Annotated in this window: 113 protein-coding genes (2 of these 113 cut by a window edge); 64 read left to right on the top strand and 49 right to left on the bottom strand. The window is 40.1% G+C overall.

Annotated elements, in window-relative coordinates; genetic code table 11:
- Both AJGP001_RS16375 and AJGP001_RS16370 read left to right on the top strand, forming a co-directional pair.
- Positions 1–215: the final stretch of an SDR family NAD(P)-dependent oxidoreductase gene (locus tag AJGP001_RS16375; RefSeq protein WP_071152835.1), read on the top strand. Its footprint begins 529 nt before the window's first position; only the last 215 of its 744 coding nucleotides appear in the window; its start codon lies beyond the left edge, outside the window; its stop codon occupies positions 213–215.
- A 151-nt stretch (positions 216–366) separates the two neighbouring features.
- Positions 367–1053 (top strand): FusB/FusC family EF-G-binding protein, encoded by a 687-nt coding sequence (locus AJGP001_RS16370; RefSeq protein ID WP_071152834.1) that lies wholly within the window; start codon positions 367–369, stop codon positions 1051–1053.
- Positions 1054–1122: 69 nt separating this feature from the next.
- On the opposite strand, the gene AJGP001_RS16365 is transcribed toward AJGP001_RS16370, so the two are convergent.
- Positions 1123–1479, bottom strand: coding sequence for a hypothetical protein (locus AJGP001_RS16365; protein ID WP_071152833.1), 357 nt, complete (start codon positions 1477–1479; stop codon positions 1123–1125).
- Between the two features lie 220 nt (positions 1480–1699).
- Here AJGP001_RS16365 and AJGP001_RS16360 point away from each other — a divergent pair, with 220 nt between their 5' ends.
- From AJGP001_RS16360 to AJGP001_RS16350, 3 genes are read left to right on the top strand one after another with little or no spacing between them, the layout of a single operon-like run.
- Positions 1700–2269 (top strand): bifunctional transcriptional activator/DNA repair enzyme AdaA, encoded by a 570-nt coding sequence (locus AJGP001_RS16360; protein ID WP_071152832.1) that lies wholly within the window; start codon positions 1700–1702, stop codon positions 2267–2269.
- The gene (locus tag AJGP001_RS16355; RefSeq protein ID WP_071152831.1) at positions 2266–3162 is read left to right on the top strand and encodes a DNA-3-methyladenine glycosylase family protein; all 897 of its coding nucleotides are present in this window, start codon (positions 2266–2268) and stop codon (positions 3160–3162) included. The genes AJGP001_RS16360 and AJGP001_RS16355 overlap by 4 nt, the downstream gene beginning before the upstream one ends.
- Positions 3159–3650: a methylated-DNA--[protein]-cysteine S-methyltransferase gene (locus AJGP001_RS16350; protein WP_071152830.1), complete on the top strand. Its 492-nt coding sequence runs from the start codon at positions 3159–3161 to the stop codon at positions 3648–3650. The genes AJGP001_RS16355 and AJGP001_RS16350 overlap by 4 nt, the downstream gene beginning before the upstream one ends.
- A 67-nt stretch (positions 3651–3717) precedes the next feature.
- Here the strand turns inward: AJGP001_RS16350 and AJGP001_RS16345 are convergent, their stop codons facing one another.
- The 4 genes from AJGP001_RS16345 to AJGP001_RS16330 all read right to left on the bottom strand — a co-directional run bounded on the left by AJGP001_RS16345 (position 3718) and on the right by AJGP001_RS16330 (position 8119).
- Positions 3718–4689, bottom strand: coding sequence for a class F sortase (locus AJGP001_RS16345; RefSeq protein WP_078080777.1), 972 nt, complete (start codon positions 4687–4689; stop codon positions 3718–3720).
- 57 nt (positions 4690–4746) lie between these two features.
- Positions 4747–6081 (bottom strand): hypothetical protein, encoded by a 1335-nt coding sequence (locus AJGP001_RS16340; protein WP_078080776.1) that lies wholly within the window; start codon positions 6079–6081, stop codon positions 4747–4749.
- A 268-nt stretch (positions 6082–6349) separates the two neighbouring features.
- Positions 6350–7168, bottom strand: coding sequence for an aldo/keto reductase (locus tag AJGP001_RS16335; RefSeq protein WP_071152829.1), 819 nt, complete (start codon positions 7166–7168; stop codon positions 6350–6352).
- A 132-nt stretch (positions 7169–7300) separates the two neighbouring features.
- Positions 7301–8119, bottom strand: coding sequence for an alpha/beta fold hydrolase (locus AJGP001_RS16330; protein WP_071152828.1), 819 nt, complete (start codon positions 8117–8119; stop codon positions 7301–7303).
- A gap of 159 nt (positions 8120–8278) precedes the next feature.
- Between AJGP001_RS16330 and AJGP001_RS16325 the strand changes: the two genes are divergently transcribed.
- The 15 genes from AJGP001_RS16325 to AJGP001_RS16250 all read left to right on the top strand — a co-directional run bounded on the left by AJGP001_RS16325 (position 8279) and on the right by AJGP001_RS16250 (position 22987).
- Complete coding sequence (locus AJGP001_RS16325) at positions 8279–9349, top strand: aldo/keto reductase (protein WP_071152827.1); 1071 nt, start codon at positions 8279–8281, stop codon at positions 9347–9349.
- A gap of 468 nt (positions 9350–9817) precedes the next feature.
- Entirely contained in the window at positions 9818–10093 is a 276-nt protein-coding gene (locus AJGP001_RS16320) for a hypothetical protein (protein ID WP_078080775.1), read from the top strand.
- A 4-nt stretch (positions 10094–10097) separates the two neighbouring features.
- The gene (locus AJGP001_RS16315) at positions 10098–10409 is read left to right on the top strand and encodes a TIGR04104 family putative zinc finger protein (protein WP_071152825.1); all 312 of its coding nucleotides are present in this window, start codon (positions 10098–10100) and stop codon (positions 10407–10409) included.
- A gap of 99 nt (positions 10410–10508) precedes the next feature.
- Positions 10509–11318: a TspO/MBR family protein gene (locus AJGP001_RS16310; RefSeq protein ID WP_071152824.1), complete on the top strand. Its 810-nt coding sequence runs from the start codon at positions 10509–10511 to the stop codon at positions 11316–11318.
- A gap of 1124 nt (positions 11319–12442) precedes the next feature.
- Positions 12443–13096 (top strand): ABC transporter permease, encoded by a 654-nt coding sequence (locus AJGP001_RS16300; protein ID WP_008496180.1) that lies wholly within the window; start codon positions 12443–12445, stop codon positions 13094–13096.
- A gap of 18 nt (positions 13097–13114) precedes the next feature.
- The gene (locus AJGP001_RS16295) at positions 13115–14107 is read left to right on the top strand and encodes an ABC transporter ATP-binding protein (protein ID WP_078080774.1); all 993 of its coding nucleotides are present in this window, start codon (positions 13115–13117) and stop codon (positions 14105–14107) included.
- Between the two features lie 4 nt (positions 14108–14111).
- Positions 14112–14849: an ABC transporter permease gene (locus tag AJGP001_RS16290; protein ID WP_071152822.1), complete on the top strand. Its 738-nt coding sequence runs from the start codon at positions 14112–14114 to the stop codon at positions 14847–14849.
- A gap of 30 nt (positions 14850–14879) precedes the next feature.
- Positions 14880–15800, top strand: coding sequence for an ABC transporter substrate-binding protein (locus tag AJGP001_RS16285; protein WP_071152821.1), 921 nt, complete (start codon positions 14880–14882; stop codon positions 15798–15800).
- A 794-nt stretch (positions 15801–16594) separates the two neighbouring features.
- Positions 16595–17689, top strand: coding sequence for an ABC transporter substrate-binding protein (locus AJGP001_RS16280; protein WP_078080773.1), 1095 nt, complete (start codon positions 16595–16597; stop codon positions 17687–17689).
- Entirely contained in the window at positions 17679–18506 is an 828-nt protein-coding gene (locus AJGP001_RS16275) for an alkaline phosphatase family protein (protein ID WP_078080772.1), read from the top strand. Before AJGP001_RS16280 ends, AJGP001_RS16275 begins: the two co-directional genes overlap by 11 nt.
- A 135-nt stretch (positions 18507–18641) precedes the next feature.
- Positions 18642–19418 carry an ABC transporter permease gene (locus AJGP001_RS16270; RefSeq protein WP_245830301.1) on the top strand — a complete coding sequence of 259 codons (777 nt, stop codon included), beginning with the start codon at positions 18642–18644 and terminating at the stop codon, positions 19416–19418.
- Positions 19418–20203 carry an ABC transporter permease gene (locus AJGP001_RS16265; protein ID WP_071152963.1) on the top strand — a complete coding sequence of 262 codons (786 nt, stop codon included), beginning with the start codon at positions 19418–19420 and terminating at the stop codon, positions 20201–20203. The genes AJGP001_RS16270 and AJGP001_RS16265 overlap by 1 nt, the downstream gene beginning before the upstream one ends.
- On the top strand, positions 20200–21204 hold the full coding sequence (locus AJGP001_RS16260; RefSeq protein WP_071152820.1) for an ABC transporter ATP-binding protein: 1005 nt from the start codon (positions 20200–20202) through the stop codon (positions 21202–21204). The genes AJGP001_RS16265 and AJGP001_RS16260 overlap by 4 nt, the downstream gene beginning before the upstream one ends.
- Positions 21201–21983: a DeoR/GlpR family DNA-binding transcription regulator gene (locus tag AJGP001_RS16255; protein WP_071152819.1), complete on the top strand. Its 783-nt coding sequence runs from the start codon at positions 21201–21203 to the stop codon at positions 21981–21983. The genes AJGP001_RS16260 and AJGP001_RS16255 overlap by 4 nt, the downstream gene beginning before the upstream one ends.
- Positions 21983–22987, top strand: coding sequence for a histidinol phosphate phosphatase domain-containing protein (locus tag AJGP001_RS16250; RefSeq protein ID WP_071152818.1), 1005 nt, complete (start codon positions 21983–21985; stop codon positions 22985–22987). Before AJGP001_RS16255 ends, AJGP001_RS16250 begins: the two co-directional genes overlap by 1 nt.
- A 97-nt stretch (positions 22988–23084) precedes the next feature.
- Here the strand turns inward: AJGP001_RS16250 and AJGP001_RS16245 are convergent, their stop codons facing one another.
- Complete coding sequence (locus tag AJGP001_RS16245) at positions 23085–23333, bottom strand: DUF4362 domain-containing protein (protein ID WP_071152817.1); 249 nt, start codon at positions 23331–23333, stop codon at positions 23085–23087.
- A gap of 213 nt (positions 23334–23546) precedes the next feature.
- Between AJGP001_RS16245 and AJGP001_RS16240 the strand changes: the two genes are divergently transcribed.
- Positions 23547–24446, top strand: coding sequence for an ABC transporter ATP-binding protein (locus AJGP001_RS16240; protein WP_071152816.1), 900 nt, complete (start codon positions 23547–23549; stop codon positions 24444–24446).
- Positions 24433–25638 carry an ABC transporter permease gene (locus AJGP001_RS16235; RefSeq protein ID WP_071152815.1) on the top strand — a complete coding sequence of 402 codons (1206 nt, stop codon included), beginning with the start codon at positions 24433–24435 and terminating at the stop codon, positions 25636–25638. Before AJGP001_RS16240 ends, AJGP001_RS16235 begins: the two co-directional genes overlap by 14 nt.
- 28 nt (positions 25639–25666) lie before the next feature.
- On the opposite strand, the gene AJGP001_RS16230 is transcribed toward AJGP001_RS16235, so the two are convergent.
- From AJGP001_RS16230 to AJGP001_RS16215, 4 genes are read right to left on the bottom strand one after another with little or no spacing between them, the layout of a single operon-like run.
- Positions 25667–26119 carry a GNAT family N-acetyltransferase gene (locus AJGP001_RS16230; RefSeq protein WP_071152814.1) on the bottom strand — a complete coding sequence of 151 codons (453 nt, stop codon included), beginning with the start codon at positions 26117–26119 and terminating at the stop codon, positions 25667–25669.
- Positions 26120–26137: 18 nt separating this feature from the next.
- Positions 26138–26317 (bottom strand): hypothetical protein, encoded by a 180-nt coding sequence (locus AJGP001_RS16225; protein WP_071152813.1) that lies wholly within the window; start codon positions 26315–26317, stop codon positions 26138–26140.
- A gap of 57 nt (positions 26318–26374) precedes the next feature.
- Complete coding sequence (locus AJGP001_RS16220; protein ID WP_071152812.1) at positions 26375–26575, bottom strand: hypothetical protein; 201 nt, start codon at positions 26573–26575, stop codon at positions 26375–26377.
- A 55-nt stretch (positions 26576–26630) separates the two neighbouring features.
- The gene (locus tag AJGP001_RS16215; RefSeq protein WP_071152811.1) at positions 26631–27023 is read right to left on the bottom strand and encodes a disulfide bond formation protein DsbD; all 393 of its coding nucleotides are present in this window, start codon (positions 27021–27023) and stop codon (positions 26631–26633) included.
- Between the two features lie 240 nt (positions 27024–27263).
- Here AJGP001_RS16215 and AJGP001_RS16210 point away from each other — a divergent pair, with 240 nt between their 5' ends.
- Positions 27264–27560 (top strand): AbrB/MazE/SpoVT family DNA-binding domain-containing protein, encoded by a 297-nt coding sequence (locus AJGP001_RS16210; RefSeq protein ID WP_071152810.1) that lies wholly within the window; start codon positions 27264–27266, stop codon positions 27558–27560.
- A gap of 629 nt (positions 27561–28189) precedes the next feature.
- Here the strand turns inward: AJGP001_RS16210 and AJGP001_RS16205 are convergent.
- Complete coding sequence (locus AJGP001_RS16205) at positions 28190–28453, bottom strand: type II toxin-antitoxin system RelE family toxin (protein ID WP_071152809.1); 264 nt, start codon at positions 28451–28453, stop codon at positions 28190–28192.
- Positions 28454–28459: 6 nt separating this feature from the next.
- Positions 28460–28672, bottom strand: a complete 213-nt coding sequence (gene relB, locus AJGP001_RS16200; RefSeq protein WP_071152808.1) for a type II toxin-antitoxin system RelB family antitoxin — start codon at positions 28670–28672, stop codon at positions 28460–28462.
- 457 nt (positions 28673–29129) lie between these two features.
- Here relB and AJGP001_RS16195 point away from each other — a divergent pair, with 457 nt between their 5' ends.
- Entirely contained in the window at positions 29130–29582 is a 453-nt protein-coding gene (locus AJGP001_RS16195) for a hypothetical protein (RefSeq protein ID WP_071152807.1), read from the top strand.
- A 5-nt stretch (positions 29583–29587) separates the two neighbouring features.
- Positions 29588–29878 carry a helix-turn-helix domain-containing protein gene (locus AJGP001_RS16190; protein ID WP_071152806.1) on the top strand — a complete coding sequence of 97 codons (291 nt, stop codon included), beginning with the start codon at positions 29588–29590 and terminating at the stop codon, positions 29876–29878.
- Positions 29879–30097: 219 nt separating this feature from the next.
- Here the strand turns inward: AJGP001_RS16190 and AJGP001_RS16185 are convergent, their stop codons facing one another.
- The 3 genes from AJGP001_RS16185 to AJGP001_RS16175 form a co-directional block, all read right to left on the bottom strand.
- Complete coding sequence (locus AJGP001_RS16185; RefSeq protein ID WP_071152805.1) at positions 30098–31060, bottom strand: DUF3885 domain-containing protein; 963 nt, start codon at positions 31058–31060, stop codon at positions 30098–30100.
- A 46-nt stretch (positions 31061–31106) separates the two neighbouring features.
- Positions 31107–31394: a hypothetical protein gene (locus tag AJGP001_RS16180; RefSeq protein WP_071152804.1), complete on the bottom strand. Its 288-nt coding sequence runs from the start codon at positions 31392–31394 to the stop codon at positions 31107–31109.
- A gap of 212 nt (positions 31395–31606) precedes the next feature.
- Positions 31607–31987, bottom strand: coding sequence for a VOC family protein (locus AJGP001_RS16175; RefSeq protein ID WP_071152803.1), 381 nt, complete (start codon positions 31985–31987; stop codon positions 31607–31609).
- Positions 31988–32285: 298 nt separating this feature from the next.
- Between AJGP001_RS16175 and AJGP001_RS16170 the strand changes: the two genes are divergently transcribed.
- Positions 32286–32975 (top strand): copper homeostasis protein CutC, encoded by a 690-nt coding sequence (locus AJGP001_RS16170; protein WP_071152802.1) that lies wholly within the window; start codon positions 32286–32288, stop codon positions 32973–32975.
- Between the two features lie 273 nt (positions 32976–33248).
- Here AJGP001_RS16170 and AJGP001_RS16165 read toward each other — a convergent pair whose 3' ends face one another.
- The 8 genes from AJGP001_RS16165 to AJGP001_RS16135 form a co-directional block, all read right to left on the bottom strand.
- Entirely contained in the window at positions 33249–33758 is a 510-nt protein-coding gene (locus AJGP001_RS16165; RefSeq protein WP_071152801.1) for a MepB family protein, read from the bottom strand.
- A gap of 73 nt (positions 33759–33831) precedes the next feature.
- The gene (locus tag AJGP001_RS16160; RefSeq protein WP_071152800.1) at positions 33832–34083 is read right to left on the bottom strand and encodes a hypothetical protein; all 252 of its coding nucleotides are present in this window, start codon (positions 34081–34083) and stop codon (positions 33832–33834) included.
- Between the two features lie 97 nt (positions 34084–34180).
- A complete protein-coding gene (locus tag AJGP001_RS17800) occupies positions 34181–34480 on the bottom strand; it encodes a glycosyl-4,4'-diaponeurosporenoate acyltransferase CrtO family protein (RefSeq protein ID WP_369678709.1) in 300 nt (99 codons plus the stop codon).
- Between the two features lie 110 nt (positions 34481–34590).
- Positions 34591–34821 carry a hypothetical protein gene (locus AJGP001_RS16155; RefSeq protein WP_071152799.1) on the bottom strand — a complete coding sequence of 77 codons (231 nt, stop codon included), beginning with the start codon at positions 34819–34821 and terminating at the stop codon, positions 34591–34593.
- Positions 34822–35034: 213 nt separating this feature from the next.
- Positions 35035–35412 carry a hypothetical protein gene (locus AJGP001_RS16150; RefSeq protein WP_071152798.1) on the bottom strand — a complete coding sequence of 126 codons (378 nt, stop codon included), beginning with the start codon at positions 35410–35412 and terminating at the stop codon, positions 35035–35037.
- Positions 35413–35473: 61 nt separating this feature from the next.
- Positions 35474–35767 carry a 3-isopropylmalate dehydrogenase gene (locus AJGP001_RS16145; RefSeq protein ID WP_071152797.1) on the bottom strand — a complete coding sequence of 98 codons (294 nt, stop codon included), beginning with the start codon at positions 35765–35767 and terminating at the stop codon, positions 35474–35476.
- Positions 35768–37068: 1301 nt separating this feature from the next.
- Entirely contained in the window at positions 37069–37470 is a 402-nt protein-coding gene (locus AJGP001_RS16140; protein WP_071152796.1) for a DUF4362 domain-containing protein, read from the bottom strand.
- A 47-nt stretch (positions 37471–37517) separates the two neighbouring features.
- Positions 37518–38453 carry a DNA/RNA non-specific endonuclease gene (locus tag AJGP001_RS16135; RefSeq protein WP_078080771.1) on the bottom strand — a complete coding sequence of 312 codons (936 nt, stop codon included), beginning with the start codon at positions 38451–38453 and terminating at the stop codon, positions 37518–37520.
- Between the two features lie 347 nt (positions 38454–38800).
- On the opposite strand from AJGP001_RS16135, the gene AJGP001_RS16130 reads away from it, so the two are divergent.
- The 4 genes from AJGP001_RS16130 to AJGP001_RS16115 all read left to right on the top strand — a co-directional run bounded on the left by AJGP001_RS16130 (position 38801) and on the right by AJGP001_RS16115 (position 44531).
- On the top strand, positions 38801–39127 hold the full coding sequence (locus AJGP001_RS16130; RefSeq protein WP_071152795.1) for a nucleoside triphosphate pyrophosphohydrolase: 327 nt from the start codon (positions 38801–38803) through the stop codon (positions 39125–39127).
- Complete coding sequence (locus AJGP001_RS16125) at positions 39120–41549, top strand: DEAD/DEAH box helicase family protein (RefSeq protein WP_071152794.1); 2430 nt, start codon at positions 39120–39122, stop codon at positions 41547–41549. Before AJGP001_RS16130 ends, AJGP001_RS16125 begins: the two co-directional genes overlap by 8 nt.
- A 381-nt stretch (positions 41550–41930) precedes the next feature.
- Complete coding sequence (locus AJGP001_RS16120) at positions 41931–42881, top strand: ribose-phosphate diphosphokinase (protein WP_071152793.1); 951 nt, start codon at positions 41931–41933, stop codon at positions 42879–42881.
- A gap of 147 nt (positions 42882–43028) precedes the next feature.
- Positions 43029–44531 (top strand): BCCT family transporter, encoded by a 1503-nt coding sequence (locus AJGP001_RS16115; protein WP_078080770.1) that lies wholly within the window; start codon positions 43029–43031, stop codon positions 44529–44531.
- Positions 44532–44612: 81 nt separating this feature from the next.
- Here AJGP001_RS16115 and AJGP001_RS16110 read toward each other — a convergent pair whose 3' ends face one another.
- Positions 44613–44936, bottom strand: a complete 324-nt coding sequence (locus AJGP001_RS16110; RefSeq protein ID WP_078080769.1) for a hypothetical protein — start codon at positions 44934–44936, stop codon at positions 44613–44615.
- Between the two features lie 25 nt (positions 44937–44961).
- Positions 44962–46146, bottom strand: coding sequence for a MalY/PatB family protein (locus AJGP001_RS16105; protein WP_058384081.1), 1185 nt, complete (start codon positions 46144–46146; stop codon positions 44962–44964).
- 237 nt (positions 46147–46383) lie between these two features.
- On the opposite strand from AJGP001_RS16105, the gene AJGP001_RS16100 reads away from it, so the two are divergent.
- The 3 genes from AJGP001_RS16100 (at position 46384) to AJGP001_RS16090 (ending at position 51218) form a co-directional block, all read left to right on the top strand.
- Positions 46384–46581, top strand: coding sequence for a DUF6366 family protein (locus tag AJGP001_RS16100; RefSeq protein WP_058384082.1), 198 nt, complete (start codon positions 46384–46386; stop codon positions 46579–46581).
- A 13-nt stretch (positions 46582–46594) separates the two neighbouring features.
- The gene (locus tag AJGP001_RS16095; protein ID WP_071152791.1) at positions 46595–47002 is read left to right on the top strand and encodes a DUF4181 domain-containing protein; all 408 of its coding nucleotides are present in this window, start codon (positions 46595–46597) and stop codon (positions 47000–47002) included.
- A gap of 967 nt (positions 47003–47969) precedes the next feature.
- Complete coding sequence (locus AJGP001_RS16090) at positions 47970–51218, top strand: Ig-like domain-containing protein (RefSeq protein WP_078080768.1); 3249 nt, start codon at positions 47970–47972, stop codon at positions 51216–51218.
- 158 nt (positions 51219–51376) lie between these two features.
- Here AJGP001_RS16090 and AJGP001_RS16085 read toward each other — a convergent pair whose 3' ends face one another.
- Complete coding sequence (locus AJGP001_RS16085) at positions 51377–52783, bottom strand: DHA2 family efflux MFS transporter permease subunit (protein WP_071152788.1); 1407 nt, start codon at positions 52781–52783, stop codon at positions 51377–51379.
- Between the two features lie 676 nt (positions 52784–53459).
- On the opposite strand from AJGP001_RS16085, the gene AJGP001_RS16080 reads away from it, so the two are divergent.
- Positions 53460–54674 (top strand): MFS transporter, encoded by a 1215-nt coding sequence (locus tag AJGP001_RS16080; RefSeq protein ID WP_169835281.1) that lies wholly within the window; start codon positions 53460–53462, stop codon positions 54672–54674.
- An 8-nt stretch (positions 54675–54682) separates the two neighbouring features.
- On the opposite strand, the gene AJGP001_RS16075 is transcribed toward AJGP001_RS16080, so the two are convergent.
- From AJGP001_RS16075 to AJGP001_RS16065, 3 genes are all read right to left on the bottom strand, one after another.
- Positions 54683–55234 carry a helix-turn-helix domain-containing protein gene (locus AJGP001_RS16075; protein ID WP_071152786.1) on the bottom strand — a complete coding sequence of 184 codons (552 nt, stop codon included), beginning with the start codon at positions 55232–55234 and terminating at the stop codon, positions 54683–54685.
- A 266-nt stretch (positions 55235–55500) separates the two neighbouring features.
- Positions 55501–55722, bottom strand: a complete 222-nt coding sequence (locus AJGP001_RS16070; RefSeq protein WP_071152785.1) for a helix-turn-helix domain-containing protein — start codon at positions 55720–55722, stop codon at positions 55501–55503.
- 10 nt (positions 55723–55732) lie between these two features.
- Positions 55733–56209: a DUF2975 domain-containing protein gene (locus AJGP001_RS16065; protein WP_071152784.1), complete on the bottom strand. Its 477-nt coding sequence runs from the start codon at positions 56207–56209 to the stop codon at positions 55733–55735.
- Between the two features lie 376 nt (positions 56210–56585).
- Here AJGP001_RS16065 and AJGP001_RS16060 point away from each other — a divergent pair, with 376 nt between their 5' ends.
- The 3 genes from AJGP001_RS16060 (at position 56586) to AJGP001_RS16050 (ending at position 59896) form a co-directional block, all read left to right on the top strand.
- On the top strand, positions 56586–57428 hold the full coding sequence (locus tag AJGP001_RS16060; protein ID WP_071152783.1) for a MurR/RpiR family transcriptional regulator: 843 nt from the start codon (positions 56586–56588) through the stop codon (positions 57426–57428).
- 19 nt (positions 57429–57447) lie between these two features.
- Positions 57448–58137, top strand: coding sequence for an N-acetylmannosamine-6-phosphate 2-epimerase (locus AJGP001_RS16055; protein WP_071152782.1), 690 nt, complete (start codon positions 57448–57450; stop codon positions 58135–58137).
- A gap of 208 nt (positions 58138–58345) precedes the next feature.
- Positions 58346–59896 carry a maltose/glucose-specific PTS transporter subunit IIC gene (locus AJGP001_RS16050; protein ID WP_151897521.1) on the top strand — a complete coding sequence of 517 codons (1551 nt, stop codon included), beginning with the start codon at positions 58346–58348 and terminating at the stop codon, positions 59894–59896.
- Positions 59897–59972: 76 nt separating this feature from the next.
- Here AJGP001_RS16050 and AJGP001_RS16045 read toward each other — a convergent pair whose 3' ends face one another.
- Positions 59973–61502 (bottom strand): FAD-dependent monooxygenase, encoded by a 1530-nt coding sequence (locus AJGP001_RS16045; RefSeq protein ID WP_071152781.1) that lies wholly within the window; start codon positions 61500–61502, stop codon positions 59973–59975.
- Positions 61503–61854: 352 nt separating this feature from the next.
- Here AJGP001_RS16045 and AJGP001_RS16040 point away from each other — a divergent pair, with 352 nt between their 5' ends.
- From AJGP001_RS16040 to AJGP001_RS16020, 5 genes are all read left to right on the top strand, one after another.
- A complete protein-coding gene (locus AJGP001_RS16040; protein WP_058384093.1) occupies positions 61855–62775 on the top strand; it encodes an ABC transporter ATP-binding protein in 921 nt (306 codons plus the stop codon).
- A complete protein-coding gene (locus AJGP001_RS16035; RefSeq protein ID WP_071152780.1) occupies positions 62768–63724 on the top strand; it encodes an ABC transporter permease in 957 nt (318 codons plus the stop codon). The genes AJGP001_RS16040 and AJGP001_RS16035 overlap by 8 nt, the downstream gene beginning before the upstream one ends.
- A 33-nt stretch (positions 63725–63757) precedes the next feature.
- Positions 63758–64183 carry a DUF4064 domain-containing protein gene (locus tag AJGP001_RS16030; protein WP_071152779.1) on the top strand — a complete coding sequence of 142 codons (426 nt, stop codon included), beginning with the start codon at positions 63758–63760 and terminating at the stop codon, positions 64181–64183.
- Between the two features lie 93 nt (positions 64184–64276).
- Positions 64277–64483, top strand: a complete 207-nt coding sequence (locus AJGP001_RS16025; protein ID WP_071152778.1) for a hypothetical protein — start codon at positions 64277–64279, stop codon at positions 64481–64483.
- Positions 64484–64665: 182 nt separating this feature from the next.
- Positions 64666–64899, top strand: a complete 234-nt coding sequence (locus tag AJGP001_RS16020) for a hexameric tyrosine-coordinated heme protein (protein ID WP_071152777.1) — start codon at positions 64666–64668, stop codon at positions 64897–64899.
- 129 nt (positions 64900–65028) lie between these two features.
- Here AJGP001_RS16020 and AJGP001_RS16015 read toward each other — a convergent pair whose 3' ends face one another.
- From AJGP001_RS16015 to AJGP001_RS16005, 3 genes are all read right to left on the bottom strand, one after another.
- Positions 65029–66231, bottom strand: a complete 1203-nt coding sequence (locus tag AJGP001_RS16015; protein ID WP_071152776.1) for an MFS transporter — start codon at positions 66229–66231, stop codon at positions 65029–65031.
- A 104-nt stretch (positions 66232–66335) separates the two neighbouring features.
- Positions 66336–66779, bottom strand: a complete 444-nt coding sequence (cynS, locus tag AJGP001_RS16010) for a cyanase (protein ID WP_071152775.1) — start codon at positions 66777–66779, stop codon at positions 66336–66338.
- 127 nt (positions 66780–66906) lie between these two features.
- A complete protein-coding gene (locus AJGP001_RS16005; protein WP_071152774.1) occupies positions 66907–67503 on the bottom strand; it encodes a beta-class carbonic anhydrase in 597 nt (198 codons plus the stop codon).
- A gap of 158 nt (positions 67504–67661) precedes the next feature.
- Between AJGP001_RS16005 and AJGP001_RS16000 the strand changes: the two genes are divergently transcribed.
- Positions 67662–68093, top strand: a complete 432-nt coding sequence (locus AJGP001_RS16000) for an Lrp/AsnC family transcriptional regulator (RefSeq protein WP_058386820.1) — start codon at positions 67662–67664, stop codon at positions 68091–68093.
- 133 nt (positions 68094–68226) lie between these two features.
- Here AJGP001_RS16000 and AJGP001_RS15995 read toward each other — a convergent pair whose 3' ends face one another.
- Positions 68227–69705, bottom strand: a complete 1479-nt coding sequence (locus AJGP001_RS15995) for a multicopper oxidase family protein (protein ID WP_071152773.1) — start codon at positions 69703–69705, stop codon at positions 68227–68229.
- Positions 69706–70207: 502 nt separating this feature from the next.
- Here AJGP001_RS15995 and AJGP001_RS15990 point away from each other — a divergent pair.
- Together AJGP001_RS15990 and AJGP001_RS15985 are read left to right on the top strand one after the other, a co-directional pair.
- Positions 70208–72271: a heavy metal translocating P-type ATPase gene (locus AJGP001_RS15990; protein ID WP_078080766.1), complete on the top strand. Its 2064-nt coding sequence runs from the start codon at positions 70208–70210 to the stop codon at positions 72269–72271.
- 153 nt (positions 72272–72424) lie between these two features.
- Positions 72425–73444: a stage II sporulation protein P gene (locus tag AJGP001_RS15985; RefSeq protein ID WP_245830220.1), complete on the top strand. Its 1020-nt coding sequence runs from the start codon at positions 72425–72427 to the stop codon at positions 73442–73444.
- Positions 73445–73556: 112 nt separating this feature from the next.
- Here AJGP001_RS15985 and AJGP001_RS15980 read toward each other — a convergent pair whose 3' ends face one another.
- Positions 73557–74033 (bottom strand): nucleoside deaminase, encoded by a 477-nt coding sequence (locus AJGP001_RS15980; RefSeq protein ID WP_177167549.1) that lies wholly within the window; start codon positions 74031–74033, stop codon positions 73557–73559.
- Positions 74034–74366: 333 nt separating this feature from the next.
- On the opposite strand from AJGP001_RS15980, the gene AJGP001_RS15975 reads away from it, so the two are divergent.
- Positions 74367–77225: an ATP-binding protein gene (locus tag AJGP001_RS15975; protein WP_071152770.1), complete on the top strand. Its 2859-nt coding sequence runs from the start codon at positions 74367–74369 to the stop codon at positions 77223–77225.
- Positions 77226–77390: 165 nt separating this feature from the next.
- Here the strand turns inward: AJGP001_RS15975 and AJGP001_RS15970 are convergent, their stop codons facing one another.
- The 4 genes from AJGP001_RS15970 to AJGP001_RS15955 are packed head-to-tail and all read right to left on the bottom strand — an operon-like array spanning position 77391 to position 81823.
- On the bottom strand, positions 77391–77747 hold the full coding sequence (locus AJGP001_RS15970) for a response regulator transcription factor (RefSeq protein ID WP_071152769.1): 357 nt from the start codon (positions 77745–77747) through the stop codon (positions 77391–77393).
- Positions 77748–77766: 19 nt separating this feature from the next.
- A complete protein-coding gene (locus AJGP001_RS15965) occupies positions 77767–79164 on the bottom strand; it encodes a glycosyltransferase family 2 protein (protein ID WP_071152768.1) in 1398 nt (465 codons plus the stop codon).
- Complete coding sequence (locus AJGP001_RS15960) at positions 79164–80216, bottom strand: HEAT repeat domain-containing protein (RefSeq protein WP_071152767.1); 1053 nt, start codon at positions 80214–80216, stop codon at positions 79164–79166. Before AJGP001_RS15960 ends, AJGP001_RS15965 begins: the two co-directional genes overlap by 1 nt.
- Complete coding sequence (locus AJGP001_RS15955) at positions 80213–81823, bottom strand: diguanylate cyclase (RefSeq protein ID WP_071152766.1); 1611 nt, start codon at positions 81821–81823, stop codon at positions 80213–80215. The genes AJGP001_RS15960 and AJGP001_RS15955 overlap by 4 nt, the downstream gene beginning before the upstream one ends.
- A gap of 360 nt (positions 81824–82183) precedes the next feature.
- On the opposite strand from AJGP001_RS15955, the gene AJGP001_RS15950 reads away from it, so the two are divergent.
- The 3 genes from AJGP001_RS15950 (at position 82184) to AJGP001_RS15940 (ending at position 84637) form a co-directional block, all read left to right on the top strand.
- Positions 82184–83542 carry a copper amine oxidase gene (locus tag AJGP001_RS15950; RefSeq protein WP_071152765.1) on the top strand — a complete coding sequence of 453 codons (1359 nt, stop codon included), beginning with the start codon at positions 82184–82186 and terminating at the stop codon, positions 83540–83542.
- Between the two features lie 132 nt (positions 83543–83674).
- A complete protein-coding gene (locus AJGP001_RS15945; protein WP_078080765.1) occupies positions 83675–84001 on the top strand; it encodes a hypothetical protein in 327 nt (108 codons plus the stop codon).
- 72 nt (positions 84002–84073) lie between these two features.
- Complete coding sequence (locus AJGP001_RS15940) at positions 84074–84637, top strand: copper resistance CopC family protein (protein ID WP_071152763.1); 564 nt, start codon at positions 84074–84076, stop codon at positions 84635–84637.
- Between the two features lie 83 nt (positions 84638–84720).
- Here AJGP001_RS15940 and AJGP001_RS15935 read toward each other — a convergent pair whose 3' ends face one another.
- From AJGP001_RS15935 to AJGP001_RS15915, 5 genes are all read right to left on the bottom strand, one after another.
- Entirely contained in the window at positions 84721–85395 is a 675-nt protein-coding gene (locus tag AJGP001_RS15935) for an ABC transporter ATP-binding protein (protein WP_071152762.1), read from the bottom strand.
- 1 nt (position 85396) lies between these two features.
- Positions 85397–86431, bottom strand: coding sequence for an ABC transporter permease (locus tag AJGP001_RS15930; RefSeq protein WP_078080764.1), 1035 nt, complete (start codon positions 86429–86431; stop codon positions 85397–85399).
- A gap of 131 nt (positions 86432–86562) precedes the next feature.
- Entirely contained in the window at positions 86563–87936 is a 1374-nt protein-coding gene (locus AJGP001_RS15925) for a sensor histidine kinase (RefSeq protein WP_078080763.1), read from the bottom strand.
- On the bottom strand, positions 87933–88607 hold the full coding sequence (locus tag AJGP001_RS15920) for a response regulator transcription factor (protein WP_078080762.1): 675 nt from the start codon (positions 88605–88607) through the stop codon (positions 87933–87935). Before AJGP001_RS15920 ends, AJGP001_RS15925 begins: the two co-directional genes overlap by 4 nt.
- A gap of 216 nt (positions 88608–88823) precedes the next feature.
- Positions 88824–91247: a PAS domain S-box protein gene (locus AJGP001_RS15915; RefSeq protein WP_245830218.1), complete on the bottom strand. Its 2424-nt coding sequence runs from the start codon at positions 91245–91247 to the stop codon at positions 88824–88826.
- A 436-nt stretch (positions 91248–91683) separates the two neighbouring features.
- On the opposite strand from AJGP001_RS15915, the gene AJGP001_RS15910 reads away from it, so the two are divergent.
- The 4 genes from AJGP001_RS15910 (at position 91684) to AJGP001_RS15895 (ending at position 95146) form a co-directional block, all read left to right on the top strand.
- Positions 91684–92250: an NADPH-dependent FMN reductase gene (locus AJGP001_RS15910; protein WP_071152760.1), complete on the top strand. Its 567-nt coding sequence runs from the start codon at positions 91684–91686 to the stop codon at positions 92248–92250.
- Positions 92251–92823: 573 nt separating this feature from the next.
- On the top strand, positions 92824–93591 hold the full coding sequence (locus AJGP001_RS15905) for a TerC family protein (RefSeq protein WP_071152759.1): 768 nt from the start codon (positions 92824–92826) through the stop codon (positions 93589–93591).
- Positions 93592–93692: 101 nt separating this feature from the next.
- Positions 93693–94352, top strand: a complete 660-nt coding sequence (locus AJGP001_RS15900; RefSeq protein ID WP_071152758.1) for a potassium channel family protein — start codon at positions 93693–93695, stop codon at positions 94350–94352.
- A gap of 287 nt (positions 94353–94639) precedes the next feature.
- Entirely contained in the window at positions 94640–95146 is a 507-nt protein-coding gene (locus tag AJGP001_RS15895) for a CueP family metal-binding protein (protein ID WP_071152757.1), read from the top strand.
- A gap of 328 nt (positions 95147–95474) precedes the next feature.
- Here the strand turns inward: AJGP001_RS15895 and AJGP001_RS15890 are convergent, their stop codons facing one another.
- A complete protein-coding gene (locus AJGP001_RS15890; protein WP_071152962.1) occupies positions 95475–96167 on the bottom strand; it encodes a response regulator transcription factor in 693 nt (230 codons plus the stop codon).
- Positions 96160–98871, bottom strand: a complete 2712-nt coding sequence (locus AJGP001_RS15885) for a sensor histidine kinase (protein WP_078080761.1) — start codon at positions 98869–98871, stop codon at positions 96160–96162. Before AJGP001_RS15885 ends, AJGP001_RS15890 begins: the two co-directional genes overlap by 8 nt.
- 264 nt (positions 98872–99135) lie before the next feature.
- On the opposite strand from AJGP001_RS15885, the gene kdpF reads away from it, so the two are divergent.
- The 7 genes from kdpF to AJGP001_RS15850 all read left to right on the top strand — a co-directional run bounded on the left by kdpF (position 99136) and on the right by AJGP001_RS15850 (position 106662).
- On the top strand, positions 99136–99210 hold the full coding sequence (kdpF, locus tag AJGP001_RS17795; RefSeq protein WP_078080859.1) for a K(+)-transporting ATPase subunit F: 75 nt from the start codon (positions 99136–99138) through the stop codon (positions 99208–99210).
- 26 nt (positions 99211–99236) lie between these two features.
- Entirely contained in the window at positions 99237–100931 is a 1695-nt protein-coding gene (kdpA, locus tag AJGP001_RS15875) for a potassium-transporting ATPase subunit KdpA (protein ID WP_071152756.1), read from the top strand.
- Between the two features lie 15 nt (positions 100932–100946).
- Positions 100947–103013: a potassium-transporting ATPase subunit KdpB gene (gene kdpB / locus AJGP001_RS15870; RefSeq protein WP_071152755.1), complete on the top strand. Its 2067-nt coding sequence runs from the start codon at positions 100947–100949 to the stop codon at positions 103011–103013.
- A gap of 12 nt (positions 103014–103025) precedes the next feature.
- Positions 103026–103664 (top strand): potassium-transporting ATPase subunit KdpC, encoded by a 639-nt coding sequence (gene kdpC / locus AJGP001_RS15865; protein ID WP_058384120.1) that lies wholly within the window; start codon positions 103026–103028, stop codon positions 103662–103664.
- A gap of 398 nt (positions 103665–104062) precedes the next feature.
- Complete coding sequence (locus AJGP001_RS15860; RefSeq protein WP_071152754.1) at positions 104063–105046, top strand: ring-cleaving dioxygenase; 984 nt, start codon at positions 104063–104065, stop codon at positions 105044–105046.
- 65 nt (positions 105047–105111) lie between these two features.
- A complete protein-coding gene (locus AJGP001_RS15855; RefSeq protein WP_058386823.1) occupies positions 105112–105654 on the top strand; it encodes an NADPH-dependent FMN reductase in 543 nt (180 codons plus the stop codon).
- Between the two features lie 402 nt (positions 105655–106056).
- Positions 106057–106662, top strand: a complete 606-nt coding sequence (locus AJGP001_RS15850; protein WP_071152753.1) for a flavin reductase family protein — start codon at positions 106057–106059, stop codon at positions 106660–106662.
- Positions 106663–106738: 76 nt separating this feature from the next.
- On the opposite strand, the gene AJGP001_RS15845 is transcribed toward AJGP001_RS15850, so the two are convergent.
- Positions 106739–109054: a putative bifunctional diguanylate cyclase/phosphodiesterase gene (locus AJGP001_RS15845; protein WP_245830216.1), complete on the bottom strand. Its 2316-nt coding sequence runs from the start codon at positions 109052–109054 to the stop codon at positions 106739–106741.
- A gap of 434 nt (positions 109055–109488) precedes the next feature.
- Positions 109489–110226: an IclR family transcriptional regulator gene (locus AJGP001_RS15840; RefSeq protein WP_071152752.1), complete on the bottom strand. Its 738-nt coding sequence runs from the start codon at positions 110224–110226 to the stop codon at positions 109489–109491.
- A 161-nt stretch (positions 110227–110387) separates the two neighbouring features.
- Here AJGP001_RS15840 and AJGP001_RS15835 point away from each other — a divergent pair, with 161 nt between their 5' ends.
- The 4 genes from AJGP001_RS15835 (at position 110388) to AJGP001_RS15820 (ending at position 115210) form a co-directional block, all read left to right on the top strand.
- The gene (locus tag AJGP001_RS15835) at positions 110388–111275 is read left to right on the top strand and encodes a dimethylarginine dimethylaminohydrolase family protein (RefSeq protein WP_078080858.1); all 888 of its coding nucleotides are present in this window, start codon (positions 110388–110390) and stop codon (positions 111273–111275) included.
- Positions 111268–112029 (top strand): dimethylarginine dimethylaminohydrolase family protein, encoded by a 762-nt coding sequence (locus AJGP001_RS15830; protein ID WP_071152750.1) that lies wholly within the window; start codon positions 111268–111270, stop codon positions 112027–112029. The genes AJGP001_RS15835 and AJGP001_RS15830 overlap by 8 nt, the downstream gene beginning before the upstream one ends.
- A 129-nt stretch (positions 112030–112158) precedes the next feature.
- A complete protein-coding gene (locus AJGP001_RS15825) occupies positions 112159–113577 on the top strand; it encodes an amino acid permease (RefSeq protein WP_071152749.1) in 1419 nt (472 codons plus the stop codon).
- 13 nt (positions 113578–113590) lie between these two features.
- Positions 113591–115210 carry a M20/M25/M40 family metallo-hydrolase gene (locus tag AJGP001_RS15820; protein ID WP_071152748.1) on the top strand — a complete coding sequence of 540 codons (1620 nt, stop codon included), beginning with the start codon at positions 113591–113593 and terminating at the stop codon, positions 115208–115210.
- A 66-nt stretch (positions 115211–115276) separates the two neighbouring features.
- Here the strand turns inward: AJGP001_RS15820 and AJGP001_RS15815 are convergent, their stop codons facing one another.
- Positions 115277–115343 carry the 3' end of a putative hydro-lyase gene (locus tag AJGP001_RS15815; protein ID WP_071152747.1) on the bottom strand. It continues 725 nt past the right edge of the window, so 67 of the gene's 792 nt are visible here — the last part of the coding sequence; its start codon lies beyond the right edge, outside the window; it ends in the stop codon at positions 115277–115279.

Raw genomic sequence — 115343 nt, 5'->3', positions numbered from 1 at the left:
AAATTCGAGTTAATGCGGTTGCACCAGGTTATGTAGAATCAGGCATGGTTAGTAAAGAAGCTTTGGGTGATTTTTATGATGCTTTAGTGGATAAGCATCCTGTCGGTAGGCTCGGACAGCCAGAAGAAATTGCACACGCGATTGTGTTCTTAGTCGAAAATGAATTTGTGACTGGCAGCACGTTAATGGTCGACGGTGGTTATACGACGCAGTAAATAAGCAAACCAAAAGAGCTGCCACGCGCAGCTTTTTTTTTATGTCTCTAATCGACAATCGGCTAAATGGAAAACCTATACGGGATAAAGTAAAATAAAACCACAAGCAACTTTTTTCCTTATAGACATAAAAAATGTAAGGAGTGATGGCATGATCCATGCAACAGAAACAGATAATCCTATTAATCGCGCAGTAGAGAACCCAAAAGCTTTTATTCGGAATGACCAATACAATTTTATCAAAGACCAAACAAAGATTTTAGTAGTAGGGCAGACGAGTGCAACTGATGCAGAAGTGTTGAGTGTATTGCGGCATCTTGCGCACGAAAAAGTCTTTAAACAATTTCCGATACTTACCGATCAACAAAAGAAAATTCTCAACCCATTGGTACAAGTCAAGGAACTGAGCGATGCGGAATCATTTTTAGAACAGCTCCAGCCGTACATCGTGCCATTTAAAGCAGTTACTGCAGATAACGTGAAGAAATTATTTCCTAAAGCGAAAAAGCTAAAAGGGCCAAAGCTAGAAAATACGAACTTCTATAAAACTTCTTATCTTGCTTGGACAGAAAGTGCTAATCTGATGTATTTAGTAGCCGATTTAACAGATCAGCTGATTGGCGTTCAAGGAAGCTTTACGCGTAGTACAAAGCAAGGCATTTGCACCATCTGCAATAGTCATAGCCAAGTGGGGCTGTTCATCGCCAAAACGAAAACTTCAGGATCAGAACAGTTTATCAAACGTGGCAATTATATTTGCCAAGACGCTGAAGTCTGTAACGGTCAGGTCAAAACACTAGACCGACTAAATGACTTTGTTGGACAGTTTCAGAAATAGCGAAAGACAAAAAACCGCCCCTACAGTCGCAAAACGATGTGGGGCGGTTTCTTCATAGAGAACAAGCTATTAAAATGCATATTGGAACAACGCATAATAGAGAGGACCGAGCAATACGAGCATCAGCAGTCCAGAAAAAACGGTCATAGACAGAGTTCCGGCTTCAGCTTCTTCTTCAGTAAATCGGGCTTTGATAAAGAAGAAAAACAGCAAGTCCCACACGACCACTACAGCCAAAACAACTTGCCAGACAATGGGCGTAAAAATTTGAGAGTGCGTGACAAAGCCGAATAAGCCGATCCACGCAATAACTGTGAATGCCAGATCAATTAGAAAAACAGGACTTTTGTAGCCACCGTGAATGAAAAACCCAATCGTTGATGTGGCCAGAAAAGCAGCGTACATGTACCATAAAATTTCTACCATACTATTATTCCTTCTTTCATAGACATGTTACCCATTATAAAAGAAGGTGAAGAAAAATAAAATTCTTTCGCTTGAGATTTTTCAGACTGAAAAGGCAAGATTGAGGATGCATCTTCAGCTGGATGGCTATAGAATAAGAAAAACAGTGAAAAGTTGAAGAAGATTAGCTGAATAAATCAGGAAACGAAAATTTAAGAATGGAGCGGAAGGAAGTGACATCATGGAGACACTGCCATTTTCTTTTGATGAAATGTGGGAGAAGGTTATAGCTTGTGACCGAAAGTATGATGGGCTTTTTTACACTGGGGTGAAAACGACCAAAATCTACTGCAGACCTTCTTGTCGTTCTCGAAAGCCTAAAAAGATCAATGTTGAATTTTATTCGACTATGGATAAAGCACAGGCAAAAGGATTTCGGGCTTGTAAAAGATGTCAACCTGAAACCGAATATTCTCCTGCCGAAGAGCTTACGCGTGAAGTGATGACTTACTTAACCAATCATTATAGAAAAAGCATCAGTCTACAGGAAGTAGCGGATTATGTCGGCATGAGTCCTTCTTATTTAGAGCGTGTATTTAAGCAGGAGACTCTCGAAACACCGCGCGCTTGTTTAGAGAAAATTCGAATCGACAAAGCGGTACAGCTATTGGTGTCTACAGATTTATCCAATCTTGATATATGCTTTAGTGTGGGATTTCAAAGTCCCTCTAATTTTTATAAAATATTCCGTAAGCTCAAAGCCCACTCGCCAAGTGAATTTCGCAAGCTGAGCGAGCCTGTTGCTTTATGATGAAAAAGCAGAGTGAGCTGTATATGGAAATTTCGACACCTGTTGATTTTAATTTTATGGAATGTCTCGTTCATCTTGGCAGATCTTCACAAGAAAACTTGTACCGGGTTCAAAACGCTCGTGTGACAAAGGTGCTAAAGCTTAACAATGAACTCGTCTTGTTCCACATGACCCCAGTAAAGGGTGCTTTGCGCTTGGCGTTTCCGCTCGGAGCGCCGACTGCCAGCAATAGCGAATTGGTTAGAGCTTACGTTGAGGATTGGTTTGATCTGCAGACGGATCTTCAGGATTTTTATGCAATGGCACAAACAGACTCCCTATTAAGTGCATTGGTCCAGCAGTACCGAGGTTTACGAGTCATCGGTGTTCCAGACTTGTTTGAAGCCTTAGTATGGGCAGTTATGGGTCAACAAATCAATCTGACTTTCGCTTATACATTAAAGAAACGATTTGTTGAAAGTTATGGAGAGTCGTTGATTTATGAAGAGGAACGTTATTGGACCTTTCCAAGTCCCGAGAAAATTGCCTTATTGTCTGTTACTGACTTAAGAGCATTGCAATTAACTGGCCGAAAAGCAGAATACATTTTGGGCATTGCTTTAGCGATGACAAATGGTACGCTGAGCAAAGAGCAATTACTACAAGAACAGGACATGGAGCGTTCGTTACTGGAAATCCGAGGCATTGGCGCCTGGTCGGCCAACTATGTCATGATGAAATGCCTGCACAGCCAAACGGCTTTTCCGCTCGCAGATGTCGGCTTACACAACGCGTTAAAAGTTCAGTTGAACATGGAGCGAAAACCAACACAGGTAGAAATTACAAAATTTGCGGAAAAATGGCGAGGCTGGGAAGCCTATGCCACATTCTATTTATGGAGGTCTTTGTTATGAGCCACTTGCATCAGGTTGAATTTGAATCACCGATTGGCATCATCGAAATTGTTGGCACAGACGAGGCAATTCTGTCGATCTCGTTTAGCGAGAAAAGTGAAATTAACTATCCGATTTCTCCAGATAGCCCGCAAGTCATCACCGATTGCCAACAACAGTTGGAAGAATACTTTAAAGGGCAACGCATGAAATTCACGATTCCTTTTCTCTCTACAGGAACCGAATTCCAACGAAAAGTGTGGACTGCGTTAATCGATGTACCTTATGCGGAAACTGTTTCTTACGGCGCTATCGCCAAAGCGGTTGGTAGCGAGAAAGCGGTTCGAGCAGTAGGCAACGCCAACAGCAAAAACAAACTCAGTATTATCGTACCATGCCACCGAATTATTGGAGCAAACGGTAAACTAACGGGTTATGCTGGCACGTTGCCCCGAAAAGAATGGCTACTAGATCACGAGAAAGCCTATAAAGAAAATCAGTCTAAGTAACAATTAAAAAATGCCGAAGAAAAGTATTTCACTTTTCTTCGGCATTTTTATTTGAATGATGTGTTTATTAATTCTTTACTGCTAATGCTTTTTTAGATTCGTTCAAGTCAACATCGACAGAAGAGACGTGGTAACGCTTTGTGTCATCTGTTTTAATAGAAACGTTTTTTCTATCGAACAACGAAACAGTTTCAATTTTTTTCAATTCGCCTGTTTGAATATTTTCTTCGTAGATGCGGTAACCGATAATCGCATCGTCACGCACGGCATGCCATGAAAGATTGAAATCCGTAGCGACAACATTTTCTGGAGACGCCGGCTGCTTGTCTGTCACACTAGAATCAGAAACCAATTCAGCTGTCACGACTAAACGTTCTTCGTGAGAGCCGATGTCGCGGTTGTAATCCCCTGTACAAGTAATCAAACTAAGCAGTCGTTTATCTGAGCTACCAAATATTTTTTCGATTGGTGCATCATCTGTTTCATAGCTCGTTAAATTTTTAACTTCGTAAATCATTTCACGGCCATCTGGACCTATTACTGTTACAGTTTCTCCGACTTTCACTTTATCGAGTTCATAAAAAACAGCTGGACCCGTTAAACTGTCAACATGTCCTGCTAAAACAGCGTGGCCTTTTGCGCCAGCTTTATAACCAGGCTCGAACCAGCCAACTTGATCTACATCTTCAGGAACTCCCATTTGGCCATTGTCTAAAATACCCGTTGACTCGATAGCTGCATCGACGCCGATTGAGGGAATTTTAATTTGAAAAGGTTCCATCCCCTGTATGCTTTGCTGACGTTCGCGTTGTAGCATTTGTAATTTTTCACGTTGTTCCGGAAGAATGGGGAACTCAGCAATCTTATCAACATAATTGCCTGTTACTTCTTCTTTCTTAGGAACTTCTTTTTTCTCTTCAACTTTTTTGACCTGCTCCATCTGCTCTTCAAAAGTCGGGCTAGCGGCCAAAGGTTTCAATAGGATAAACAAAGCAAGACATAAAATTACGGCTGTAGTTATAGTGACAAGCTGCTTCATTTGTCATTCCTCCTTTCCAATCGGGAAAAGAGAGAGCAATTCGCTCTCTCTGAAATTTTACTGCTGATTTTTTGTTTGGCGATAAGTAATTGTACCAGCTGCCAAAAGAATCAGTGTGCTTAATGTAATCCAAAGAATCATCGAGTTCGATTGGTTAGCCGTACCACCTAGTCCAGTGGCTGGCATTTGTTCAGGTGCAGTGTTTTCAAAGTTCTCAGGGAATTGATCAACAACTGCGCCACTCAATCCTTTACCGATATCGAACATAATTGCATAACCTGTACGGTATGTTTCGTAAGACATTTCGTAGTCACCCGATACGTATTGTTGGAACGTGTCGATAACTGAAGTTTCATGTGCTTTTACGCCTGCAATTGTTTCATCTAAAGGCATGCGGTCTTCTGTTGCGCTATTTAAAAATGTTCCAAGGTCCGTTGCAAATGTGTTAGTCAACGTAGCTGTCGCTTCGTCAGCAGCTTCTTTGTCATCAGCTGCTACAGCGATAACAAGATCACCTTGAACCGAAATGTGTTGGTTGTTCCAAAGTTCAACAAATTGGTTGCTGGCTTCTTCACCATAAACAGAAGCAAGTGCTGCACGAAACTCTTCTGTGTTTTGATCCTGTGCCCAATCGGCAAAGTCAAAGTCTTCAGCACCATTATACCCTTTTGTCATGCTCAATTGTGCTAAAGCGAAATGCTCAGCAGCGATACGGTTTACAGTAGAACGGAAATCACCAGCTGGTGTGTTTGGATCTGAAAACTGATCCGGGAACTGAGTCGAAATGGCTCCACTAATCGCGCTACCGGCTCCAAAGATTTGTGTGAAACCATCTAGGTAAGACGTATAAGCCGCAACATAATCTCCTTCTACGTAAAGATCAAATGTATTTTGGACAAAATCTTCGTGCTCGCGAAGAGCTGCAGTTGCGCCGTCTTCTGCAAGATTGCCTTCTGTCGCTGTGCCAAGAAATGCGCCCATGTCATCAACAAAAGATTGAATTTCGTCTAACGCTTCTTCTTTCATTGCGTCATCGCCATCTCTAACTGCCGCAGCGTAATCGTCTGTTCCTGTGTTGTGCTTGTCAAAAATTTCCACAAATGCCGCTCCGCCTTCTTCACCGTATACAGAAGCAATCACCGGCTCCATGTCCGCTGCGTTCTCATCAAGCGCTGCAATTGCCGCTTCTGCTGCTCCGTCTTCATCGTAAATTTTCATCATCGAATCGACAGCCAATGCGTAATGTTCCGATAATAATGAGTCCAATGTTGCGCGAAGTTCCACGCCCGTCGTTTCAGTTGGTGATGCTTCAGCCGCCAATACGTTTGTTGCCATGCCTGGTATTAAAAGCGCTGCCCCTAATACAGGTACAAAGATTTTATTCCATTTCATAATAAAAACACTCCTCTTTTTTTAAGTTCTTATAAACATAACGGAGAAGGTTTAAATTTAGATCACATTTTAATTGAAAAATTAGCAAGGAATTTCTTTTCGACAGTAAATGGCGTGATTTGGACAGTATTCAGTCTCATTTGGACAGTATTTGATGCGAAACGGACAGTATTTGTTCTAATTCGGACAGTATATCCAATTAACTGGAAATAAAGGTGCGAAAAAATGAAATTCTCTTGATAAAAACACCCGAGGGCGGTTTTTATCACTATTCAGCGCGGATATCTTCAAAAGCATCTAGTATTTGAACATCTTCTGGAGAAATAGTGAAATCCAATTGGCTATTTTCTAAGATGCGTTCTTCGTTTGTCGATTTCGGGAGGGGCAAGGTGTTTTTTTCTAAACAATAACGAATGCACAATTGCGCAGGCGTTACGTCGTATTTTGTAGCCATTTCCTTGAGTTTAGGACTATCCAAAATTTGACCAGTCGCCAGCGGAGAATAAGCTTCGACCACAATATTATGCTTTGCACAAAACGCTAGCAAGCTCTTTTGATCGCGCCCGACGTAAAACGGAATTTGATTCGCCATTGGCACAATTTCGCAAGCATCGATAAGTGCTTGAATATCGCTTTCCGCAAAATTGGAAACACCGATTGCGCGGATTTTGCCTTCTTTATAAAGCTTCTCCATTGCTTTCCACGATTCAATATTGCCTTCTGTGCAATCTTTGCCAATGTCATCCCAAGGCCACGGCGCATGAATCAAATAAAGATCCAAGAAATCCACGCCGAGATTTGAAACGGTTTCTTCAAAAGCCACTAGAGTCGCTTCATATCCTTTTGTTTGGGCAGGAAGCTTACTAGTAATAAAAACGTTTTCCCGGGAAATATCAAAATCTTTAATCGCCTTGCCGACATTTTCTTCATTCTTATATGCTAACGCCGTATCAATATGCGTGTAGCCAGTTTTCAATGCAATGGTCACTGCACTGTAAGCTTCTTCGTTTGGAATTTGCCACGTACCAAAGCCGATATTGGGAACTGCAACCCCATTATGAAATGTGAAAACCTGATCGTTTGCCATTAAATAATTTCCTCCTTTTGATTTAGCAACTGGGTGTGGAATATAAGCTGTTTAAAAAAGTTATAAACAATAAAACAAGGCACCTCGATTTGTCGTCCAGGTGCCCAGTAGGTTTAATGTTGCGCAGGTTTTTTAGTTTTCATCAGAACTCTTAAGGAAATTTAACAACTCATTATTGAAACGCTCTGGTTCATCTGCGTTGATGCCATGTCCGCTGTCTTCGAAAGGAACGAGCACTGAATTGGGGATTTGTTTGTCCATTTCTTCAGCCAGTTCGTAAGCACAGATCTGATCTTTTTTCCCGTGGAAAATAGCCGTTGGCACAGTAATGCCTGCTAACTCATCGCGCAAGTCCTCATCTCTTAAGGCAATCGCGGATTTAATGGTTGAGTGAGCACCGGCTTCGAGTCCAAGCGTTTGGAACCAATGCAGAAATTCCGGTGATTTTTTCTGTTCAAAGAACATATCTGCGAATTGCCCAAGAAATGCCGGACGATCTTCTTTAAGTTGATCAATAATGCCGTCTACTTCTTCCGGCTTCAAGTTGTGTTTAAAATCATCGCGTTGTGTAAATAATGGAGCCGCTGCTGCTAATAGCATCAGTTTATCAACGCCTTGCTGATTGAAATTCGTTAAGTAACGAATGGCAATCGGCCCGCCCATTGAAAATCCGGCAAGCACAAAATGATCAAGTTTTAAATAATCGACAACCGCTTTGACATCGTTCGCTGCCATGTCGTAATCGTAGCTCGACCACGGCTTGTCTGATTTCCCGTAACCTCTGAGATCAATGCCGATAAATCGAAAGTTTTGCTCCGCAAGCACGCTTACTTGCGACTCAAATGCTTTGCTATTTAAAGGCCAGCCGTGAATAAAGACGACCGGTTGCCCCGATCCAATGTCTTCCACATAAACGTTTACGCCATCTTCCACTTCAATATAATGTCCCACTTAGTTCTCCTCCTTTAATGTAAAACAGTATTAATGTAGAACTTCCCGCTGTCGAATTAAAGTAAACAATTGGAAATGGAAAGCCTGGCTTTTCAGTTTAGCTGGAGATGGTCGGGGGAATCTAATTAGTAGAAAATACAGATTCAGAAGGAGGCAATTATGGATTATATCTATTTAGGAAACTCAGGCTTGCGGGTTCCGAAGTACATACTTGGAACGGTTCCTTTTAGCGGGACAAATGGCTTTGACGCTGCAGGCAATATCGACGAAAAAACAGCACGGCGCATGGTAGACATGTCACTTGAGGCCGGCATCAACATGTTTGATACTGCCAATTTGTATTCAAAAGGCGATGCAGAGCGCGTGTTAGGGTCAGCCATTAAAGGGCGCCGTGACGAATTATTGCTAACATCGAAAACAGGCTTTCCACTCGGAGAAAACCCTAACGCAAGAGGAGCTTCAAGAAGCAATATTTTAACATCTATCGACCAATCACTTGAGCGGTTAGGTACAGATTATCTTGATGTCTATTTTGTTCATTTGTGGGACGGGCAAACGCCGGTCGAAGAAACAGTCGAAACGATGACAAGTCTCGTTAAATCCGGCAAAATTCGCCATTGGGGCGTATCAAACTATAGCGGCTGGGCACTGGCGCGAACGTTTACGGTTGCAGAGCAATCTGGCTTTATTCCACCCATTACCCAACAAATTTACTACACACCAGAAGCACGAGAAGCAGAATACGAACTACTTCCCGCAGGCAGTGAGCTTGGCATTGGCTCGATGATCTGGAGTCCACTCGGTGAAGGACTGCTAAACGGCAAAATTGGCCGCAACAAACAAGCACCGGCGAATACACGTCAAGGAGCTGGATGGCCAGAACCGTGGGTGCAAAATCAGGAACGACTTTACAAAGTAATCGATGCGTTAGAAAGAGTCGCAGCCAATCACAATGCGTCAGTGCCGCAAATTGCTTATGCATGGGTCCGGGACCGGCCAAATGTCGGTCCGATTGTCATCGCTGCGCGCAACGAAGAGCAGCTAAAAGAAAACATTGCTTCTTTTGAAATTCAACTAACACAAGAAGAGCATGACCGCATTGAATCGGTGGCACGACCAGCTCCACTTTATCCGAACTGGCACCGCGCCATGAACTCGTTTGACATGGGCAGCCCGTCTGAAAAAACGTATTTAGCAGGGTATAAACAATCGATGGGCATTGATGACTAATCCGTAGGTTTAATAAAGAAGAGACGAGGGAATTCTTATACTATAATGAGTACCCCAAAAGACTGCCAGGTCATAAAAAACTGGCAGTCTTTGTTGTGTTAATTGGTGATGTGTCGTTATTTTTTGTCTAACGAGTTGAATGAAAAGTAATGTTTCTAAAATCATGGAGTCATTTCACCACTTTATATCAATAGCTGAAAAGATCTCGTTCGCTAGTAACTGCTGTGATTCGGACAGTATTCAGTCCTATTCGGACAGTATTTGAGCAAAATCGGACAGTATTTCTATTAAATCGGACAGTATATCCAAATAATTGGAAATGATGAGCGGAAGATAAGTAAAAAATATTGATTTCAATGGGATTTCTCAGTATACGAAGTCTCTGATAATAAAACCTCGAGAAAATCCGAAACTTCTCTTTAATTCGACTCGTAAATACAGGTACAGGAAATAAAAGGAGGCATTATTTTGTGGCCAATCGTATTTACGTTACTAGCAGTCGCAGCATTAAGCATCTCAATCAATAAAATCATCAAAACGAAAGAGACAACCCATACAGACCCTAAAAGTAGAGTGACAGCGATTTGTTTTTTACTAATCAGTATCGTTAACTTAGTCGGCTATTGGTTAAACTTTCTCGGTGTTATCACTATGGCGCTAACCCTAACATTGCTAGTCACTGGTGCTTACTTTGTTCGCTATATGCAAACAGATCATCGAGAAAATCATTTGGGGAAGGAGTGAAATCATGCCAACTTGTGAAAATTGTGGTCAAAAATGGCCGTGGAAAACAGGGGTGAAAAATATAGCCAAGTTTCGTAATAAAGCCAAGTGTCCTTATTGCGAAAAGACCCAATACCTCATACCTAAGTCGAGAAAGCTAACCGCCATTTCTAGTTACATGCCAGCATTGCTCATTATCGCATTAACGCTAATTTTAGACCTTGATGGCTTAGGCATTTTCTTTCTTGCAACCGCGTTAATGCTCGTGTTTTTAGGGTTGTATCCATTTATGATGAAACTTTCGAATGACGACCCTATGTCGACTTATAAAATGTAGGGGCTATACTCACTGTTTTGTTTAGTAGAGTGTACATAAGGGAAAACTTATTAAAGCGATGCAATTTTTGAAAACTATAAATCAGGAGGCGTAATCCTTATGGACGAAAAAACACGTAAAAAAACAACGCTGTTCTCCATCTTGAATTTGATTTTTTATTTCCTAACCTTAGGGGTAAATTATCTTGGGTCATCTGGATTTTTTAATGGCATGAGTCAAAAGGATTTATCAGACAAGTATATGACGCTCATCTCACCGGCACCTTTCACGTTTTCGATTTGGGGCGTGATTTATACGCTACTCCTAGTGACATTGGTTTATTTCTTTATTAAACGAAAAGATCAACATGTAGGTAAACTCATTCGATTGGTATCGCCCTTATTTATTGCCAGTGCAGTATTCAATATGGCGTGGATTATCGTGTTCTCCTACGAATTACTTGGACTTTCAACTTTCCTAATTTTGGGATTGCTGTTTTCATTGATCCTGATCGTCAAAAAGATCACGAACAATCGCTCTCAATTTCCGAGTACGCTGGCAGGCATCAGTTTTACCCTTTACAGCTCATGGGTTTTTATCGCGACAATCGTTAACTCATCGTTATTTTTAGTCCAACAAGAGTGGGGCGGATTCGGACTATCCGATTCAATTTGGACAATCATCATTTTGTTTGTTGCTATTGGATTTGTGTTCTACTACTTGGCTCTATACAAAAACGCCGCATTTCCACTTCCAATCGCATGGGCTTTCTTTGGTATCTATAGCGCGTACGCGAGCGGGGTATTAGACGCATCGATGATAACAACGATTCAAGCAGTTTTAGTGGCTGGAATCGTCTCATTGTTGATTTCCAGCATATGGACATTTTTTAAAAACGACAAAGCGCTTTTTCCGAGAACAACAAGTTAATAAAAGTAATTAAATAAGAACAGCCACAAAGTCTCCTTTGAAGAGATTTTGTGGCTGTTTTAATTTATCTCTCTACAACTGTTCTTTCAGTAAAAGATTGGGTAGTAGCTTTTTCAAGATTATTGATTTTAATAAGGAGGCTATTTCACAACTTTAACTTAATCTCGTGAAAATTTGATTCGCTAGTAAATAGCGTGATTTGGACAGTATTCATCCCTATTCGGACAGTATTCGCTGTGAAACGGACAGTATTTCTACTAAACTCGACAGTATATCCAAATAAATGGGGATTATTCGAGTAGAATAAGTGGAAAGCATTGATTTCAAAAGAGTTTTCCCAAAATCCAGCCTAAATATAAATTTTCTATCAATACAACCTTTAGGAAACCCAAAATTTTCTTTATTCAGCTCGTAAATAATAAAGAGGACGTTAGTTTGTCGCCAATCATATTCACTTTACTAGCAGTCGGAGCATTTGGAATTTTGCTCATTATAAATCATTCATGGGAGAAACACAGACCTTAAAGGCGCATTACGAAGCGGTATTCTACCATCAACTGACTAATCACTTGAACGATTAGCTCGCTGACTTGGAATCCACTCGGTCAAGGATTAATGGGAGGCAATAAAGAAGCGCCTGTCAACACGCAGATGGGTAGCACTTCTGAGAAATCCTATTTGAAAGGGTATAAAAGTCGATAGGATTAAGCGAATAATGGAATTTCATAAAAGGCTTTCCGTAAGATCGGAGGCCTTTTTCTATTGAATTCACAAGTCGGTGAACCAGCTAAAGGAAGCCTATCGGTAAAAAATGACCATGAAAAGTATGATATACTTAGAAAATATCAAAGAAACATAATTTCCCAACAACAACAAAATAACGGGTATTTCTATGCGTTGAATAAAGTGAAAATTCTAATGGTTATGGATTTACGGACAATAAAGACAATTAATGTGCTCTAGTATTTAAAGAATGCGGATTAGATAACTTATGAATGCGGCAGGTTTCCGCGCTCTTAAGTCGTCTTATTTTTTTAACAAGATAAATGCTTTTAACAAGTATAGTTGTCGAATCAAGCTTCAATTCAGCTAGTGGTTTTTAAATATAGAAGGGAGGTGTTTCAATGGAAAAGTGGCTTCGATTTCTTGAGGTAAATGCTCCGCGTATTTTAGAGCTGACAATTGATCATGCTGTGCTGGTTTCTTTAGCAATTATCGTGGCACTTTTAATTGGTATTCCACTTGGTATTTACTTGACTACGAACCAGTACCTAGCAGACACAGTTCTTCAAATTGCTTCTATTACATTAACAATTCCAAGTATCGCACTTTTTGGCGTAATGATTCCTATTTTTTCTCTTATCAATCAAGGAATTGGCTTTGTGCCAGCTTTCGTTGCGCTAGTCTTGTATTCACAACTGCCGATTATCCGCAATACGTATACGGGCATCAAAAACGTTAATCCAGAAATGCGCGATGCTGCGATTGGCATGGGTATGAAAACGCATCAGCGCTTGTTGCGTGTCGAAATTCCAAATGCTATGCCCGTTATTATGGCAGGCGTACGAACAGCTGTCATCATGAATATCGGGATAGCCGTCATCGCTTCGTATATCGGCGCGGGCGGCCTTGGGGTTTTAATTACACAAGGAATTAGCAGAGGTGACAACTACTTAATCATCAGTGGCTCTATCGCTGTTGCAATACTCGCCATCATTGCAGATTCCATCTTATTATTGATTCAAAAACGTTTTACCATTAAAGCGTTAACCGATTAACTCCAGAGAGGTGAGCATATGATTTCATTTAAGAATGTAGCAAAACGATATGGTGACGAGATCGTAGCCGTCAACGATGTTGATTTTACTGTTGAAGAAGGAAAAATCGTTGTATTGCTCGGTCCTTCCGGCTGTGGAAAAACAACGCTATTGCGAATGGTCAACCGGTTGGAGTCTATTTCAGAAGGCGAAATCATTATTAATAATGAAAACTCCAAAGATTTAGATGCCATCGAGTTAAGAAGGAAAATTGGATACGTCATTCAAAGCAACGGGCTTTTTCCTAATATGACAATTGAAGAAAACGTTATGCTCGTTCCTGATCTTTTAGGGTGGAGTAAAAAAGATAAGCGTGGGCGCTTTGAATATTTGATGAAACTGATTGGACTAGATGCCCATGATTACGGCAAGCGCCTGCCGCACGAATTGTCGGGTGGTCAGCAGCAACGTATCGGGGTTGTGCGTGCGCTTGCAGCCGATCCGCCTGTCATGCTAATGGATGAACCTTTTGGTGCACTAGATCCCATTATCAGAGACAAGATTCAAGAAGAATTTCTACAAATTCAGCGAGAAGTGAAAAAAACCATTCTGTTTGTCAGTCACGACATTGACGAAGCGATCAAAATGGCAGATAAAATCGTACTTTTGCGTGACGGAGAAATTATGCAATTTGATACGCCTTCGAAAATGTTATCGCATCCCAAAAATGAATTTGTCTCTCAATTTTTTGGCAAAGATCGCGCCATTAAAAGTTTAAGCTTACACACGGTAGAAGATTTACAAAAAATCATTGGACTTGGTCCGGTTGACGAATCGATTCAAGATACGAAAACGATCAATATCCATCAGGATTTACGCAATACGTTGTCGATGCTGATGAATCAAGAAGCAGATCAAGTAATTGTGAAAAACGATCAGAATGAAAATATTGGCACAATCACAATCGATCTTGTTCAAAAATACCTACATTTCGAAATAAAAGGGAAAATGTCCGCATCTCAGGAAGGGTGATTCGGTGAATCGAAAAAAATGGATAGGCAATATTGTCAAATACGCGCTTTATGCATTGGTCGCCACATTCTTTATTTGGGCAGTTGCCAATAGCTATTTTGACTACATCTTTACTCAATCAGGAACATTTTTGGTGTTGCTGAGACAGCATATTGTTTTAGTACTGGTCTCTTCAATTCTCGCTATTTTGATAGCTGTACCAGCAGGCATTCTCATCACTAGACCCAAATTCAAAAAAGCCGAATGGTTGGTTTCCAATGTCGCCAATTTGGGACAAACGATTCCCAGTCTAGCAGTTCTGGCATTAATGATTAGTATTTTAGGTATCGGTTTTAAATCGGCCGTTTTTGCATTGTTTATTTATTCGATCCTGCCAATTTTCAGAAACACAGTGGCAGGCATTGACTCTATTGACAAGAATATGATCGATGCGGCAAAAGGGATGGGAATGAAACCTTATCAGATTTTATTTCGTGTCGAGCTTCCTAATTCGGCTTACTCCATCCTTGCCGGCATCCGAACGGCTGTTGTCTTGAACATTGGTACAGCGGCTCTAGCCTATGTGGTTGGTGCAGGTGGACTTGGTGTTTGGATCTTTACTGGGATTAACTTATTTGATAACGGCTTCCTGATTTCTGGAGCCATCCCTGTAACTTTATTGGCGATTTTAGCTGATTATATTTTGCGTAAAATCGAATATCTCGTTGTGCCAAAAGGATCGAGGCGTATTGAGGAAGCTTAGCAATAGGGATAGGAGGTATTGAAATTTGTCATGAACTTACTCAAACTGGTCCCTCTGCTGATTGCTGCGGTGATCTTGTCGGCCTGTTCAGGAATAGGCGTGACCGGAAAAGAAGTGACGGTCGGGGGAAAAAACTATACGGAACAATACTTACTGTCAGAGATGACGGCATTCTTATTAGTAGATGAAGGCTTTAAAGTCAACCAAATGAACAACCTTGGCAGTAGTGTCGTTCGTTCAGCATTAGAAAATGGTCAAGTAGACATGATGTGGGAATACACGGGAACGGCACTTATTACGTATATGGGCGAAGAATCCATTGCTGACCCCGATGCTGCTTTTGAAAAGGTAAAAGAAAATGATATCAAAAACGACATCCACTGGATGAATATGTCGGGTGTCAACAATACCTATGCGCTCGCGATGAGAAGCGAACAATCAGAAGAACTCGGCATCAAATCCATCAGTGATCTTTCAGACTATGTCAACGAAAATCCTGGAAAGTTGACGATGGCCGCTGATGCTGAGTTTGCAAATCGTTCAGACGGCTTGCCAGGTGTAGAAGAGACCTATGGTTTTGAATTTGGTTCTAGCCAAGTGCGTCAAATGGACTTAGGATTGACGCAACGGACATTAGACAATGAGCAAGTTGACGTTTCAGTAGCCTTTGAAACAGATGCTACGATCAGAAATTATGACTTAGTCGTGTTAGAAGATGACAAACGATTCTTTCCGCCATACCGAGCAGCTGTCGCGATCAATCAAGAAGTGTTTGAAGAGTACCCAGAAATTGAAGAAATTACAGCTCGCTTGGCAGAAAGCCTAAACAGCGACATTATGAGAGAACTGAATTACCTCGTCGATATTGAAGGGCAAAGTGTTTCTGTAGTTGCTTACGACTGGCTTGTTGAAAATGACTTTTTAGAAGAAGAGTTGCTGGCTGTAAAGTAGAAAAAGAGAAAAACGTACTCTGTTTAGAGCTGTTACAAAGCTCTAAATGAAAGTACGTTTTTTTGTGGGGAAATTTGTAACGTTGTATACCAAATTGTGTCCGGTTTTTACAATAAGGGATGAGTGTAAACATTTTTTATGTGACTAATAGATTATCTGAATTAAACCAGCCACCAGATTTCTTTGGAAGAGATTTTTATGGTTGGTTTTAGTTGAGGCTAGGATCTGTTTTTAATTCGCTAGTAAACAGCGTAATTTGGACAGTATTCATCCCTATTCGGACAGTATTCGCTGTGAAACGGACAGTATTTCTACTAAACTCGACAGTATATCCAAATAAATGGGAATTATTAGAATGGAATAAGTAGAAAGCATTGATTTCAAAAGAGTTTCACGCTACATACGAAATCTATAGCAGTAAAACCTCTACAAAATCTGGAATTTCTCTTCATTCTGCTCGTAATTACGAAAAAAGGATGCACTATTTTGTGGCCAATCGTAGTTACGCTACTAGTAGTTGTAGAATTAGGCATCTTGTTCAATAAAATTATAAAAATAATGGAAGATGATAAAACCTGTGGGAACAAAAAAACACTGAATTTAGCGCTATTTTAAAGCTCTAAATTCAGTGCTTTTTTATATTGAAATAAAGAAGTAACCCTATATGTTCTTCACACTCTCTTAACAATCTTTACGAATCGTTAGTAAAGACTCCATACTGGCTCAATGTTTGTTCGTTATGATTATTAGTGTAATCAAACAAAAACAAACAAAAACAAATAGGGGGTTTCAAAATGGTCTTTAAGCAAATTTTAAAAAAGAGTGTGTTGGGAATTATGGCAGTAAGTGTATTGGCGGCATGCTCTGGTGATAAAGAAAGTGTAAGTGCACAAGTTGATGGAAATTCCTTAACGAAAGAAGAAGTCATCGAAAAAGCAAAAGTAGAAGGCGAAGTAAATTCTGTCGGCATGCCTGACACATGGGCAAACTGGGTAGAAACGTGGAGTGAAATAGAAACTGAGTTTGACATAACTCATACCGATACAGATATGTCGAGTGCAGAAGAATTGGCAAAGTTCGAAGCGGAAAAAGACAATGCTTCTGCTGATATGGGCGATGTCGGAGTCGCATTTGGACCGATTGCTGAAGAAAAAGGATTGACGCAAGCGTATAAAACAAGTTACTGGGAGGATATTCCGGAATGGGCAAAAGATGATGAAGGGCATTGGATCGTTGGCTATACCGGAACGATGGCATTCCTAACCGATACCAACAATGTTGAAAATCCTCCGAAATCTTGGGAAGACCTTAAAAACGGTGAGTATATTGTAAGCATTGGTGATGCCTTAACGGCAAATCAAGCACAATTTGCTATTTTAGGGGCAGCAATGGCTTTTGGTGGAGATGAAAAAAATCTGCAACCAGGTATCGACTTTTTTGCGGAATTGGCGGAACAAGGACGTTTGCAAGGAGATCCAACAGTCGCAAACCTTGAAAAAGGCGAGATTGATGTTGCCATCATGTGGGATTTCAATGCATTAGGCTATAGCAATCAAATCGATGAATCCCGATTTGATATTGTCATTCCTGAAGAAGGATCCATTATGTCAGGTTACGCTACAGTAATTAACAAGTATGCTCAAAATCCTCATGCTGCGATGTTGGCAAGAGAGTATATTCTGTCAGATGAAGGACAAGAAAATTTAGCAAAGGGCTATGCTCGTCCTATTCGTGAAAATGTAGAACTTTCCTCAGAAGTAAAAGCAATGCTATTACCGGATGAAATGTATACCAACACACAGCCAGTTAAAGACCAAGCGGCTTGGGAAGAAGCAACTAAGAATATTCCTCAAATGTGGCAAGAACAGGTATTAATCCATGGCAACTAATCGCGTGGTTCTGATTGTTATAGATGCACTTCGGTTTGATACGGCTTGTAGCCATATGGGGTATTTACAACATTTAGTAGAACATGAAAAAGCTGCGCGTTATAAAGTGCGCTCAGAAGTTCCATCACTTTCCAGGCCTTTATACGAAACCATTTTGACAGGTACACCTCCTGTCGTCCATGGGGTTAATAGCAATCGAACGGTACGGTTATCCACGCAACAAAGTTTATTCCATTTGGCGAAAGACAGCGGGAGAACAACGGCCGCTGCCGCCTATCATTGGGTAAGTGAATTGTATAATTCCGCTCCTTTCAATGAAATTCAAGATCGCATTCAACTAGATACGGAATTGCCGATTGAAAATGGGTTTTTTTACTTTGAAGATCATTACCCCGATAGCCATTTGTTTGCGGAAGCCTCGTGGCTCATGGAAAAAAAACAACCTGATTTTCTTTATATTCACCCGATGAACGTAGATGATGACGGTCACAAATTTACTGCGGATTCAAAAGAATACCGGAATCGGGTACTTGCCGTGGATGCATTGTTATCAACGTTTATCCCGTTGTGCAAAGAAAGCGGGTACGACATTATCATTACGGCGGACCATGGAATGACGGCAGATGGCAATCATGGCGGAAATACAGCGGAGGATCGCCATGTGCCATTGTTTATAGTCTCAGAAAAAATAACTGCGGGAATATCTGATGAACTCGTTTCACAATTGATGATTGCGCCGTTAGTCTGTCAGTTATTAGGAATCGAACCGTCAAAAGCCATGATGCCTTTAAAAATGGAAGAATGTCTTCGTGCTTGAATTGTAGTGCTTACGATAGTTCATGTACCTAGATATAAAAAAAAGTAAAATGACAATTTTAATGGAAGCAGTGATCATTTGACACCTAAAAATAAATCCTTATTTTTACTTATTCCGTTCATGCTGTTAATCGTGATGTTTTTTGTTTTGCCTTTAGTGAATATGTTCTTATCGAGTTTTACTGACAGCGAGGGCTTTACGTTAAATCAGTACAAAACGGTTTTGTTCAACAGCTATATCTTACAAGGATTCAAAAACAGCATTACGTTATCGGCTGTTTCTGCGCTTGTCGCGCTTGTCGTTTCGTTATTTGCGGTTTACGCAATGATGCGCTTTACAGATCCCGTAAAAGAGCGAATTTTAGTCATGATTAATTTGACATCGAATTTTTCAGGTATTCCACTGGCTTTTGCATTTATTGTGTTGCTTGGCAACAGTGGGCTGTTTACCTTATTGTTTGAGAAATGGAACATAGATGCGCTTGCTTCTTTTTCTCTATATAGCTGGAGCGGCTTGCTACTGATTTATATTTATTTTCAGTTGCCATTATCCCTCATGCTGCTGTATCCGATTTATTATGGAATTCAACAGCAATGGAAAGAAGCTGCTGCCTTATTAGGTGCGAATACAGTTCAATTTTGGATGAAAATTGGTATTCCAGTGATGCTCCCAGGAATTGTGGGGACTTTTAGTGTGTTGTTTGCGAATGCAATGGGCGCTTATGCATCGGCCTATGCGTTAACGGGAAGTGACTATAATTTAGCAGCTATCCGAATTGGAACGTTGCTATCGGGTGATATTTTTGCCCAACCGGAACTGGCCAGTGCCATCGCCGTGTTACTTGGAGCCACGATGATTTCGGCAATGGTTCTCAGTGAATGGAGCATTAAGAAAACGAGGAGAAATTTATGATAAAGAAAAAGGGAGTAGCTGACTTGTTCTTGCTGTTTCTCATGTTGTATTTACTATTGCCCATTGTGGCCACTGCGCTTTATGCTTTTGCGACGGAATGGAACAGGACAGTTTTACCAGAAGGGTTAACTTTTAAATGGCTCGCGATTCTATTTCAAGACGTGGAGTTTATCCAAGCGTTTGGACGTTCGGTATTGTTGTCAGGGAGTGCTGTAGTTCTTGCTTTTTTTTTCGTAGTCCCCGCAATATTTGTGATTGTGCTGTATTTTCCGAAATATGAAAAATGGATGCAAACCATTGTTGTGTTAGTTTATGCCTTCCCGGGTGTTATTTTAGCGGTTGGCTTGATCCGTACATATACGCAACTAGGGATACCGATGATTTTGGCAGTGTTAGGTGTCTATATCATCAGTATTTTTCCGTACATTTATCAAGGAACTCGCAACAGTCTTAGAAATGTTAATGCCAAACAATTATTAGATGCAGCGGAATTATTAGGTGCTTCAAAACGTCAAGCTTTTGTTAAAGTCTTGCTGCCGGCCATATATCCAGGATTATTTGTTGGTGCTTTGTTATCGTTCTCGATTTTATTTGGAGAATTTGTGCTGATTAACTTAGTTGTCGGCTCGCGATTTGAAACCGTTCAAATTTACTTGATGGAAAAATTGAGTACAAGCGGACATATAGCAAGTGCCGTTGTCTTTGTTTATCTTGTTTTAATGGGGATTTTGACATTGGCGATCTCCGTGTTGACTAAACAATCGAAAGGTCTGGTGAAGTCATGAGTTATGTTCAAATAGAAAACTTGCAAAAAAATTACGGCACCTCGACGGTTCTTTCTTCGATTGATATGTCGATTGAAAGAGGAGAATTCGTTACCCTTTTAGGGCCGAGCGGTTGTGGAAAAAGCACCATTTTACGAATACTGGCAGGGTTAACAGAAGCAACGTCTGGTAGTGTGAAAATTGAAGACAAAAACATGGAAAAAGTTCCGACCAAAAAACGTGAAATAGGCATGGTGTTTCAATCCTACGCCTTGTTCCCTAATATGACAGTGCATGAAAATGTAGCGTTCGGCTTAACGATCAATAAAACACCTGCGGCAGAAATCAAAAAAAGAGTGAAAGAAATTTTAGAAGTTGTTCACCTATCCGATAAAGAAAAAGCATATCCTCACGAATTATCCGGCGGTCAACAGCAACGAGTTGCTTTAGCGCGTGCGTTAATCGTTAAACCGAAAGTGTTACTTTTAGATGAGCCATTAAGTGCGTTAGATGCACAAATTCGAAAAAAACTGCAAGCGGATCTGCGTTCGATTCAAAGTCAAATGGGGATTACGATGATTCTCGTGACGCATGACCAAGAAGAAGCGATGGCCGTCTCTGACAAGATTTTCGTCATGAATAAAGGCGAAATTGCGCAATGTGGAACGCCTACTGACATTTACACGAAGCCCCAAACTGAATTTATTGCAAATTTTATCGGACATTACAATGTTTTCAGCAAAACACAATTAGAAGAGCTGATTGGAAAAAACTTAACGAAAACAGGCGACAAACTAGCCATTCGTCCGGAAGCAATATCGTTTGAAGGAACTGACGCTGACTACCGGATAAAAGCGGTTGCTAAAAAATCAGCCATGAGTGGAAATGTTATTCGAACGGTTTTTCTGTCAGGAGACCGTGAGTTTTCTGTCGAACAATTGCACCGTCGCGGACAGTCTATCGAAGTTGGAAAAGAATACGACTGCTATATCTCTCCGGAAGATGTGATTTATCTGCAATGACCTACTTAAAAATGGAGAGATTTCAATACATAGTTAAGCAATTACAAGAAAAACAGAAAATATCGGTCGTGGATATTGCCGAACAGCTGGACGTCGCACCAGAAACGATACGTAGAGATTTGGGCGAATTGGAAAACCGCCAATTATTAACTCGAGTTCACGGAGGGGCTATTCCGTTTTTGAAACTTCGAACGGAACCGCAGTTTAAGCGGAAACTGGATATGCAAAAAAGAGTCAAGCAACTAATTGCAAAAGCCGCTGCTAGCCGTATTGAAGATGGGGATACCATTGGCGTTGATGTAGGAACGACCACTGTGCATTTGGCCGATTATTTGGAGGGCGTGCACAACTTAACGGTCGTAACAAATTCGCTTGCTGCTGCCGAACGTTTTAATCTAGCATTAGAAGAAAGGCGGATAACGGGAAAAGTATTGTTACTCGGAGGCATCACCAATCCGGCACAGTCTTCAGTGGCAGGACCGGTAACTGTCGAGTGGTTAACGAAAATGAGTCTCGACAAAGTTTTTTTATCGTGTGGCGGAGTGAAAAATGGAACTGTTTTTGACTTTGATATGGATGAATCAATCGTATCGTCAAAGATGGTGAAACAAAGCAACAGCAGGATCTTATTAACTGATGCAACTAAAATCGGAGAACAATCGTTTTACAGCATCTGCAGTTTGGACGAACTAACAGAAGTGCTCTGTGATCAATCGTGTCCAGAAGACTGGTCGGAATACGAGTCGCTGTGGACAGTCGTGAAAGGTGGAGTAGAATAATGAAAATGGATTTTCATGTTCACTTAGAAGAAGGACCCTATACAGTCAAGTGGTTGGAACGAACGGCTAAAACTTTGTCATCTTTTGGAGCACCGGCCGATTTAGAAAAAGGGTCAAAAGCATTCATGCGCTGGCAAACAAAGCAATTGCAAAAGCGAGTTGACCAAGGTTGCTTTAGCAGTTTTTGGTTGGATTTGTATTTAGAAAAGGCAAAGCAATTAGGTTTGAAGAAAGTTGGCATCGTGGATCATTTATACCGCTTTAAAGAAACACGGAGTTATTTTGAAAAGAATATGATTTTGGATCCTATACACCCAATCGGAAGGGCTCAATCAGCGTGGTTAAATCATGTCATGACCGAAAATATGGTTGATTTTGTTGAGGCAATCGAAAAAGAAAAAGAAAAGTGGCGGCTGCAAGGAATTGAGTTAAAACTCGGAATAGAAGCAGATTATTTTGAAGGATGCGAAACAGAACTAACCGAATTATTAGGAGAATACGCGTGGGATTTTGTTATCGGATCTGTTCACTTTGTCGATGGTTGGGGATTCGATAATCCTCAAACTGCGGATGTGTTTCTAAAATATGATTTAAAAGAATTGTATAATCGGTTTTACATCATAGTAGAAAACGCAATTCGTTCAGAGTTATTTGATTTTGTCGCTCATTTGGACAACTTAAAAGTCTTTAACTACCAAGTACAAGATATAAGCTTCAACCAAGTATGGCATGAAAAGATAGCCAACGCACTTGTCGAAACAAACACGGCAACTGAAGTGAATGCGGGGCTGTATTATCGGTATCCAGTAAAAGAGATGTGTCCAGGACCTTCTTTTTTAACAACTTTAGTAGAACGAGGAGTCGAATTTACCTTATCTTCTGATAGCCATTACCCCGACGATCTTGGGAATTACACTGCGGATAACAAGGAAATGTTGAAAAAACTAGGTGTGAAAAGCTTAGTAAGCTTTGATCAGCGAGCAAAAAAATCTCATCTTATCTAATTTAGCGACCCTAAAAACGAAATAATGAACAAGAAAACCAGATACTAAAATGCACTGAACCCTAAGCTTAAGGTTCAGTGCGTTTTTAATGTCACGATCATGTAGTTGCAAGTCCGTCATACTCACCTATTTTGTGTTCTGATATTGAACCTCCAACTTCATTATGAGAATTATTATACGTATGCGCAACATTGTCGCCATTATAATCTAATGTATCAAAAATTGGATCGCCCTCTGTAGTTCTTGGAACAATACAAATTTTATCTTCTTTTTCATTTGTAAGATTTCGGGTAAATGCTCTGAATTTATCCGAATTAACGATGAGTTCTCCTTGCTCGAACACCATGTCGCTATCCTAACAGGATTACAGGAACTTTAGAATAGGGCCAATAAAATGAAAGACAAAACTTTTCGCAACACGTAACCCGCTTACATAGGGACAGCCTGAACTTATAAAGTTCATTTTGTAAACAGTATAAAATAAAGATGGGTTATAATGGAAAAAGTTCTGTGTTAAGATAGATTCAAAGAGATGAATTTACTCTGTGGAGGTGTCAACATGAAACTCGTAATCGAAGAACTAAACAAATCCTTTAACAACAAACATGTGTTAAAAGGCATCAACTTAACGATTAACTCAGGACAGATTTTTGGTTATTTAGGAAGAAACGGTGCTGGAAAAACGACATCGATGCGAATTTTGATGGATGTGTTTGAGGCGGATACCGGTTCGATTACAATAGACGGCAACACATTCAAGCCGACCGATTATCGCATTGGCTATTTGCCTGAAGAACGCGGCATGTACTCGAAATTCAAAGTAAAAGATCAGTTGATTTATTTTGCGGAGTTGCGCGGGGCAAACAAAAAAGATGCCGAGCATTCCATGAAAAAATGGGCAGAAGAATTTGGCATTGCGATTTATTTAGACCAAAAACTCGAGACGCTGTCTAAAGGGAACCAACAAAAAGTGCAAATTACGCAAGCGTTTATTTGCGAACCGGATATTTTGATATTGGATGAGCCATTTTCTGGGCTGGATCCGGTAAATTCAAAAATTTTCCAAGATTCGTTATTAAATTACATTCGTGAAGATCGCATCATTATTTTTTCTTCCCATCAAATGGGGTACATCGAGTCGTTTTGCGATGACATAGCCATTATCAACAACGGCAAGATTGTATTAGGTGGAGATTTAAACGACATTCGAAAACGAATGGGCAAAGGCAAGCTGCGCTTACGGTTTGCAGACCAAGACAACTTGAGTTTTCTGTCAGGCTATGACTACACCCTTGAAAAACAAGACATTATTTTAACGCTTCAACCAAACGAAACGAAACGCTCGTTTGTTGAAGACCTATTTAGCCAAGGGATAGAACTCACAATGTTTATGGATTACTTACCAAGTCTTCAAGAAATTTTTATTGAGAAAACAGGTGATCAAAATGAAAAAGCTTAAAACCGTTTTTACGTTTGAATTCCTTGGCATGATACGAAAGAAAAGCTTGCTCATTACCACGGCCATCATGTGCATCATTACACTGCTCATCACCACCATTCCGAGCTTCATGATTTGGTTTGGAAGTGACGAAGAAGAAGACACCGCGAAAAACGAAGAATTTGTCGTCGTTTATGCAAATAAAGAAATTAAAGACGCCGTCAGTCCGGTGTTCGGAAAAGAAAGCTACGCAACTGAAGACGAATTGAGAAAAGCTGTACAAAACGAAGAAGAAACAGCCGGGTTTGTCGTAAAAGATTACGACAGCTACACCTATATCTCTTTTGACAGCACGACGGATTCGACCGAACAACTGGTTTTTGAATCGCGGTTAAAGCAACTGAACGAAACGCGTTTGTTTGAAGAAAAAGGCATCGACAGTCAAGAAGTCCGTGAAATTTTAGCACAACCAATCGAACAAGAAACGGTGTTTCTCGGAAAGGATGCCCAGTCAGGCACCGCCATTGCGTTTGCAGTGATGATCACGATGTACATGCTCATTCTGCTTTACGGGGCGAACGTCGCGACATCCGTAGCGAGAGAAAAAGATTCCCGTACAATGGAGTTGCTCATTACCTCAAGTAATCCCCGAACCCTCATTCTTGGGAAAGTAGGAGCCGTTGGGTTGACTGGAATGCTGCAAGTCGCTGCTATCCTATTATTTGGGGTCATTGGATTTATGGTAAACAAAGAAAATTACCCGCAGTTTGTGTTAGACCTGGTGCAAGGATCAATGACAGCGGACGTATTGCTCGTGTACATCTTGTTCTCCGTAATGGGGTATATTTTATACTTGTTTATTTACGCCGCATTAGGCAGCTTGGTGTCCAAAGTAGAAGATGTTAACTCATCCGTAACACCAATTACGTTCTTGTTTATTTTGGCGTACTTTGCCGCCACATTTGCGATGAACGCACCTGATAACGCAGTCGTAAAAGTCACTTCGTTTATCCCATTTATCTCACTATTTACGATGCCGATTCGGTATATGCTGACCAGTGTGCCGATGACTTCTCTGCTCATTTCAAGTGTGATTATGGTGGGGACCGTCGTCTTGTTCGCCGCGTTATCGATTCATATTTACAAATTCGGTTCCTTGAATTACGGCAACCGCCTCAAGTTCAAAGACGTCGTCAAATCGTTCAAAAAATAAAAAAAATCTTGCGAAAGCAAGGTTTTTTTTATGGACAAATGAATTTCATGCCTTCGTGGCTTGCGATAAATCCTAATCGTGCATAAAAACGATGAGCATCCTTCCGTTTTTTATCTGTGGTTAACTGAACGAGTCCGCAATGTTCAGCTTTGGCAATGGCCATTGCTTCTTTAAACAAAGCTTCGCCAATTTGGGTTCCACGCTGATTTTGAGCAACACGCACACCTTCAATTTGGGCGCGTTTCATGCCTTGCCTTGCTAGACCCGGAATAATCGTCAGCTGAAGACAGCCAATAATTGAAGCTCCTTCAACAGCTAACAGGAGCTGGTTTCCAACTTGAGCTTCTATCGCGTTAAACGCTTCGATGTAAGAGTCTGGCAAAGGAGTTTCATACCGTTCACGCGTAGTACCCAATTCGTCATCTGCTAGAAGCTGAACAATGTTAGGTAGGTCCTCTATAACAGCTTTTCGGAAAATCATTCGAAATTCACTCCTTTTTTATTTGACGACTTTACGATTGCTAGCTGGATGATTTTTCTTGTAATTTAAAATCATGAGTGGCATGCCAAGTATGGCTGCAATCAAAACCGGTACAAATCGGTTGTTTAGCAGGCAGTAAAGAAGTACGATGGCGTAAATTGTCATAATTAGCGAGTGGTAGGCGTAATATTTTTTCAATTCTAGTCCTCCTGTTCTATATCCATCCTTGATCCAAAGTAAAGCTCGAGGTAGCCGTCAGGACGAAGACCTGTTCATCCGAGTAACCAAAAAAGCGCTGACGATAAAATAATAAATAGCCAAAATAGCTAGCGCGTCTGTTGCGACAACGAGTAACTCACCATTTCGAATGACAAATCGCCACAGCAACGAACTGAACAGAAATAGTACGGGAAACAAAATGAAGTAACCTACGAAAACCAATTTTGGGTGGTTCATGCGCATTCACTCCTATGGCCTCAACACTAGCTGGAGATGAACCAACACTCAAGCTTTAAGATTTTTCCATTTTCACGTCATCAAAAGCCTTATGCACAACGCGGGCGTACAGAAACTTCGCAGGGTACAACGCTAGAATAATAGCGACTACTTGAATGACGGTCTTGCTCCATCCCGTCATGTGCAACAGATCCAAGATTAAAAAATTAGCGAGCAGAATAAGCCCAAACACAACGGCAACAGCAATCGCCAATGCGAATGAAAGCTGCAGCCAGTGAGAAGACGACAACTTTCCAAGTTTTTTAATGCTGCCATCGCGAACAGAAAAAGAAAGATGAGCTAAGGGAAGCAACAACAAAAACCAGCTCGAATAACCAAAACCAATCCACGAAACCGCGATTGCGAAAAGAAGTCCCCATCCCATCAAGTTCCATGCTTTTTTGTTCATGTGTCTGTTCCTCCTTGGTAAAAATTCAAAATGTCTATAACCTTATTACGAATCAGCTGCGCATTCGTTTCATTGTTTCAAGCAAAATGCCTAGGGCTAAAAAAATAGACTTATTCTCTGGAGTTTTTCTAAAATGTACGCACAGAAATAGCAGGGAAGTGATACAATGAGAACGTGCGTTCCTTTCGGTAAGGAAGGAACCTGACCAGAACGTGTATGTAACAAAAGGAGAGTGTGCCCATGAAAACTACAGGAATCGTAAGAAACACAGACTCACTTGGACGCATCGTCATTCCGAAAGAACTGAGAAGCGGAATGGAAATGAGCGTTGGAGATCCCGTGGAGATTTTAGTAGAAGAAGATGTGATTGTGTTGAGAAAATACCAACCCGCCGGTGCTTGTTTGGTAACAGGTGAGGTATTAGCGGAAAACAAAGAATTTGCGCCAGGGCTCACCTTAAGTCTGACAGGCGCGCGCATTCTCTTGCAAGAGCTGCAAAACAAGAAAGCGAATCTTGGATCAACAAAGAAGGCATGACCGAAATCGTTAAATACATGGGAAGTGAATGAAGAAAAGACTGTCAGAGCATCAAAACCCGGCAGTCTTTTTCTAATGGAATGATTTATCCCGATTTTTGCGTTTCTCCGTATGTTACGAATAAAGTTAGTAAAAATGCAAAAAAAGATTAACAAACTTCTCCCTAACACATGTGGAAGTTTGCGAAGGTAAAATGATGAACAGCAAAATGCAAGTAACCAAAAATGTATAAAATGCAGGATTGGATGAGTAAATGAGGAAATAAAACGACCCACCGTGATTCGCATTGTGAAGAGGCATGGTGGGTTCTGTAAGCTTCACTATATAAAAGTGGCTACTCTTGGATCTTCTCAACTCGATCGGCGTGACAACGCAGCCAAGCTGATCGACTTTCCTCATAATACAGGTACTCTTCATCATAAGACTTCTTCATTTCTGTAATCATCATACTCTTACTCATTCTACTTATCATGAAGCAACGCGTCCAATTTATGAACCGCTTGGAAGAGGTTATAGTCCGAGGAGAAACCAATTGATATAAAGATTTTCACGGCGGTCATTCCAGTCAAATGCTTACTGTGGAATATGAAAAACAGGTGCAGCCTATTGAAGCGCATGCACCTGTCTTCTTATTCGTAGATATCTTTTCGATGTCTAACATCGATAATGGTAATAATGATCTTTTCGTCTTCGATCAACGCTAGAATACGGTAATCACCAACCCGATAACGCCACTTGCCTTTGTGGTTTGCAACCAATGCCTTGCCCTGTATTCGTGGATCGTCGGTATCCTTCAAGTTCTTTTCAATCCAGCCAATCAGGAGAGAGGCCTGGTACCGGTCCATCTTTTTTAATTTCTTCAACGCGACATCTGAGAAATGAACTGCATACATGGTTGGTTATAAACCCAATTCTTTTTTGACGTCATCCAAGGAATGGGTTGTTTCCATAGTGGCAAGGAGCCGGTCAAAGTTTTCGACATCCAGTTCATCTTCAATCTTCTCGATGATGGCATTCCGCATCAAATCCGAAACAGATGTGTTTTTCAGTTTGGCGTAGTCGCGGATGAGTTTGCTGTCGCGGTCATCCACACGCAAAGAAATAGTGGCCATGAATAAAACCCCCCTTTTGCTCTTTGTAATACATTGTATTACATTTTGTTTTGTTTGTAAAATGATAGATTTTGAATTCTTGTATACAGCGATTCTCGTTGAAGTTCAATACATATACGCAGTTTGATAGAGAAAATAGAGGAATATGAATATCTATTAAAAGGTCCTTGAGCGAGTTTTGATTAATTCATCCAATAATAAAACTTCTCGAAATCTGTAGAGAAAATAACTCGCTTATATTATGAAACAAATTAAAGTCATTAAGTAAATTATAACTACGACACAAAAACTAATGAGAATGCTTGGATTGTAGATAGTAGAACTATAGAATATCTCTATAGATTGTATAAAAGCGGTATACTAATGGAAAGTAGTACTAAAAGGAAGTTAAGTAAGGAAAGGAGGATGAAATGACTTAAATAATTAGACAATTTAAGTCATTTTAGCTATAATACATATGACAGAAATTTATTTTTCAAGAACTATCGACAATCAGCAACAAGTATTACCTTTCATTGAAAAGCTGGCAGAAGAGGATACAGATCTTGGAGTATTGATTTATCAGGGATTTGCGGATCTCGCAGAAGCGCCAGAAACAATGTTTCCACTAGGTGAAACAAAGCCTTATCGGATAAAACGCACTTTTCGTGGTCGCGAAGTAGATGTGGAGTTAGTAAAACGTCTTTCGGAACCTCGGATTTTTGAAATGAAGGCTGATAATGGAGCTGAATTTCATCGGTTTATTTACTTTCCTTATTATTATAAAGCAGAGCCTTGTTATGTATTTGTTTACGGATTTACGAAAGTCCACGGAAAACCAGATATGACAAATTTTTATATGCAAAGAGCAAAACAATTATATAATCATGTCAAACGGACGAAGCGAGAAAAAGACTTCTTTGAGGGGTGAGAAAAATGGCAACTTTAAATGATTTGAGAAACCGTCTGATACAGAATACGGCAATAAAAGAAGCATTAGAAAGCGCTGAATACAGTCGGAGTCGAAACGTCTTTAAAAGACGTATGGAATTAGGGCTTTCCCAAATAGAACTTGCTGATAAAGCAGATGTTACTCAGAAAACCATCAGCCGGATTGAAGGTGGCGACCAAGGGATACGTCCAAGTACAATTATAAAAGTATATACAGCATTGAATCTAAAGGAAGATGGGACTCCCCTTGCTAAAGAGTATGTTGTACATCATTAAAACAGTAAGGTAGGGTTTTGAAAGTGAAATTTGCATGTAAGAAAACAGAAAGGCTACTACAGTAGCCTTTTTTGTTTTATCTCCCTCAAAAATAAAATTATTATATAAGTACAGCCAATAGAGGATTGTCGATACTGATTTTCCGAGTAAAACCTTTCCTTTGAATTCACTTATTCCATCGAAATTTTTGTACTAAAACTGTCTCCACCACAACCTTAACTAAAAAGCTTTTCTCACAGACCATCCTAAATACGCGCCTTCATATTTCTTCGAATACAAAGACATAAGCTCAGTTTGGTAATCAATAACGGCCAAAGCGTCTGTTTTGGTTACTTTTAAATGGCTACACGCACAATTTTTCGTATCGACAAAAAGAGTGAAACCAGTTTCAGATAGTTCATTGATACACTCATCTGTCTTGTCATTCGGTATGACAAGCGTATGGGTGATGTGACAGGTATTGTCCTGAAATAAATCAATGTTCGTTTCTTTTACTTGTAGCTGGTCGGCTTTAATTCTCTTCTCTTTCTCATCAGTAGTTTCAACGTAAGTGTATAATCCTTCTTCAAAAGCATAATCTATTTCAATCCGGTTATAGTCTAAAATCCACTTTCTGAACTTATGATATAGGGGGGCAAGCGTATCCTTATTTAAGCCGAAAACGTCACATCCACGATCGTCATACATGTGAAATACGATGTCTTTTTCTGTGTTCATAAAGTATACAGATTCGCCAATAGAAGGATCTCGACCTTGCTCATAATTCCCAATGCCTTTCAGTATTTCTCGGTAGTTAATAGAGGCTAATTTTGCATAGACAATTTTCACGTTGAATTCATTTTTTAGTTCTATCGTGTTGCCTGTTAACTCGTCAACATCCTCATCGATATCGTACAAAATGTCCTCTTCAATCCTTTGGGTGCTTAGTAAATCAGTAAGATACGTTGGCGTGTTATTTCCAAACATACTATCTTCTGTCCCACCGTAATCTTTGATGTAAAGATAAATAAAATCGTCCGGCTTGAATACCTCTTCGAACAAGCTAGTCACTCTTGTCGTAACTTGATCGATTCTTTCGTCAGTTCCATTTTCATGCGGACTGCCTAGATCAAACCTTACATACAACTCACTCGTTAAGTCTGGGAAATTGCTTTCTAGGTACTTCAATAAGGTCTCTTTCATTCGTATTCCTTTCTTAAATGGATTCTGTCCTAAATTTGAATTAATACTATTTATTTTTGTTTTTCAGTTCTAACAGAATAGGCGTTATATTCAATAAAATCGATAGGATGGTTAACATCCACAACGCGCCTGCCATTATCGGAACCACATCTAGTAAAGCAGACCAATCTTCCGCCTCTACCCAGCTCGACACCATACTATAATCCGCGACCACAGTTAACGCTGTAAAAGATAAGCCCATGGCCATCGCCAATTTATAATCTTTGCCTGTTGCATACATAGCAAGATTTATACAAGTTGCTGTTATTGCGATAACGCCTAGTAGAAACCACATAGCTATCCCTCCATTTACGCGAAACATGATTAGTAAGTAAGACAGAATGAGCAGGCAATTAGTTTCTTAATACAAATGGAAATTTACTTGAATATGCAGTCTTGAAAAAACTTGAAAAAATAAGTTCCTTTTTTAGTTCTCCTCTCCATATTCTGAATCCTCCTACGTCATATAAAAAAGAGGGGATGGATTGCAGATGTGGATGCAAAAACTCACTTGCTTGCTTCCATAACTGCAAAGTAATTATGTTCACTGTCCGCAAAGTTGAATACTCTGCCAGTAGGCATTTCCACTATTTTTCCGGTAGTAACGCCTTGATTTGTTAAGTCGGTATATAATTTATCGAGATTTCCGGTTGAGAACATTAAAGAGGGTGTACCTAGATTTAGTTCCGGAGACATCTTAGCAATTCCTTTTTTATCGTGTAAAATAATACTTGTCTCTGAGTCCTTCGATGGAGCAATTTCGATCCATCTCATGCCATGAGTAGTTTCTTCCGCAATAATACTGAAGCCTACTTTTTTTGTCCAAAAACGTATTGCTTTATCTTGATCGTTTACATAAAGCATAATTTGACCGATTTTGTTAATCATTAAGGTTTCTCCTCCTTCTTTTTTTAAGTTTACCCATTTTAGTTATCAATTGATAAGTATTTCAATGAACCTAGGCGACCAGTAGTAAATACCGTTTTTGTTAGGTGGAAAAGCAAGGGAATTAGGAAATGCATAGGAAAAGTGAAACGACTCTAGGCAAAGATAAAAGTTAAAAGAATGTGCAACATAATGGGATGCGTTTATAGGAACTATACGATAAAGCTATGAAAAAGAAGATTATGATGGAACTGGCGCGCTGGGGTTCAGTATAATCGTCTAGTCTGAAAGGAAATGAAAAATGAGTATAGAAGTCATTGTACAAAATGAACAGGAAGCAATCCAAGCAGAAAAAATGGGAGCAGCTAGACTAGAACTTGTCTCCTCCATCGATGAGGGAGGGTTAACACCGAGCTTTGAAACCATCAAGCAAGTGTTGAACAGTGTGACGGTACCGGTTCAAGTAATGATACGTCCTCACAGTCGAGATTTTTTTTATAGCGATTCAGAAATGAACACAATCATCGAAGATGTCAAAAATGTGTTGAATTTGGGTGGTCACGGAATTGTATTTGGAGCTTTAACAAAGGATTACGCAATAGATGAACAAGCACTAGAAAAAGTCATTGCGGTGTCTGATCAGCTCGATATCACATTCCACCGCGCTTTTGATGAAATTGACGATCAGCTGTATGCATATAGGGCATTAGCGAACTACAAAAAACAAGTGAAACGAATTTTAACATCTGGTGGTCATGTGGATTGTTTGAGAGGCAAGAACCAGTTAAGAAAGTTAGTCGAGTTATCAAAAGAGATGGAAGGCCCGTCTATTCTGTGTGGTGGGGGATTAACGCCGACGAATATAGAAGAAATCCATCAAACTGTGAGGGCTAGCGAGTATCATTTGGGGAGCGGCGTCCGAAAAAATGGTTCTTATGCAGAAGGGTTTGACAAAGAAGTAATGCAGCAAGTCACAGAAATGAAGGCTTAGCACAGAACATCCACCAGAAGAACGGATGAAAAAAGGATAGATCCGAAGATAAGGGCCAATATCCAGGAGTTTACGGATGATTTTGCTGTAAGTATAAGGTCTTTGCAAGCGTTTCTCATCAATGACCCTAGCGAGCAGTTAAAGCTCTGCTTCCTTACTTCTTCGGAAGCACCACAAGCTAAATTAAAAAATGTAGAAAGCCGTAGTCAAAAACAACCATGTTTTGACTACGGCTTTCTACATTTTTATCGCAATTTATAGCTATCCCAAATGTTAGTGGCAATACAGTTCTGTGACTTTTTCTTTGAGTAAGGGCTTCGAAAGTCGCATATCAATAAAATAGGGCAGCTGCCATTGCTGTGTTTTTATCGCTTGTTTGCTAGTGGGATGATCCCAGCTTGGGTAGACCCGCATGGCCATTTTTCCTTTGGTGACACTAGATTTAAGAATGGCCTGTTTAAGAAGAACTTTTTTCGGAAAGACAAATTGACCAAAATCATGGCCGTTTTTAAATACGGTTACCACCAATAAATCCGGTGCTTCGTCGTACAAGTAAGGTTGGTTTTCATTGTTTTCGTCTTTTTCCCAAAAAGCGACAAACTGCCCTGTTTTTTTGGGTGTGACATTCGCTACGCGGAATCGAATGGTTCTAGAGGATAGTTGAAATGTACCTGCACCATACATCGCGTTTTGTTTTTCTTCTTGAATCGACGTTACCACCAAATTATAGGGTTTATACAGTGTGTTAGTTAAATAGGTTAATGCTGTATAAAAATCATTCATGCTACAACTCCTGAAATTCATAGTGATAAAAATAGAAAATGGCTGATATTGTTCTCCCGCCAATTTCTTACACTTATTTCGATTTGTTTTTACCAAGTTTCTCATTGCCATGTTTGAAGTTGCCAGTAATTTTAGCCAATAATAATTGTACTTCTGTAATATTGTTTTCAACTTTACTGATTTTAGCTATGAGACGCTCAGCTTCTTTGTCTCTTATCATTTTAATTTGTTTCCCTTCAAAGAAAATGGCTACCGTTCCTTTTTTCCTTACTTCAAAGGCAAAAGGTTCTTCGCTCAATCTCTTTCGCTTGTCTATTTCACCCACTATCCTACCTCCCTTCCACTTTCATCTAGCTCATTTGTTGCAGAGTACCCTTTCCTGAATCTCACGTTGAGTAATCTCGGACGATTATACCTCTGAATTAAATAGAAGTGAATATGAATAAAAAATAAAGAATGAAACAAATAAAAGCCATTAGTAAATACGCACTTGGGTTAACTACTAGACAAAGAAAATCCAATACAGCAGTAGTTAGGTGCCCAAATTCAGCATAATAGGTTTGCATAATTAGTGTATGTAGATAGTCGGAGGTTAGCTTGGTTTTTAAGTTTTTAAGCGTGATATTCATCGTCGGCAATTTATCTTGCCGTTTTTTAATTCGGATTGATTTTGTTTTGGAAAGTTTCTTTAGGCAATATGTGACGCTGTAGTTGAGTATCACCCAAAATGAGGATCATCTAGATGGTAACTGACAAATGTTCACCCCCTAATTAAACTTCAGCATATTTTACTAGAAGGATGACCCGTTTGGTTAAGGCGCGTGGTGCTGACTTACTTCTGAGGCATAGTAAACGTCACTGCAGCATCAGGACTTTCTTCGATTTTCGCAAATAGTTCACTAAGAATTTCGATGGCTCTTTCATTGGATTCATATTTCCCAATCGTTTTATTCCATTGATCTAAAAAGCTGTTTTCGACAAAACCTTGAATGTATTTTCCTTTTACCGAAACATCTTTTACATTCATCAGGCTCTGTTTGTTTTGTGAAAGTATCCATAACATAAAACTCATCCTTTCCAGGTAAATTCTAAACAGCTGCTAATTGCGTCGAGCACATTTTCTTTTAACCAATAACCATGTCCGATTTTGGGATATGGAATGACATCAGTCCGCATTCATAGATTACGCCTTATAAAAATTGCTGAATAAAAAACGGTAAAATATGTACGATACAAAGGCTGAGTAAAAACCAACGCACTATTATTAAATGAAATTTCACTCTAGTCCTTCACTAAAATAATCCCTTATATCTTTTGGTAACTCTTCTACTGCTAAAATTTTTAATTTTCGTGTTCCAGGAGAAGTCGTAATGACATAAGTTTTTTCGTCATACGCAAACAACGTCATTTGGCTTATGCTGTTTGCAATCGACTTTTCACTTTTAATGTAATCAAAGTCTTCTTTCTTAAAATTATCTTCATAGCCTGCCAAATTTAAGTTTTGTGTTTGTTCGAAATCATTTGCAAAAGCAATAGCTTGATATAATTCAAGTGAGTTTCTCGGTTTACTAAAATATAAAGAATAAATTAAAACACCATTTACTATCAAAATCAAAGTTGTGAGTATTATTAATGTGCGTTTCTTTATAAACATTAGCCACTCTCCTTAAAAAAATTCTCAACAACTGCACTCGTTACTTGAATACAAGCATGAACTATAATTTATTGTGGTTATATCTTTGTATTGCAGTTACAACAAGGGCAATCAAGAAAGCAACAACACTATTTAGTAGTAAATAGTATCCTACTTGCAAGCCGTAAAATAATGCGAAAGCATCACGGATAACTAAAAGTGCGATTAAGCCACCGATTGCTCCAAACAAAACCGTTAATAAAAATAGGATAAAAGCAGCATCGTATAAATTTTCCCTCTTTTTATAGAAGATAAATCCCATAAGGTTTGCACCAACAATAAAAAATCCCATAAGGATTAAGAAAAAACCGCTCATTAGAGTCTCCTTTGTCTGAAACAGCCTACTAAAAATACAGTAAGTATAAATTTAGCGTGTTCCAATAAGAATAACGAACATCATCATTTCCGAAAATTAATGCTTGGTATTCAGTAGACGTCAAATACCTTTGGAACCACTCATATCTCTAGAGATACTTAGTATTTTTCTCATAATCGTACAGACTCATCGCCCATTCGATAAATGCAGTGACAAGAGAAAATACATCTCAATAGGACTAATTTCCAGTATCTCTAAAATCCTATTCATCAATCGTGCTGATTCAACAAAATATGAATCAGCACGATTTCTAAGCGCCTAAGGGTAAATGCAAAATCAACCTAGGTTTCCGCATCTAAACGTTGCTTGATACAGCGAGGGAACAAATACGCTGACAGGGCTCGCCGGTTGATTCCGATTAGCGTGGATTTTGAGACGTTATTACTTTATACGAACGAGTTTATGGTTTCGTTTCACTTTTTCATTATTTCGTTTGAAACGGTTAAAGAACGTATGTTGCAACTGTTAGTAATAGGAGGGAATCGAGTCGTTTTCTTCACAAGAAAATGCGATCGTTTCTGTAGAAACAGTATGTATTTCTTTAACAGAATGAGTGAGGAGTCTTTCGTGTGAAGGTATCTCTTTATGAAGTTATGGAGTTTTTATTTGGGGTATTAGAAGATTTACTAAGAAATTTTTACTAAAAGATCGAAAAAATCATGTGGGCTTTGGTAGTTTTTTCTCATATCATTTATCTTCATAGACACCACTACAGACTCACAGAAAGGTATGCAACTAGCAGCGATAGAAGAGTCTGAAGAACAGGCTAAAGTAGATGAAGAGGTTGCCATTGCAAAATAGAAAGAAGCTAAGTTAGGAGAGCTTCGATTAGCTGAAGAAAAAGAAAGAATAGCTACTCAGAAAAAAGCTGAGCAAGTAGCAGCTACTGAAAACTTAGTACTTGAACAACAAGCTGCACAAGAGGTTGCTGCTAGTATTTGGGTCGCTTCAGGAAACTTCAGTAATTGCACAGAACTTCGAACTGGTTATCCATGAGGAGTTCGGAAGGGCCATGCTGCCTACCAATCGAAAATGATCGTGATAAAGATGATTTCGCTTGTGAAGCATAAAAATTTACAAAAAAATAAGCTCCTCAGCCTTTTTAAAAGTTGAGGAGCTTATTAATTTATAAACCAATTCAGAAATTCAAATCTACCTAATTAAAAAATTCAACCACTCATCAGTGATATCAAGTGTCGTTCTGCTGAAATTTATTGATGTTTTCTCCAGTCATTAAAAAGTTACTCTAGAACTTCAAACTCGAAATACTCTCCGACTTCAGAAGAGCAACCGCTCAAGCGGTAGATTCTACCGGTTTCGCTCGTTTCACTTTCTAGATGTTCACAAGTTCCACTTTCTAATCCCGTATTTGAATCACCAAATTTATCCCGAGAGTTGTCATACGTATATGTAATAGTTTGACCATTATAGTCTAGTGTATTAAAAATTGGATCGCCTTCTGTAGTTCTTTGGACAATGCGTATTTTATCTTCTTGTCCACTTTCAAGATTTCTGATAAACGTTTCAAACTTCTCCGAATTAGTTGTTATTTCCTTTTGCTCGAGCACGATATCGCTATCCTTAACAGGGTTACATGCACTTAAAAAAATGGTCAGTAAAATTAAAAGGAACCTTTTTTTCAATACCTTAACCTCCTGAAGCAAGGACAATTTTCACGTAAGCTAGAAAATCACTCACCTACCATCCCGTCGTTATCGTTATCACGCATATGTGGGTACAACCAATGATCGCTCATAATTGGCATGCTAAATCCGGCTGCTTCGGCTTCTTTGATCGTCACTTGTCCGTTGCCATTGGTATCCACGCTAGAAACATCCTCATTTGTAGTAGCGCTGCTTGCACTAGCTGAATCTTTCGGCTCGCTATCTGTTAAACCGAGTGATGCGTTTACTTTATCAGGGTTCACATTATCAAACGTATCAACAATTTCGTTGCCCATTAATGTGTAGGTGTATTGATAACTCGAAGGGATCTGAGTTTCTGTATCTGTATAGGTAATAATGGCTTCAAAATCTGTAGCACCACCGGCATCGCGGATGGCATCTTCCATATACGCTTGATCCCCATGACGGTTGAGCGTACTTTCTTGCGGCGTAATATTATAAGCATTCGATACCCCGCCAAGTGAATCGGCAAGGACATGCCCTTCATCTAATAGATCACTTTCCACACCCGGCACCTTTGCCTCGTCCGAATAGTACCTGCCAGTCGATAAGACAGGTTCACTGTCGTCATCCTGCAAAACGATTTCGTCTGCTACAACACGTTCCAATTGTCCGTATTCGTTTGTAAATGCCCAATAGTCACGATCGCCAAAGCCAATGTTCACGGCGACGTTAGGTTCACGAGAGCCCGACAAATCCCCGCCATCGACTTCAAGTAGTTCGTATCCTGCTAAAAGGTCATCACTTGTTTTTGTTGGTGTTTTTTCAACAGCTTGCTCTTCAACAGCTGGTATGACAGGTTCTTCTTTTTCGCGATTATCATTTGTTTCATCTGCAGGTACTTCCTGTGCCTCTGTGTCTGTAATGGCTGTTTCTTCTACATCGGTACAGCCGACTAGAAAGACAGATAGCAAAAGGATCATTAAGTGGTTCCATTTCATTTTAAAAACTCCTCTAATTGTTTCATGCTAATCAAAAATCTCATGATTTAACAGTGATTAATATTTTTTCCTAATATTAGTATATTATAAAAGCAACTTTATTACAGGAATACTTTCGAAAAGAGCAACTTGAATCGAATTGTATAATAACAAAAATACACTGGATTTAGAGTTGTAGTAAATTGGAAACAAGGGACTGCGTGGTATGTTTTTCTTTGGAGGTTCAGTAGCAAGACTTCGATGGGGAACTTAAATAACAATTACAAGTACTGTGATTTTTAGAGCAGAGAAATACGAAGTATATGTTAAAATAATGTAAATAAATACTATTGAAGAGGAGACCATCCATGCCCATCCACAACAAATTAGTACGCGACAGGATACCCGAAGTTATCACTAAAAAAGGTAAACAATTTTCAACACGTATTTTACTGAAAGAAGAGTACGAAGTAGAAGTAAAAAAGAAACTCAGCGAAGAACTTGATGAATATAATGAAGCGAATACGAACGAAGAAGCTATTGAAGAGCTGGCTGACATCCTCGAACTACTCCACGCAGCAATAAAGGTTCAAGGTTCTTCTTTTGACGAATTAGAAAAAGTGCGCAAGGCGAAAGCTGAGAAACGTGGTGGTTTTGAAAAGCGGATCTTTTTAATCGAGGTAGAAGATGACTAAGCTGGAACTGGTTACTTCTCAGCTTGTTTCACATTTAGAGAGATTATCAAATGAAGCAGTTGAAATTCAATGGATTACAGCTTTCGCTATGAAGTCTGGCGTGAAAAAGATCATTCCTTTCTTGCAGAAAGCTGCAGAAAGAGGCGTACCGATTAAACTACTGGTAGGCGATTATTTATTTGTCACACAGCCAGATGCACTGCAATTACTGCTTGAAGAGTTGTCTTCTGCTGAAATTCGAATTTGGAAGAGTGGTGGAACTTCTTTTCATCCCAAATCTTATTTGTTTCGAGGAACAGAAACGTCCCATTTAGTAATAGGATCTTCTAATTTATCAGCTACTGCTTTAACCAATGGAGTTGAATGGAATTTAATTGCGCCAACGTCTGTTGATGCAGAAGTTTTTGAGGAAGCGACAACTCAATTTTTGAAATATTTTTATGCCGAGCAAACGGTGTCTTTAAACAAAGAGACGCTGGCAGAGTATCGGTTCTTACATACAGCAGCAAATACAAAACGACCCATCAGTCCGGTGTGGTCAGAAGCAGAAGAAGTTGAAATGACAGTCGGTCCGATTCTCCCACAACAACCCGAAGTGGCGGAAACTCAAGAAGCTTACGGTGCATCCGTTTCTCCAAGACCTGCACAACAAGAAGCGCTCGATGCTTTGGATAATGTGCTAGCCGAAGATTACAACCGGGCAATGGTCGTATTAGCAACCGGATTAGGTAAAACGTATTTGGCCGCTTTTTTTGCGGATCAATTTAAACGGGTGTTGTTTGTTGCTCACCGAGAAGAAATTCTGATGCAAGCCCAGCAATCCTTCAAGCATGTTCATCCCGATAGGACGAACGCGTTTTATAATGCTTTAGAGAAAAAAACGGACGCAGATTTTATTTTTGCTTCTATTTATACATTAGGAAGTCAGTATCATTTAGATCGGTTTGAAAAGGATACGTTTGATTTAGTTGTCATCGATGAATTTCATCATGCAGCGGCACCAACTTACGAACGATTACTAAATCATTTCGAACCTAAATTCTTGCTAGGCATTACCGCAACACCTGATCGTATGGACAATAAAGATGTCTATGCCTTATGCGATGGAAACGTCGCGATATCGATTCATTTTTTAGATGCTATTGAGCGTAATTGGCTTTCTCCGTTCCGCTATTATGGAGTGTATGATGCTAGCGATTACTCAGCTATTCCATGGAGAGGAACGCGCTACGATGAACAGGAATTGCTTCAGTTACAGTTACGTGATAGTTTTGCGCAAAAGATCTACGAAAAATGGAATCGTCACAAACAGACGAGAACCATTGTCTTTTGCTCTTCTGTTAAACAAGCTGTCTATATGAATGACTTCTTCCAACGAAAAAGTGTGCGTTCTATCGCACTTCACGGAGAGTCTCATCCAAAAGAGCGAAAAACAGCCCGTTCCAAATTAGAAACGGGAGAACTTGAAGTTGTTTTCACGGTAGACCTATTTAATGAAGGAGTCGATATTCCAAAAGTAGATACACTGTTGTTTATTCGACCGACAGAATCACTAGCTGTTTATACGCAGCAAATTGGGCGAGGTCTGCGAATTGCAGAAGGAAAGTCACATTGTGTCATTATTGATTTTATCGGCAATTATCGGAATGCGGATTTGAAATTGGCTATTTTTGATCCAAAAGACAATAGGACAAAAAATAACCCTATTGCGCCACTTATACCTACTTTGTGTGAGTTCAACTTGGACTTGCAAGTAATCAACTTGCTTGAAGAAATGCGCAGAAAAAGAGCGCCTCGTAAAGACTTGTTAGTTACGGCTTACCATGAGTTGAAAAAAGAAGCAGGAAGACGTCCCACTTATCTTGAATTTCATCTTCATGCAAACACGGACTCCAAAATAGTCAAGCAAGAGTTTGGTAGTTATTTCGGAATGCTTGCTTATGCCAATGAATTAACGACTGAAGAACAACAAGTATGGCTGGCATACAAGAGTTGGTTTTTAGAAGTTGAACAAACAGCAATGTCCAAAAGCTATAAGCTGGTCGTTTTAAGTTATATGCTGTCAAAAGGCACAGAAAGCTGGCTAGACTCAACAACTCCAAAAGAAGTAGCACCTTTTTTTCACAGCTATTTAACGGAAAGGGACTACCGTATGAATATCGACTGGAGCGGTGCACAAGGAAAAAGATTACGTATATATGACGAGAAGAAAACGGTTGATTTGATTTCGCAGATGCCAATGACGAAATGGAGCGAAAGTGATAAAAATGACGTGGTTTCTTTTGAAAATGGTGTTTTTAAATTCAAGTTGCATCCATCTAATGCCGAAAGAGCGCCTTTGTACAACTGGACTCAAGAAATAACGGCGTACAGACTGCATGCTTATTTCGAACGAAAATCAATACTTTCAGCAAAAAACTAATTCCATCTATTTGAAGATTGACACTACTTAGATGGAATGATCGGTCAGGTTGCAGTGAATGTGTGAATAAGTTTCTGAAAGTCTCATTTCACCTCATCAACTGCTCGACTCCTGCAGAAAGAGAGTGCTGGAACGAAAAGCAATTAAGAACGCAGCTCTCTCTCTCTCTATTCGTTCCCAGAAAAAACAAAGTAAAAAATACTTGATTAAAAATAAGAAAGCGTTCGCCTGATGCGATTTCTCCACATTTTATCTATGGCTATTACCCTACGAACAGGTTATTATAAAACCAACTGCTGCAAGTCAAATGCCAGTAGATTGACCTGCATAAGAGCTAGTCATCCATCAAATTTATAAAAAAATTACTAAGGGGGCTATCAAGTGGCTTATCAACTAGGAACAAACTTTAAGCTGTTTACATTGAATTCGAATCCAGAATTGACCCAAGAAATTGCGGATTTACTTGGCTGTGAGATGGGTAAAAGCGCGATTACCCATTTTAGCGATGGGGAAGTTCAAATTCATATTCAAGAAAGCGTCCGAGGTGCAGATGTTTACGTCGTTCAGTCGACATCTCAACCGGGTAGCGAACACGTTATGGAACTGTTGATCATGATTGATGCCTTAAAACGAGCATCTGTAAAAACCATTAATGTGGTCATTCCGTATTACGGCTATGCCCGTCAAGACCGTAAAGCCAGTTCGCGTGAGCCGATTACGGCGAAACTTGTTGCGAATATGCTGGAAAAAGCAGGCGCAACGCACGTCATCACTATGGATTTGCATGCGCCTCAAATTCAAGGATTTTTCAACATCCCAGTAGATCAATTGTTAGGTGGCAAAATCTTAGAAAAGCATTTTTTGGACAAAGGATTAACAGATGCCATAGTCGTCGCTCCCGACAACGGAGGACTTGGACGTGCGCGTAAATTGGCAAGTCATTTAGACGTGCCAATCGGCTTTATCGACAAACGTCGGATGCACCCAGATGAGCCCGAAACGGTGAACATTGTCGGAGACATTAAAGGCAAAAACGTCATCATCATTGTCGACATTATCGATACGGCTACGACGATTTCCTTAGCTGCTAATGTGCTTGTGGAAAACGGGGCAAAAGCGGTTTATGCTTGCTGTACGCACGCTGTGTTATCTGGCCAAGCCGTTCAACGAATCCAGGACTCAGCGATTACAGAGCTTGTCGTGACGAATACGATTTACTTGCCTGAAGAAAAACGTACTTCGAAGATCAACATCCTGTCAGTCGCTCCTTTATTAGCAGAAGCGATTGAGCACGTTCACAACGAAAAACCCGTAACGCCTTTGTTTGAATAAAGACAAGAAAAAGCTCCAGTAAAACACCGCAGAAATAATTTTCTGCGGTGTTTTTTTATGGAAACTGAATTTTGCCTAATTTGACGCAACTCTCTTGATACGTTATCTTTAAAAATGCGTAAACAATAAAACGAAAAGGAGAACGATATGAAAAAAGTCACAAAAGTATTTTACATTACCATCTCACTCGTCGTAGTTGCTGTGCTGATTGCTGCATTAATGCCAGTTGCGTACGAACAAGCGACAAACTCGATTACTTCCGTACTGAGTACTGTATTCGGCTGGTATTATATGCTGATCATGACCGTCATCTTATTTGTTGTTGGATTCCTCATTATTAGCCCCTACGGCAATATCCGCTTAGGTAAACCTAATGACCGTCCTGAATTCGCTCGAGCCACTTGGGTAGCGATGCTCTTTTCGGCAGGATTGGGAATTGGCCTCGTCTTTTACGGCTCTTATGAACCGCTGTCTCATTACGCCATTCAACCGGCAACGGCAGATCCTGAAACGGAAGCTGCTTTTAAAGAATCCATGCAACGAACTTTTTTCCATTACGGCTTTAATGCCTGGGCTATGTATGGAATCGTCGCGTTGGCCCTTGCTTTTTTCCAATTCCGCAAAGGTGAACGGGGCTTGATTTCCAGCACCTTGAAACCATTATTCGGTAAGAAAATGGAAGGTGGTTGGGGAACGCTCATTGACGTGATTGCGATTTTCGCAACCGTGTTTGGCGTAGCCAGCTCACTTGGGTTTGGTGCCGTCCAGATTAACGGGGGACTCACGTATTTGTTCGGTCTTCCCAATAACAACTGGAGTCAACTGATTATTATTGCGATTATTACCGTGTTGTTTATTATTTCGGCATGGTCTGGACTCTCAAAAGGGATTAAGTACTTGTCCAATATCAATATGGTGTTAGCACTCGTCTTGCTTTTACTCGTCGTCGTTTTAGGACCGACCTTACTCATTTTTAATGTCTTTACGCAATCCTTTGGTGCCTATATCCAAAATCTAATTCCACTCAGCACCAATACAGAAGCGTTTAATAGCGGCAATCGAGAATGGCTAGACGCTTGGTCGATCTTTTACTGGGCATGGTGGATTTCTTGGTCACCATTCGTAAGTATGTTTATCGCCCGTGTTTCTAGAGGCAGAACAATCCGCGAATTTTTAATCTTTGTGGTACTTCTGCCGACGGTATTGTGTGCGATTTGGTTTTCTACGTTTGGTGCAACAGCAATCGACATCCAGCAAAAAGGCGTTGTTGATTTGACGACCAGCGCTGTAGAAACAACGTTATTCACGATGTTCAATGAAATGCCATTTGGTTTTGGTTTGTCCATCATCGCCATTATGTTGCTGTTGACGTTCTTTATCTCGTCTGCTGACTCTGCGACATTCGTTCTTGGCATGCAGTCGACAGGTGGCTCGTTGACGCCTGACAATAGCGTTAAAATTGTATGGGGCGTTCTGCAATCAGCTATCGCGGCAATTCTTTTGTCGGCTGGGGGACTAGCAGCCATTCAAAATACGATTATCATTGCCGCTCTGCCATTTTCTCTGGTCATGGTGCTCATGGTATTCGCACTGTTAAAAGCATTAAAAGCAGAGTTAAAGGTAATCGAAAGCAAAAAGAAAACAGTTTAATCGGGAGTAGAAATAATTACACAAAAAGCCTCCAAGTATTCCTTTAGTGGAATGCTTGGAGGCTTTTGTGTGATTTTGTATTCATTGCTTTAAAACAGCGTTAAAAATTTCTCCGCCGTCATCAATATCGGTGAGGATGAGTCGATCTGTATTTTTGACGAAGATCGATTTGTATTGTTCGACACCTTTTTTGTCACTAAGGAGCAGAATTCGTTTTTCTTGATTGTCCGAAACCGTCTCGAATTCATAGTCCCCGTCTTCGATTTCTTCTATGATTGTCGGATATTCAGGCAATGAAGCCCATTCTTCGTGACCGGCGATTACCGTATCGTTTGGAGGTGCGGTGTCACTACAAGCGGCGAGGAATAAAGCAACAATGAACACCATGATCATTTTCTTGGTCATCTTAGTTTCAGTCTCCTTTGAAAAATCAGTTAGGATTCTTGTTTGTTAAGGCTAAGGCGATTCGGTCTATTCCGTCAGCTAAGGTTGCACGAGGACAAGCTGCGTTTAATCGTAAATACCCCAGTCCAGCAGATCCGTACTTGCTTCCAGGTTCTAGTGCAACTTTTCCAGTAAACAATAGTTTTTTCATGACTTCGTCTTCTGTTAAGTCGAGTCTACTGTAATCGAGCCACAACAAATAAGTCGATTGTGGCTTCATAACGCGCAGTCCAGGAACTTTTTTCTGCAATTCACTGCTGGCGAAATCGATATTGTCAGAAATCGTCGTCAGCATGTCCTCAAGCCAAGACTCGCTTTCATTATATGCTGAAGTCAAAGCTGCAGGTGCAAACGCGTTGAGCATGCCAGAACCATGAGCCAGTGCATGTTTTTCAAGCTTGTCGCGTTTTTCTTTGTCTGTGGCAACAATCATGGCCACTTGAATGCCAGCCAAATTAAATGTTTTCGTAGGAGCCATGCAGGTAAAGACTCTATCGCTTTCAGCGCCAGCAATTTTTGCGAGCGGCGTGTGACGATGAGGTTTAATCATTAAATCGCCATGAATTTCATCTGAAATAATAAGAACGTCGTGTTTGCTACACAATCGGACGATTTCAGTTAACTCTTCAGGTGTCCATACGCGGCCGCCGGGGTTGTGTGGGTTACAAAAAATAAAAAGAGACGCATCTCGCAGTTTTTCTTCAAAATCGTTAAAATCTATGACGTATTGGCCATCTTGAACAACTAGTGGTGAATAGATTACTTCTCGATCTTGATGTTCAGCCAACTCGAAAAAGGGAGGATAGACCGGTGTAGTGACGACTATTTTATCGTGTTTTTCTGTGAAAGTCTCAATGATTGAAGCGATGGCTGGAATAATCCCTTGGTGGAAAAGCAGCCAATCTGATTCGATTTTCCAATCGTTTCGTTTTTTCTGCCAATCAATCACAGCTGTTCGGCATTCTTCACACATAAACGAATAGCCAAAGATCGAATGTTCTACTCGGTCGTGTAAGGCTTTTAAGACAGCAGGTGGTGCAGGAAAATCCATATCGGCAATCCACATAGGCAAAATGTCTGAGCTGTCTTCTATACCGTATCTTGTTTCCATTGTGTCCCATTTAACGGAACGGGTATTTTTTCGGTCGTGTATATGTTGGAAAAAAGTCATTTTCGTATCTCCCTTATCAAATAATTTTAGAAATTCATTCGCTTTAATCGTAAAGCAATAAACAAAATTGTCATAGTAGATAATGAGAGCATAGCCCGTTCAAGCCAATCTTTCAAGGTCCTTTTGTGCGAATATAGCTTTGGGATGCGCATTTAGAGTCTTCGTCGACAAGGAAAGACCAAAATGCGAAACTATGACATAATCGAATTATTAGAAAACTTGGGAGGGGAAATCCATATGGCGAAAAAAAAGACACCTCAGCAAATGAGGGAAAGTTTAAAGCGAGACGAACTGAAAAACAATCCAGGTGGAACTTTGCGAGATGGCTTCGACAACGGAGCAGGCGCAGCGGGTGATATGGGTTGGAAAGGAATGGCTTTGTTAATCTTGGTATTAGTAATAGGCTACATCATTTATCAGTTGTTTTTTAGTTGAAAGGGGAATTCAGATGGATGTGCTAGCGCTCGGTTTGTTTTTGGCAGTTTTGTTCGGCGTAATTTGGTTGGTGAAATGGATGTTGAGAAAAGTATTTGCTATTAAAAAAGAAAAAATTGATTGGCTTTCTTATAATCATATAAACAAGCTACATAAAAAAATAGACTGGGGAATCCGAATCGCAACGATGGTTGGGATGATCTTCACGATCTATTTCGTGTTGTATAAACAATACCCAATCGCTCTTTACCTTGTTGTTTGGGGTGCATTCACCATTATTGATTACTCTGTCAGGGCTTTTTTTGAATGGAAATACACCGATAATCCAAAACAATGGATATTGACCATGAGTGAAATCGTCATTTTGGTTATTGCGGCAATTGTTGCGACGATTCAATTCGATTTGCTTACGATTGGTTGATGGACGGACAATCATTGAATAGGAAGTTGTTTGTTTTAAAAAAGAGTGGTTGACATACTTTTAGTACATGAGGTGGAAGTAATAGTAAGAAGAACAATCAAAACTTTCTTCTGTGTCAGCTGATTAAAGTGGGAATTTTTAGATAACTTCTTCAAATAAGCCCTACCCTATACCGATAAAAAGCTTTTAGCCAGAACCACTGTTCACGATCCCCCAAAATGCTATCTGTATTCCTGTAGAGATCGTAGTTACTTCTAAATGACTCGTTTACCTAAGTTTAAATTGATAGTAAACCAGTCAATTTTGTTTTCTTCAATCAATAATTCCGTTTCTTGCAAAGCTTACTGGTCTTCCTCCAAGTACCTAAAATTTCTAAACATAGTCGATTTATTTACTATTTTCAAGCCAGACATACAGTTTGGCTTTTTTTGGTAAGGAGTTCTATGTTTTTTTGATGTTTGAAAGCTATTCTTTGTTCTAGAAATCGATTGGCTGATGATCCGCCGTAGAGAACTTAGTAGATTGATTTCATATTATTTATGTTACCTAAATTTGGGATTGAAACTTTCTACTCAGTTATTCGAGATGGGCTATTAGAATCATTTCGAGTAATTTTAAAAAACTGAATAATTATCCATTTTTAGTTAGAGCTCTAGTAATTAGAACTAGCAGATTGGTTTTAAGGACAATTTTTATTGGCCTTTTTTTGCTTTTTAGTATAAATATGAAAAAGCAAAAGTTAATTTTATAAATCAACTTATTCCGTAAAAACTAAAGTAGGTTACACCGATAGTAAATTACAACTAATTATATGGTTATGATAATATTTTCCAAATTAAAAATGGTAATTTGGAATTATGGAAAATATTTGAAACATAAAATAAAACATGATAGGATAAAAATTAACATTTGAACAAAGAGAGTGAAAAAACAGAAAATAATTTTAAGAAAATGGAGGAACTAAAACATGCCTACAAAAAAAACGAATTCACATCGTCAGTTTGTCGCTTTAGCCACTTCCGCATCATTGGTTGCTGTTTCATTGGTTCCTGCTCAAACTGCTCAAGCACAGAGTCCTTTCACGGATGTTGGAGATAGGTACGAGAAAGCAGTAGATTACCTTGTTGCAAATAATATAACGGATGGCATAACATCAACCCAGTTTGGAACCTTGGATTCAATTGTGAGGGTGGATGCTGCTGTTCTTCTTGCACAAGCGTTAAAAGCTAAGATTAATCCTGCAGATAAGTCTACATTTACAGATGTTCCTCAACGGGCACAATCTCATTTAGCTTTTCTTCAGAAGGAAGGCATCGTGTTTGGTAAGACCGGTACGTCTTTTGATTCTTTTAATCACATAACTAGAGGTGAAGTTGCGCTCATTCTGGCAGAAGCTTTCGAACTAGAAGGTAATCCTAAAAACCTCGGCTTTACAGATGTATCAAGTCGCTATGAAAAAGCCGTAGCAGCACTACTAGAAAATGGAGTTACAGTCGGTAAAACGGAAACTTCCTTTGGTACAGAAGATCCTATTACCAGAGGCGAATATGCGATATTTCTGTATAAATTACTAACTACAGTTGGTACTGACCCAGGCAACCCAGGTAACCCAGGTGATTCAATAATTCCGAAACCACCGGCAGTAAATCCAGTCGACAATGATGATGCAGTAGTAACAGGGAAAGGCGAAGCCGGAACGGATGTAACTGTGACAATCGGTGACAAAGAGTACACCGGTACAGTCGACAAGGACGGCAACTTCGAAGTCGAAGTCCCGGTTCAAGAAACAGGCACTGAAATCAAAGTAGTCGTAACCGATAAAGCCGGAAACGCTAGTGATCCAACGGTAGTCGTGGTCGTGGATGCACCAGGAACCCCTGAAACACCAGACGTCCCAGCGGCTCCAGCTGTGGATCCAGTCGACAATGATGATGCAGTAGTGACGGGGAAAGGTGAAGCCGGAACGGATGTAACTGTGACAATCGGTGACAAAGAGTACACCGGTACAGTCGACAAGGACGACAACTTCGAAGTCGAAGTCCCGGTTCAAGAAACAGGCACTGAAATCAAAGTAGTCGTAACCGATAAAGCCGGAAATGCCAGTGATCCAACGGTAGTCGTGGTCGGGGATGCGACAGAAACACCAGACGTCCCAGCGGCTCCAGCTGTAGATCCAGTCGACAATGATGATGCAGTAGTGACGGGGAAAGGTGAAGCCGGAACGGATGTAACTGTGACAATCGGTGACAAAGAGTACACCGGTACAGTCGACAAGGACGACAACTTCGAAGTCGAAGTCCCGGTTCAAGAAACAGGCACTGAAATCAAAGTAGTCGTAACCGATAAAGCCGGAAATGCCAGTGATCCAACGGTAGTCGTGGTCGGGGATGCGACAGAAACACCAGACGTCCCAGCGGCTCCAGCTGTAGATCCAGTCGACAATGATGATGCAGTAGTGACGGGGAAAGGTGAAGCCGGAACGGATGTAACTGTGACAATCGGCGACAAAGAGTACACCGGTACAGTCGACAAGGACGGCAACTTTGAAGTCGAAGTCCCGGTTCAAGAAACAGGCACTGAAATTAAAGTAGTCGTAACCGATAAAGATGGAAATGCCAGTGATCCAACGGTAGTCGTGGTCGTAGATGCGACAGGAACCCCTGAAACACCGGATGTCCCAGCGGCTCCAGCCGTAGATCCAGTCGACAATGATGATGCAGTAATTACAGGAACAGCTGAGCCTAGTTCGACTGTGACAGCCACAGTAGGAAATCAAGAAATCGGTTTTGTGGTAGCTGGGGAAGACGGGAAATTTTCCATTGGGATTTCTCCACAAGCAGCCAGTACCATTATTGATGTTACTTCAACGAATGAAGCAGGGAGAAAAAGTGAACCGACCAGTGTAACGGTCACAGAAGTAACTGCTGGAAGCGATAATTCAGAATTAGAAAAACTTGTTGATGAATTAACAAGTAATCTGATTAAGGAGTATTTCACTAACGAAACGTGGACGAATTTTGATGTGGCTTTGCAAGAAGCAAATAAAGTCTTGGCTGACAATGATGCTACACAGCCACAAATCGATAAGGCTTATGACAACTTAAAAGCCGGCTACGAAGGGTTAATTTATGTGGAGATTCCATATACGATTAGTAACGATGTATCAGCCAGTCAAATTACATTAACCTTTACAGAAGCAGTAGCACTTGATGGACCGATTGAAACAGTAGGTGGGACGGTTGCTGATGCAACGATAAATGTAACGAATGAAGGCTTGTCCTTAACCGTCTCTTCTCCAGCTAATGCTCAGCCAGGAGATACAGTGGAAGCCACGCTACCAGTCGGAGGAAAGCCTGTAGTGACAACGCTGACTTGGAATGGTAATTCGTGGACCGTCGATACGGATCCCAAAGGTGTATTCGTCACTACTGTTCCAGCTGATATCGGAGCAGTAATCGACTTATCACTTGTGGATAATGAAGGGAATCTAATTAGTGGGGGAATCAATTTGGATCAGCTTTTAAATAATCCGAATTTGATTCGATTAAGTTTATTGCCGTCCAGTGGATTGGTATCAGGAGATGTAATTAAACTGGGGACGCCACTGTTTGAACTCTTGAATGTTAAGTTGACTGAAGAAGACATCAGCCGTGGATTTGTGGATGTCGGAATCAATTCTGACCTATTGAAAACATTAACTGGAGGAGAGACACTTGACCTAGAAGCGATTGTGACTCGTAATTCCATCGATGTCGTCAATGGAGTCATTGGTACTTTGCCATTACCGACGTTCCTAACAAAGCCAGTAGTTGAATCGCTAAGTGGAATTGGGGAAGAGTTGGCCTACATTTTGGCCGGCGATAGCGCACTTCGAATCGATGTTCCTACTCTCGGGGTCGATCGATTTAAAGTGGGTGATCAAGTTGTTCTTGAACTGTTCCATGAGCGTCTCTTATTGCCAGATGTCAGTGAAACAACAGCAGCCTATATTTTAACACCAGAGGATATTGAAAGAGGGTATATTGAGTATACATTCGATGATGATAATTTAATTTTGCGTCTTTTGTCATCACTGACAGTAGGATCAGAAATTGACATTACGCCTATCATTCTTGACGAAGAGCGTGAAGTTCGAGGAGAAACTCAGACAGCGACTATTTCTCAAGGGATTCTCAGCATCTTGCTTCGCTTAATCGGAGATCTCATTTTACCTTGATGAAAAGCTTTGTAAAATAAGTAAGCAGTCTCAAAAAAAATGTTGTACACTTGCTATCTTCAAACAAATCAAATCGATTTTATGGAGTTAGCCTGTATAAGGAAAATCCACAAACATAAAAACACACCAAGCTTTCAACGGCTTGGTGTGTTTTTATGTTAATTTATAGCTTTGTTGTTGCGAATAAACAGAGAACCGATTAATCCAACAATGGCAGCTACCAATACCGCATAAAACGCGAAATTTGTCCCAAACGCTAAAAATTCTGCAGGATTGAGCGCACCAAACTCTGCAATGTAATTTTTTTGGCCGGCTGTAAACAAGGTAATAGCAATCGCTGTCCCAGCGGCACCTGCAACTTGAGTCAATGTATTCATAGCGGCTGAGCCATCTGCATACAAATTTGGTGGCAACTGATTCATCGCATGGGTTTGTGCGGGCATGATGGCCATGGAAATTCCTAAGTAGAGGACACAAAGCGCTGCGATGATTTGCCATACCGGCGTCGTAGCTGACAGAATGACGATAAACGCAATGGCCGCTACTGTCATAAAGGCAAACCCGGCACGTGTGTAGAGGCGTGCACCCACACGGTCAAAGCTAGAGCCGACGATAGGCGCCATGAGGATGTTTAATAGGTTAGCAGGTAACATCAACAGACCAGCAGCAATCGATGAGTAAGCGAGTACACTCTTCAAATAGATCGGAATTAAAATCGATACCGAGAGAATAACAAAAAGAGTAGCAACCATAAGCAAGGTTCCTAATGAGAACATCGAGTAGTTAAAGACACGCAAATCGATCATTGGCTGCGACATCTTCAGCTGGCGAAGGATAAACAGCAACAAGGCGATAAGTCCTGCAGTTAATGGGCCAAAGACGAGCGGCGCGGTAAGAGACGTTTCTGCCAATGCCGCCAGTGAATAAATAATTCCTCCAAACGCAATGGTGGATAATACCAACGAAGCCACATCAATTTTAGGTTTGGAAATCGTTGAAACATTTTCAATCGTTAATGCACCCAGTAGTAAACACCCGTTTAACGCGATCATTACCCAGAAAATATAATGCCAGCTGCTGACCTGGATGATTAAACCGCTTAGTGTAGGTCCAAGAGCCGGACCACTCGTTAGCACTAGCCCGACAATGCCCATGACCGATCCTCGTTTTTGAATTGGAAAGATCATCAACACCACACTGAACATCAACGGTAAAAAAATTCCGGTTCCGATGGCTTGGATCAACCGACCAGCTAACAGGATTGAAAAACTCGGTGCCACAGCAGCAAGCGTCGCACCGAGTGAAGAAATAACCAGTGCTGAAACAATCAACTGGCGTGTAGTAAACCAACGAACCAAATACGCAGACAACGGCACTAAGACGGCTAATACCAACAAATAGCCGGTCGTCAACCACTGTGCGGTACTCGCGCTAATCGAAAAATCCTCCATAATATTAGTCAACGCCATATTCAATGCAGTTTCGCCGAATAACCCGATAAAGGATCCGAGCATTAAAATAGCAGCAATCAATTTCGGTCTTTTTACGTGTACATGAGATTCCATAACGCAACTTCTCTCTATCTGTAATTTTGACTTGCCAATGTTCTCGATGATTCAATTTTTTAATAAAACCAATGAGTTCATTTGCAACTATAGCAAAAATTCTTAAGAAAACTCAATACAATTTGATTGGATAAAAGGTAGCTCAGCCACACTTTTGTCATATTCTCTTGAAAGAAAAATTTGTGATACGAATATAAAAGAATATTTTCTCCAACAATTAAAATGATAGCGCTACCTTTTACATGTATAGAAATCCTACTGTCTGAGAAGTTTTGGAATAGCCAGTCGTAGCAAGGAGACAAGCAGTTTTTAAAGGTGTGCTACCACTTTCCCAAAAATCTCAATAGTTTTTAGCGCCAACAATGAAAAAAATGAAAGTAATTATTCACCGGTGCTATTAATTTTTAGAGCGGGCGCATAAAAGCACTCTCGACTTGCGTACTGTTGATTGTATTTCCAAAGAATTAATCACATATCGATACGAATAGAAAGTTTGGAGTAACTTAGGCAACGGGTGAATATAGGACCTTTCGTAGTAGAATCTCTATGTATTTTCTAACAGAGCAGCAATCCAGGAACAATAGGCGACTATAAGCTCATTTAAATCCTGTTGACAAAATAATATTTATCGTTAAAATATATTTTAACGATAAATATTATTTGTGGAGGTGGCGAGTTGTTAAAAGATAAAAATATCCAAAATCTTTTTTGGGGAAGGCTGGTTTCTACATCCGGTGACAGTCTATATGAAATTGCCGTAATTTGGTACGTGTTTGAACTGAGTCAAAATGCTTTTTATACAGGTTTGGCAGTAGTCATTGTCATGATCCCCAACTGCTTTAATTTTCTCTTAGGCCCATTGATTGAAAAAATGAACAAAGCGAAAGTATTGATTTATGCACAGTTTTTTCAATTTTTTTTAATGCTGTTGATTCCTATAGGAATCGGATACGGATACGAATCAGTTTTTCTTGTTCTCGGAATTGTATTTTGCATTTCATTTCTTGAAAATTTTCAAGGAACTGCTGAAATTGCGGTGGTACCTAGAATGGTTGTGAAAGAAGAGAGAGGGAAGTTTAACTCGTTAATTAGCAGCTCACAACAACTGGTGGATATCTCGATGAAAGCTGTTTTTGCTGGGTTTATTTTGACCATTGGCGTACAAAATATTTACTTGTTTAATGCCTTAACCTTTTTAGTAGCAGCCATATTTTTTAGTATGTTAAAGATAAAGTCGACAACAGGAGAGGCAAAACAAACAACAGGAAATTGGGAACAGTATCAATCCAGTTTGAAAACTGGATTTGCGTATTTTTTCAAATCAAAAATTGTCTTTATTTGCTTGCCGTTTTTAATCGCTAACTTTTCTTTTGGTATGGCTGAAGCTATTCTTCCAGTCTACGCCAGTGAAAGAGGTGGAGCTGAACAATACGGCATCATCATTCTCGCCATCACACTCGGCAATTTGGCAGGATCTTTACTAGTAGTGAAAGTAATGAGATATCCGTTAGGGATTTTGATGATTGTTTTGCCACTTCTGTCATTTTTATTGTGGTTTTCATCCATTTTGGTGAGTCACAACGGAATCTCCACCTTCCTTTTAGGCTTGGCTTTCCTTCCTTTTGGAATGATGAGCATTCTATTAATCACGTTTTTGCAGACATCGATTGAAGAGCATTTACTAGCAAGAGTGTCGTCGATTATCGATAGTATGTTAGTATCTGCCATGCCGCTCGGTGCCTTGCTTGGCGGAATTTTATCGCCTGTCATTGGTGTTGGGAACATGATGCTAGTGAGTTCAACAGGTTTACTGGCCATTGTTTTTTACTTTTTGTTCAATAAAAACATTCGCTCCTTGCCGAAAATTGAAGACATTCAATTACAAGAATAAAAAAGCCATTAAGCTTTTTTAGGCTTACTGGCTTTTGCGTCTGTTTCATAAGTTAGGATAGAAAACGTATAGTTTGTTTTGTCATCTGTAGAAGAGCGCTTACTGATCAATTTTTCGATTTCCTCATTGATCTTCAGCCATTCGGAATGTGTGAGAGAAACTGTCGCTTCTCGGTACATGGCACGCGTTTCACCTGAGTCTTCTAAATCAGCCTTCAGCAAATTCGCGCCTTTGTTGAAGGTTAGAAACATATGAGATAGTAGCGCCGCCGAATTTGTGCGAGCTAGTTCTCCTTCAATGCTCATAAATTCTTCGTTAGTAGCGAACAATTGACGAGAAGAGTAATATTTTTCGATTAAGTTACCAACTTGTTTTTCTTCACTCACGTGAATAAGTCCTGTATCCAAAAGCTTTTGGATCGGGTAATACAGCCTCGAAGGCTTGTCATCCAATTCACTAGCAATTTCTTTCACAGTTTTGTCTACAGCTTGAATCGAGTACAAAATCGCCTCTATTTTAGGGTCAGCAATCAATTTCATCAAATCAAAATTACTCGTCATGAGTCCACTCCTTTATCTTTCGTATAAATTAATTTTAACGGATTAAAATATTATAACAATGGAGGATAAAGGTAATCTTGTAGCTGTCTTTAGTTATAAGCAACAGAAAGAAATCATTCCTCATTACTTGTGAGACTGAAAATCATCACTTTTGAGCCAATAAAAAAATCTACCGCAATGCGAAGAGCTACCAGGTTTAAATCAGTACGGAAATCAAAAAACTCCGTAGGCATCATCCATAAAAACTTGGTTTTGTAGTAAGGCAATCATTCCTGATTTTCAATGTCGTTTTGGTATTCAAGAATATCCCCGGGTTGACAATCTAAAGCCTTACAAATAGCTTCTAAAGTAGATAGTCGAATCGCCTTTGCCTTCCCATTTTTCAATATAGAAATGTTGGCCATTGTTATGCCAACCTGCTCTGAAAGCTCTGTAACACTCATTTTTCGTTTAGCTAACATCACATCAATATTAATAATAATTGCCACGTTATTCACCTCAGACCATTAAGTCATTTTCTGATTTTAGATCAATCGCTACTTGCAGAAGCCTTTGAAGAACAGCAGCAAAGACCGCTACTACCATTGAAGCAAAGGCGGGTAACATTCCAACTAATATAAGACCGGGTGCATCGTCTAGATCTGCTACACGAAAAACGAATGGCAGGATTACTACATACAATCCACTAATTGTAATGGCACATAACTTGATTTTTCTCAAAGACGCAATAGGCAACTTAGAAAATGTTTGGTCTTTGTCAATATAGGTTAAAAGCTTTAACGTCTGATATAGTGCGATGAAAAAAGGGATAACTGATAAATATATACCACTCACAATAGGATATAACATAGAGGCATAAACCGGATTTGCTGGGTTATTGGCTAACCAAAACACCCCAAATATACAAAAAGAAAGAATTGGAATTCCCATAAGAATAACAGTCAGTCTTAAAAAAATTGTCGATTTTCGTTCCATAAAAAACACCTCACTTATTTATTTAATGCTAATATATCACTATATTTATTGAAATACAATAAATATATATTGTTTCAAAGATTTTTAAAGTTTTCCCCAAAAAATTTTTAGACAAAGTAATGGGCATTTCTCGCTTTACAAAAAAACTTGTAATATTTTTTTGACAACCACTCATCAAAATTCTAAAAACTATTGACAGAAAACTCTCATAAAAGTATACTTACAATAACTTGGTGAAGGTGCTTTGTCAAAAATAAATAAATAATGAAAGTTAGCTTTCATTATTTGTAAGCACTTTCATTAAAGAATTGAAACATTTTTCGAATTTATCGGGCTGCAAAAAATATGAATTTCGATAAGTGAGGTGAGTTGCTAAATGAAAACACAAACAAAGTTGGTCGGTCTTAAACCGACGCTATTAATGGCACAAATGAAAGCAGACTTCACAAAATCAGATATAAAAATTTACGAATACATTTTGGCGAACAAAGAGAAAGTTCTTTATCACTCTTTAACAGAAATGGCAGAAGCGTGTGTTGTGGCAGAAGCTACATTATTGCGGTTCTTTAGAAAATTAGACTATAAGGGCTTCCAAGACTTCAAGTTTATGCTTGCTCAAGAACTTTCATTAACCACAATCGATGCGGTAGAAAACACCTATGTTGATAAAGTAAAAAATAATGTGATTCAAGTAATTACAGATACTGCTGCAGTGGTAGAAGAAGATTTGCTAGACCAAGCCATCATGAAAATAGCAGCTTCTGAAGATCTTGTGATTTTTGGTATTGGTTCATCAGGAATTGCAGCACTAGACATGCAAAATAGGTTGATGCGTATCGGAAAAAATTCAAGTATCATCACCGATTCGCATTTCCAAATGATGCGGGCAGCTTCTATGACGGAAAAAACGGTCGTTATTGCGGTTAGTTTGACAGGCAGTACAAAAGACATTGTAGACGCCGTAAGTGCTTCGAAATCGAACGGAGCAACAGTTATTGCTTTGACGAGCTATACAAAATCCCCTTTAACAAAATTCGCTGATTTAGTCTTACTATCTTCTTCAAAAGAAAGCCCATTAGACAGTGGATCGCTCATTTCAAAAATATCGCAGTTATTTTTAATTGATCTTATTTGCACAGGATTAGCGTTGAAAAATGAACAAGAAGCAAAAGTAATACAACTAAAAATTTCGGAAAACACAGCAAATAAACTTTATTAAACATTAAGGAGTAGTCATTATGGATAAACAATTATTGTTAGCAAAACTAAAGGGTGGTCTAATTGTCTCTTGTCAAGCATTAGAAGACGAACCGTTACACAGCTCTTATATCATGTCTAGACTAGCAGCGGCAGCTCAAGAAGGTGGAGCAGTAGGCATTAGAGCTAATGGTTACGAAGATATCAGTGCCATTAAAAAATCAGTCAATTTGCCAGTTATCGGCATTGTTAAGCGAGATTACGATGACAGCAAAGTATTCATCACAGCAACGTTAAAAGAAGTCGAAGAAGTGGTGAAATCAGGAGCAGAAATCATTGCTCTTGATGCAACAGATCAGTTGCGGCCAAACGGACAGCGACTGGATGAATTTTATGTAGAGGTTCGTCAAGTTTTTCCAGATGTTGTGCTAATGGCAGACATTTCAACGTTCGAAGAAGGTGTAAAAGCAAGTAAGCTGGGCTTTGACTTAGTGGCAACTACATTATCGGGATACACGGATTACACAAAAGACCACGTGCTACCGAATACTGACCTGATCAAATCTCTTGCTGAAGCAATAGATACACCAGTAATGGCAGAAGGTGGATACTGGAAGCCGGAAGAATTAGAAAGAGCGATGGCTTATGGAGCTCATGCGTGTATCGTAGGATCTGCTATTACGCGGCCAAGAGAAATCACCAAACGTTTTGTTGCAAGTTTGAATAAATAAAACGTAAAAGTATAATGCGCGATTAGATGTACTATTTCTTTTAGTAGTTGTTCTTAGGTTGATGGTGTGATGGGAAAAGTTGAGGTTGTCAAAAAGAGTAGCATAGAATATTTTAGCTTCTAGCTGTTACTGAAAATGAAATCTAATTTTGGTACGCAGTATGCAGAATCGAAATTATCTAATGTAAATCATCAAAGGGGTTTGGAAGTTGAAAAATTTATTTGGAAAAGCACAGCAATTTGGAAAGTCATTTATGTTGCCTATTGCGATACTACCAGCAGCAGGATTACTGCTTGGAATTGGTGGATCTCTATCGAACCCGAATACAGTAAGTACTTACCCGTTTCTAGATATCGCATTCTTACAAGCGATATTTACAATTATGAGTAGTGCAGGAAGCATTATTTTTGCGAACTTGCCTGTCATTTTCGCAGTCGGGATTGCTATTGGTTTAGCACGTTCAGACAAAGGGACGGCCGGTCTCGCTGCACTTATCGGCTACCTCGTGATGAACGCATCAATTAATGGGATTTTAATCATCAACGATGAACTTGCTGTTGAGGCGTTATCCAGCGCTGGACAAGGGATGGCGCTTGGTATTCAAACGCTCGAGATGGGTGTGTTCGGCGGAATTATGGTTGGGATCATGACGGGGCTGTTGCATAACCGATTTAATAAAATTGAGTTGCCTCAGTACTTAGGATTCTTCGGAGGCTCTCGTTTTATTCCGATTGTGACTGCTTTTTCGGCCATTCTATTAGGAACGGCGTTGTATTTTATTTGGCCGCTATTCCAGCACTTGATTACTCAGGCAGGCGGTTTAGTTAACGCAACGGGTGTTATTGGCACTTTCATTTACGGCTTTATTCTACGAATGCTTGGTCCTTTTGGATTGCATCACATTTTTTATCTGCCCTTTTGGCAAACGGGGATTGGCGGTTCACTCGAAATTGGTGGTCAGCTCGTACAAGGAACACAGAACATTTTCTTTGCTCAGTTGAGTGATCCTTCGACTACTCACTTTTTTGAAGGAACATCACGCTTTATGTCTGGTCGCTTTATTACGATGATGTTTGGTTTGTTAGGTGCTGCATTAGCAATTTATCATACGGCAAAACCTGAAAACAAAAAAGTCGTGGGCGGGCTTATGTTATCTGCAGCGTTGACTTCGTTTTTAACGGGAATTACCGAACCATTAGAATTCTCTTTCCTCTTTATCGCGCCGGTCTTGTATTTAGTTCATGCGATTTTTGATGGTCTAGCCTTCATGATGGCGGATATTTTTAATATCACAATTGGTCAAACGTTCTCAGGAGGATTTATTGACTTTATCTTATTTGGAGTGTTACAAGGTCAGGATAAAACAAACTGGATATATGTGATTCCGCTTGGGATTGTTTGGTTCTTCATGTACTATTTTGTATTCAAATTTTTGATTAAGAAATTCAATTTCAAAACGCCAGGTCGTGAAGATGAAAAAATGGACGCACCCGCAGCAAATGCGGTTTCGGTTGATCCGCAACAGAGCCGTCCACATACCATCATTGAGGCATTCGGGGGACAAGCAAATATCGTGGATCTGGATAACTGTGCAACTCGCTTAAGGGTAACGGTTAAAGATCCAGAACTTGTACAAAAAGAGGCATTTCCTGCGACGGGTAGTAAAGGAATTATTATGAACGGAACAGGCGTGCAGGTTGTATATGGACCGCAAGTATCGGTTATTAAAAATGAAATTGAAGAGATACTTGAGCAATAACAGTAGAAATAATCAAACAGAGAATCCTGCCGAGTTTAACTATCGGCAGGATTCTCTGTTTTGTTGAACTGTAAAATCACAATGCATGAAAAGCGATTATTTCAAAACTAGCCAAATAGTTTTTCAACGCGTCAATGTCTTGCGCTGTACTCGCTAAAGCGACGTGACCATCCGGGCGAACAAGATACAATGCATTTTGCTGAAATCCTGCTTTCTTCATAGTAGCTTGCCACGCAAATTCATGGACCTCAAGCGACTGCATGTCAGCGAAGTCTTTTAGTTCTTGACTGGCTTTGCCATAAATATGGATTTGCCAATCAACCGATTGCAAGGCTTGAAAGTTACTGCTGTCAGCAAGTTCAATCCATGGCAAACGCATACCCCCAAAAATTTTCCCTGCCTTTCCTTTACTTAAGGCACTGTCCCTGTAGTTAATGTGAATTTGAGATAACACTTTAAAGGCGTTCAGTTTAGTAAGCGAAAATTTAAATAACGAAGGCACGACATACGGTACGATAAACTTACGCAATAAAGTGCCGCGAAGCTTTTGATTGATGATGGTTTGAAAGGCTTGATCAGTAGTCGCAACCAATCTCCGCGCAAAAGCAATCCGCTCCGTTTCATAAGTTTCGAGTAAGGATGGGGCAGCTTTTCCATGGAGCACTGCTGCGAGCTTCCAAGATAAATTGAAGGCATCGCCAATACCGGTATTCATGCCTTGTCCGCCTGCAGGGCTATGAAGGTGTCCTGCGTCACCTAATATAAAGCAACGTCCTTTGGAGAAATGCTCACTGACGCGGTAGTGGACGCGATAAGTAGAAAACCAGTTGACCTGTGACGTTTTTACTCCAATTTTCCTTTCGATATAATCGCTCATATGGTGGTATTCAACATCCGGAATCTCACTGAGTTCCTCAGGCACAACTCCAAGTATCCTTTTTGTGTGTGCGTTTCTCACAGACATATACAACATAAAACCGTCATCATCCATATACATATCCATTTTTTCCATTTCCACTTCTGATTTTTCGGTTTCGACATCGGCGACGAAAAATAACTGCTTATACGTACCACCGGGAAATTCAAAGTTCAGTCCTTTTCGTACCGTACTTCCCGCACCGTCGCATCCGCATAAATAAGCGAAATCAGCAGTTTCTTCAGGGGCTCCTTCTTTTTTTAAAACCGCGCGTATGCCTTCTCCGGTGTCCACAAAAGAAGATAGTTCCGTATTCCACTCCACGCTAATTCCGAGTTTTTTCAATTCATCAACGAGAATTTCTTCGTGTTCATCTTGAGGCAAGCTAAGGATCAATGGAAATGGGCTCAAGCCTTTACCAAAATCGTGAAACTTCAAATTGGCTTTGACTTCTTTCCCATCACTCAAATCAAGTGACAAAATGGGTTGCCCTTTCCTGACGATTCTATTGGATAAGCCGAGCTGCTGGTAATGCTCTAATATCCGTGCATGCACAGCGAGTGCACGAGACGCTGTACCGGTTCCGGACTTTTTTTCGATGATCCGAAAAGGAATATGGAAGCGTGCTAGGCTGTAAGCAAGATCAAGTCCTGTTGGGCCTGCTCCTACGATTAGTACTTGTGGTTTCACGATGAAGACCTCCTATCGAATAGAACAACTAATTGGTATGAGAATGTATTCGTTTAATTTAAGGAAGTATCGATAAAGAATAGAGAAACGCAACTGCAATGAGTTGATCGAATTTTGTTCCAGCCTACCGAGACGTTTTCTAAAGCTGGTGAAAAAATTATCTAGTACTGCTACTATATCCTTAATCAGACGAGTTCAAGCAAATTCGCGCTAAAAAATTGTAATCCTATAGAAAGCAGCGAGCCGCAAGAGAGAATTACTTCGCTGTTTTTTTATCTAATTTCCCAATTATAGGAACTTTCCTTCTTTTGGTTCGTAAAGTAAAGGGAAGAAAATTTATGGAGGCGAGTTTATGTCAAAACCAGCAATGCAATTGGTCAATTTAAAAAAGACCATTGGGAAAAAGCCAATTATTAAAGGGTTAGATTTTGAAATTCAAGCAGGAGAAGTGTTTGGATTTTTAGGGCCAAACGGAGCGGGCAAGACGACAACCATTCGCATGATGGTCGGCTTAATCGATATTACAGAAGGTGATGTGCTGATTGAAGGAAAAAGCATTAAAACCGATTTTAAAGGAGCCATTCAACATGTTGGAGCAATTGTCGAAAATCCCGAAATGTACCCATTTTTAAGTGGTTGGAACAACTTAAAGCAATATGCACGAATGGTTAACGACGTTACGGAAGATCGCATGAAACAAGTGATTTCACTCGTTGGGTTGGAACATGCGATTCATGAAAAAGTAGGAAGGTATTCACTTGGTATGCGCCAGCGTCTAGGGATTGCACAAGCATTGCTGCACGGACCGTCGATTTTGATATTAGATGAGCCGACTAACGGTCTCGATCCTTCTGGAATTCGAGAAATTCGTAAATACATCCGCAATTTAGCTGAAAAAGAAAATGTCGCGGTCATCGTATCGAGTCATTTACTAACAGAAATTGAATTGATGTGTGACCGGATTGGTGTCATTAAAAATGGGGAATTGATTGCGATTGAAGCGGTTCGGAGCGTCCAAAACGATGAAGCGTTAAAAGAAGTATTCATTGAAGCAGAGCCACTTGAATCTGCTAAAATCTATTTGGAAACGCAGACCACAAATAAAATTGGCGTGACGGCAAAAGAGCTGTCCATATCCATTAAACACGAAGAAATTCCCGCTGTTTTAAAGAGTTTAATCGAACAAGGAATTAATATTTACGGTGTTCGTGTGTTACAAGCAACGTTAGAAGATAAATTTTTTGACTTGATTGGAGAGAATACCATTGAGTAATTTTATGAACTTAATCTGGAACGAGCAAATCAAATTATATGCCCAAAAATCGACATGGATTATGTTTATTGTTTTAGCACTTATTGTTATAGGCGGCGGACTGATAACCAAATTTATGGGTCCTGAAACTGATTTTAAAGAATACGGAGACAATTGGCAGGAAGAAGTGCAGGCGGAAAATACACAGCTGGCGACTGAAATGGAGGAAGATGAATTTCTGCAATTTTCCAATCCGGTGATTATTGAAGAAAACAACTATTATCTAGAAAACAATATTAAGCCGCAGCCTTATGACGGCTGGGAATATGTGTTAGAAAATAGTTTTCTTTCATCAGTCATTAGCTTGTTTACTATTATTGTCGCAGCAGGAATTATTTCAAATGAATTTAAATGGGGCACGATAAAGCTATTGCTTATTCGTCCGATTTCACGCACTAAGATTTTGTTTTCCAAATATGCCTCGGTGTTAATTTTCGCACTGACGTTGCTCGTTTTCCTGCTTGTCACTTCTTTAGTTGTTGGAGCCATACTATTCGGCCTTAACGGGGTGAATCCTTCTATCGTGCAGCAACAAGCGGGTGGCTTTGGTCAAAATGGCGTGTTAGGTGAAATTGTGCAAGATTACGGATTGAGTCTCATAACACTCGTTATGATGGCAACTTTCGCATTTATGATTTCTGCCATTTTTAGAAGCAGTAGCATGGCAATTGGCTTAGCGATTTTCTTAATGATGGCGGGCAATGCGATTGTTGCGTTCCTCTCACAGTACGGATGGTCTAAGTACATTTTGTTCGCCAATACGAATTTAAAGCAATATATGGACGGTGCAGAGCCACTGATTGAAGGCATGACACTAACGTTCTCGATTGTCGTTTTGTTGGTCTATTTCGCCGTGTTCATTGGTGCAGCGTGGACTGCGTTTACTAAACGGGACATTGCAGGACAATAAATCAAATATAGGATTAACATTAGGAGGATGATGATGAAACGAACAGCAGAAATTGTATTAGCCGTTATCGGTGCCTTGGGTTACGTATTTACCGCAGCTTTAGGTGGGTTTATGATTTGGCTTCAGAACAACAAAGGGTTAATGGAAGAGGTGTTCAATGAAACGATTGAACAAAATCCTGAACTTGGTATGAGCGACATGGAAGTTATGCTAGATGCATTAGGGACGGGCGGCTGGTTGTTCGCAATCGCTTCTGTTGTGGCCGTGATTTTAGGGATTGTTGCGATCGTTTTCCTAAAAAGCAACAAAAAGCCGGTAGTGGCTGGCATCATCTTTATTGCGACCGCAGTGATCGTCGCAATTGTGACAAGTGGAGCCGGTATTTTGGCTGGACTCTTTTATCTTATTGCGGGCGTAATGGCTCTTGTTCGTAAGCCTAAGCAAGTGATTGAAGAATAAGTGTGAACTGAAAAGACAACCTGGAAGATATCAGTGTATCTTCCAGGTTGTCTTTTTTAACTTAATGAAATTGGTGAAAAGAGGGAGGAAACTATGAATCGGTTTGATATGAGTTTTAAAAATAACAGAGTACGCGTCTATTTTGCTACAATGATCCCGTTAATCATCGGAGCCATCTTATTGTATCTATTTTTACCGAATGAGCTTCAGCTGATCTCGACGTTATTGGTGATTATTGGAGTGATTACTTATTATATTTGGCTAATTCTCGATCGAAAAAAACAAAAGGGAGGTAACTAAATCAGTTAGTAAGCAAACGCGCAGCTTAGTATTAGAATTTCTTTTAAGTTTTCTGAAAAATATGTTAATATTAAATCGTTTATAAGTGTTGTTCACGTTTATTTTGAAAATTTTAGCAGTAGGTGAAGCAGTAAGCCGAATGTGTTAGAAATCGAACGAAGAAACTTTTGGGAGGGATTTAGATGAGTCAAGAATCGTGGTTACCAACGTTAAAGACGGATACACCTGAGGAAGGGTACGAATTAGCAGTGAAATTGGCACGTAAAGCTGTAGGAATGACGCAACCAGATGAAAGTATCCGTAAAAAGTTACGTCCAGTCTACGCAAATAACGCAGATAGTTTAACTTTAGCTTCCCAAGTGGTGGCGATCAATTTTCAAACAGTAGCTGCAGCTAATGATTATTGGAAAGAGTAAGTACTAGTAAAAAATTGATCGACCGTTGATTAAAGTCTGATTTTCCAGCACTAGCCGAATACGAAATAATCGATGTGAACAGCATAACCCCCACAAAGAATCATTTTCTTTGTGGGGGTTATGCTTTTTTTAGTGATCTTCACGTACTTTTTTATCGCCAATCATAAACGTCAAGATGAACATCATCACGTATAGCGACAAGATAATACCGAACGTATACTGATGATTTGCGGTCACGTCGTAAACAACTGCAATCAAAAGTGGCAATAGTCCACCTATGATAAATCCACCGGTTTGCATCATGGCCGTCCAGGAACTAGCTTCTTCAGCTGTCTTTGTTTCATCTAGTGGCAACAGCAGGGCAATCGGGAACAATCCGCCAAGCGGAATACCCATAATAAAGGCACCTGTCCACATGAGTGGATGAATCCCTGTCCAAAACAAGGCGACTGCGAGCGTCCCTGCAACTAGCATAAGCAACAACCAAAACTTCCGGGCGGGAAAACGCTCCATGAGCAACGGCAGAAGGATGTTCAAAAACAGTTGAACGGTCGTCATAATGCTAAGCAACAATCCTGCCTGCAGCAAGGTCATTCCAGCCGCAACCGCAATTGGTGCGAGCCATGTAATGATCGAGAAAAACGCAGATGACTGTAACCCGAAGAATAATAAAAATAGCCAGGCCTTCCGTGTTTTCCACGGAGATCGTATTTTTTTCTGATGCTCTTTCGCGACAACGGAATCGAGTTGACGTACTTCGATAGGTCCTTTCATCGCGAAAAACCACGCAACTAAACCAAAAAGTGTCAGCACAGACCAGCTACTAAGCGCCAACAAGTAGGACCCGGTTCTATCAAAAAACACAACGGTTAATCCGGCACTAGCTGCAGAACCTACTCCCATACCGAGTGAGTAAACGCCAATGACGGCTGCCGCGCGATCCGGGAAATACTGTTTAATCATCGCGGAAAGAAGGGGGCCAATTACCGCAATCGCGATACCAATAATTAATGCGGTCCCGATTAAAACGATAAAGCTGGAAACAAAACCTCGTAACGCAGTCATGAGTCCAATCAAAATGAGCATCGCATAAATCGTCCGTTTTAATCCGAATTTCCGGTTTAATACGGGAGCCATCGTGGCAAAAACACCCATACAAATAACTGGAACCGCCGTCAACAAACTAACTTGTGCATTAGACAAGGTCAGTTGCTCACGAATCGTTTCAAGCATGGGACCAATTGATGTGATGGCGGGTCTCATATTGATAGATATCGCAAAAATAGCGAAGATAATTAGAACAGACTTTTGCTTGCTTATGTTATTGAGCATATACTGGTTCCTCTATCTATCTATTTATTTGCTGTATAGCTTTTTCTAATGCGAACGTGCGTTAAAAAAACTATACTAGCTCTATTCCATACTATAGTAATTCATTACCACTTTCTATAAGGTAAGAACTTTCCATTCAATGTTAAAACGACACGATCTCCTTTTGGATCTTCTTTTTTCTGCATATCCAGTTCAAAATCAATCGCACTCATAATGCCTTCGCCAAATTTTTCTTGGATGAGTTCTTTAATGGTAGGACCGTATACCAATACCATTTCGTACAACCGATATAGACCTGGATCAGTAGGGGGCATTTGTATGGCGTCGCCTCGGAATGGGATTTGCGTCAAAGCTTGTACGACTTCTTCATCAAGATCTAATAATGTTCCTATTTTTTCAGCTTCTGGACGAGTCATTGTAGCTTGTCCTAATAAAGCAGTGACGATCCAACTTTCAGCATTTTCACTTTCCATAGCGATTTCGTTCCATGTTAATCCTTTTGCAAATTTAGCGTCAAGTATTTTTTGAGTTGCTTCTTTTCTATTCATTTATAAAAACTCCCTTTTCATTTCATTTATTTTGATATAAGTGGAACGGATGCTCTTGGGCATCTCCTCTAGTGTGCACTGTATTTTACCGATTTTTAGTATAAGACACTGACAACAAAACGTCTTTCTAGAGTGATTGCTCCAATTCAACAGATCTTGCTAAATCTTTGTATCCATCAACGATGACATCCAGTTTGCCTGTCTGCGGGTCAATAACAAGACCGTGTACGGGAATATCTTTAGGAATGAGTGGATGGTTTCGAACTAATTCGGTGTTCGCAGTTATGGAGTCAACGACGTCATCAAATCCGAACAACCATTTGTGCAGGTCAACACCCGCATATTCGATAGCAGAAAGAACCATCGGAGAAGTCACACCGCGATCGACCATCTTTTGCAGTGTTCCTTGTGGATTGCTTTGGCTCATGCCGCATCCATGATGTCCAATAATGTAAATCTCTTCAGCATTCAGTTCGTATACTGAAGTAACAATACTGCGCATCATGCTGCCGAACGCATGGCTAATAGTTCCGCCTGCATTTTTAATAATCTTTGCATCCCCATTGTGTATATCTAACGCTTTTGGAAGCAACTCAATTAAACGAGCGTCCATGCATGACACGACAACCATTCGCTTTTGTGGCATTTTAGTAGTTTCATAAGGTACGTATTCTTTTTTTGCTACGAACTGGTCATTGTGCTCTAAAATTTCCTGTAGTAACATTCATATAACCTCCTTTTGGTTTATATCTTATTTCTTTAGGAACGAACTAAATGTATATGGCTAAACAATTAGTGAAACAGGATATAAACCAAGTATAGATAGTCGTAGACAAAAGAAGAATAAGTTGGCGAATCGCTTTTGGACGTTCAACTTTCATGATGAAAGGGTTGGGAATTATCATTGATCACATAGATTTTGAGATACTGGCATTATTAAAAGAAAACTCCAGAATACAGTGGAAAGAAATTGGACAAAAAGTACACATGACTGGGCAAGCTGTGGGAAATCGGATTCGAAGGTTGGAAGATATGGGGATTATTGAACAGTACACAATCGCCATAAATCGCGTAAAGCTAATACAGCCGATCACAGCATTTATCACGTTCTTCGTCGAAACGACGGATCACAAAACCTTTCATGACTTTTTTAAAGCACAAGAGGCCATCTCTGAAGCGCACCGTACGAGCGGAGATGGCTGTTATTTATTGACTGGGCATTTTGGTTCGAATGAAGAGCTGGAGATGTTCCTCGAACGTCTTTTAACATACGGAAATTATCGTATTAACTTATCAATAGGTAAAATTAAGTGACGGGGTCAAGATTTTCCACTGTTTGTGTATTTTTATTTTGCTAATATGAAAATGAATCATTCAGTAGTAACCTATACTTTCTGGACAGTCTGAAAAGGCAGCTAGCGAAATTCGCTAGCTGCCTTTTTACATATTAAAACACTTCGATTTGTCCCATCATGCCGTTATCTTCGTGTTCTAAAATGTGGCAATGGAACATGAAAATGCCTTCTTCTGGGAACGTCACAAGTAATTTTACTTTTTCGCCAGGGTTGACTAGCACACTGTCTTTTAAGCCCTGTTCGTTCGGTTCTGGCTCCTTGCCATCGCGCGAGATAATCTTGAATTGAGTGCCGTGGATATGGAAGGGGTGAATCATTCCGCCCATCATGTCGGGTTTGTTGTAAACTTCCCATACTTCCGTAACGCCTTGTTCTTGGCGCAAGTCGATTCGATTTGGATCAAATTTCTTACCATTAATCGTAACCATGTCCATCATGCCGAACAGCTCAATATCTTTCGAGACAGGGCGTGCTTTTTCCTGTGCGGTTAAGAACGGCTCATCAGCTGTCCACATCTCAGGCGAACTAGCTGGAGAATCGTCGAGAGCCACATCAAAGGGCAGTAATTCTATCCCCTCATCATTGATGAGGGAAAGAGACTCTTCGTCAGTGAGCTTGGAGAAATCAATCAAAATTTCAGCGCGTTCTGAAGCGGCGAGTGTCAGCGATTTGGTTTCAACAGGCTCGTCTAGTAGCCCACCATCTGAAGCGATTTGGGTAAAGCGATCACCATTGCTCAAGCGGAATGTATAGTTTCGTGCATTGGCTCCGTTCAGTAGACGAAAACGCATGACGGGTTTCGTAACAGTAAGTTTTGGATGAATCGTTCCGTTGATGATGGAAACAGTACCTAAAGTTCCATCATCGTTCATGAGCTTGTTGTAGTTTAGTTGTTTGTTGTCATCGAACAAACGATCTTGGAAAATAAGCGGAATGTCATCAACTCCATACTCAGTAGGAAGTTGTGAGGCAGAGCTAGGTTTCTCATCAATAAGCAACATTCCCGAGAGGCCCTTGAATACTTGTTCAGCTGTCGAGCCGTCAATATGTGGATGATACCATAGCGTGGCAGCTGGCTGATCAGCTTCTAGTGTGACGATTTGGCTGTCACCGGGCTGGATTCCACCGTGTGGACCTCCATCTATTTCCCCACGAACTTCAAGACCGTGCCAGTGAAATGTAGTCGGTTCATCTAGATTGTTGGTGATTTTAACATCGACACTTTCGCCTTCTTCAATCTTAAGTGTGGGACCAAGTAAATCACCGTTATAGCCATACGTATCAGTCGAGACGCCATCGAAAAACTCAGTGTTTCCTTTTTGAGCAATGACTTCGTAATCATAATCTTGACCTTGTTGTTTTTCCAAAATTGGCGGAATCGCCAGTGCCTTTAAACCTTTAGAAGATTCAAGTAGAGGCACATTGCCGTGCATCATGCCACCCATGTCTTGCTGAGAATCTGTGTTACCGCCCATATGTTCATTATTCATAGGCGTATTTTGTGAGGACATGTTGCTGCAACCGACTAAGATAAAACTTAAAACAAATGAGCCAAGTGTAATTTTTCGCATATTATTCCTTCCTTCCATTTGCCTTCTTCAAAACTAACTTTACTCAATAACTATGCATATCCAGTGCAGGAATGATGGCGTTTTTTTGTATATAGACAATATATTTGGCAAAGCTGTAAATCTGCACAAAAAATCAAAACTTTTTAGGTAAGCTTGAATTACTTGGAAAAAGAAAGATTCGGTAAGTAAAAGTGACTAGTCAACTGTTCTAGCAAAATGGAATCCTTCCATTCGTTTGAGTAGTTTGCAGATCGACTGAGCTGGTTGGTTAAAAAGAGGCTGCGATGTTTAACAAACGATCTTTGAAAATTGATTTATTGTTTTTTATCTTGATTGAACTGAAAAGGCCGGCTTCTTAATAAGCTAAGGTTTAGGTCGTTTTCATAAGCTGAATTTAAACGATTAATTAAACAGATGAGGAAGGGACTTGGAAAAAATCGCCACAAGAATAACGAAGAAAACTAAATGTCACGCTATTCTCAGGATAAGAGGAGAGAGTTAAATGGAGAAACAGCAAAGCCCCAACAGTCATCAAAATCATTCACATTCAACTGAGCAGAATCATTCTCACGACCAATCCGAAAAGATGCATGAAGAGCATGGCAGTAATCATCATGGGCATCAAGAACACGGCAATATGGTAGAAGATTTTAAAAAACGTTTTTTTATTTCATTAATTTTGACGCTGCCCATACTAGCGTTGTCACCGATGATTCAAGATTTTTTGAGAGTCGATTGGCGTTTTGACAATGATCTATATATTCTGTTTGCGTTATCAACGATTGTCTTTTTCTACGGAGGCTGGCCATTTTTAACAGGTGGAATCAGCGAGTTAAAAGATAAAAATCCAGGAATGATGACGTTGATCGCCCTAGCGATTACGATTGCTTACGGCTATAGCACTATGGTGGTATTTGGTTGGGATGGCAATCAGTTGTTTTGGGAACTGGCAACTTTGGTCGTCATTATGCTGCTCGGCCATTGGATTGAGATGCGTTCGATTATGGGAGCATCCAATGCACTCGAGCAGCTAATTCAATTGATGCCAAACGAAGCACATAAATTGGACAAGCATAAACAAGTGCACGATGTGCCGTTATCCGAAATTAAAAACAAAGATTGGTTATTAATCAAACCCGGTGAAAAAATTCCGGTGGATGGCTTGATTATGGAAGGGAACTCCACGGTAGATGAATCGATGCTGACAGGAGAATCTTTACCTATCGATAAAACAGCAGGTGATGGAGTCATAGGGGGTTCAGTGAATAAGGAAGGCTCTTTGACAATAGAAGTAGAGAAAACGGGTGAGGAATCTTATTTATCGCAAGTCATCAAAATGGTCAAAGAAGCACAGGAATCCAAATCCAGAACGCAGGATTTAACCAATCGTGCAGCCAAATGGCTGTTTTATCTGGCGATAGGTGCAGGACTTGTTACCTTTACCGTTTGGCTACTGCTCGGTTACTCTGTAGACATCGCAGTTGAACGCATGGTGACAGTTATGGTTATAACATGTCCCCATGCGTTAGGGTTAGCGGCACCACTTGTTGTAGCTGTTTCGACCTCCATATCAGCGAAAAAAGGATTATTGATTCGCAATCGAACTGGATTTGAAGATGCCCGCAACTTAAATGCAATCGTTTTTGATAAAACAGGAACCTTAACAAAAGGGGAATTCGGTATTACCAATATTGTGCCAAATAATGAATATACAGAAGAGAAAGTTTTGCAGTTTGCTGCTAGCATCGAACAAAATTCGGAACACCCAATTGCAACAGGAATTGTACAGTCTGCTAAAGATAAAGGAATTGAGCTAAGAAAAGTAACTGATTTTGAATCGATTACTGGAAAAGGCATTCAAGGACAAGTGGACGGCCAGAAAGTGAATGTGGTCAGTCCGCGTTACATTAATAATAACAAGCTGAATTATGATCAACAGCAATTTAATGAGTTATCAGAAGAAGGCAAAACGGTGGTTTTTGTTTTGGTGGAAGACGAGTTAGCTGGAATGATTGCGCTTGCTGATATGGTCCGCGAAACTGCTAAAGAAGCCGTCGCAACTTTGAAAGAACAAGGTATTCATTCGATTATGTTGACAGGAGATAATAAGAAAGTGGCAGACTGGGTAGCGAAACAACTAGGAATTGAGGAAGTTTATGCTGAAGTGCTACCGGATGACAAAGCCAATCAAATCAAAAAGATTAAAGAAAAAGGCTGGAAAGTAGCGATGACTGGAGATGGTGTGAACGATGCCCCGGCACTTGCCACAGCCAATCTTGGAATTGCCATTGGTGCAGGCACGGATGTCGCCATGGAAACGGCTGATGTCATACTTGTTCGAAGCAATCCAAATGATGTGGTCGCCTTAATAGATTTATCAAAAAAGACTTACCGGAAACTGGTGCAGAATTTATGGTGGGCTACTGGATATAATATTTTTGCGATTCCGCTAGCTGCCGGTGTACTCGCTCCATGGGGACTTGTGGTGAGTCCGGCGATTGGTGCTGTGCTTATGAGTTTAAGTACGATTATTGTCGCAATCAATGCGAAATTGCTAAAAGCCTAACTGAGCTGTGTAAAAAAGTTTTGTACCCGTGCGATTGTCGTTCTTAGGAGAGCTGGCAACTAAATAGTACTAGCATAAAAGTTTCCCGCTCAGAAATTTAACTGAAAAGTAGGCCAACCGATGTCACCGAGCATTCATAAGAACACTCAAAAAATGAAAAAGAAAAAACCTGGAGTAACGAACTTATTGTATTTCGCAATTATGCTTGCGACTGGTTTACTGATACTCGCTTCGGCATTCATTTACATCAATATAAAGCAACATGCTTACAAAAATAGTGAAACAGTTGAGCCCGGTTCTAAAAATTTCTACTTGGAACTCTTCCAACACAAAAGTAGAGAAACGGGTCTTTCAGACACTGCGCTCAATCCTGATAAAACCTCAATTTTACAGGTCGGGCAGCCAATGAGAGATGAATTTCAACCTGCTATGAAAACACTATTTGAAGAAAAAGAACAATCATCACAGAATATCGAAAATTTATTTGACGATGTCATGTCTGGAAAACAGATAGACACGGGACATTCAACTTTTGGAAAAGACGTTATTTACATCTATCATTCCCACAGTAGAGAAGCTTTTTTGCCATATTTTAAAAAGATAAGTCAACCAGAAGATGCTTATCACTCCAAGATTAATATTACTTTAGTCGGTGAGATGCTGGAAAAAGCTCTTGAACGAAGAAGCATAGGAACAATAGCCAATTCTACTGACATTGTTCGGGAGTTAAATACAAGAGAGCTAGATTATGGCAGTTCTTATTCTGTATCCGGAGAACAGGTAAAAACTGCTCAACAGAAAAATCGCAACTTAGAAATTTTCTTAGATATTCACCGTGATTCTTTGCGTAAAGATTCGACTACTGTAAAACTAAATAAACAAGATTATGCCCGCCTGTTGTTTGTTGTCGGCACCGGCCACAAAGAATTTGAAAAAAACCTGACATTTACTAAACAGTTGCATCAACAACTTGAAACTCAATATCCGGGATTATCTAAAGGAACACTTGAAAAAGATAAGAGCCAAGGGAACGGTGTCTACAATCAGAACTTGTCTCCCAACGCGATTATTATTGAAATTGGCGGAGTCGATAATACAGTAGCAGAACTTCATCGAACTGTAGAAGCGTTAGCTAATGTTTTAAGCGATTATTATTGGCATGAAGAAAAGTGAGAAGTTAATTGGGAACTAAATAAGTTCTACAGAAGCTAAAACAAATGTCCAAATTAACAAACACCCCGGTCTAACCACTTTTGACAAGTGCTTAGACCGGGGTGTTTGTTTTTTATGCTTTATTTGTACCATGTTTTTCGTTCCACAGTTTATAAGGGGCTAATCTTTCCGAATGATCAACTTGTGTCATCGGAAGGCGTCGCGCATCGGTGGATTTTGAGAACTCATCGTAAAAATTTTCTAACTCAAAATATTTTCGATCGTCACGGTAATAGGTTTTGTACTCTTCTCTAGTTGTGATGTAAGTGACTTTTTGCGGGCTGCAATAATACATCGCGCCTAAACACATTGGACACGGACTGGCCAGTATGTAAATTTCGCAATCTGTTAAATGTTCAGTTCCGAGCTTTTTACAGGCGTCTTGAATAGCAAGAGTTTCTGCATGTGCAGTGGGGTCATTTGTTTGCGCCACTTGGTTTGCGCGTTCAGCAATAATTTCATCCCCACGCGTAATGATACATGAAAAAGGTCTACCGCCTTCTGCTACATTGTTATTGGCTAATTGAATGACTCGTTCAATAATATCCAATTTATCCATCCTCTCAAAAGTAATTTCATTCTTTTCAATACATCAACTATTCCCGACTCTCTAGTTCGTTAAACTTTTAACAATATTAAAAGTAAAAAAATGTTTTTTTAAAATGTTAATGTCGTATACTGTAAATGCAAGATAAAAACATAAACTAATGAAGGTTTAATTTTGAAAAAATTGTCTATTTGATTCGACTTTATTAGCGATAATTTCGTAAGTGCAAAATTAACTCTAACAACTCAAGTACGCATAAGCGATGATAGCTGCAGGTAAAGCTATTGGACGAATGTACTTTTAACAGGAAATCTATAGACATCAAGGAGGAAGTGCATGAAGAATTCATTTGAAAAAGGGATTAGGTATAAATATTTGCGGTTAACATTTTCATCTGTCCTTGTTTGTTGCTTACTAATTATTGGGATTAACTTCTATATGAACAACCAACAACAAGAAAAACTAGACGAATTTACAGAACTCACAGAAAAACAAGAAACACTTAGAAGTCTTGTGCATTCATTAAATCAATTATTTTTCCGAACTAGAGGATTTTATGCTTTTCAAAACGAACAAGAATTGATTATGTCATATACAGAGCTAAAGGATTTAAAAAAATCAATCGTTGACATGAATGAGCTATCAATTACGCGACAAGAAAAAGAGCGGCTTGTTGAGTTAAGTGATTTTGTTGGCACATTCGAAGAAGTAATCTTTCCTGCTGCAGTTGCTGCTGTTCGGAATAATGATTACGAAGAATTACGGAAGTTATCTCAAGGCGGTACGAACACTGCAGTAAATGAATTTGTAGCATTTTCTGAGGAATATCAAGCGGCTAATGAAAATACATTGAATAAATTAAACGAAGATATGCTCAAAGAAGCAGAAACTTTTTCGTTTGTCTTAATTCTTTTGTTTGTTCTTTTATTTATCGTCATTGTTTTTATTATTTTAAGAGCTTTAAACGATATTGTGAAGCCTATCGAAGGAATGCAAAAATCAATTGAAGGATTTGTGCAAGGAGAGGAAGTAGCTTACAAACCACTCGAACGCTCAGATGAACTTGGTGTTTTGTCTAAGACTTTCCATGAAATGATCAACACCATTCAAAAAAACCAAGAAGAGTTAACTTCTCAAAACCAAGTGTTGCTTTTAAACGAGACAGAATTACAAGAAAAACAAACGAAGCTCGGGGCATCTTTAAAAGAAACCGAGAAAACGAAAGAACGGTTGATTCGATTTAATGAGCTAAATCATATTTTGTCTTTTACGTTGGATAAACAGAAGTTGATCAATGCAACGCTCGAATATTTTAATGATACGTATGAAGTTGATACGGGAGTACTGTGGTTGCCTAAAACTGGTGAGTATACGTTAAAAGGATTTACAGCTACCATGTTCAAGCAATTTCAAGAAGAACGAATCAATTATTTGAAAGCTAGATTGAAAGATCGCCAATCGTTTACTGTAAAAAGAGAAGCGCAGCAAGAAAAAGGATTTACTGCTGATACTGTATATATCCATGATCTATATGCTTCAGTGAAAAACGAAGAAAATGATCATATTGCGTTAATTGGCTTATCGCGAGTAGGCAGAACTTTTTCAACTGAAGAAGAACAAGATATTAGTGGATTGTTAAACCGCATTCACTTAGCGATTGATCGCATTCAACTTTACGATGCGGCCATCCATGAGCGGACGCTAAATGAACGAATTATCAATAATATAAACGAAGGCATTCAATTTATTTCGAAAAATGGAGACATGGTGCAGCGCAACGACACCATGTGTACAATGCTAAATTGTGGCGAGGCACCACTGGATACTTCGATTACTCAAGACATATGGATTAAGGGCATGTCTGATCAGACCACTGATTCTGAATCGATGTTTACGTTTTTAACTAACTGCATTCGCGAAACAGACCGAGAAGCCAATACATTCCAGTACACTGTAAAAGAACCGTATGAGCGCGTGATCGATGTTTACAGTACACCGGTCATTGTAGAAAATGAAAAAACCGGTACTATTTTTGTCCACCGAGACATTACGCGAGAACATGAAGTGGATAAAATGAAATCTGAGCTTGTCAGTACCGTGAGCCATGAGCTTCGAACACCATTGTCCAGTGTTCTCGGATTCACCGAGTTATTGCTTAACAAGCAACTCAAGCCAGAAAAACAAGAACGCTATTTAAAAACCATTTACAAAGAAGCGAAACGTTTAACTAACCTTATTAATGACTTTTTGGACTTGCAACGAATGGAGTCTGGAGACCAAGTCTATCGCATGGACAAAATTTCACTCAATGAAATCATCATCGAAACTGCTGAGAAATTCCGTACGCAAAAAGATCATTCAATTGTCTTTGTGGACGATGCTTCTGACGTGATTGTTGAAGGAGATCAAGAGCGTATTGCCCAGGTGTTGATGAATTTAATCGGCAACGCTGTTAAGTTTTCACCACTTGGTGGGAAAGTGACCATTTCTATCAAAAACGATGCGAACAACTTGCGTGTATCGATAGAAGATGAAGGAATCGGTATTCCACCTGATGATATTCCAAAACTATTTTCTAAATTCCAGCGTATTGATAACAGCTCACGCCGAAAAATCGGTGGAACTGGTCTGGGTCTCGCAATTTGTCAGGAAATTATCCTTCAACACGACGGAAAAATTTGGATAGAATCGCAAGAAGGAATAGGATCAGTCATTCATTTTGAGTTGCCGCTCGTTTCTAAACTGCAAGGACACGCGACTCACGAAGGCGCAGAAGAAAATCCGCCAGTGATGATCGTAGAAGATGATATGAGTCTGACGCTCTTACTTTCTGAAGAACTAAAGGTCAACGGATTTAAAGTGATTTACCATACTTGTCCAAAAGCCGCCTTTGAAGAAGCAAAACGCACACCGCTAGTAGGAGCAGTTATCGATATTATGCTCGGTGAAGAAATGGATGGCTGGGACCTTGTCGACATGATGAAAGCGGATGATTTAACCAAAAACATCCCAATCGTCATTTCCTCTGCGCTAGATCCTTCTTCTGATGCCAAGAAAATCAATAAAATTAGCCATTACTTAACAAAACCATACGCGCCAATTAACTTATCAAAAGTAATGAAAAAGCTATTGGCTGGTCAAGATGAAGACGGCGTTATTTTTTACGCTAGAAAAGATTATATTGATAACGAATAGCGAGTGTGCAGGTTGTACGAAAGAAACCGATTTTTTGATACCGCTTCGCTTACGTGGATGCGCCGGCGCTAAGCAACCAGGTAGAATTTTCTATTTGGTTCGAAATTTTAAAAAGTAATTTCACAAAAAAACGAACAGGTCCTCAAAGGATCTGTTCGTTTTTTCTTATGAAGCTAATATGTTCTCGACAAGTGTGAGCAGTTCCATCGGGCTAAATGGTTTGGACATAAAATAATCCGCTCCTTTTGCTATCGCGTTTTCCCGGTCCGCATCTTGTGCTTTGGCCGTCAGCATCAGCACTTTGGTGGTGTTATGATCGTTTCTTACTGCTTCTAATACTTCGAGGCCTGTTAAGTAAGGCATCATATAATCAAGAACAATCAAATCGTAATCGTTGTCTCTAATTTTTTGAAGCGCTTCTTTGCCATCTTCTGCTTCTTCAACATCAAAGTCATCTTCGAGTGTATCCGTAATGAGGATGCGCAAAATGTCTTCATCATCTGCTACTAATATTTTTTTCAACTAAGCTTACCTCCTAAAATTAAGACGAAATTCCTTTGCGTTTCATATCGCCCCAATGCGCTTGTTTGCGGAAAGTGGCAAAAATGCCTTGAATTCTCCACAACACCATTAGCGGGCGGTACCAAAAAGCTTCTGTTAATGCCCAGAAATATAGGCGTACTAAATGAGACGTTTTTGGGTATTTGTGGAGTGTTAATTCTTCTAATAAGACAGCTAATGCCGAAATAAGAGAGCCATATAAAACTGTCACTAAGAACAGAATGCCGGCAATTTGTGGATCGACCAAAGAAAAGAAAAGGCCACCAACAATAATGAAATAACCAAAAAATTCAAAGACTGCGCCGAGAAGTTCAACGAAAAGAAAATAAGGCATTGATACCAATCCAACTGCGCCATATTTAGGATTGAACATCATTTTTTTATGCGTCCATAAAGTTTCGAATAATCCGCGTTGCCATCGCACTCTTTGAGATCTAAGAACTTCAAGTGACTCCGGGGCTTCGGTCCAACAAACTGGATCGGGAACGTATTCAATGCGCTGTTTGGATTTTTCTTCTCGTAAAAGTCGGTGCAGCCTGACAACCAGTTCCATGTCCTCACCGACTGTGTTTTTGTTGTATCCGCCGGCTTGTATAACTCGTTCTTTGTTAAATACGCCAAAAGCGCCAGAGACGATGAGTAAAATGTTCAAATGGCTCAAAGCTAGTCTACCGATTAAGAATGCGCGGAAGTACTCAATAATTTGCATAAGCACAACAGGATGCTTTGGAAGATCAATAATTTCTACTTTACTTCTCGAAATGGTGGAACCATTTGCAATCCGCACCGATCCGCCGGTTACAATAACTTGTCCATCCGACTCGATAATGGGTTTCATCGTTTTAAGCAGTCCATCATTTTCTAAAATGGAATCGCCGTCAATCGCACAAAAATAGGAATAAGAGGACAAGTTAATACCGGCATTTAGAGCATCTGCTTTTCCGCCATTGGCTTTCTTAATCAGGCGGATATAAGGGAATATAGAAGATTGATAGATTGAATCGATTTTTGCTGTTTGTATATGTGTACGAACAGCAAAAGGGATTTGAACCATGTTAAACTCTTGAATCATTCGTTCAGAGGTGGAATCTTTCGAACCATCGTCAATTACAATAACTTCTTTTTCGGGATATTCGAGTGCTAACAACGAACGTACTGTGCTAACGACACCTACTTCTTCATTGTAAGCGGGAACCAGTATAGAAACGGGGTACGTATACGGATTTTTTAAGATGTCTTCGGTTGACTCTCTTCGGTCTAGCTTGCTCTCTTTTTTTACTTTTCCAAATGCCAGCATGAAAAGACCTACATAACTCAAGCTCGAAAAAAGCATATAGGCAATAATTACATAGGCTAAAATTTCAAAAAACGTGTGCATTACGTTTCACTTCCTAAAAGGAATGTTTCCCACTGAGCTGCCATGTCTCGAGCAAAGCGATCGGGGTGGTTAATAGCTAAATGGGTGAGTAAAATATCCCCATCTGAAAACTGTGTCAAGGCTTCAGCTGATGAATAACGTACCCACCAAATTGAATCACCAAGTAGTTCACCAAGTATTTCTTTAAAGCGGGATAGCTGAAGTCTTCCCGCAATTCGAGAAGCGAACATGCGCTCTTGCCAAGATGTAGAGTGAAAAAATGGCATTAATGAGCTTGGTGTCGTCATATATTGTAAACGTAAAATTGACTTTAAAACTTGAATTCGTATTTCGCTATCTTGACTGTGCAATTCTTTCTCAATCAGAGGGAGAAATGCTGTTAATCCAGCCATTCCGATATAAGAAATCGCAGCATATTTCAATGTTTTATTCGCATGATCAGCTTGTAGAGCAGCATGCAATGCTCTTTCTTGCGTACTCAATTCCATTCGCTTGAATACGTCAATGTACAAGCGAACAGGTGCATCGGGATATTTTGCTAACGCAGAAACAGTTTCCGACTCGTTTAACGAGGCTAAAGTTCGAATAAGTTGTTGCGTTTCTTGATCCAATCGAACCGATTTGTGAAGTTTTTCTTTAAGCAGTGGGGAGAGGGATTGCATATGAAAATCTTCGATAAAATACAATGTATTCATGCGAATAGCCCAGCTCTTACGCTCGAGTTGCTTCGTATAACGTTCGGTCAAAAAATCTTCTGAAAGTTTTGCGACAAGGGGAGATGTGCTACTGCCTTTTGTAACAGAAACATAACCGTTTAATAAGTGTTCAAGAACTACTTCCTTATAGGAACTGCTGCGTAGTTCCTGACTAAACTTTTCATCAGAAGGGTCTAGCATATAGGTACTAAATGAATCTGTTAAGGCTTCATACTGCGCGTGGATAGCTTGTTCTTTCGTCCGTAAACGTTGTTTTCGCCAAGCTAAAATGAACAGAAGAACAAGTTGGCTAAGAAACAGTGCAGCAACGACAATCCATAGAAAGTATATAGTCAATTGAACATCCTCATCGTTAGGCGTTGAACACGTGCCACAATTTCCTGTGCATAAAATGGCTTAACGATATAGTCATCTGCACCACTCTTCAAAGCGAGAACGATATCCGATTCATTTGTACGTGACGTCAACATGGAAATGACAATGTTTTCGTTAGGGTACTGACTCCGCACATGATTTAATACTTCTAACCCATCCATTTTCGGCATGACGCCATCAAGTAAAATCATATAATTTTCATCCGGTGTGTACCATTCGGACTCGATAAAACTAACACCATCAGCAAATTCTTTTATATAGAGATCAAAATCATCTGGCTTCCAAGTAGAGAATTGTTTTGAAACCAGTCTACGTACGAGCGAATCGTCATCGACAATGATGATATTGAGATGACGTCTTAAATCTTCACTAGCCATTTCATAAATCATCGTCTGATTTCGGCCATTCTTTTTAGCTTGATACAAAGCTTGGTCTGCCGTACTCACTAAAGTATCTTGTTTTAGTCGGTACTGACTAATTCCAGCAGAAAATGTAACATGAAATGTTTCATGTGTGTCATTTGGAAAAGCCATATTCGCGAAGGCTATGCGAATTCGTTCTACTAAAACTTTGGCATCTAGTGCCTTTGTATCTGGAAGAATCAAAGCAAACTCTTCTCCGCCGTATCTAAAGAAATAATCTGATTGTCTTTTCATTTTTAGGAAAAGCTGACCGAATGTCCGCAGAACTTCATCGCCTACAGGATGACCGTAACTGTCATTTACTTTTTTAAAATGATCCAAATCAAATAAAACAAGAGTGAAGATGTTTTTTGTTCTTTCTGATGAATTCGTCATTTGTACCAATACATCATTAAAATATCTTCTATTTCCAGCGCCTGTTAACTCATCGAAAAGTGTTTCTTGTAAGATCAGTTCTTGATTACGCAGCCGGTTCATCACATAAGGCACAAAAATAGCCATATTCAAAGGCTTAGGAAGAAAATCTGTTGCACCTATTTCCATTGCTCGAACTTGGTTATCCACGTGATTGTCCTCACTGACGACGGCAATGGGAAGGGAACGGCTTTGAGCAGCGTGGTGAATTTGAGTGACCAATTTAAAGCCATCTGCGTCTGGTAAGTTTGAGTCAACTAGGATCATTTGCGGTTGAAGGGTATAAAAGAACTCCATTCCTTTTTTACCATCAAGTGCAATCACGACAGGAACTCCTTGTTCTTCCAATGATTCTTTTATATGCGATGCAAATTCTGGATCAGAATCAATAACTAACACCAACGATTTTTTAGTAAGCGCGTGTTCTTCTAAATCTACAATTACTTCTACGTTTGGAGAAAAGTCCTCTACTACAAAAAAACTTTTTAAGGTCAACATGAATTCTTCTAATGAATCAACGGGCAGTAAACGGATGCTGTCTTCTGAAAAATGCTCGAGTTGTGTTCCACAAAAGTCAGATAGCTCCATAAGCCCAATGGTTCCTGCAGTACCTTTCATCGTATGCAAAAAACGATAAACTTCGCACTCTTGAATTTCTTTTTGCTTAAACCATTTTGAAAAATCTTGCTCCACTCTATCAGAAAGCAAAACTTTATAATTTGTTGGTGCCATTACCATTCACCTTCTTTTAAAAAATAACTAGATACTTCCACTATACTATATAAATTCCTTTTATGTAGTGATGTGTAACCAGAATATGTCATGATGCTTATGAGTAGTGAGAGTGGTACTTTTCTGTTTTAAAAGAGTAGCAACTATATGCATTGCGTTTACTAGTTTTTTATTCATTACCAAGGGATCACACGGATATAAACATTCTGAAGATAGTTTATATTGTACAAATTAAAAGGACTCTCTATTACACAGAATTAACTAATTCATCTTTTTTTAAAAAAAGTGATCTAAACAAATGCCCTTTGCGTTATGTCTGTATAACGAAAAAAAAAACAAGAAAAAGGGAGCGATTTTATTATGAAATTAAACAAATTACTGTTAGCCCTACCACTTAGCCTAGCGTTGCTTGTACCAACGGCAGCACTTGCCGACAGCCACGGCGGTCATTCAACAAGCGAAGCGGCAACGGAAGTAAGCACGACAACACCTGCGGCGGAACTGCGCATCGCACTGGATACCACCTTAACAGAGCACGCATTTCTAGCAGTTGAAGCGATGCGTAAAGGCGTCGACGGGGCAGAAGATTTTGATCAAGCAGCAGGGGCCTTACTGGCAAACGCTGACGACTTGTCTGCAGCCGTTGGTTCAGTTTACGGGGAAGAAGGCGCCGCACAGTTTGACGAAGTATGGAAGTCGCACATCGGCTATTTCGTCGATTACGTGACAGCAACCGCTGAAGACAACCAAGAAGGCAAAGATCAAGCGTTAGCGGAACTGGAAACTTACAAAGTCGAACAATCGAAATTCTTTGATACCGCCACAGGCGGACTCTTGCCAGCAGCGGCGGTTCAAGAAGGATTGGACATGCACGTCGATCAGTTGATCATGGCGTTTGACGCGTATGTAGCGGGCGATTTTGAAAAAGCTTACTCACTTGAGCGCGAATCGATTCAACACATGAGCATGTTCGCCGAAAGCCTGTCTGTAGCGATCACGACGCAATTCCCGGATAAATTTGACAACACCAGTGCCGATACACCGGCCATTGATTTGCGTGCCACACTCAACACAACGTTCACTGAACACGCAGGACTTGCGGTTATGGCGATGCAAGACGGCGCGGACGGCGCCGAAAGTTTTGACCAAGCAGCAGGGGCACTTCTTGCGAACGCAGATGACTTAAGTGCAGCCGTAGGATCGGTTTACGGCGACGAAGCCGGTGCACAATTTGAAGAAACATGGAAGTCGCACATTGGTTACTTTGTGGATTACGTAACAGCAACCGGTGAAGGCAACAAAGAAGGGCAAGAACAAGCACGTGCCGAGCTTGATCAGTACATCGTAGACCAAGCAGCCTTCTTAGACGCAGCAACAGAAAGTCGCGTTCCTGCAGCAGCACTGGAAGAAGGTTTAACTGCTCACGTTGGGCAACTACTGGCGGCATTTGATTCGTATGTAGCGGGTGATTATGACGCAGCGTACAGCTCGATTCGCGAGGCGTATGCACACATGCAAATGCCAGCAGCGGGCTTGTCTGCAGCGATTGTCGATCAATTCCCAGACCAATTCGGCGCGACTGAAATGCCAGCCGAAATGCCGAAAACAGGCATGGGTGGTATGTCTGATACCGGATCATTCCCGTTCATGTGGGTACTGGCCGGCTTAATGTTAGCGGCATTGACGACCGTAGTGGCGGTTCGTACACGCAAACAATAAGCGTTAGTTTAAACGGAAAAAGCTAGCCTAACTGGCTAGCTTTTTTTTATCGCATTCGCTTAAGGAAGTTGTGTTTATTTGGAAAGCTATTACATTAAACCTTGCACTGAATACAAGAGGAGGTATTCGATTATGGAGATGGGATGTGACCTTGTTGTAGATTGCATCAATAGGTCTTTGCCGTTTGAAAGAAAGTGGGAAGAAAAGGTTGAAAAGCATCTAGAGGTTTGTCAGGAGTGTCAGGAACTTATGCAGTTCATAAGTGAACTCCCTTCCCTCATGAATGATGGCGTGTTTTCAGCCCAAATGAAAAAAAGAATTTTGACTACGGTGTTTGAGGAGAAGGTCGTATCAATTTCGGCAGAAAAACCTTTTCATGGTAAAATAGTTGGGTTGCTATTTCTTTCCGTCCCTTTCGTTACATCATTGTTTCGCAAGATGATCAAAGGGACCAAGTGAATTTTAAGGAAAGAAGCGATAAAGAATTAACGGTTTTGAATTTTTAAAAACCAGGAAATGGAGCGACTAAAGATGAAAAAAATTATCCTACTACTCGTATTAACGCTCTTCTCAATGCCATTAGTTGGCCAAGCACACACAACGCTGTCTTCATCATCACCTGCAGAAGGGTCAGTGGTGGTCGAATCGTTAGAAGAAGTGATGCTGACTTTCGGAACTGTCGTTGAACAAGGAAGCACAATGACACTAGAAAGCGAAGGCACTACTTACGAGTTTGATGAAATTTTACTGTCAGATGAAGTTATGACAGGGACGATAACAGAAGAGCTACCGAACGCTCCGTATACGATTAACTGGAAAATCATCGGTGTAGATGGCCATCCAATAGAAGGAATTGTGTCGTTTGAGTTGAACGTTGAGGCGATAGCTGAAGAACCAGTGGTAGAAGAGCCAGCAACTGAAACGGCAGAAGAAGAACCAGCTGTCGAAAAAGAAACATCAGTGGCAGAAGAACAAGCCGTTCAAACTGTAGACAACTCTTCAGAAGATAAAGGCAATCCACTGGTCACCATTTTGCTAGTGTTAGCCGTTCTGGTCATTGGATTTGTTGGGTATCGACTTATGAAGAAAAAATAACATGATAGCTAACAGAAAAAGAGAGGAGCTTCCAATAAAGCTGCCTCTCTTTTTGTGCAATTGCCTAATGGAATGACGACCAACTACTCAACCAAACCATCTTTCATCGTAACAATATGGTCAGCATATGACAGCATGTCTTCGTCATGTGTAACTAATAGCGTAGTGATACCCAAAGTTTTGGTCAAATTTTGGATGAGCTCCATGATTTCTTTCGAGCGCTTTGAATCTAAGCTCGCCGTTGGTTCATCGGCAAACAGCATTTTAGGTTTGTGGATAATGGCACGCGCAATCGCCACACGCTGTTTTTCTCCGCCTGACATGGATGCCGGATACGCATCTTTTCTGTGACTCATTCCAATTTGTTCTAGAAGTTCGCGCACTTCTTTTTTTTGCTGCTGTTTGGTTAATTTGGATCCTGACACTTCAAGCATCAATAGCAATTGTTCTTGCGCTGTCAGAAAAGGGACCAAATGTGCGGATTGAAAGATAAAGCCAAACTCACTTGCCCGAATTTCTCGGATTTGTCCTGGATTCATCGCAGTCAAATTTTTACCGTCAAAAATAATTTGACCACCCGTCGCTGGTTGTAGTCCTGCAGCAATGGTTAGTAGCGTACTCTTGCCGGAACCAGAAGCCCCAACAAGTGCGGTAATTTCGCCTTCGTGAAGTGAAAGATCAATGCCTTTCAAGATTTCTTCCGCTATTTCGCCATTGGTAAATGTCTTTCTCACTTCTTGAGCTGTGAAAATGGTCATTTTAAACCTCTCCTTGTTGAATCGCTTGTAGCGGTTCGACTTTTTTAATTTGAATGCCTGATAACGTAGCTCCAATAAACCCGATGATTAAGAATACAATCGATAGCTGAATTGTTACGGTAGCTGTTAAGCTAAATGGCATGCCAGCCGGTGCAAATTGGTTGAAAAGTTGGCTCAGTGTAATTGAAAAGACCAACGCAATTCCTGTAATAAAGAACATCTGCATCCACATCATTTTAAACAAGGTACTGGTTTTCACACCAATGGCTTTCAATATGCCATACAAGCCTATTTTCTGTACATTCATCATATAGAAGAAAATAGCGAACAATAAAGCGCTAATGACTACTAAAAACCAAACAATCATGTTAAGTGATAGTTGTTCGGCACTATAGCTTGGCATAGCCGAAAGAAACTCTTTGTTCGTAAAAGATTGCATGCCAGCAATGGTCGGGTACATGTCACTTTCAGGAACAAATAGCATTTGCATTTCAGTGGTGCGGTACATTTCTTTATAATTGTCCATGTTAATAAAAGCAACAGGGGCATGGCTGTATTTTTGCTGATCGACGAAATCTTTTATAACAAATTCGCCGCTGAATTGGTCATTTGTTAGTGTGTCGCCCACTTGTAAGCCCGCTTCTTCTAATGAGCGATCGAGTACGATTTCGCCTTTTTTCACATCTTCAAACAGTGGGGACTCTGTAGAAGTAACAAACGCAACACTGCGTTGTTTGTCTTCTTCATCATTCAAAAAGCCCATTTGAATGGATAAAGCAACGGCATCTTTGGTTTCTGTTAGCATTTCATCTTGAATCTCTACATCGATACGCGATAAATTATTGGTGCCTTCCGCATCTTCAGCCATGTAAAACTGGCCTTCTGGTAAATCTTTAATAAGTGCTGCATTATCTTGTGAAAGCCCATTTGCTAGTCCTGAAATAATAAATGTTAAAAGGCTAACGAGAAAAACAATTGAACCTAAAATTGCGAACCGTACTTTATTTTTTTTAATTTCTTTCCATGCGATATTCATGATAGCGCCTCCGTTTTCTTTAATAACTTAAGTTTAACGCTCGTAGATGAACGGAAGATGAACAGAGGGTGACAATGATAAAAAAGCCGATTTTCTCTGTAGAAGAGAAAATCGGCTTTTTAAAGTACGGGTCATTCGGACAAAGGGAGTGTTACTTGTACGGTAGTGCCTTCTCCCGGAACACTGGATAGTAGGACCGTTCCGCTATGAAGCTCTACAATTTCTTTTACAATCGCAAGCCCTAAGCCTGACCCTTTTGATGAGCGAGTCCGTGCTTGGTCTGCACGATAAAATCGGTCAAAGGCGTGTTCGACTTCATTTGGGGACATGCCGATGCCTTCGTCTTGAATGGCTAACAGAAGTTGTCCAGAGTGAATACGTAACTGGACATCGATAGAACTTCCGGGTTCACTGTATTTGATGGCATTGGTCAAAAGATTTTCCCAGACGGTTTGAAGAAGAACGGCATTTCCCTTTACAGTCCCTGTTTCTAGTTGCGCTGAAATGCCAATGTCTTTTTCTTCAAAAGCATAGCGCAGGTGCGAAAGGGTTTGCTGAAGTTGCTGGTGTACAGGCACTCTTTCAGATAGCTCTGCAGATTCTGCGTCAAAGGATGCTAAAGTCAGCAATTGCTTTGTGAGTAGAGATAAGCGTGCTGTTTCATCTTGAATAATCGCGGTGTAATGTTCTTTTTCGCTCTTTTGAAGGCCTTCTTTTTGAAGCAAGGCCAGATAACTTTGGATAGTGTGGAGCGGCGATTGAATATCGTGGGAAACGTTATGGACAAATTCTTTGCGTTTTAAGGTGGATTGTTCGATTCGCGAACGCATCGTTAAGAATTGATCAGCCAAACGACCAATTTCATCTTTGCGATGGATAGTGAGCGGCACATCAAACGTTTCCGTTCCCATTTTTTCAGTCGCTTCGGTCAATTTTGTAATCGGTTGTATTAGCAAGCGTGCAACGATCAACATGCCGATAAAACTAAGTAAAATAATGCCTACTGCCAAGCCACCAAACAATAAGTGAAGTTCTTGAAATAGTAATTTAATGTCAGGTCGCATAAAGAGTGCATAGGGCTCACCGTCTAATTCAACTGGAACACCCACTGTGTTTTTCAATTCATTGGCAAAAAAACCAGTAACGAACGTTTCGCGAGGGAACTCACGAATCCCATTAAAGGACTCTCCAGCAAGCACTTGTTGAATATTAGCTAGATCAATTGACTCATCCCGGTAGTCGCCGCCAAAACGTTCTACAGAGTCACCGTTTGTTACATAAAGTTGATAGCCAGCATCGCCAAGCATGGTCAAAGTGGCTTGTGCTCGTTCTGTAGATTCTCCATCTAAAAAATCTGCAAAAGACAACGCAATGGCCATGTTTTTATCATTGTTTTGTTCTTTTAAATGACTGTGATAATAAGCATTCATTCCGAAAAATGCGATGCTGCTACTAACGAGCATTGTCGCGAAAGTAAACCAAATAAATTTGACATAAAGACTCATCCAACAACCTCCAGCTTATAGCCCACGCCTCTGACCGTGACAATCCGAACGTCAGGTGCAAACCGCTCTAAACGCTGACGCAGTCGTTTAATATGAACGCTAATTGTTTGTTCGTCCCCTTGAAAATCAATGCCCCAAACCGACTCAATGATATGGTCTCGGCTTACAACTTGAGGAGATTTTAGAGCGAGAAGTGCCAGTAAGTCAAATTCCTTTAACGGAATAAATAACATCCCGGTAGTTGATCTGATTTCATAGCTTTTTAAATCGATAGTTAAAGAGCCTACAGTTAGTAAGTCGTTTTCAGGATGGTTGTACCGTCGCAAAATAGCTTTGACTCGGTACAAAAGCTCTTTTGCTTCAAACGGCTTGACCAAATAATCGTCAGAACCAGCTGAAAATCCGCGTTCTTTATCTTCGATATGATGTCTAGCTGTTAGTAAAATTACGGGCAACTTATAGTCTGCGCGAAGTATGCGGGTCAGCTCAAAGCCGTCGATGCCTGGCATCATTACGTCAACGACTGCTAAATCGACTGTTTCGGATTCCAAGAGTTGCAAAGCCTGCTCGCCTGAGTTTGCTTCTAGGACTTCATAGCCTGTTTGGCGAAGTTCGGTAGCAACAAAATTCAACATATGCACATCATCATCCACTGCTAATATTCGAATCATTGAAATCAGCCTCCTTGATTTGTATTATACAGTGATTTGGTGAAAGTGCGGATTTAGGAAGAGGGCGCGGTCTTTTCTGTCATCCTCAGTAAAAGATGCTCCACACAAAACAGGGATTGCCTCTGTTTTGTGTGGAGCATCTTTTTGGTAAAGCCTGCATGTTATTTGGTGCATCTACTAATGGATTAACGAAGGGATGCCTACTAGTTGCCAGACCTATTCATAAACTTTATACGCATCGCGATCAATTTTTTTAGCTTCATACAAAGCTAAATCGGCACATTTAATCAATTGTTTTTCACTAGTAGCGTGATCGGGATATAAGGAAATTCCGATGCCTGCGCCCATCGTAATTTTATAGCCGTTAAAAAGAAATGGAGCTTCATATGACGTTAAAATTCGTTTAGCGGTATCAATCGCGGTTTTTACAGAGTCGATATCAGGCAAAATAACAGCCATCTCATCTCCACCTAAACGCGCAGCCGTATCACACGGACGAACGCAAGCTTGTAGGCGCCTAGCCATTTCTTTAATGACGGCATCTCCCGCATCGTGGCCAAATTGGTCATTAATTTGTTTGAACTTACGTCCATCAAGCATCAAAAGGGCGATTTTTTTGCTTGATGGATCAACTTGTAGAAAGGCTTTTTCCAATTTGCTATCAAAATTACGTCGATTAGGAATTCCTGATAAATGGTCATAAAAAGCCATTTTTGCAATTTCACTTTGAAGTTTTTTGCGCTCTGTAACATCTCTAGCAAGTGTAAACAATTGAATCATTTCTCCATTTGAAAAGACCGGATTAAAAGAAACTTCCATCCAAATGTAATGACCATCCCGGTGCAAGTAACGAACGTCTAATGGAATCGGCTTTCCTCCATTAAGAAGAGCCGTAATACGATCTGATAAATGCAAGACGTCTTCTGAATGGATATTTTGAGTAAAGGAGTTCCCAATGTATACGTGATCAGAAAATCCTAGAACTTTTTCGCTAGCAGGAGAGACGTATTCAATTTTTCCAGAAAGATCCATTAGCGTAATGATATCTAATGTATTCTCTGTGATCAATCTGTATTTCTCTTGGCTTTTTTGAAGTTCTTTTTCAATTTTTTTAAGTTCGGATACATTGTTGTATATGATGGTTGCTCCAACGACTTCTTTCCTCTCGTTACGCACAGGTGAATAAGAAGAAATGATATTTAGTAATTTCCCTGACTTGGTTACACGGAGTGTGTCATGCGATTTGACCGTGTCTCCTTTTAAAATTCTTTCCACAATATGATGTTGATCTGACTTCATCCCTTTCGGAATAATAGTCCCTTTACCGGCTATCATTTCTTCTTCTGTAAATTCAAATGTTTCTTCAAATGCGGGATTTACTTTTAAGATATCTCCTTGTGCATCAATATAAAAGATGGGAACTGCGGAATTTTTCCAAAAGATTTCAAGTTCTTCTTTTGTTTTAGTTAAGCTTTGTTGAGCCTGTGTAATTTCAGTGATGTCGGTCACTACGCTATGAATTCCAACCAACTGACCATGTAAGATGAGGGGGATGTTTGTTGCTTGAAGATAAATGAGCTGCCCGTTTTTATGATGGCAAGCAAATTCATAACGCTCGGACTTGTTGTTAGTGATTGTCTCGTGAAAATGATAACTTATTTTTTCTAGTTCATCCGGGATAATCTTGGCTATAAAGGATGTCTCGAGCAATTCCTCTACAGAGTACCCCGTAATATTTTCTGTTCCAGGATTCGCATTCTTTAAACGCCCCTTTTCGTCAAAAACAAAAATTCCGTAAGGATGGTTAGCGACTAGTGATTTATAGCGCTGCTCACTTTCTTGCAAAAGCCACTCTGTTTTTTTCTGTGTGGTAACATTCTTGGCAATCGCATAGACCCCAGTTAACGTTTCTTCAATAACTATAGGAACCGTATTCACTTGAAAAACAACTACTTCATGTTTTTTTGTATAAAGAGTCATTTCAAATTCAATAGGTATTCCTGCTAAAGCCTGTTCGAAATTCAAAAGTGTAGCTACTAATTGGTTTTCGACAGTTAAGGAGAACAAAGATTGAACGAGCAATTCTTCTTTACTAAAGCCGGTAATTTCAATAGCTTTAGCATTGACGTTGACGATTTTCTTTTGCTGGTCGAACTCGAATACAGCATGAATATTGTTTTCAAAAATAGACATTCCTTTTTGTCGTTCTGCATCCAAAGATTGAAGCGTTTCTTGCAGCATATTGTCTTTGTTCCTCTGTTCTGTAATGTCTTTTACGGTGGCTAAAATATAGTGACAGTAGCCGTCTTCTGTCAAGATGGGATTGAGTACAACTTCTCCTAAAATTTCTCCGCTTTCGGTTTCAATACTTTCAATCATTTCGATCGATTTTTGTGAAGCATGAACTTTATGGTAGTACTCAAAATGGATTTGAGCTCGCGCGGGAGATAGGACATCTTCTATGTTTTTGCCAATATCTGTTTGTTGGAGTGAGAGAATTTTGAAAGCAGCTGCATTTGCGTAAACATAACGGAATGTTTCGTGATCTTCGGCTACCAAAAAAATCGCATCTTGCATCAAGTCAAAAAGTTCAGTAGAAAGTAAAGTAGTCTGTTTTGATTTGTCTAAAAAATTTTTCAATTTTCTTGATCTCCCTTCGATACAGAAAGCCACTATTTCAATCAAAATCTATGTAGTGTACTGTGAAAATGCATGATTGGAACAGTTTTTTGACACTTGCAGCTCTAGTCAAGTCGATTGTTGCTATCAGTTGATCGCTACTTAAAAGTAAGTATTTAACATCTTTCTCCAGTTTAGTGGATTAACTAACAACAAGATATAGTTTTCTGAAATATCGCTTTAAGTTATATCGTGTCATGGCAAAGAGAGGAGATTTTCTTTTTCAATTTAGTGGAATGGGGATAACTGAATATAAGTTTATACACTACTAACTATTGAAAGAGTATTCTGTCATTTTATTTGAAACGGAGAGACATTTCCCTTATGATGAAGAGACATCAAGGAGTGCAGGTTCATAGAGCTAAGACCGCATCACAATTTGAGGAGGAACTCATTCATGACAAAAATCGGGATTATTACAGGCAGTACACGACCAGGACGTAATAGCTTGCAAGTTGCTCAGTGGGTGAAAGACATTGCTGATCAGCGTGGAGACGCTGAATACGAAGTAGTGGATTTGGCAGAATTCAAGTTGCCGATGTACGCAGAGCCTATTTCAGCAGCATATAGTCAGGATTACAAAACACCTGAAGCCATTCCGTGGTCGAAAAAAATTGCGGAACTCGATGGCTATGTCTTTATTTGTCCGGAATACAATCACGGTGTAACGTCTGCCTTGAAAAATGCGATCGATTATTTGTATCCGGAATGGAACAACAAAGCAGCAGGAATTGTCAGTTACGGCTCGTCAGGAGGCGTGCGCGCAGCTGAAGCATTACGAGTTATTTTAGCAGAGTTACAAATCGCAACGGTCAGAACCCATCCGGCTATGTCGTTATTCACGGATTTTGTGAAAATGAGTGAGTTCAAACCGGCAGGTCTTCACACAAAATCAGTGACAACCTTGCTTGATCAAGTGAATGCGTGGACCAATGCGTTTGAGCCACTTCGAAATAAAGAATGAATAACTAGTAATAAAAAAGAGTGATCTGAATTTTTGGATTTCTTTTCTTCTGCTGTATGACAGATTTAAACGTTGAGGTGAATCAGAAATTATAAGTAGCAAAAGGTTTAGTAGATTTGAGGATAGCAACATCAGCCAAGTTTATTTTATTGATTTTGGTGAAGTTCTTTCTGGTTAGTGATTCTTTTGCTTCATCTAATCTATAATGTAGTGTCACTCATTGTTTGCTAATTTACTAAAAAATGCCATAGAACTTATACGATGGCTTACTGATCGATCGCTAGTTATTTGGTGCTTGCTCCTATCAGTGCGTGCAGATAGAGTCTTTAAAAGAATTTTTTTAGACACATTTACTAGTTGGACATACGGGCTCAAGGTGCTATACTAATATCACAACTCAATAGACTTTGACATCACGTCAAAGGGGAGTAGCTATAGGGAAACCTATTTCACAGTCGTCAATACATGGTTCGTAGCCATCGGTTGTGATAGCAAAATTTTGCTTAGCGAGACCTTTGCCTTTTATTAGGCAAGGGTCTTTTTTGTTGTCAAAAAATAAGAGGAGGCTGAAAGATGGAAGCGATTTTATTGGAGTATGTATGGGTGTTACTGGTGTTGGTGGCGTTGGAAGGGTTGTTAGCTGCGGATAACGCAGTCGTTATGGCGGTAATGGTCAAGCATTTACCGGAAAAACAACAGAAAAAAGCGTTGTTTTATGGATTAGTAGGAGCATTTGTTTTCCGATTTGCAGCTTTGTTTATGATTACACTATTGGTAAACGTATGGCAGATTCAAGCGTTAGGTGCTGCGTATTTACTGTTTATCGCGTTTAAGCATATTTATGATCAGCGAAAAAGAAAAGATCATAGCCTTGAACCAGAGGCGACAAAAGGTTCCGGTTTTTGGATGACTGTATTGAAAGTTGAACTAGCGGACATTGCGTTTGCGATTGACTCAATGCTAGCAGCTGTTGCATTGGCGATTACTTTGCCTCATTTGGAGTTGTTCGGTGTCAGTGAAATTGGCGGCATTAACTCGGGTCAGTTCGCGGTCATGTTGGCAGGCGGACTAGTTGGACTCGTTATAATGCGGTTTGCTGCCCACAAATTCGTCAAACTCTTAGCCGATTATCCGCAGTTAGAAACAACTGCTTTCATCATTGTTGGTTGGGTAGGTGTTAAGTTGACGGTACTTACACTAGGACATGAAAAGCTCGGGATTATCCCATATGATTTTGCTCATTCTACAGAGTGGAAACTTATTTTCTGGGGAGTGCTGCTTGGAATCGTTGCAGTAGGTGCATTAATAAGTATCAAAAAGAAAAAAGAACAGCAAGCATAAAAGCAGTATCCAAAAGGCCGCATGTATGTTAAATCTAAGGGAAAAAGTCCATTTAAATATGTTGCTATAGTAATCACCTACTTAAGAGATGAGGAAATAAGTTGAAAAAAGAAGTTGTTATTATTGGACTGGGCAGATTTGGGACAAGCATGTGCCGAGAGTTAAACCGATTAGGACATGACATACTCGCTATTGATACAGATGAAGAGAAAGTCAATGAAGTCTCGGATTGTACGACTCAAGCCGTTATAGCAAATGCCACAGATGAAAATGTATTGACATCATTAGGAGTGCGCAATTTTGAACACGCCGTTGTAGCAATTGGAGATAATCTTCAATCTAGTGTGTTATGTACGTTAATCCTCAAGGAAATGGGGATTTCAACTATCTGGGTCAAAGCCAGAGACTTGCAGCATCAAAAAATTCTTGAGAAGGTGGGGGCAGACCGAGTGATTCAACCAGAATACGAGATGGGAGTGCGTATGGCACATCACTTAAACTCTGAAAAAATCATTGATTATATTAATCTTTCGGAGGAATATAGCATCATCGAATTGGTCGCTCCCCCGTCTATTTCAGGAAAAACCTTGTTTCAGCTTGATATTCGTGCCAAGTTTAATTGCACGGTACTGGCGATTAAACGTTTTGAAGATGTCAACATTGCCCCGAGTCCAGAAGACGAGATTGTCAAAGGAAATATTCTGGTCTTGATGGGCCATAAAGATGATTTAAAGCAATTTGAGGAAAAAGGACTGTCATAGCTTTCCCCTGTTTGGTTTTATAAAGAGACGGCTAAACAAAGGTCACGAACAGTAAGCTAAAGCGACTTTCTTAACGTATAGTGATGAGTTGGAATTATCGTCTTGAGTAATGGCGTATGGTTGTGTCGAAGGAAACGCTAGAGAAGTCATAGCAAAAGAGGGAGCTCAGTTCAGTCATGCTGGAGTTCCTTCTTTTTTGTGTAAATAGCTAGGTTCATAAAGTCGTAAGAATTACCGCATAATGCAAGAACCAACTTTGCTATAGTAAGGAGGAGAGGAGAGATACTATGAGAGTTCCATTTTTTGTGATTATGGTGGCTTTACTAGGGTTACTAGCAGGATGTACGGAGGAACCATCGCTAACCGAAGCTGAAGTAAAGGAGTTAGTGTCTGACTTAAGTGGGAGTGACAAAGTCAGTGCAGCTTCGATAGATGATCAAGAACTAACGGTTGAAGACGAGGGAGAAACAGTTGTCTATCCGTTATCCGGAGAAGAGTTTTTTGTTTCAATCGCACCTTATGAGACATACACACATCCTTGTGAAATTCATAGTTTGACGGGATGCCAAGGAGAGCTAGCAGAAAAAGAAATGACGGTAAAGATTATAGATGATCAAGGAGAAGTTTATGTAGACGAGGTGATGACAACGCCGGCAAACGGGTTTATCGACCTCTGGTTGCCTCGTGACCGAACATACACAATTGAAATTGAAGCAGAAGGTAAAAAGGGAGAGATTGGCTTTTCTACATTTGCAGGCGATCCTACTTGTTTAACCGATTTACTGCTGAGCTAAGTTGAAAGTTCACTAGTATAACTTCCTTTAACATTGTGCTTGGTGTCTTGAAAAAATTGGCATGAATTACACGACCATAATGAGTTGAGAGACTTATAAAATACTGTCATTAGGCTGTTTGCGCTCTGGATTTTATGGGCGCAAGCAGCCTAATTTTTGGGGATCGGATTTGCATTCGCGTACTTCTGTAGATGATCGTTGGAAAAGGCAAAGGGTGGTTCATCTTTTTTGACTCCATTAAAGTAGACATCAGCCTATTCTGTAGTAGGCAAAAAGAGCTACACTCAAGAAGTCATTTTTCATGACCTTATAGGACAGCCTTTTTAAATTAAAGCTTTAGCATTCTGTAACCAACACGTACATGGGTCTGAATGTATTTTGGATCTGAAGGATTTTCTTCGATTTTTTTTCGTAAAGTGGCCATAAATACACGCAAACTCGGAACGTCAGATTGAGATACATGCTTCCAAACTTCTTTTAATAGAAAGTTATGCGTCAACACTTTTCCTACATTTTTGGAAAGTACAATCAGTAATTTATATTCAATCGGAGTTAAGTGAATTTCTTGCCCATCGATAAAAACGGTATTTGCTAAGTAATCAATACATAAATCACCATTTTTGAACAACGGTTGTTCGTTCTCATAGTTGCGTTCAATCGTATTTCTTCTAAGAGCCACACGAATACGAGCTAAAAGTTCATCAACGCTAAACGGTTTTGTTACATAATCATCTGCGCCTGCGTCAAGCGCATTTATCTTGTCATGGTCTTCTCCTCGAGCGCTTACTATAATGATTGGTGTTTGTGACCAGCTTCGGACTTTATGAATCACATCAATTCCATCCAAGTCAGGCAGCCCAAGATCTAGAATAATAAGGTTTGGTTGAATGGAGAGCACCTTTTGCAGTGCAGACTCACCATTAGTTGCAATTTCATGTTCATATCCATTCACTGTTAATGTCATTTTAATTAAATTTGCAATTGCAACATCATCTTCTACCACAAGAATTCGTTTATTCATCGTCATTAATGTCTCCTTTTTTTAGCATAAAACTAAAAATAGTACCTGTTGGATGATTGTCCAATACCGTCAATTGACTACCGTGTACGTGTAGGATTGACTGACATAATGCTAATCCAAGTCCAAGTCCTCTACCACTGTCACTTCGATGTATTTTTCCTGTAGTAAAAGGTTCAAATAGTATGGATTTCAATGTGTCGTCAATACCTTGTCCAGTGTCACTAACAGTAATTTGAATATCATCATCAATTTCCTCAGCTTTTAAACTTATTTCAGTGCCTACAGGTGTGTACTTTAATGCATTATCAATGAGATTAATTAGTACTTGGATGAGCAGCCTAGCATCCATCATCGCGATTGCTAATGCAGGCTCGACTTGGCATGAAATACGGTGTGTGGTTTTGTTGTGAACTACATGTAAAAGAGCTTCTTGCATAATATCTTGCATAATCTCAGGCTGCATTTCAATCGCGAGTTTCCCCTCATCCAATCGAGATACAGCTAGTAAATTTTCAACTAACTGCACGAGCCATTTTGAATTGCTGTAAATATCATTATACAACTGATTTTTTTGTTCATCGGTAATTTTGTTTGAGCTAGTCAATAATATATCTGCGTTGCCTGAAATACTTGTTAAAGGCGTACGCAAATCATGTGAAATCCCACGCAATAAATTAGCCCTCATTTGCTCTAGTTCTGCTTCTCGTTTTACTTCTTCGGTCGCTTTTTGCAAATACCATTTATCTAGTGCAAACGCAAAATCATTGAGAATAGCATTTAAAATATGACGTTCAAAAGCGGGTAGTGGCACTTCAATGGGTAGTAAAATACCGAGGACGCCTTTAACACTTTCACCAGAAAAAAATGGAACATAATAAGCGCTCGCTTCAGGAAACGTATCAGTTGTCATACCTGCTTGTTGGTTATTATTTGCTACCCACGTTATTACACCACGCTCGTTGGCATTATGGAATTTGGAGAGTAGCTCCTTATTTTCCTGAGCTGTTAAGACGTCAGAAGACGAAGCTACTGAATGTGTGATGAGTTCGTTTGCAATTTCACAAAAAATAACAGGTCGTTCGATGAGTTTTACAACTTGAGACATTCCTTCTGTAATAATCTCTTCTAGCGATTTTGCATAGTTTAATTTGCGACTTGTTTCTAACAATACTTCCGTTCGGTAGGACTTGCGTATCGCTTCCCTAGCCTGTTTTTTTACTTTCCGTGTCAAACTGCTTGTGATAAAACCAGATATGAACATGATGGGAAACGTCATTGCGTAATCCCGATGATATGCTTCAAACGAAAATCTGGGTTCAGTAAATAAAAAATTGAAAAGTAATACGGCAATTAGCGAACTGACTATGCTGACCATCCACCCACTTGACCACAAGGCGAGTACTAACACTCCTAAAATATAAATAGTAATAATATTCGATTCACCTACGCCAAATGTAAAGAAAAGCAAACCGATTGCTGATACCGCAATAAAAATTACTATCATCTTTAATAAGTCGTTCCAGTCAAGTGAAAACTGTGGCTTTACAGGAAGAAAACCTTTTGGTTCTTGATGTTCATCTACGACAATGAACATCGCCAAGTTAGGCGCGTACTTACTAATCTGATCAGCTATTTTGAAATTTGTAGACCACCATCGATTTTTAGTTACCGACTTCCCTATTACTAAATTTGTTACACCACTCATCCGTGCATAGTTTGCGATAGTCGCAGCGACATCATCTGCTTGCATACTGACAACGCGCCCGCCAAGCTGTTCTACTAATTTGCTATGTTCTTGAATTCGTTGTGAGTCTGAAGGATAAGACCGATCATTATCATCTTTTTGTACATATATAGCGGTGAAGTTCCCGTGAAGGGCTTGGGCAAGTCGTGCTGCTGACCGTATCACTTTAGGATTAGTAGACGAGCTACTTATACCGACTAATATATGTTCTTCTATATGCCCGCTGGTCCCGAATGAACCCGCTTCGTGAGCCGTTCGACGATAAACGGTATCTGCTGTACGACGAAGTGCAATTTCTCGAAGTGCAACAAGATTTTTTCTTTGAAAAAAGTGATCCATTGCGTATTTGATTTGTTCAGATTTATAAATTTTCCCCTCTATTAATCGCTGTATCAGATCATCTGGTTCAATATCGACAAGCTTAATCTGAGAGGCATTGTCAATCATGAAATCTGGAATACGCTCGCGCACATTGACTCCAGTAATCTCTTCGACCAAATCGTGAAGACTTTCAATATGTTGAATGTTAACGGTGGTATAAACATCAATGCCTTGTGCTAATAATTCGTTTACATCGCCGAAGCGCTTTAAGTGACGCATCGTTGGAACATTACTATGTGCTAACTCATCTATCACTACAATTGAAGGCTTTCTTTTAAGAATTGTATCGATATCGAGTTCTTTGAAGGTCTTTTCTTTGTAGTCGATTTTAATTGGTGGTATGGATTCAAGACCGTTGAGTAAAGCTGTGGTTTCTGGTCGGATATGTGGCTCAATATAGCCAATTATTACATCTATTCCAAGCGCTTTTGCATGATGCGCAGCATCTAGCATTGCGTAGGTCTTACCAACACCTGCCGCATACCCAAGAAATATTTTTAACTTTCCTTTTTCTGAGTCCATCTGCTGTTGTTTGATTTTTGCTAAGATTTCTTCTGGATTCGGCCGGTTGTCTTCCATCAGTCTTCACCTCTTCTTGATTATACCGCCAACTATCATTAAGACAGTATTAAGATTGGCATCTTAATACTGTCTTAATACAATTTGTCTTTCTCTAACGCTACGTTAATTTAACAAGCAGTATGATGAAAATAATTACTAAGTAGAAAGGGTGATAGATGTGATGGATGTTTATATGGTCGCTTTACTCAGCATTTGCTTTACTAGTCTCTACGGTTTTACTAATTGGTGTTATCAGAAAGAAAATAAGTAGGAGGAGATTTTATGTGGGTTGTTATCCTCATTATCGTTGGATTGTTTGTCTATTTAGGTCATGCATTACTCTACCCAGAAAAATAGTAATAAGCCAATAGGAGGTTAAGAAAATGTGGCAAATCGCTTTCGTATTACTTATCTATCTACCTATGGTCGTGTTAATAGGCCATTATTTATACCATGTAACAATGCGCGAAAAAACATGGTTAGATCCGGTTATGGATCGTATCGATGGAGTTATTTACAAAATTTCTGGTGTTAAGCAAAATAATATGACTGGTAAACAATATGTGCTGGCACTCATTCTTTCGAATGCGCTCATGGTATTTATCGGTTATATTGTACTGCGTATTCAGTCAGTCTTATTTTTAAATCCAAATGAAATTACTAATATGGAAGCAACGTTATCATTTAATACGATTATCTCCTTCATTACCAATACAAACCTACAACATTATAGCGGTGAATCAGGACTAAGTTATTTGTCTCAAATGCTTGTTATTACATTTCTGATGTTCACTTCTGCAGCAACGGGTTACGCGGCGTGCATGGCATTCTGTCGACGTTTAGTAGCAAAAAAAGATACACTCGGCAATTTTTTTGTCGATATGGTACGTGTAATCACTCGAGTGTTACTGCCGATTTCATTTATTGTTTCAATGATTTTAGTGTTCCAGGGTACACCGCAAACTTTTAAAGCAAACGAAACTGTTCAAACTATTGAAGGAAAGATGCAAGATCTTGCCCTTGGGCCTGTGGCATCTTTAGAATCTATCAAACACGTTGGTACAAACGGCGGCGGTTTTTACGGTGCCAATTCAACGACGCCATTTGAAAACCCGACTGTGTTAACAAATATTATTGAAATATTATCTATGATGATACTGCCAGGGGCATGCGTTATTGCGTTTGGCTTAATGGTTGCAGCTCGACGTAAGAGAGCCTTAATTGGAAAGCAAGGAATGGTTATTTTTGCTGCGATGGGAATCTTATTTCTGGCTGGCTTAACTGCTTGTTATATGGCAGAGCGTGAAGGAAATCCAATCATTAGTTCACTCGGTATTACTCAGGAACTGGGTAGTATGGAGGGGAAGGAAATGCGTTTTGGTGTTGCACAATCGGCTTTATTTACTACCGTAACAACGGCTTTTACAACAGGTACTGTAAATAATATGCATGATACGTTAACGCCAATTGGAGGTATGGTTGCGTTATTTAATATGATGCTTAACGTTGTGTTTGGAGGTAAAGGTGTTGGGTTGATGAATATGATGATGTATGTCTTGCTGACAATTTTTATTGCTTGTCTGATGATTGGACGCACGCCGCAGTTTTTAGGTAAGAAAATTGAGGAGAAAGAAATGAAGTTAATCGCGCTGTGTATTTTAATTCATCCGGCAATTATCTTAAGTTTCTCAGCAATTGCAATTTCGACTACGGCAGGTATCGCAGGTATTACAAATCCAGGTGCACACGGGTTGTCACAAATTCTTTATGAGTACGCCTCTTCTTCAGCAAATAATGGTTCTGGCTTTGAAGGATTAGCGGATAATTCAACGTTTTGGAATGTGACAACGGGCTTAGCGATGTTTTTTGGTCGTTATCTTTCAATTATTATTCAACTGGCTATTGCTTCTATGCTTGCGACTAAGTTACTACACAGTGAAACGGCTGGAACATTAAAAACAGATAACGTAATGTTTGCATTCATGCTGATTTCAATTGTACTAATGATTGGTGCTTTGACATTTTTACCGGCTTTGGCACTCGGTCCAATTACAGAACACTTGCAAATACGTTCTTGACGAGGAGAGACAACGATGGAGACTGTATCTAAAAAAAGTTTTATCACAAGTGAAATTATGAAAAGTTCCATTATAGCAGCTTTTAAAAAGTTAAATCCCGTTTATATGGTGAAAAATCCGGTAATGTTCGTAGTTGAAATCGGTTTTATTTTTGTTCTTGTATTAACTATTTTTCCCGCTTTATTAGAGGATAGTAGCGTTCAGTATGCACGTCTTTATAACGCGCTCGTTGCGGCTATTTTGTTTATCACAATTCTCTTCGCAAATTTTGCTGAAGCAATTGCGGAAGGTCGAGGTAAGGCTCAAGTACAGACACTTAAGAAGACAAAAACAAGTACAGATGCACGTGTCGTGATGGCTGATGGTACGCATCTTATGAAACAAGCTGAAGATCTTAAAAAGGGAGATGTTGTCTTAGTAAAGACTGGTGAAATCATTCCTAACGATGGTGAGGTAGTGGATGGAATTGCCACTGTTGATGAATCTGCAATCACTGGTGAATCTGCTCCGGTAGTGAAGGAGCGTGGTGGAGACTTTTCATCAGTTACCGGTGGTACGACTATAACAAGTGACTGGTTAAAAGTTGAAATCACTTCGTTACCAGGAGAATCGTTTCTAGACAAGATGATTGCGTTAATCGAGGGAGCAAAGCGTAAAAAAACGCCAAATGAAATTGCATTAAATACATTATTAGTCAGTTTAACTATTATCTTTTTACTAGTTGTAGTCACACTTTACCCTATGACCATCTATTTAGATGTTGATATCCCCATTTCAACACTTATTGCGTTAGTCGTTTGTTTAATACCAACAACAATCGGTGGGCTATTATCGGCAATTGGAATTGCAGGTATGGATCGCGTGACGCAATTTAATGTAATTGCAATGTCAGGAAAAGCTGTGGAAGCCTGTGGAGATGTAGATACTTTGATTTTAGATAAGACGGGGACAATTACTTATGGAAATCGTCAAGCTTCAGAGTTTTTGCCAGTACAGGGTATTGATCGGAAAAAACTTCTACGTGCTGCATGGCTAAGTTCACTAAAAGATGATACACCGGAAGGTAAATCCATTTTAACTCTTGCAACTACATTAGGTATTGAAAAAAATGATGAAAAAAAACTTGTCGAAACGAGCACTCACGTAGCATTTACAGCCCAGACGCGTATAAGTGGGATAGATTTAGAGAATGGTCAAAAAATTCGGAAAGGCGCTTACGATTCAATGAAAAAAATGAGTGATGCTGCCAATCAAGTGATACCGAAAGACTTGGAGGGCATCGTTCAACAAGTATCATCTCTTGGTGGAACCCCGTTAGTAGTTGCCATAGATGAAAAAATACTGGGCGTCATTTATTTAAAAGATGTTGTGAAATCTGGTTTAAAAGAACGCTTTGAACTACTACGCGCGATGGGTATTAAAACCATCATGTGCACCGGGGATAATCCATTGACAGCAGCCACAATTGCAAAAGAAGCAGGTGTTGATAGTTTTGTTGCAGAAAGCAAACCTGAAGACAAAATCAATTTGATTAAAGAAGAGCAAGCGCTTGGAAAGGTTGTCGCTATGACTGGTGACGGTACAAATGATGCACCTGCACTTGCGCAAGCCAATGTTGGATTAGCGATGAATTCTGGAACAAATGCGGCCAAAGAAGCGGCAAATATGGTTGATTTAGACTCGAATCCAACCAAAATTATTGAAGTTGTAGAAATCGGAAAGCAATTGCTAATGACTAGAGGTGCATTGACAACTTTTAGTATTGCCAATGACGTTGCAAAATACTTTGCAATCCTACCAGCGATGCTAATGGTAGCGATTCCAGAGATGGACGTCTTAAATATTATGCATTTAAATTCACCAACAAGTGCGATTATCTCCGCATTGTTATTTAACGCAATCATCATTCCATTGCTCATCCCTATTGCGTTAAAAGGTGTTTCTTACAAACCCATGAGTACAGAGAAATTATTAACTAGGAACTTGCTACGTTACGGTCTAGGTGGGGTTATTGCGCCTTTTGTGGGTATTAAATTGCTTGATATACTGACAAGTCCTATTTTAACTATGATGAATTTATAGGAGGTAGATGAAATGAGAGGACTTTTTGAATATACAAAACAAGCCATGTTTATAACGTGTTCGTTGTTCATCTTATGCGGGCTAGTTTATCCATTTGCAGTCACTGGTGTTGCGCAAGTGTTTTTCAAACAACAAGCAAACGGTAATTTAATACAGGTTGACGATAAAGTAGTGGGATCTAAAAATGTGGGACAAGCGTTCACAAATCCAGCTTATTTTTCAGGTCGGATATCTGCAATTAATTACAATGTTTATACAAAAGAAGATACCTTACCGGATGTAAATGGCGACATAGCTTTTGGAGGTGTTAGCTCGGGAACATATAATTATGGACCTTCTAATCCAGAACTGGAGAAACGAATTGAAACAGACATAGTCGCATTTTTGAATGCTAATCCAGATGTAAAACGCGAGCAAATTCCAGCAGATTTGATGACTGCCTCTGGGTCGGGTCTTGATCCTCATATTAGTATTGAAGCTGCACAGATTCAAGTGAGCCGAGTAGCACAAGCAAGTGGATTATCTATAAAGGAAATAAATACGATTGTGCTGGACAATACTGAAAATAAAGTATTGGGATTATTGGGTGAAGATAAGATGAATGTTTTAGGGTCAAATATAGCTATTTTTCAAAAAATAAATGAAAAATAATCTTTTTGCTAGCGGTTCATAAAAATCAGTACAAAGTATAAGTTGTTAAAGAGCATCTAATGTAACTTAAAAAGATGCTCTTTTTCTTTTATGTATAGTTTCGATTGTTCTCAACTACCAACCTGAATCATTTTTTTATATCACAGCAGAACCAATTAAACATCAAAAAGAAAAGCCAACTCAACTAGTTGACACCCCAAAAACTACATGGTATTATTATCTCGAATTAAAGATAAATTGTTTCGAGATAGTTTATGTTGATAGAATCTTGGATTTATTAATTGTGAAATTTACTAAGCTTCTGTTGAGCCACTGAAAATTAGAGAACGATTAAATTTTTTTAACTATATATCTCGAATTCGAGATATTAATTGCTTTCAAAAAGAGGAGAGAATTTGATGAACGAATTAAAAGGAATTCACCACGTAACAGCTATCACTAGCAGCGCGGAAAAAAACTATGAATTTTTTACGCATGTATTGGGCATGCGTCTTGTCAAGAAAACGGTGAATCAAGACGATATCCAAACGTATCATCTATTCTTTGCAGATGATAAAGGGTCAGCGGGAACAGATATGACGTTCTTTGACTTCCCGAACATTCAAAAAGGCGTGCACGGAACAAACGAAATTTACAAAACGGCTTTCCGCGTGCCAACGGATAGCGCGCTCGACTACTGGATCAAACGTTTTGACAAATACCAAGTGGCACATAAAGGTATCGAAGAAATATTCGGTAAAAAAACGATTTCGTTCGTCGATTTTGATGATCAACAGTATATGCTGATTTCAGATGAAAATAATAGAGGTGTAGCATCCGGCACACCGTGGCAAAACGGTCCTGTGCCACTGGAGTTTGCGATTACAGGACTTGGCCCCGTGCATATTCGGATCGCAGATTTTGACAGCTTGAAAAAAGTATTAGAAAGTGCGATGTTGATGCGCGAAATTGCAAAAGAAGATGCTTTCCATTTGTTCGAAATAGGAGAAGGTGGAAACGGGGCGCAAGTCATTGTCGAGCATAACACGTCGTTGCCATCTGGACGTCAAGGTTTTGGTACGGTTCACCACGCGGCTTTCCGTGTAGCAGATACTGACGTATTGCAGGAATGGATCGACCGGATGCAAAGTCTTGAGTTCCATACATCCGGCTATGTCGATCGATTTTTCTTCGAATCGTTGTATGCACGAGTAGGACAAGGCATTCTGTTTGAATGGGCAACAGACGGTCCAGGGTTTATGGACGATGAGCCTTATGAAACTGTTGGAGAAAAATTGTCGCTGCCACCGTTTTTGGAACCGAAACGTGAAGAAATCGAACAATTAGTGCGTCCAATCAATACGGTACGCAGCACACAGACGATTGAAAAAGAGGTTTTGTAACGATGGGAAAAAGAACAAGCATAATGAGTAAATTGTTCGGAACCAAACAAGAGGAGGAAATAACAATGACAACAGTAAATATCGGCATCATCTTAGGATCAACACGCGAAGGGCGCTTAAGCCCACAAGTAGGCAACTGGGTAAAAGAATTAGCAGACAAACGCGGTGACGCGAACTATACAATTATTGATATTGCAGAATACAAATTGCCGCTTCTTGGCGAAAACGGTGGCGACGCATCCGGAGCAGCTGGCTGGTCTGAAGCGATTGCTAAACAAGACGGCTTTGTCTTTATTACACAAGAATACAACCATTCCATTACAGGGTCACTAAAAAATGCACTCGATTATTTACGCGTGGAATGGAACAATAAAGCAGCGGGTATCGTATCGTACGGATCTGTTGGTGGAGCGCGTGCTGCAGAACATTTACGGGGCATTTTGGGTGAATTATCTGTAGCGGACGTTCGCGTTCATCCAGCATTGTCATTGTTCACAGACTTTGAAAATGGCGCAGAGCTAAAAGCTGCACCGGTTCAAGCAGATTCCGTCAATCAAATGCTCGACCAAGTAATTCCGTGGTCAACAGCATTGAAAACAATCCGTTAATCTTCCCTAAACCGACAGAATGTGCGTAACCATCCGCGCATTCTGTTTTTTAGTTACAATGGGTTATAGATGACGTAAATTGAGTAAATAAGTTGAATGAAAGAAGAACTCGCTGCAAACGGACGTTTTGCAACGAAGCTAGCGCAATTTTTTCTTAGCCTGTTCAATTAACAAATCATCAGGATATGGAGCAAACCAGCGTAGACTCCCGCGAGATAGCGAAGTGTCGAAATCCACTCGGGCGTAAAGTCCGAGTTAGTTTGGTGCAAGCTCGCAGGAAAGCGTAGTTGGTTTGTGGAATAACCATTGCAGAACATTTCTTACGGAAGCTATGGCCAAAGCGATATGTAAAAAATAGCTCATTTATATAGATCAATCTCATTAGTAAAGGAGTGGATAAGCATGATATCAATTGATCCGGAACAAAACGAGGAACGCGACAATTACAAACTATTAGTGGGCTCAATTATTCCACGACCCATCGCGTTTGTCACAACGCAATCCGCGTCAGGAGTCGTTAACGGTGCACCGTTCAGCTATTTCAATGTTGTGTCTTCCAATCCGCCGATGGTGTCGCTTGCGATTCAACGACCAGCAAGTGGCATGAAAGACACAGCTCGTAATATTTATGGCAACGGTGAGTTTGTCGTGCATATGGTAGACCGTGACAATGTAACAAAAATCAACGAAACAGCCGCTTCTTTGCCTCCATCAGAAAGCGAAGTCGAAATAGTAGGGCTGACGCAAGTGCCGAGTTCAATCGTATCGGTTCCAGGCATCGTCGAGTCGAAAATGCGTATGGAATGCCGCTTAGTAGAGTCAGTTGCGTTAGGTGGAGACGGTGCAGGCAGTGATTTGTTCATTGGGGAAATTGTGCAGTTCCACATTGACGAAGCTATTTACGAAAAAGGACGCATCGATCCGAAAGGACTGGATGCTGTAAGCCGGTTAGCAGGAACAAATTATGCAGCGATCGGCGAAATTTTTTCAATGGAACGTCCAAAATAAAGAATTTAAAAACAAGACAAGCCGCTGTCAGATAGCGGCTTGTCTTGTTTTTAGTTGATGAATTTTTAGGAACAGACTAAATCATTTTGACTGAAGGGAATCCGGTGACCAACAACTGAGTAAAACGATCAGCAGGTAGCGGTCTGCTAAAGAGGTAGCCTTGGATTTCGTCACAGCCCAATTCTTTTAGTAGCGCCAATTGCTCTTCAGTTTCCACACCCTCTGCAATTACTGACATATCGAAGCTATGAGCGATAAAAATCATCGCTTCGACGAGTGCTTTATCGTATGGATTTGTGGTCATGTCTTGGACAAAAGGTTGAGCGATTTTCAAGTTGTTGAGTGGGAAACGTTTCAAATAGTTTAGTGATGAGTAGCCAGTTCCAAAATCATCGATCGCCATCTGAATGCCCATTTTTCTCAATGCGTGCATTCGAGAAATGGCTTTTTCCGCATCATCAAGCGCCACACTTTCCGTAATTTCTAGTTCTAACAAAGCTGCTGGAAAGTGGGTAGTTGCTAATACCAGACTGATCGTCTCCAACAAATCGTCTTGCAAAAACTGAAGGGGCGATAAGTTTACAGCGAGCTTCAGGTGAGGATATCCAGAATCATGCCATTCTTTTACTTGCTGGCAAGCTGTATAAAGCACCCATTCACCAATAGGAAGAATTAAGCAAGTTTCTTCAGCCAAAGGAATAAATTCTGCAGGAGAAACGATGGTACCCTCTGCTTTTTGCCAGCGAATCAATGCTTCCATTCCGATAACATCACCACTCGAAGCACAAACTTGTGGTTGATAATGAAGAAAGAATTCCTCATTGGAAAAAGCGCGACGCAGATCATTTTCTAATACTAATTTACTGGAAGTAACGAAAGTCATATCAGTTGAGAAAAACTGATAATTATTTTTGCCTTTTGCTTTTGCACTATACATGGCCCTGTCCGCATGTTTTAGCAATTCGCTTGGTGTTTCTCCATCTTCTGGATACATGGCAATGCCAATACTCATCGAGATAGGCAATTCTTGCCCATTGATGTTCATAGGCTTTGCAAAATCAGACTGTAACCTACGAATGATCGGGATAACGTCTGTTTTAAAATGGATATCAGCAAGGAAAAGTGTGAATTCGTCACCGCCCTGTCGAGAAACGGTATCAATCGGACGCAAATTCGCCAATATTTTTTGCGAAAATGCTTGAAGCAATAAGTCTCCAAATTCGTGGCCGAACGTATCATTAATATTTTTGAAACGATCCAAATCTATGAATACGACAGCGAGCTTTTGACCATTTTGTTTGGCAACTGCTATGGAATTCTCCACTTTTTCAACGAATAGCCTTCTGTTTGGAAGGTTGGTTAATACGTCGTGATAAGCCATGTGCTCCATTTGTTTGACCGCTTTTTCTAGCTGTTCGTTTTTAGAAGTGACTTCTACTGTTCGTTGTTCAATTTTATGCTCAAGGACAGAGGTTAGCTGGTCATAGTTGAATAGCAGTCTCCGATTATCACGTAGCGTAAAAACTTGTCTCGTAATAATAAGAACAGCCGCCACAAAAGCGCCAGCAATCAAGCCCTTCATGTTTTCTTTTTGTTCAACAAGCATAATGGTGAATAGAAGAAGGAGACTCAGGTACGGTAACAGCATACGAATTGAAATTCGTTCATGTGCCCTTGTTGAAGTTGCTTGTGAACCATTTTTGGGTAAAGGATCAAGAGCATGCAAGCCAGCAAGTGCCACTAGTAAAAGACTAAGAGACCATAACGGAGCATATAAAATGCCCGATCTATAAGTATCCGTAACTGTTGAATACAGATAAGCGGTATCGGCAAAAACCATGAAAATAAGACCAGTGATGATTAGAGCTAATACACGTGTCGGTAACAAATAGGAAAAGCTGATATAAAAGCTGATCGCACCAAATAGCAACAACAAATCTCCAAGTGGATAACCTATAGAGACAACGAGCATCATTGGTGAAGATTCTTCCATCAGTAAATACTGAATCAAAAAATGCCAGCTGAGAGCGGTAGAAACAGTAATGATAATCATCATATCGAAAATAAATTTAATTTCATAAGAAATTTCTTTCTTTTGCTTAAACTGATAAACAACAGCAGCTAAATAGAAAAAGATTTGGGAAAAGTAAAAGACATCTGGCCATCCTGGATAATTGGGCTCTTCATATGAAACGTTATGGCTATAAACCCAAATACCTTCAGCGATTGCGTAGCTGAAAGCTCCTAAAGAAAGCAGTAACCAAAACAGACGGTTTTTGCCAACTGATTGACGGGAGACGATAAACAACGTGACACAAGCAACGATAGGCGCAAGCCACGAAATCAGGTTTTCGACCAATACAAAAGTACGTTCGTTGCTATCGCTAAACAAAATCCAAGCGTAGTAAATAGAAATATGAAGAAAGATATAGCTAGAAAATTTACTTTTAATGTTGGAACGTTCGATATGCTTCACCTCTTTTTAGAGAGCAGAATTATCTGCTAGAGTATCAAGGTCGGAAATTCACTCGTATTTTCTTAAGTATAAAGATTTTCTGAAAGAAAGGAATAGATATATCCCATAAAATAACATTTACTTAATGAATATTATTCTTTATGTAATATGATTTTAAAAGTCCAATAGCCTACCAAATTATTCATTTAACGTAATGTGTTAAAACTCAAGACAAAAAGACTGACTCCCTCCTGTTGTCAGTTTTTTCGGTGTGTTCTTTTCAGTGAACGGATTAAAGGAGAGAAAATCAACGATAATCCAGCTTAAAAAGACTTATTCCTACTATTGGGAATAAGTCTTTTTCATTTTAGCTAATAGGTATAGCCCAATTTAGCCGAAATACGCTGACTTGTTTCTTTCACTTGCTGTGCTAGAAACGCAAGTCGCTCATCTGTCAAGTTATAGCTGACAACACCGATGCTAAGAGCACCTTGCACTTTTCCAAAACGATTAAGGATAGATGCGCCAACAGAAGAAGTGCCTTCTGTTCGTTCGCTATGACTGATGGCGTAGCCTTGATCTTTGATTTGCTGCAGGAGGTCATAAAAAGCGGGTTGTTTTTCTTTGGCGATAAATGGCGTAATGGCTTTTTTTATTTCTGCATTTGGCATATGCGAAAGCATCGATTTATTGGCAGCTCCGATGTGAAGTGGAATACGGGAACCGAGTTTGTCATAGACACGGATTGCGTGATTTTCGTTGTCAATTCGCTCAGTGATCAATGCTTCACTTCCCATCGGCTGGCTTAGGTAGACGCTTTCTCCAGTTTCTGTCATTAGACGAACGAGTTCTGGCCGGATGGTACTAATATAATCCATCGTGTCGTACATATGCAGTCCGTACTCTAGCCAAATATTGCCTAAATCATAACGTTTTGTTTTATCGTCTTGCTGAATCATGCCGTGAGCTGCCATGGCTTTTAGCAAACGATGCATAGAACTCACCGGAAGGTCACATTCAGTTGAGAGTTCTGTAATGGTTAGCCCACCTTCAGTTGAACGGGAAACTAATAATTTCACGACACCCATTGCGCGATCAATTGATTGCATAATTCTTTCACCTGTCCTCTGTCTAATATAATTGTTTTAACATTTAAAATATATTGACATTATAACACGTGTATCTTATATTGTTAAAAATATCTTTTCAACTAGCGGAAATAGTTTCCACTATGCGGAAAAAGGAGTTGAGAGTTTTGAGTGTTTCATCCATGTATCACTCTTTAGAACGAGTTATCGTCAAGCATCCGAATGATGCTTTTATCAACCAGCAACATATTAAAAACGAGTGGCAAAAGCTTAATTATTTATCAGAACCTGATTTTGAAGAAGCAACAAGTGAATACGCTGAATTTATTTCACTGTTATCGCGACATGTTCCGACAATCGATTACTTACCACCGTCAGAGCAGGTCAGTATGGATTCCATCTATGCGCACGACCCGGTTAAATTTACACCTGAAGGGGCTCTTATTCTAAAGTCTGGAAAAGCGCTTCGTCAGCCAGAAGCAGCTGTTTACAGAAAATTTCTTGAAGAAAAAGAAATTCCTATTATTGGTGAATTGACTGGGCAAGCGACGTCCGACGGCGGTGACATTGTTTGGCTTGATGACCGTGTGTTAGCTGTAGGAAACGGTTACCGAACCAATGCAGAAGCTATTCGACAAATCAAAGAAATGACGGCACATCTGGTCGATGAGTTTATCGAGGTGCAGTTGCCTCATGCAGACGGGGAAGAAGAGTGCCTGCACTTAATGTCATTTATCAGCATGGTCGACAAAGATCTCGCTGTTGTCCACTCGCCCTTGATGCCCGTCGCTTTTCGAAAGCTTTTGCTGTCACGCGGTATCCAACTAATCGAAGTACCAAAAGCGGAATACGATCTTCTCGGTTGTAACGTACTGGCAGTTGCACCTCGAGTGTGCATCATGGTAGCAGGCAATCCATCAACAAAACAGCAGTTAGAAGAGGCTGGAGCTGTAGTTTACGAATATAAAGGCGAAGAAATTAGCGTTAAAGGAACTGGCGGACCGACTTGCCTAACAAGCCCGGCCGTGCGTACACCAACTTCAGCGAAAAGGGGACTAACACATGTTTAAAAATGTTATCGTCAAATCACCAGGAAAAAGCTACTTGAATGGATTAACGACATCGGATTTAGGTACACCCAACTACGAACTTTTGCTGGAACAGCATGCTGCTTATATTGAAGCTTTAAAGACGTGCGGTGTTGAAATTACACATTTGTCAGAAAGCGAAGAATATCCTGATTCAACTTTTGTCGAAGACGCAGCCGTGTTAACACCAGAGTTTGCGATGATCACAAACCCTGGGGCAAAGAGCCGAAACGGCGAAAAAGAAGAAATTGAAGCCGTACTAAAAAATTTCTACACGAATTTCCATTACATTACGGCACCAGGCACATTAGACGGTGGAGATGTTTTACAAGTAGACAAACATTTCTATGTAGGGATTTCTGAACGTACAGACCGTAAAGGCGCAGAACAATTCAAAACGATCGTGGAGTCAGAAGGCTACAAGGCAACAATTGTTGAACTGCAGGAATTTTTCCACTTGAAAACGGGCATCGCTTATCTTGGCAATAATACGGTGGTAGCAGCTGGAGAATTTTTGGACCATCCTGACTTTGTGGATTACGAGAAAGTAGAAATTCCCGCGACAGACGAATATTCGGCAAACTGTATCAAAGTAAACGACTATGTCATTATTCCAAAAGGCTTTGAGGAGACAAAACGCAAGTTTGCAGAACGCGGGATCGAAACAATCGAGCTCGAAATGTCAGAGTTTCAAAAACACGATGGCGGACTTAGCTGTTTGTCATTGCGGTTTTAAAAAAGCTGTCGGGTGAACAATTCGACTAAGTGGCTCAAGTATTGATATAAAGTGTCCGTGTAGAGGGACTTTATCGTTTATCAACTACAGCTAAAATATAGAAAATAACAATAGGAAAGGGGAAATTTTATGGTCAAAACACCGGAAGTGCCAGCTGCAAACCAGTTGAACCGTTCCATGAAAAGCCGCCATTTGTTCATGCTTTCACTTGGAGGCGTTATCGGAACAGGATTGTTTTTGAATGTAGGGTATACAATCAACCAGTCCGGTGCAGGAGGCGCGTTAATCGGCTACCTAATCGGCGGCTTGATCCTGTATATGGTGATGGTGTGTCTCGGAGAGCTAGCGGTTCATATGCCAGTTACCGGTTCGTTTCAAACGTATGCCTCGAAGTACATTAGTCCATCTGCAGGATTTTCACTCGGGTGGATGTATTTTGTGGGATCTGCTGCGACAGCGGGTGTTGAATTTACCGCAGCCGGCATTCTGATGAAATATTGGTTCCCAGAAACGCCGATATGGATTTGGTGTGCATTCTTTGTAGTGCTGCTATTTGTATTGAACGCGTTGACGACAAGAGGCTTTGCAGAAGCAGAGTTCTGGTTTGCTGGCATTAAAGTAGTCGCACTTCTGTTGTTTATCGGAATTGGAGCTGCTGCGATTTTCGGTCTGATTCCACTAGCAGATCGTCCGGCGCCGTTTATGGATAACCTAGCACCTACAGGGCTGTTCCCAGCAGGTATTGCCATTATTTTTATCACGATGATGAATGTTATTTTCTCTTATCAAGGATCAGAGCTCGTTGGAATTGCAGCGGGTGAAACAGAAGATCCTGAAAAGAATATTCCGAGAGCGATACGCAATATCTTAGTCCGAATTATCGTTTTTTATATCGCGTCTATTATTATCCTATCCGCGATTTTCCCAGCGTCTGAACTCGGTCTTATGACGAGTCCGTTTGTGACATTGATGGAAATGGCAGGAATTCCATACGCGGGAAGCATCATGAATTTTGTTATTTTGACAGCAATCTTGTCTGTAGGGAACTCGTGCCTTTATGCATCGACCCGTCTTTTATGGGCGATGGCAAATGAAGGCATGGCGCCGCGTATTTTCAGTACGCTGACAAAACGAAAAGTACCGCTTGCAGCATTAATTTTTACGATGATGTTTTCACTGCTGTCGCTTTTAACAAGTGTTATGGAAGCAGACACAGTCTTTATTTTGTTGATGTCGATTGCCGGTATTTCTGTAACGATTTCTTGGATGGGAATTGCCACTTCTCAGTTAATGTTCCGCCGTCATTACGTGAAGTCGGGTGGAGATATTGCCGATTTAAAATTTAAAGTACCTTTTTATCCGTTTGTCCCGATTTTCTGTATTGCTTTTTGTTTGCTGATTCTTGGATTTCTCGCTTTTGATCCAACGCAGCGTATCGGGTTGTTATACGGCATCGGATTTTTCGTAGTCTGTACGGTGTTCTACAAAGTGAAACTAGAAAAGAAAAAATCTGTTCTAGCTCCGGTGGAAGTAGAAACTGTCAAATAAGGAGGAATAGAGAGTGGGGAAATTGTTGTGGGGAACGCCAAAAGATCTTCGTACGCTACTATGTGAATTAGTTAGCTGGGAAAGCCGGACACTGACAGAAGGAGAAAAAGAATTTCCTTTTAAAGTGGAGAATAAGCTAAAACAACTCGATTATTTCAAGCAACATCCTGAATTTTTGGCGCTTCACGAAGCAGATCAGGGACGAAACTTGGTGATGGCTCTTTATGAGCATCCGAAAGCGGCCGATACAATTGTGCTCATCAGCCATTTTGATACGGTGCAAACCGAAGAATATGGGGATCTGGAACAACTCGCATTTCGTCCTGAAGAGTTAACGAAAAAGCTGTTTGAGCGAAAAGACGATCTTCCAGAAGAGGCGCGTGCAGATCTCGAGTCAGGTAACTACTTATTTGGCCGTGGCACGATGGATATGAAAATGGGGCTGGCTCTCCATATGGCACTCATTGAAAAAGCCAGTATGGAAAACTGGCCGCTGAACCTCGTGTTATTGACTGTGCCCGACGAAGAAGTTAACTCAATGGGCATGCGTAAAGCGGTGAGTGAGCTTGTTAACTTGCGTGAAGAGCGCGGCTTGTCGTACAAGATGTTCTTTAACAGTGAGCCGGCATTTTCACAAAAACCGGGTGACGAAAAGCATTACGTCTATTCGGGGACGCTCGGAAAAATCATGCCAGCTGCACTTTTCTATGGCAAAGAAACGCATGTGGGTGAACCGTTAAAAGGCATGACAGCGAATTACATGGCTTCTTTTCTATCGCAAGCGATGGAGTGGAACGCTCTATACCGCGAAAGTGATCTTGGTGAAAGTACACCGCTACCGGTTTCGCTTCAACAAAAAGATTTGAAAATGCAGTATTCGACACAAACACCTTACCGAGCAACTGCTTTGTATAATGTTTTTCTCATGAAACGAAATGCTGCCGAAGTGATGGAACTGTTTGAACAAACGGCAATGCAAGCGGCGACTATGTGTAATACGGCATATAGCGGACTATGCAGGCGTGAAGGGATCGAAGGCATTGGGGAAGTACAGGTATTGCGCTTTGAGCAGTTACTCGAGTATGCAGAAGCGAAACGCGGTGTTCGCTTTGTTTCAAAACTAAAAGCAGAAATTTTAGCACATCCAGAATGGGACGAACGCGAGAAATCGTTGCGTATTGCTGATAAACTGATGATTCAATGTCACGAATTAGCACCAGCAATCATCTTGTTGTTTGCACCGCCTTATTATCCGGCAGTCAATTCATCGGAAGATCCATTTATCATGGAGTGCATTGCCACTGTAAAAAGAGCAGCCGCAGAAAATGGCGTTGAAGTTGATCAAGTTCACTATTTTAACGGACTTTGCGATTTGAGTTATGTTAATTATAGCGACCCTGGTAACGGATGGAGCTCGTATGAACGCAACACGCCTGTATGGGGGGAAACCTATAGCATTCCGTTTGCCGACATGCTTGAGCTACGAGCGCCTGTGTTGAATGTTGGTCCGTTCGGCAAAGACGCTCATCAGTATACAGAGCGGCTTCATATGGACAGTGCTTTTGTTCATACGCCGCATATGCTGGAAAGTTTGATGAAGAGTTTGTGTAAAAAAGTACTTGAGACAGTTTAATGACAAAAACAAAAAGCACAGCCAAAACGGCCCTCCGTTTGGCTGTGCTTTTTGTTCTATCTGAACTTATATGACTCCGACTTCTTCGGTTTTTATATCTGTAATAAACATATGCCCTGGCGCATGTGTAATC

It is taken from the genome of Planococcus faecalis (assembly GCF_002009235.1).
GTDB classification, from domain to species: domain Bacteria; phylum Bacillota; class Bacilli; order Bacillales_A; family Planococcaceae; genus Planococcus; species Planococcus kocurii.
This window is presented reverse-complemented; position numbering and strand designations above follow the sequence as displayed.

Excerpts from the sequence above, each read along its gene's own strand:
- AJGP001_RS16370 (WP_071152834.1), top strand. The coding sequence starts at position 367 with ATGATCCATGCAACAGAAACAGATAATCCTATTAATCGCGCAGTAGAG.
- AJGP001_RS16365 (WP_071152833.1), bottom strand. The coding sequence starts at position 1,479 with ATGGTAGAAATTTTATGGTACATGTACGCTGCTTTTCTGGCCACATCA.
- AJGP001_RS16360 (WP_071152832.1), top strand. The coding sequence starts at position 1,700 with ATGGAGACACTGCCATTTTCTTTTGATGAAATGTGGGAGAAGGTTATA.
- AJGP001_RS16355 (WP_071152831.1), top strand. The coding sequence starts at position 2,266 with ATGATGAAAAAGCAGAGTGAGCTGTATATGGAAATTTCGACACCTGTT.
- AJGP001_RS16350 (WP_071152830.1), top strand. The coding sequence starts at position 3,159 with ATGAGCCACTTGCATCAGGTTGAATTTGAATCACCGATTGGCATCATC.
- AJGP001_RS16345 (WP_078080777.1), bottom strand. The coding sequence starts at position 4,689 with ATGAAGCAGCTTGTCACTATAACTACAGCCGTAATTTTATGTCTTGCT.
- AJGP001_RS16340 (WP_078080776.1), bottom strand. The coding sequence starts at position 6,081 with ATGAAATGGAATAAAATCTTTGTACCTGTATTAGGGGCAGCGCTTTTA.
- AJGP001_RS16335 (WP_071152829.1), bottom strand. The coding sequence starts at position 7,168 with ATGGCAAACGATCAGGTTTTCACATTTCATAATGGGGTTGCAGTTCCC.
- AJGP001_RS16325 (WP_071152827.1), top strand. The coding sequence starts at position 8,279 with ATGGATTATATCTATTTAGGAAACTCAGGCTTGCGGGTTCCGAAGTAC.
- AJGP001_RS16315 (WP_071152825.1), top strand. The coding sequence starts at position 10,098 with ATGCCAACTTGTGAAAATTGTGGTCAAAAATGGCCGTGGAAAACAGGG.
- AJGP001_RS16310 (WP_071152824.1), top strand. The coding sequence starts at position 10,509 with ATGGACGAAAAAACACGTAAAAAAACAACGCTGTTCTCCATCTTGAAT.
- AJGP001_RS16300 (WP_008496180.1), top strand. The coding sequence starts at position 12,443 with ATGGAAAAGTGGCTTCGATTTCTTGAGGTAAATGCTCCGCGTATTTTA.
- AJGP001_RS16295 (WP_078080774.1), top strand. The coding sequence starts at position 13,115 with ATGATTTCATTTAAGAATGTAGCAAAACGATATGGTGACGAGATCGTA.
- AJGP001_RS16285 (WP_071152821.1), top strand. The coding sequence starts at position 14,880 with ATGAACTTACTCAAACTGGTCCCTCTGCTGATTGCTGCGGTGATCTTG.
- AJGP001_RS16280 (WP_078080773.1), top strand. The coding sequence starts at position 16,595 with ATGGTCTTTAAGCAAATTTTAAAAAAGAGTGTGTTGGGAATTATGGCA.
- AJGP001_RS16275 (WP_078080772.1), top strand. The coding sequence starts at position 17,679 with ATGGCAACTAATCGCGTGGTTCTGATTGTTATAGATGCACTTCGGTTT.
- AJGP001_RS16270 (WP_245830301.1), top strand. The coding sequence starts at position 18,642 with ATGTTTTTTGTTTTGCCTTTAGTGAATATGTTCTTATCGAGTTTTACT.
- AJGP001_RS16260 (WP_071152820.1), top strand. The coding sequence starts at position 20,200 with ATGAGTTATGTTCAAATAGAAAACTTGCAAAAAAATTACGGCACCTCG.
- AJGP001_RS16255 (WP_071152819.1), top strand. The coding sequence starts at position 21,201 with ATGACCTACTTAAAAATGGAGAGATTTCAATACATAGTTAAGCAATTA.
- AJGP001_RS16250 (WP_071152818.1), top strand. The coding sequence starts at position 21,983 with ATGAAAATGGATTTTCATGTTCACTTAGAAGAAGGACCCTATACAGTC.
- AJGP001_RS16245 (WP_071152817.1), bottom strand. The coding sequence starts at position 23,333 with ATGGTGTTCGAGCAAGGAGAACTCATCGTTAATTCGGATAAATTCAGA.
- AJGP001_RS16240 (WP_071152816.1), top strand. The coding sequence starts at position 23,547 with ATGAAACTCGTAATCGAAGAACTAAACAAATCCTTTAACAACAAACAT.
- AJGP001_RS16235 (WP_071152815.1), top strand. The coding sequence starts at position 24,433 with ATGAAAAAGCTTAAAACCGTTTTTACGTTTGAATTCCTTGGCATGATA.
- AJGP001_RS16230 (WP_071152814.1), bottom strand. The coding sequence starts at position 26,119 with ATGATTTTCCGAAAAGCTGTTATAGAGGACCTACCTAACATTGTTCAG.
- AJGP001_RS16220 (WP_071152812.1), bottom strand. The coding sequence starts at position 26,575 with ATGAACCACCCAAAATTGGTTTTCGTAGGTTACTTCATTTTGTTTCCC.
- AJGP001_RS16215 (WP_071152811.1), bottom strand. The coding sequence starts at position 27,023 with ATGAACAAAAAAGCATGGAACTTGATGGGATGGGGACTTCTTTTCGCA.
- AJGP001_RS16210 (WP_071152810.1), top strand. The coding sequence starts at position 27,264 with ATGAAAACTACAGGAATCGTAAGAAACACAGACTCACTTGGACGCATC.
- AJGP001_RS16205 (WP_071152809.1), bottom strand. The coding sequence starts at position 28,453 with ATGTATGCAGTTCATTTCTCAGATGTCGCGTTGAAGAAATTAAAAAAG.
- relB (WP_071152808.1), bottom strand. The coding sequence starts at position 28,672 with ATGGCCACTATTTCTTTGCGTGTGGATGACCGCGACAGCAAACTCATC.
- AJGP001_RS16195 (WP_071152807.1), top strand. The coding sequence starts at position 29,130 with ATGACAGAAATTTATTTTTCAAGAACTATCGACAATCAGCAACAAGTA.
- AJGP001_RS16190 (WP_071152806.1), top strand. The coding sequence starts at position 29,588 with ATGGCAACTTTAAATGATTTGAGAAACCGTCTGATACAGAATACGGCA.
- AJGP001_RS16185 (WP_071152805.1), bottom strand. The coding sequence starts at position 31,060 with ATGAAAGAGACCTTATTGAAGTACCTAGAAAGCAATTTCCCAGACTTA.
- AJGP001_RS16180 (WP_071152804.1), bottom strand. The coding sequence starts at position 31,394 with ATGTGGTTTCTACTAGGCGTTATCGCAATAACAGCAACTTGTATAAAT.
- AJGP001_RS16175 (WP_071152803.1), bottom strand. The coding sequence starts at position 31,987 with ATGATTAACAAAATCGGTCAAATTATGCTTTATGTAAACGATCAAGAT.
- AJGP001_RS16170 (WP_071152802.1), top strand. The coding sequence starts at position 32,286 with ATGAGTATAGAAGTCATTGTACAAAATGAACAGGAAGCAATCCAAGCA.
- AJGP001_RS16165 (WP_071152801.1), bottom strand. The coding sequence starts at position 33,758 with ATGAATGATTTTTATACAGCATTAACCTATTTAACTAACACACTGTAT.
- AJGP001_RS16155 (WP_071152799.1), bottom strand. The coding sequence starts at position 34,821 with ATGTTATGGATACTTTCACAAAACAAACAGAGCCTGATGAATGTAAAA.
- AJGP001_RS16150 (WP_071152798.1), bottom strand. The coding sequence starts at position 35,412 with ATGTTTATAAAGAAACGCACATTAATAATACTCACAACTTTGATTTTG.
- AJGP001_RS16145 (WP_071152797.1), bottom strand. The coding sequence starts at position 35,767 with ATGAGCGGTTTTTTCTTAATCCTTATGGGATTTTTTATTGTTGGTGCA.
- AJGP001_RS16135 (WP_078080771.1), bottom strand. The coding sequence starts at position 38,453 with ATGAAATGGAACCACTTAATGATCCTTTTGCTATCTGTCTTTCTAGTC.
- AJGP001_RS16130 (WP_071152795.1), top strand. The coding sequence starts at position 38,801 with ATGCCCATCCACAACAAATTAGTACGCGACAGGATACCCGAAGTTATC.
- AJGP001_RS16125 (WP_071152794.1), top strand. The coding sequence starts at position 39,120 with ATGACTAAGCTGGAACTGGTTACTTCTCAGCTTGTTTCACATTTAGAG.
- AJGP001_RS16115 (WP_078080770.1), top strand. The coding sequence starts at position 43,029 with ATGAAAAAAGTCACAAAAGTATTTTACATTACCATCTCACTCGTCGTA.
- AJGP001_RS16110 (WP_078080769.1), bottom strand. The coding sequence starts at position 44,936 with ATGACCAAGAAAATGATCATGGTGTTCATTGTTGCTTTATTCCTCGCC.
- AJGP001_RS16105 (WP_058384081.1), bottom strand. The coding sequence starts at position 46,146 with ATGACTTTTTTCCAACATATACACGACCGAAAAAATACCCGTTCCGTT.
- AJGP001_RS16100 (WP_058384082.1), top strand. The coding sequence starts at position 46,384 with ATGGCGAAAAAAAAGACACCTCAGCAAATGAGGGAAAGTTTAAAGCGA.
- AJGP001_RS16095 (WP_071152791.1), top strand. The coding sequence starts at position 46,595 with ATGGATGTGCTAGCGCTCGGTTTGTTTTTGGCAGTTTTGTTCGGCGTA.
- AJGP001_RS16090 (WP_078080768.1), top strand. The coding sequence starts at position 47,970 with ATGCCTACAAAAAAAACGAATTCACATCGTCAGTTTGTCGCTTTAGCC.
- AJGP001_RS16085 (WP_071152788.1), bottom strand. The coding sequence starts at position 52,783 with ATGGAATCTCATGTACACGTAAAAAGACCGAAATTGATTGCTGCTATT.
- AJGP001_RS16075 (WP_071152786.1), bottom strand. The coding sequence starts at position 55,234 with ATGACGAGTAATTTTGATTTGATGAAATTGATTGCTGACCCTAAAATA.
- AJGP001_RS16065 (WP_071152784.1), bottom strand. The coding sequence starts at position 56,209 with ATGGAACGAAAATCGACAATTTTTTTAAGACTGACTGTTATTCTTATG.
- AJGP001_RS16060 (WP_071152783.1), top strand. The coding sequence starts at position 56,586 with ATGAAAACACAAACAAAGTTGGTCGGTCTTAAACCGACGCTATTAATG.
- AJGP001_RS16055 (WP_071152782.1), top strand. The coding sequence starts at position 57,448 with ATGGATAAACAATTATTGTTAGCAAAACTAAAGGGTGGTCTAATTGTC.
- AJGP001_RS16040 (WP_058384093.1), top strand. The coding sequence starts at position 61,855 with ATGTCAAAACCAGCAATGCAATTGGTCAATTTAAAAAAGACCATTGGG.
- AJGP001_RS16030 (WP_071152779.1), top strand. The coding sequence starts at position 63,758 with ATGAAACGAACAGCAGAAATTGTATTAGCCGTTATCGGTGCCTTGGGT.
- AJGP001_RS16025 (WP_071152778.1), top strand. The coding sequence starts at position 64,277 with ATGAATCGGTTTGATATGAGTTTTAAAAATAACAGAGTACGCGTCTAT.
- AJGP001_RS16020 (WP_071152777.1), top strand. The coding sequence starts at position 64,666 with ATGAGTCAAGAATCGTGGTTACCAACGTTAAAGACGGATACACCTGAG.
- AJGP001_RS16015 (WP_071152776.1), bottom strand. The coding sequence starts at position 66,231 with ATGCTCAATAACATAAGCAAGCAAAAGTCTGTTCTAATTATCTTCGCT.
- cynS (WP_071152775.1), bottom strand. The coding sequence starts at position 66,779 with ATGAATAGAAAAGAAGCAACTCAAAAAATACTTGACGCTAAATTTGCA.
- AJGP001_RS16005 (WP_071152774.1), bottom strand. The coding sequence starts at position 67,503 with ATGTTACTACAGGAAATTTTAGAGCACAATGACCAGTTCGTAGCAAAA.
- AJGP001_RS16000 (WP_058386820.1), top strand. The coding sequence starts at position 67,662 with ATGAAAGGGTTGGGAATTATCATTGATCACATAGATTTTGAGATACTG.
- AJGP001_RS15995 (WP_071152773.1), bottom strand. The coding sequence starts at position 69,705 with ATGCGAAAAATTACACTTGGCTCATTTGTTTTAAGTTTTATCTTAGTC.
- AJGP001_RS15990 (WP_078080766.1), top strand. The coding sequence starts at position 70,208 with ATGGAGAAACAGCAAAGCCCCAACAGTCATCAAAATCATTCACATTCA.
- AJGP001_RS15985 (WP_245830220.1), top strand. The coding sequence starts at position 72,425 with ATGAAAAAGAAAAAACCTGGAGTAACGAACTTATTGTATTTCGCAATT.
- AJGP001_RS15975 (WP_071152770.1), top strand. The coding sequence starts at position 74,367 with ATGAAGAATTCATTTGAAAAAGGGATTAGGTATAAATATTTGCGGTTA.
- AJGP001_RS15965 (WP_071152768.1), bottom strand. The coding sequence starts at position 79,164 with ATGCACACGTTTTTTGAAATTTTAGCCTATGTAATTATTGCCTATATG.
- AJGP001_RS15955 (WP_071152766.1), bottom strand. The coding sequence starts at position 81,823 with ATGGCACCAACAAATTATAAAGTTTTGCTTTCTGATAGAGTGGAGCAA.
- AJGP001_RS15950 (WP_071152765.1), top strand. The coding sequence starts at position 82,184 with ATGAAATTAAACAAATTACTGTTAGCCCTACCACTTAGCCTAGCGTTG.
- AJGP001_RS15945 (WP_078080765.1), top strand. The coding sequence starts at position 83,675 with ATGGAGATGGGATGTGACCTTGTTGTAGATTGCATCAATAGGTCTTTG.
- AJGP001_RS15940 (WP_071152763.1), top strand. The coding sequence starts at position 84,074 with ATGAAAAAAATTATCCTACTACTCGTATTAACGCTCTTCTCAATGCCA.
- AJGP001_RS15935 (WP_071152762.1), bottom strand. The coding sequence starts at position 85,395 with ATGACCATTTTCACAGCTCAAGAAGTGAGAAAGACATTTACCAATGGC.
- AJGP001_RS15930 (WP_078080764.1), bottom strand. The coding sequence starts at position 86,431 with ATGAATATCGCATGGAAAGAAATTAAAAAAAATAAAGTACGGTTCGCA.
- AJGP001_RS15925 (WP_078080763.1), bottom strand. The coding sequence starts at position 87,936 with ATGAGTCTTTATGTCAAATTTATTTGGTTTACTTTCGCGACAATGCTC.
- AJGP001_RS15920 (WP_078080762.1), bottom strand. The coding sequence starts at position 88,607 with ATGATTCGAATATTAGCAGTGGATGATGATGTGCATATGTTGAATTTT.
- AJGP001_RS15910 (WP_071152760.1), top strand. The coding sequence starts at position 91,684 with ATGACAAAAATCGGGATTATTACAGGCAGTACACGACCAGGACGTAAT.
- AJGP001_RS15905 (WP_071152759.1), top strand. The coding sequence starts at position 92,824 with ATGGAAGCGATTTTATTGGAGTATGTATGGGTGTTACTGGTGTTGGTG.
- AJGP001_RS15895 (WP_071152757.1), top strand. The coding sequence starts at position 94,640 with ATGAGAGTTCCATTTTTTGTGATTATGGTGGCTTTACTAGGGTTACTA.
- AJGP001_RS15890 (WP_071152962.1), bottom strand. The coding sequence starts at position 96,167 with ATGAATAAACGAATTCTTGTGGTAGAAGATGATGTTGCAATTGCAAAT.
- AJGP001_RS15885 (WP_078080761.1), bottom strand. The coding sequence starts at position 98,871 with ATGGAAGACAACCGGCCGAATCCAGAAGAAATCTTAGCAAAAATCAAA.
- kdpA (WP_071152756.1), top strand. The coding sequence starts at position 99,237 with ATGTGGCAAATCGCTTTCGTATTACTTATCTATCTACCTATGGTCGTG.
- kdpB (WP_071152755.1), top strand. The coding sequence starts at position 100,947 with ATGGAGACTGTATCTAAAAAAAGTTTTATCACAAGTGAAATTATGAAA.
- kdpC (WP_058384120.1), top strand. The coding sequence starts at position 103,026 with ATGAGAGGACTTTTTGAATATACAAAACAAGCCATGTTTATAACGTGT.
- AJGP001_RS15860 (WP_071152754.1), top strand. The coding sequence starts at position 104,063 with ATGAACGAATTAAAAGGAATTCACCACGTAACAGCTATCACTAGCAGC.
- AJGP001_RS15855 (WP_058386823.1), top strand. The coding sequence starts at position 105,112 with ATGACAACAGTAAATATCGGCATCATCTTAGGATCAACACGCGAAGGG.
- AJGP001_RS15850 (WP_071152753.1), top strand. The coding sequence starts at position 106,057 with ATGATATCAATTGATCCGGAACAAAACGAGGAACGCGACAATTACAAA.
- AJGP001_RS15840 (WP_071152752.1), bottom strand. The coding sequence starts at position 110,226 with ATGCAATCAATTGATCGCGCAATGGGTGTCGTGAAATTATTAGTTTCC.
- AJGP001_RS15835 (WP_078080858.1), top strand. The coding sequence starts at position 110,388 with ATGTATCACTCTTTAGAACGAGTTATCGTCAAGCATCCGAATGATGCT.
- AJGP001_RS15830 (WP_071152750.1), top strand. The coding sequence starts at position 111,268 with ATGTTTAAAAATGTTATCGTCAAATCACCAGGAAAAAGCTACTTGAAT.
- AJGP001_RS15825 (WP_071152749.1), top strand. The coding sequence starts at position 112,159 with ATGGTCAAAACACCGGAAGTGCCAGCTGCAAACCAGTTGAACCGTTCC.